Below are 110818 nucleotides of genomic sequence, written 5' to 3' on the forward strand. Positions count from 1 at the left end.
AGACACCATCAGGCCGTAGCCCGCCGAAGCCACTACCGGCGGCGACTCGCCAGCCCCTCAACCGGATAGATCACGAAGTCGCACTGGAGTACTAGTGCCGCGACCTTGCTGAGGCCGTGTACGAGGGGCTCGATCTGACGCACGAGATCGCCGCACTGCACGCCAACCAGCTGGGCGACACAGTGCTGCTGCCCGGCGACGGTGGCCTCGACGGCTTCGCCGTCTGCCACTGCGGCGCCGGTTCGGAGGCCCGCCCCGACGTCTGCTTCGTCAAGTTCGGTGCTGTCCGGCCGGGGACGGGGGGCGCCGCGCGGTTCGACCGACTGCTGGACGCTTGCGAGCAGTTGGCTCTTGACCGCGGAGCAGCCGGCCTCGACACCGGCGTCAACCTCGGCCGCCCGGAGGCCTACGGCCGACTGGTGGAGCGCGGCTTCCGGACCTGGCGGCAGGGGGTCGCCATGCACCGGCCCAACCAGCCCGGCTACAGCCACCCTGGCTCGTACCTCCTGGACGACTGGCGCTGAGCGGGCTCGGGGCCGGCGCGATGGCCGTTCCCGGCCGCTCGGGCTGCTCAGGGCTCGCTCACCGGCAGCCGATAACCGTGGCGGGTTCGGGTCGTCCTCTCCTCAGGCCCACAGTTTCCCACCCGGGCCCGGGGCCGCGGCCGGGGTGCGCGCGGTGTGTCGGGCAGCCACAGGCCCCTAAGGACAACCCGGCTCGGTCATTGGGTCGGGCCGCCGAGGGGCGGGAGGATGCCGATCTGCTGGAGCAGGCCGAGTTCGTCCTTGCCGGACCACTTCTCGGCCAGTTTTCCGTTCTCGATCCGGTGGATGACCACCGCCGTCATCCGCATCGGGTTCCCGGTAGCGGGGGCACCGGGCAGGTCGCCACGGTGGGTGCCGGTGGCGGTAAGCCGGGTCACCACCTTGTCGCCCTCGGCGATCTGGTCCTCGATGAGGTGCGCGCCCGGGGTGGCGTCCCAGAAGACCCGGAACGCGTCCTTGAGTCCCTGGCGGCCGGGGGCGACCGGAAAGGGCGGCGGATGGTGGTCGATGTAGTCCTCGGCGACGAGCTCGTCCATGGCGTCGAGGTTGCCCGCGTCGATCTCCTCGTAGAAGCGTCGGACCAGGCGCTTGTTGTCTTCCGCGGTCATGTCGGCAAGCCTGACTCCCGCCGGGCATCCCGCGCGGTCCGGCGCGCCGGACTGCGCGGGGCATCATCCGGTCAGCCCCCCACCGACACTCACCCGGCCCGGTGACCGGGCCGCTGACCGAGGCGGTCCGCAGCGGTGGAGGGGACTGCTCAGCCGTGGGAACGTCGTCCCAGGGGGAGCCCTTGTCAGCGGTCAGTTCCCTTCCTCGGCTTCCCCACGCCCAGCGGTGACTACGCGACAGACGTGGCCTTCGTCTACCGCCTCATCGACGGACGCATCGCCGAGCGCTGGGCCATCCGCGACGATCTGCACATGCTTCGCCAGCTGGGCGCCCCTCTCCTGTCCAGGGGGGCCTGATGCGATGGTGGGGCCTCCATAACCCCTCGCTACTGCTCTGACCGAGAACGTTCACCCGTTGAGTGCTCTCAGTCGGATAGTGCCGCTTTCCACGTCCACGATGTCCGGCGGGGAAGGCCGTCCAGTTCCCGGCGGCCGGTGCACCAGAGAAGCACCTCGACAGGGTCTCCGAGCGGGGCGTCGGGGAACAGACGGTCGAGCACAGCCGCGCACAGCAGTGCCGGGGGCAGCCAGTCCACGGCCAGTCCCTGCGTGATGTCGTGGGTGTGGAGCAAGGTTTCGGCCACGCCCATTGCCGCGAAGCCCTCGGGGTCGCACGGACCCCAGTGCCAGGCCCGCAAGGTGGGGCTGGCTGTGGCCAACGCGATGCTGAGGAGCCGGCCGCAGGCGTTGACCGTCTGGAGTACCTCGGTCGGTGAGGCGGTGCGTCGGACGTTCAGGTCGAAGGGGAGGTAAGCGCCGGCGGCACCCGATGCCACTTGCCCTGCGTAGGCCAGGAGGTCGTGCCCGACGTGCGCCGCTGTCTCCCGGCAACTCCACTCCAGCGACCCTGCCGGCACCGTCCAGTCCTCGGCGGTGTGGGGATCGAGCACCCTCAGCATCTCCGCCACGGCCGTGTCGACGTCCTGATAGTCCATGCGGAGCTCCTCGCGAGGTTCGTGCTGTGCGACTGAGATGTGGGTGCGAACCCGGTTACGCTGCTTGGGTTCTGGGGTGCCCTCCCCATCGGACGCCCTTCTCGCTGCGGATGCCGGCCCGCTCCTTGCGCTGGGCCGCGAGGACGTCGGAGTGGCGGGCGTTCACGGTGCGCCACCGCAGGTAGGCGTGCAGCGCGCGGGTCCGGACCGTGTGGTTCGGCTGAGGCTCCGCCAGCGCCAACCCGGTGAACCTTATCGGTCACAGCACCAAGGGTTGTCCCGTAACTGATCTTTGGCAGCACGAGAGTGGCTGGCCGGGATCGCATCCCAGGTTCCCTTTGGGGAGACGCTGACCTCGGTGCACCCTTGCGACCGCACGACACGGCAGCGGGTGGCAGGTGCCTCCTCCCGATGACTGCGGACCTCCCGACCTGGGGATATGAGCAGGGCCCCTGTTATTGTGCGCCGATGTCAACGATCAGACAGTTCCAAGTGACCTTCGACTGCGCGGAACCTGCGCGCCTCGCCGCCTTCTGGTGCGAGGTACTGGGGTACGTCGTGCCGCCGGTCCCGGAGGGCTTTGCCACGTGGGAGGAGTATCACCGCTCGCTGCCGCCCGAGGACGAGATCTACTTCGCGTGTACCGATCCCTCGGGTGTGGCCCCGCGCCTGCTCTTCCAGCGAGTTCCCGAGGGCAAGGTCGTCAAGAACCGGGTGCATCTTGATGTGCGGGTCGGCACAGGGCTCGTGGGTGATGAGCGCCTGGCCACACTCGAGGCCGAATGCGCACGGCTGATGGCGCTCGGCGCGAAACACGTGCTGACGCAGCGCGCCGATGGCGTCAACGAGTCGTGCATCACGATGCAGGACATCGAGGGCAACGAGTTCTGCCTCGCCTGATTCTCCTCCGAGACTGCGAGGTGGGGGGCAGTCTCCCGGGGGGCTCTCAGGTCCCGCATACGGCGGGACTCATTCCGTGAGAGCGAGGTTGTGTAGGCGGGCAACGCCGTGCATCGCGTGGCGCACACCGTCGCCTCTCAGGCGGCAGTCGCGCAGGATCTTCCAGGTCTTCATCCGGGCGAAGGCGTGCTCGACGCGGGCGCGAACCCGTTTGTGGTCGTGGTTGTGTTCGGCCTGCCAGTCGGTCAGTTCGCCGTCTCGGGGTCGGCGGTGCGGGGATGACGAGGCCGGTTCCGGGGTAGCCGCCGTCGGCGATCGTGGTTGTCCGGCCGACGGCGGCCTTGGCTCCGGATTCCTCCCATGCCCTGCAGTCGTTGCGGTTGCCGGGCAGGGCCGGCCGACCACCACAACCAGGCGGGTTTCGGCGTCGACGACCGCCTGGTGGCTCGTCGAGTAGCGATAGTGCTTCGACTGCTCGGCGACCTTGTGGCCGGAGCAGGAAGTCGGCCGGGCCGACTTCCTGCTCCCTACTCCTGTCGTCCGCCCGCGGCCGCCGCGTCGAGGCGGCGGACGAGTTCGCGGAGGGCGCGCAGTTCACGGTCGAGCGCTTCGGCACCGAGCGGGGTGAGGGAGAGCCAGGTGCGGGGGCGGCGGCCGGCGTAGCCCTTGGTGACGGCGATCAGGCCGGAGTCCTCGAGGACCTTGAGGTGGCGGGACAGATTGCCGTCGGTGGCGCCGAGTTGTTCCTTGAGGAAGCCGAACTCGACCCGGTCTGCCTCGCGGGCGATGGTCAGGATCCCGAGCCGGACCCGCTGGTGGACGGTGTCGTCCAGGGCCAGGGTCGGGTGCTGCTCGCCGGCTCCGTCAGCTCCGTCGGCTCCGTCGGCAGCGCTCATGCGTCGGCCTCGTCCTGCTCGGCGCGGGCGTTCGCCCACGGGCACCTGCCGATGATCCGCTCACTGCGCTCGCTCATGGGGTGACCGTACGGGATGCCGTCGGCGGGTGACGCTCGGCGGTCCACCGCGCCAGACCGGCGGCCAGGGGGATCGCCGCCAGCAGGAGGGCCTTCACGGCGGGGCCGTCGGTCCAGCCGCCGGACCGGTCGGACCACGGCAGCCAGCCGCTCTCCCAGGGCGCCGAGAGGTAGGCGGTGAGCAGCACCGCGTGGGCGAGACCGGCGCCGGCCACCAGCGGGCTGCGTTCGACCAGGCCGAGGACGAGCAGCCCGGCACCCAGGACGTACCAGGGCGAGGCGTAGCGGTTGGCCAGCAGTTGGAGGTCGAAGTGTCGGCCGGTGTCGAGGACCAGGGCGATGACGACGGCGGTGGCGACGGCGCCGACGACGGCCGTGGTGGTGAGCCAGACGGCGCGGCGCGGCACGATCCCGCGGGCCTCGCCGCGGCGCCGGTACCAGCGGGCCAGGGCGAACCAGGCCAGCGGGAGCAGCACGTACCAGATCCCCCAGGCCAGGAAGCGGAGCACCGCCCCGTCGAACTCGCCCCGCTCGCAGGCGGCGTCGGGTGCGTGCGGCACGCACAGGCCGGTCAGCTGGGCGTAGGCGAAGGCGGGGTACGAGGTGACGTCCCGCCCGTTGGCGCCGAAGTTGAAGGCCTGTCCGGCGATCGGTACGGCTGCCAGGGCGAGCAGGCCGAAGCCGAGTAGCGGGACCCCTGCCCCGCGCAGTCGGCTCCGGGCCCCTGCCCGTAACCCGTCGGTGGCGGCCAGCAGCTCGGCCGGGCTGCCTTGGTTCGGTGTTCCCACTGATCCCCCCTGAATGGCTTTGTCGGTGCATCAACTTTGCAACGCAAAGTACATTGCGGTCAAGAGTTCGCGGGAGCACGAAGGGGGGCGGGGGCGAACCCCCTTGGCAAGAAGGCGGCGTGGTGGACAACGGGGGTAAGCCCTGAGCACCGCCTCGCGTGGCTCGGCCCGTGCGCGGGTCGTCGGGACGGGCCGATCCTTGCCGCCAGGGCGTCCCGGACCCACCCGGCGACCAGGGTGGCCAGGGCGCCAGGGACGCCAGGGCGCCGGCGGAGCTGACCGCGACTCGGCCGGCTTCGCCGCCCGTTCCTCCTAGCCTGCCGGGGCCGTCGTCGGGGCCAGGGGCCCGTCGTGGCGGGCGCTGGCACGCCAGTCGGCGACGCGGACCAGGGTTTCGAGGAAGGCCAGGCGGAACGGGCCGAGGCCGGGAGTGTCGCGCAGGGACAGGGCACGTTCGGTCCAGGCCGTCGGGAAGGCGGCGGTGTGCAGGGTCCGGGCGGGGAAGTGCTCGCCGGTGGACAGCCGGATGGGCGGGGTGCGGTCCCCGTCCGCGACGCCGAGCAGCAGCGGGGCCTCGTCGCCGCGCGGGCGCACGGTGAGCCGGACGTGGCCGTGGTGGGCGGCGACGAGGTAGGTCACGAGCGGGTGGTGGCCGCCCTGCCAGAGCAGGAGGGCGCTGACGAGCTCGTGCCGCAGGTGGGGGCGCGGCGAGCGGTAGGGCGGCAGGGGGTCGGCGCCGACGCCGTTCCTGGACTTGGCGAGCAGGCCGCCGGGCGGGTCGGTGCGGCCGGCCCGCAGTTTCTCCTGGAAGGCGTCGTGGCACTTGCCGAGGTCGTGGAAGCGGGCCGCCTCGACGACCGCCTCCCACAGGTCGGTGGGCAGGGCGGGCAGCGCGGCGAGCAGCGCCTGCGCCTCCTGCGCGGTCTCCTGGAGGTGCTGGTCGAGGCCGACCCAGGCGGTGCAGCCGTAGGCCGGGCGCCCGGGGGCGACGGCCTCGCACGCGACGGGGGCCGGACTGTCCGGGGTCCAGCCCCGGTCCGGGAGGTAGCCGCCGGTGCGGGCGCCCAGGAGCAGCCGGACGCCGGGCCGCAGGTCCTCTGGCCGCGCGGGGCGCCACCGGCGGTCCAGGGCGTCGCGCAGCCAGGCCCGCCCGGCGGGCAGCCGCCGGAGCTCGCCGAGCGGCACCGGGCAGAGTTCGGCGCCGGCCGGATCCGGCTCCTCCTCGCCGGGCCCGTCCTCGCCCGGTCCGTCCTCGCCCGGTCCGTCCTCACCCGACTCATCCTCGCCCTGCCCGGCACACTCCCAGGCGCGCCAGGCGACCAGCGCCGGGAGCGAGGCGGCCTCCGCCGGGTCGCAGATCCAGTGGTCCACACCGACGGTGGCGTCGGCGGCGTCTTCGTCGACGGCGGCGGTGGTCTCGTCGGCGGGTGAGTCGGCGGCGGGTGAGTCGGCGGCGGGTGAGTCGAAGAGGGCCAGGACGTCCTCGCGCCCCGGCCCGGCCGGTGCCGGCGGCGTGTCGACGCGGGCCGTCAGCAGTTCGCCGGGGGTGACGGCCCGGCCCTCGTGGGCGGTCAGCCAGCGCGCGGTGGCCGCGTCGCCGCCCTCGGGGGGCGTGCACCACAGCAGGTCGCCGCCGTCCGGGTGCTCGCCGTGGCGGTTGCAGCGTCCGGCGCGCTGCACGAGCGAGGCCCAGGGCGCGAGTTCGGTGACCAGGGTGCGGCCGGAGATGTCCAGCCCGGCCTCCAGGGCGGGGGTGGCGACGAGGACGAGGCCGTGCCCGCCCTCGGCGGCGGCCAGGACACGGGCGAGGTCGGCGGCGCGGAAGTGCGGGTGCAGCAGCAGTGCCTCGCTCCCCCGGGCGGCCAGGCCGGCATGCACGGCCCGCGCCCGTTCCGGGGAGTTGAGCACCACGACGGTCCGGGTGCCCGGCACGTGCGCGGCGGTGACGGCCTCGGCGAGGGCGGCGACGTAACGCCCGGGCGGGAGGTCGAGACGGCCGATGCGCCGCACCGTCCCGGTCGTGTCCGGCGCGCGCACCGTTCTCCCGCCGAGACCGCCCGGCCCCCGCACCGACGACATCCACATCGTCCCGGTCGCCGCAGCCGTTCCCAACTCATCCCGCAGGAGCTGGAGTTGCCTGCCGGTGGACAGGCCCGGCCCGAGCAGGTGCGCCTCGTCGAACACCCACTGGGCGTCGGTGTGCAGCAGCGCGTACGAGACCGGCGCCATCGTCCGCGCGTCCGCGTAGCCGCGCATCAACGCCCGGCTGAGCACCATGTCGTGGGTGCCGACCAGGATCGCGCTGCGCTCGGGGCGCCGCCGCCAGCCGCCCTCCTGCGCCGCGGCGCCCGCGAGCAGGTGCAGCCCCACCTCGCCCGTGAGGCCCAGGCGCTCCAGCCACTCCCCGATCCGGCCGAAGGCCTGGCCGGCGAGGCTGTGCCGGGGCAGCACGAACACCAGCCGACGCGGCGTGGCCCCCGGCGCGGCGACCAGCCGCCGGTACAGCCACGGCAGCACGGCGGCAACGGTCTTGCCGGCCCCGGTGGGCGCCTCGAGCAGCGTGGGCAGGCCCTCGGCGGCCAGCGCCGACTGGTAGGGGTGGGGGGTGAATCCGGTGGCGGTGCGCGCGAAGGTCTCGAACTCGGCCGTCATCGGCCCAACCTACGGCCCAGCGGGCCCGGTGGGTAGGACGGGGACCGGCCGACGGGCCGGGCAAGCGGGCCGGGCAAGCGGGACCGCCCTGGCCCGGCTGTTCGGGCCGGTCGCTCACCGGTCGCCGCCGGCCCGCACCCGGCCGAAGACGTCGGCGGCCGGAGCGGAGAAGCGGGCGGCAGGTCGGGGCCGCCCGGTTCAGGGATCCTGTCCGTCGCTGTCGTCCGACTGCTCATGCCTCCGGGAGCGGTGCCGCCGCAGGTGCCAGACCAGCAGGGCGATGGCGATGATCACGGCGATCGCGATGGCGGCGACCCGGCCGACGGTGCCCTCCACCCTGGTGTAGGCGGCTCCGGCGAAGTAGCCGAGGAGGGTGAAGCCGACACCCCAGGCGAGCCCGCCGAGGGCGTTGTAGAACAGGAACCGGCGGTACGGCATGCGGGACATCCCGGCCAGCGAGGGCACCAGCGGGCGGAAGAAGGCGATGAAACGGCCGACGAAGACGGCGGCCGGCCCGCGCCGGCGGATCAGGTCCTTAGCCGTACCGACCTGCTTGGCATGGCGTCGCAGCGGGCCGGTGCGAAGGATCGCCGGACCGAGGTGCCGGCCGATCTCATAGCCGGCGGAGTCGCCGAGGATCGCCGCGCAGACCACGACCAGGACCATCCAGCCCAGGGATGCCCTGCCCTGGTGGGCGAGGAAGCCGCCGAGGACGGCGGCGGTCTCGCCGGGGATGAAGAAGCTGAAGAACAGGGCGTCCTCGGTGAAGACCATGCCGCCGACGACCGCGTACACGACCGGGCCGGACAGGCCGCGCAACCAGTCGATGATCGAGTGCATCGGCCACACCCCGTCGGCAATCGGGCCCCTTTCTGCCCCAATGTAACGCTTGTCCCCATGCCGGCCCCGTCAGGCGGGCAGCGGACGGCACGTTCCGGGACGGGCGGAGGGCCGGCCGGCGCGCAGGCCGCGCCGGACCTGGTCGACCCGGCTCTCCTGACCGGGCCCCGGGCGCCGGTGCGGCGTTCGCGGCATCGGCCCGCGACTGGTCCGGCCGAACGCCGTGCGCGCGGCCCGGCGCGGTGGCGTCCCGTCCCGCCCGGGTTGCCCCGCAGCCGGCCCGTCGCAGGTCGGCGGGACGAGTTCGATGCCGGGAAGCGTGTGAGACGGGGACAGCCTGGTGGTGCTGCACATCCCGGCGCATTCATCAGCATCGTGCGCCGTCGAGGCGAATCCACCATCCCGATCACCGCACCAGCGGGCGACGCAGTCGCCGGCCTTGGGGGTCGGTGCGCCGCCGGGCCGCCGCGTTCGGGCCACTGCCGCCCCGGGTGGGGCTGGAGGTCGGGCGGGCCGAACTCATCCGGGCGCAGGACGACTTCGGGCCCGCCGTCTTCGGGTATGACCTCGCCGTCGGCGATCGCATCAGGGTGCTCGACACGGGCCTTCCTGGCGGCGCAGTCGGACGTGGCGGGCCTGGCGGACCATCACTCCTGCGCGGTCCAGGTGCTCAAGGCGCGGTCGCGGACATCGGGCTGCGGATGCCGGCGCAGGGCGAGCAGGGCCGCCCGCCACGGCGCCGACCACTGCCGGCCTGGGCCGTACAGGGCCACCAGTCTGGCCGCGAACAGCCCGGCGGCCAGGCCGCCGTCCTCCGTCAACCGACGGACGGCCGCCGCCGTGTGCTCCCCCGGCGGTGTCCGGTGGTCGTCCGGACGCAGTTCCTCGGCCACCGTGCCGGCGAGGAGCGGGCGATCCGTCAACACGGCTGCCAGCTCGATGAGGTCGTCGCCGAGGGTCGCGGAGTCCAGGTCGATGGCGCGGCACAGCCGGGGGGCGGCCTGCGCGACCAGGGACGGCTCGGTCATCAGCAGGGCGGCCACGGCGCGGTCCCTCGCGCGGCCGTCGGCCGTCGCTTCCACGCGGTAGAAGTGCCGGCTGCTGAACTGCTCGATCCGCTGCCGGGCCGCCTCGTCCCGGCCCTCGTCGTCCGCCGGCCCGCCGGCGCGGACGGCCTCGATCAGGCGGCTCAGGGTCTGCTCCAGCAGGCTCCCCGGGGCGACGCCGCCGAACGGGTGCGGCGCGTCCGACCAGGCGATCGCGCCCACCGCCCGTGCGGCCGGCCGCCACCGCTCCCGTTCGGCCAGGTCCGTGACCACGGGGACCATCGCGGCCACCGCCTCCGGGGCGTACCGCCCCCACACCGCGAGCTTCCCCGCGCCCATGGCCGAGACCAGTGTGTCCTCGGCGAGGGCCAGCCGGCCGACCAGTTCCGCGTAGCGGCGGCGGTCGTCCACCGGCAGTCCGTACGGGCGGAGGTCCCCGGCGAGCACCGTCCGCAGCTCGGAGGCGCCCTCGGCGATCTCCGTCAGCACGTCCCAGAGCGGGAGGTCGGCGGGCCGGGCCGCCACCTGCTCCACCACCACCCGCCGCACGTCCTGGTGCTGCTCCGGGGCCCGGTAGGCCGCTTCCAGCAGCGCGGTCGCCTCGGGCAGTGGCAGGTGGGCGGCCGCGAGCCGGACGGCCTGCTTGCGGCTGGTCACCTTGGTCGTCGGGTCGGTCACGATCCGGGTCAGGGCCGGGCCGAGCTCGTCCGCCGGGGTGAACCGGGCGGCGCGGCCGGCCGCGTACACCGCGACCCGGGCGCGCTCGTCGCCGGCGAACCCGAGCAGCACGGGCAGCGCCTCGGCAGGCCGGGCCGTCCACGGCAGCGCGGCGAGGGCGGCCTCGGAGAGCACCACGTCGGTCGAGTCGACGTACCGGAGCAGCAGTTCCCGGCCGTGGCCGGGCAGGTACGCGGCGGCCCGCAGGGCGGTGGTCCGCTGCTCGGGCGTCGCCGTGGTGTCGTCCACCGTCCGGGCCACCCATGCGGCGGCGGACCGTACCTGCCGGTCCGTCCAGCGGTCGGCGGCGGCGAGGTCGCGCGGCACCGGCATGAGCGGCACCGGGGCGGGCCCGCCCGGCGTACTGCTCCCGGTGGCGAGCATGGGGGCGAGCAGCGGTGCGAGCAGATCGGTGCGGTCCCTGGTAAGCACCGTCCGCACTGCCGGGAGCGCGGCGGCGGCGGGCTCGGCCTCGATCAGGCGGGCCACCCGTTGCCCGCGGGTGGCGGGGTCTGCGAGCAGGTGGGTCACCGCCCGTCCGTACTCCCGGTCATCGGCCGGCACGCGCTCCAACAGACCGACTACCGAGGGAAGCCGACGGGAGGCAGGGTGCAGTCCGTCGACGAACGCGAGCAGCAGTGAGGTCGACCGCTCCAGCGCCGGCCGCAGCTCGGCCGCCACCGCGGCCTGCCGCTCCCGTGGGAAGGCCGGCGCGGCCGGCGCTGGAGCGGTCGGCGAGGTCGGCGCGGCCGGCGCGGCCGGCACGACCGGCACGACCCTTTCGATCGTGCGGACGGCCCAGTCGACCAGGTCCCGGGCGGTGCCGCCGGCGTGCTCGGCCAGCACGGAGCAGGCCAGCCGGGTGAGTTGGGTCCGGGTGTACGGCGAGCAGTCGCGCGCGGTCAGCGCGTCCTCGGTGAGGCGCGCCAGGAGTGCGGCCGCGTCGGCCTCGAAGAGCTTCGGCGGTACGGCGGCGACCTCTGCCAGGGCTTCGGCCCGCACCGGGTCCTGTTCGTTGCGCAGGCGCTGGAGCAGGACCAGGGCTTCCCGGACCGCGCTCGCCGCACCGGACAGTCCGGCGTGCACCACCACCTGGCCCCAGGCGTAGCCCCGGTCCCAGGACTCCGCCGTCCTGGTCTCCGCCAGCAGCCGGGGCAGCGCCTCGGCGGCCGGGAGGTGGACGAGCAGGTCCAGCGCCTCGGGCTCCTCGGCCAGCCGGGCCCGGGCCCGGGCGATCCGCTCCGGCGCGGGCAGGGTGGCCAGCACCTCTCCGGAGTACCCACGGGGGTGGACCTTCGACACGGCCACCACCGCGTCGTGCAGGGCCGGCCGGGCGGCCGGCGGCAGTCGGCGCGACAGCGCCGCGTGGTCGGCGGCGCTGCGGTGGGCCAGTTCGGTGAGGAGCGGCAGCGGAGCCGCCACCAGCCGGCGGGCGAGCGCGGGACGCAGCACCGGATCGTGCCGGTGCCGACCGGCGGCCACCAGCATCCGGGCGGTCCGCTCCGGGTCGTGAGCGGCCAGGGCCGCGAACCTGTCGCGCAACGGCGCGGGAAAGGTCGGCCGGTACTGGGCGGCGGGGTGACGCTCCAGCAGGTCCAGTGCCTTCCCGGGCAGCCGGCCGGCGGCGGCGCCCAGCCCGACGGCGTTCTGCCGCCAGAACCACGCCCGCTCCGCGCGGGGCAGTTCGGTGAGCCGACGGTCCGCCTCGTCCAGCACCGCTGCCGGGTGACGCTCGCCGAGCGACCGGGTGAAGGTGACGGCGTGGGCCGGATCGGACAGTTCGCGGGCCACGAACGCCGGTGAGCAGACCGGCAGCAGCCGCCCCGCCTCGGCGCATCCCCACCGCTGCCGGGCGACGGGCACCAGGTGCTCGGCCACCGCCGTCCGGCCGGCCTTCAGGACGGCGCGGATCAGCTCGTCCCGGACCGCGGTCGGGGCGGTGCGGATGGCCTGCTCCACCACCTCGTCCGGCATCGGGAGTTCACGCACCGCCCGGTGGGCGTAGCGGCGCACCACCGGATCGGGGTCGGTCAACCTTCCCGACAGGTACGGGAGTTGTTTACCGGCCAGGGCAGCGAGCGCGGCGACCCGCTGCTCGTACGGGCCACCGGTGGCCAACTCGTCGAGAAGGGCGGCAAGTCGGCCCCCTTCCGCGAGGCGGTGGGCGGCGCGGGCGATCTCGCGCAGGCGCAGGGCGTGGGGCAGGGACTCGACATCGGCCAGCAGCCGATCGGCGGTGATCTGAAGCATCGCCGCCGATTCTGCCGCCCGGGCATCGGCCCCGCACCCGATTTTCGCCGGGCCTTCCGTGGCCGCCGGTGGCCGCCGGTGGCCGCCGGTGGCCGTTGCCCGGCGGGCTCCCGGTGGCGCGGGGCCCGGGCCGGCTCACGCACCCAGGTGCAGGTAGGGGCCATGGCCGCCGGGGAGCGCGGGTACCGAGCGGGCCCGGCGGGCACCATCGTCGGACCGGCCGAGCAGCTGCGCTGAGCAGGAGGAACGGTCCGAGAGCCCGCTCGGGACGCCGTGGCCGTTGGGTGGCCGGGACGGAGGTACCCGACCAGGTAGCTGCCGGCCACCGGCCCGGCCGGTTCCTCCCGCCCGCGTTCCTGCGGCGCCACGCCGAGGAGCGGCTCGGCTTCCGGCCGGACGAGATGCCCGGCGACCACCTCCCGATGCTGGGCCACCCGCAGGGGCCGGCCGAGCGGCTGGAGGCGTTCCGGGCCGGGTTGGAGGCGCGATGCGCCGCGTGGGAAGTCGGCGGGCCCGACTTCCCACGCAGGAGCAGGGGGTCCAGGGGGGACAGGCGCCCTGGACGAGGACCTGCCCTCCGCCGACCGCCTGATGCGGGTCCGGCATCGACGTCGTGAAGCGGCGTGTCAGCCCGGCGGCGTGATGTTCCGTCCCGTGGCTCAGGCGAAGCGGGAGCTGCGCACCGGGCCGGCGGAGCGGCAGCGGTCGCGCGGACCGGTCAGCCAGTGCGGGGCGACCGCACGGGCGAGGACGGCCAGTGCCTCGTCCGGGTCGGCCGGGGTCTCACCGTCGCCGGGGTCAGGGGTCGGGTCGGCGGAGCGGATGTCGGCCGCCAGTTCCTCGGCGGTCCGCTCGTCCGGCTCGCCGCCGAGCGGCTCCCAGGGCGCGAGGATCGTCTGGCCGAGCAGGCCGCAGACGTCGGCTGCGACGCCGGGCGGCTCGGTCCAGCAGGTCGCGTGCTCGTACAGCACCTCGCCCGGTGCGCGCTCGTTCAGGCGCGAGACCAGGTCGGCGTCCGCCTCGCTCAGGTCGTAGGCCACCACCACGGTGTTCGCCGTGCCCGGCCGGTAGGGCTGGGCGGGCAGACCGAGCAGGCCCGCGGCGGCCAGGCCGAGCGCGCGGTCCGCGCGGCCCGGCAGCAGGGAGACCGAGTGCGGGCGCGTCCCGGTCGTCTCCAGGATCAACCGCAGCCGTTCCAGGCCTTCGCGGCACAGCGCGTAGCTGTCCTGTAGGAGGGCGTAGCGGCCGGTCATGCCCGCGTCCCACCCGTACGGGGACAGGGTGGCGAGCAGGCCGCCGGTGAGGGTGAAGTGCCAGGCGCGCAGGGCCTGGTGGTGGAGCGGGTCGGGGCCGTCGGGCTGCGCGGCAGCGACAGCCGCGGCGCGGTCGAGGGAGCGGCGCAGCCGGTCGGCGGCGGGCTGCCACCGGCCGGCCTCGGCCGGCAGGCGGTCGAAGGCGGTGCGGGCCGCGGCGGCGTCGCCGGCCATCAGGGTGTTGTAGGCGAGCAGGTAGCGCTCGGGCCAGTCGCGGAGCAGCGCGTCGTGGTCGCGCAGCAGGGTGACGGCCTCGGCGTGGTGCTCCTCGTCCTCGAGGGCGGTGGCGAGTTCGGCGATGATCGGAAGTCGCTGGTCGGCGCGGCTGCGGACCTTGGCGAGCAGGCCGCGCCGCGGGGCTTCGGCGGCGCGCAGGGCCTCGGTGAGTGCGGGGACGGCGAGGAAGGAGGCGCCGCGCCCGACGCAGGCGTAGCCGTACCGGTAGAGCGCGTCGGGGTGGGTGGGTTTGGCGGCCAGGGCGCGGGCGGCATCGACGAGGTCGTCGAAGCCGCCGTCGGCGGCCAGCCGCTCGACCAGCGGGGCCACCTGCGCGGCCGGCAGGTCACGTGCGACCGAGCGCAGTTCGCGCATGGCGGCGCCCGGGTCGCCGGACTCCATGAGGCTCCAGGCGGTGTCCAGCGAGGTCGTCGTCACAGGGTTTCCTCCGGGGGGTCGTTGTCGTCGGGGAACGAAGGCGGCGGGCGGCGTGGGCCGCGGGTGTGCGGGCGGCGGGGAGCGCGGCACCGGTGCGTCGACGGCGGGTGCGCCGACGGCGGGTGCGCGCTCGCGCGCGGTCGCGGTGGTGGCCGTGGCGGTGAACGTGGCGGAGCGGAACCGAGGGGGCGGCCCGACCGTGGCGGCGGGGCCGGGTGCGGGCGTCCGGCGAGGGGTGGCACGGGGCCGGCCGCCGTTCGTCGGCGGCGGGTGGGGCTCACCTGCGCGGGCGGGGGCCGCCCTTCCTGTCGAGGTCACGCATGGGGAGGATCATGTCCGAACGCCGCTGCCCGCCGCAAGCCGATTGTCCGTCCGGCGGCCGCCGAACCGGTGCGTCGATGCCGATCCGGCCAGGACGCTCCGTGCGGGTGTGACCGCCGGCGAGGGGGGACCGGCAGCGGCAGCGGCGGCCGCAGGTGGAGACGGACGGGCGGCGGCGGAAATCGGTTGGCGGCGCGGCGATGAGTTTTCGGGCGCCGACCGGTCTACATCTTGACCGGGACGGCCCGGAACGACCGACTCATCGGAGTACAGACATGGGACTCATCCACATCGAGCTGTTCGCGACCCTCGACCTCGTCGGGCAGGCGCCCGGCGGCCCCGACGAGGACCCGGTCGGGTTCCCGTTCGGCGGCTGGCAGGCGCCCCTGCTGAACGAGGTCACCGGGGCTCAGATCCTCGCCGCGTACGAGGATACGGACGCCCTCCTGCTCGGCAGGCGCACGTACGACATCTTCGCCGCCTACTGGCCGCATCAGAAGGACGGCGAGATCGCCGAGCTCTTCAACCGCGTCCCGAAGTACGTGGCCTCCCGGGGCACGCCCGAGCTCCCGTGGGCCGGGTCCACGCAGCTCGGCCCGGACCTGCCCGCCGCGGTGCGCGAGCTCCGCGACCGGCACGAACACGTGAAGGTCGTCGGGAGCCTGGACCTCGTCCAGACCCTCCTGCGCGACAAGCTCTTCGACCGCCTCGACCTCTGGGTGCACCCGGTCGTGCTCGGCGTCGGGAAGAAGGTGTTCGACGGCGGCGCGGTGCCCACGAACGTCACGCTCCTCGAACCGCCGGTGGCCGGTCCGCAGGGCACCGTCTTCCTGCGCTACGGGCTCGCCGACGGCACACCCGCCACGGGCGACATGAGCGCGCCCGACCGCGGCCTCGGGCACGACGAATCCCGGTGATCCGATGACCACCGTCCATGCCAACGGGATCGCCTTGGGCATCGAGTCGTTCGGTGACGACGACGCGCCACTCGTCCTGCTCGCGGGCGGGCCGACGATGCTCTCCTGGCCCGACGCGCTCTGCGAGCGCCTCGCCGCCGGCGGCCGCCGTGTGGTGCGCTACGACCTGCGCGACAGCGGGGAGTCGACGACGACGGATCCGCAGGCACCCGCCTACACCCTGCGCGACCTCGCCACCGACGCCGCGGCGCTCGGCGGGGCGCTCGGCGGGGCGCCCGCGCACCTCGCGGGGATCGGCGTCAGCGGGATGGTCGCCCAGGTGGCCGTGCTCGACCACCCGGGCGCGTTCTCCGCGCTCACCCTGGTCGGCACCCGCGCGGTCGCCCCCGGCCCGCCCGACGACGACCTCCCCGACCACGACCAGGCGACGATGAGCCGCCTGTTCACCCGCCCGATGCCCGACTGGAACGACCGCGAGGCGGTTGCGGAGTTCGCCGCCGCCGGCGCACGGATCCTCGGCGACGACCCCGCCACCGCGCGCGCAACCGCCGCGCGCATCTGGGACCGCACGCCCGGCACCGCACCCCCGGTCCGGATGGCCAACCAGATGGGCCTGGTGTTCTCCAGGCTCGACTGCGAACCCCGCTGGCGCGAACGCCTGCCCGGGATCGGGATCCCCACGCTCGTCGTCCACGGCCGCCGCAACCGGTTCTTCCCCGTCGGCAACGGCGAGGCGATCGCGCGCGAGATCCCCGGGGCACGGCTACTCGTCCTCGAGGAGGCCGCCACCGCGATCCCCGATGCGGCGGTCGGCGAGGTCACCGAGGCGATGCTCACGCTCGGATAAGGGACGCAGGGTGCCGCGCGGGTCCGGCCTTCGGGCCGGTGGCGCACAGCACGAGTGGCCGCAGGGCGGCGCCCTGCTCGGCGGCGTCGACTCGCAGGGCGCCGAACGACGAGGCCATGGCGAGGACGAACGACCGCCAGGACCAGCGCGACCCGCGTGCGTCGAACACGTGGTACCGCGAGTTGGCGCAGGAGGGCGGCGGTCGGCGACTCCGGCAGCGGCGGGAGGGTCGACGGCTCGCGCGAAGCACCACGTGTCGCCCTCGTGGGGCGGCCCGCTGCCCGCCCCGGGCAGGGGTGTCAGGCCCGCTCGTAGTGCGCGAGGTACCCGGCGAGTTCGTCGTCCATGCTCTCCTCTCCGTACCCGTGCAGCGCGCACCACAGGCGGTTCTCCACCCAGAACCGGTACGCGAACTCCTCGAACGAGGAAGCGCACCGGGCGATGGCCCCGAACCAGTCCACCGGCACGCCCGGTTCGTCCCGGCCGGGCGCTTCCGCGAGGTCCAGCGGGGAGGCCACCACGAAGGCCTCCCCGCTGGGGCGGAGGTAGAGGTACCAGTGCACGCAGTCCTGCTGGTCGCGCAGGAAGCGGACCAGGAAGGCTCCTGGCTCCACCGGGCTCGGTATCGGCGAGGAGACGTCCGTCCAGCAGGCCGTGGCCGACACCGCGTCCAGGGCCCGGTGGCTGTCGGCGCCGGTCTGGAAAGCCGTGAAGTCCGCGGGCAGCACCATCCCGGCGCCCGCCAGCTCGGCGGCAACGGCGTCGAGGTGCCCGGCGATCTCCGGGACCACCGGGCCCGTGCCGCCGAGCCACCCGAACCCGCCGTCGAAGCGGGCCGGGTCCAGCGGCGGCAGCGCCTCGGGGTCGTACCACTCGTACGTACCGCCGCACGGGCGGTGCGGACCGAGGTCGGTGGCGCACCAGAGTGCCTGGAAGGCGGGGCGGTGGGTCGGTTCGGTGGCGGCGGTCACGGTGCTCCTCGGTACGGGCTGCTGCGTCACCACCCATCCTGCCGACCGGGACTGACAGTCCGCCGCGTCCGGCCGCACTCGCCCGGTCCTGCGGGTCCCGAGAACAGCGGCGCGGCCTCGGCCACCGCCGTCCGCACCCTGGGGCGGCCGACCGTCGACGCCCTGCCGGCCGAGCACCGGTGGGACCGGGTACCGGAGGTGACCCTGTTCGGCGACGCCGCCCACCTCGCGGCCCCCCGGACGGCGACGGCGCCGACCCGGCCGTGATCGAACTCACCACCGGGCAGGGCGGGTTGAGCTGGACGCGGTTCCGGCGGCGCTGAGGGGTCTCAGCGGAACGCGGCCACGTTGCGGGCGGCCCAGTGCGCGAAGGGGCGCGGGGCACGGCCGAGGACTCGCTGGACGTCCGGGCTGACACGCAGCTCGGCCGGGTTCGGGGAGCCGAGGATGTCCAGGGTGTCGTCGGCGAGCTCCGCCGGCATGCTGCGGGTCATGGCGGCCTTGGCCTCGTCGCGGGTGAGCTCGTGGAACCTCACCGGCGAGCCCAGCGCGGCGGCGATGGCCTCCGTCTGCCGACGCGGGGTGATCATCTCCGGGCCGGTCAGCTCGTACACGGCGCCGGTGTGCCGGTCGTCCAGCAGGCAGGCCGCCGCGACGGCGGCGATGTCCGCCGGGTCGATGATCGGCACGCCGACGTCGCCGAAGGGCGCGGCGACGACCTGGTGCGCGCGCACGGATTCGGCCCACCACAGGGCGTTGGAGGCGAAGCCGCCCGGCCGCAGGACGGCCCACTCCAGGCCGGACTGCCGCAGCGTGTCCTCCAGCGCGCGCATCGCGATCCGTGTCGGGCCGAAGGGCCTGGTCGCCACGCCCTGTGTGGAGAGTAGGACGACCCGGCGGACGCCGCCGGCCGCAGCCGCGCCGATGATGCCGGCGGGGTCGGCTCCGGCGGCGTGCAGGTCGCCGGACAGCAGCAGGAACAGCGCCTCCGCCCCGGCCAGGGCGGGCTTGAGGCCGGCCGGCTCGGCCAGGTCGGCTGCCACGTGGCGGACGCCGTTGGGCACCGCCGCCGCGCGCCGTGACACTGCCGTCACCGGCCGGCCCGCCTCGGCCAGGGCCTGCGTCAACGGCCGGCCGATGTTTCCGGTAGCCCCGGTCACCACGATCATGATCAGCTCCTTGTCGGATGTCTTCCGTGGCCTGCACGCTAGGAGCCCGGGCTAACTCCTGGTAAGGACGTACCTTGACGTAAGCTCATGACATGGCAGAAGGCGTGCAGCCCGGACAGGTCGAGGCGGGGAAGCGGTATGACGTGTTTCACACCGACTGCCTCGCGCGGGATGTGGTCGACCACGTCACCAGCAGGTGGGGCGTCTGGGTGCTGATCTCCTTGCGGAGCAACGACCTTCGGTTCTTCGAGCTGCGCGAGAGCATCCAGGGCATCAGCGAGAAGATGCTCGCCCAGACCCTGCGCGCGCTGGTCCAGGACGGCCTGGTCTGGCGGAAGGTCGAGCCGACGACGCCGCCTCAGGTCACCTACGGGCTGACCGAGTTCGGACGGGACGTCGGGGAGCCGCTGACGGAGCTTTTCGACCGGATCACCCGGCGGCTGTCGCCACGCGGCGCGGGATAGCGCGGTGGTCGCCGGATAGCGCAGCGGTCGCCGGATAGCGCAGCGGTCGCCGGATAGCGCAGCGGTCGCCGGATAGCGCAGCGGTCGCCGGATAGCGCGGTGGTCGCCGGATAGCGCGGTGGTGACCGGTGCACCCTTCGCGGCGCGGTGGTGTCGTGGCCCCGGGCGGTCAGGACGTCGATGGCCTGCCACCGGCGCTCCGAAGGCGGGCCGGCACCCGCGGCGGCCCGCTCGACGTACCAGGCCGCTGCTTCGGCCACCGGACCGCGCCGGGGCGTGTGTCAGGCCTTCGCCCGGGCGATCGCCCGGACGGCGATCTCGCGCATCCGGTCGAAGGCCGTCTGCGGGTCGTCGTAGGAGAGCCAGGGGCCGGCCACCTCGCGACCCATCACCCGGAACAGCTCCAGTGCCGGCGCCACCCGGGCGTTCATGACCAGTGACCAGGCGGCCCAGCCCCGGGCGCCCTGGAGCTGCGGATGCGCCGGATCGGCCTGCGCCAGGTCGGCGAGCAGGGCGTCCACGGCGGCGGTGAACTCCGGCGTCCGGTAGGCGGCCGCCGGTGCCTTGTCACGGGTGTTCTGTTCGAACAGCGCCTGCACCCTCAGGTTGGTCAGCAGGCCGCCGGGCGGCGCGTCCGCGAGCGCGGCGTCGACGAAGGCGTGCATCAGCTCGTGGCTGCCGTGCCACTTGGCGCACCAGTACTGCAGCGCGCCCTCGTGCGCCCGCAGGTGGTGCGGATCACGGGCCACCACCGCGGCCCAGAGCTCACGGAAGTCCTCGTGCGACCAGCCCAGTCCCATGGCAATGGCGATCTGCGCCACCCAGGGGTTGGGGTCCCCGGCCGGCGCCAGCGCGACGGCCTCCCGTGCGGCCTGCTCCGCCTCGCGCAGGACCCGGAGGAACCCGCCGGCCTGCTCCCGGGTCACCTCGGAGGCGTACTTGGCGGTGCGGATCTCCCAGGCGAGCCGGACCAGCGCATCGGTCTGCAGCAGGGCGGCCGCCGCGTTGCGCGGCTCCTCCTCGCGCCACAGCCGCAGCCAGTGGTCGTCCTGCGCCGCCGCCGCACTCAGCGGCGCCATCCGCATCCAGCGCCGGTACGCGTCACCGCTGCCCTCGGCCTCGCCCAGGTACGCGGCTACCGGGCGCCAGTCACCGGCCCGGGCCGCGTCGAGCACGGCCGCCAGCTCGGCGGACGGCTCGTCGCCCTGCAGCACCAGCTGCTCGCGCGGGACCAGCCCCTGCCGCAGCTCGGCCTCCCTGCGGCTGCGGCGTTCCCGGGAGACCCGCGAGACGATGACCTTGCCCGCGACGACCACGAGCACGGCGATGAGCACGAAAACCATGAACTGCTTTCCTAGCGGGAGGGGTTGGGCCGCCTGCCCGGATCCGAGCGGTCCTCGGCGGGCACCGGGCGCGGACGAGGGCACCGCGCGGGCGCGCCGCGCCTCCAGCCCCCCGCCCTCGCACCTGCGTGCGCGGCGAGGGGGATCGTATCGGCACGCCGCGTCGCCGCCGCGTCCAGGGCCGAGGTCCCACCGCGGCCGGGTGCCGGCCGCAGGGAGCGGCCCGCTCGGCCCCCGTCCCCGCGCCCCGAACCGTCCGCCGCCACCGCTGTGGGGTACCGGCTCACCGGCGCCGCTCGCGGTTGGGTGGCCGCCTGTGTGACGACCGATTGTGCGCGCCGCGGCTGTCCGGCGGCTGTTCTGATGGCGGTCGCCACGCATGACGCAACCCGCGGAGATGCGCCGCCGGCGCAGGATGACGCCGGCGGAACTCGCCGAGCTGACCGGGATCGACGAGAGCACCCTCTCCCGGCTGGAGACCCATGAGGGGTTCGAGTGGGTCTACGTGCTCTCCGGCCGCCTGCGCCTGCTGCTGGGTGACCGGAGCGTGGTCCGCACGGCGGGCGAGGCCGCCGAGTTCGACACCCACGTACCGCACCGGCTCGGCCCGGACGGCGACCGGAGCGTCGAACTCCTCGTCCTCTTCGGGCACCAGGGCGAGCGCGCCCACCTCCGGGCCCGCAGCGCCTGACCCGCACCATGACCCGCGCCGCCTGGCCCCACCTGCTGTCGTCAGGCGGCGGGCCTGACGGTCGGGGCCAGGGTGGTGTCGAGCCAGTCGAAGGTGACCTGCTGGAAGCGGGACATCGCCCCCATGTGGCAGTGCTCGCCCGCGCCTTCGGCCTCGGGGAGGGTGACCAGCGTGTGGGGGCAGGTCAGTGCGGCCCGGACGCGCTGGGGCTGGCCGTGGAAGAACTGGTCGTCCTCGGCGTCCAGGATGAGGGTCGGGCAGTCGATGAGGTGGGCGACGCCGTCGAGGGTGTAGTCGGCGGTGCGGCGGATGTAGTCCGCGACGGAGTCGGCGCCGAACGCCCACACGCCGTTGCGCAGGGCCCAGCGGAGCTGGGTGCTGCCCTGCATGAGCAGGCTCGCGACGGGGTCGGCGAGGTCGTCGCGGCCGGCCTCGATCCATTCCCGCAGGAACGGGGGCATGAGCCGGGTGTGGGCGTCGTGGTAGTCGTAGAGCCCGTCGTCCAGGACCAGGGCGGCCAGGCGGTGTTCGTGGGCGGCGGCGCGGGCGGTGAGGTAGCCGCCGAGGCTGTAGCCCAGCAGCGCGAGCCGGTCGGGGGCGATCTCGGGCCTGGTGAGCGCGTGGTCGACCACCGGGGTGACCACGGCCTCCCAGTCCGGACGGAAGACGAGCCCTTGCTCGCGCAGCGCCGCGCCCTGGCCGGGCCCGTCGTAGGCCAGCACGTTGTAGCCGCGGCGCAGCGCGGCGGCGCCGATGACGAAGTAGGCCTCTTCCAGGGTGGAGTCGAAGCCGCTGGTGAAGATGACGGTCGGGCGGGGGGCGCCGGAGTCGTCGACGAGGAAGAGGTAGCCGGGCAGGGTGGTGTCCTCGTAGGGGATGCGGAGGGCCTCGACGGGAGTGTCCATCAGCGACGCGGCGGTCGCGAAGGTCTCGCGGGACAGTGCGGAGAGGGTCTTGACCTCGGGGTCGTGGGCGGGGTCGTCGCGGCGGTAGAACTCGGCGGTGCGGTAGTAGTTCGACGCGCGCAGCAGGGCTTCGCGGGCGCTGACCTTGTGGCCGGCCGTCAGGGCGCGGGTGCCGATGGCGTGGACGCGCCGCGCGGTGTTCGTCCACTCACGCAGCCAGGCCTCCTCGTCGCCCTCGGCGACGTTGCGCAGGGTGGTCAGGACCTCGCCCAGGTCGGCGCCGCCGTCGTTGGCGAAGCCGGCCGCACGCAGGGCCTCGAAGGAGAACGACTCGTCCTCGTACAGGAATCGCATGGTGCACCCCAGACCGCTTATCGAGACGGAACGGTTCCGTCTCGGCTTCGGAATTGACGATAGGCCGCACCGAGTCGAGACGCAACCGTTCCGTCTCGTGTAGATTCGGGACATGTCCAGCTCTCCCGCACCACAGCCGCCCTCCGCGACGCCTGCCCCTGCCCTTGCCCCTGCCCCTGCCCCTGCCCCCGGGCGCCGGCTACCCGGCGGACCCGTACTCCAGGACTCGGTCACCGAGGCGATCGCCGCCGCCTTCTTCGAGGAACTGGCGTCGGCCGGCTACGCGCGGCTGTCCCTGGAGGCCGTCGCCAAGCGCGCCGGCGCGGGCAAGGCCGCCATCTACCGCCGCTGGACGTCCAAGCTGGACATGACCGTCGACCTGGTCTCCGCCGTCGCCGTCGACGCCTCCGGGACCACCGACACCGGAACCCTGCGCGGCGACGTCCTCGCCTTCCTCACGGACGTCGCCGACGCGCTGAACCAGCGACTTCCCGCAAGGATCATCCCCGACCTGATCGCCGAGGGCGGACGCAGCCCCGAGCTGGCCGAGGCGCTCTTCACCACCGTCCGCGACACCCGCCGCACCAAGGCCACGCGGATCCTGGAACGGGCGATCGAGCGCGGCGAACTCCCCGCCGACGTGGACCGCGAACTCGCACTCGACCTCCTCGCCGGCCCGCTCTACTGGCGCCTCGCCGTCACCCACACCCCGACCGCCCCCGACTACCTCGACCGCCTCACCGACAAGCTCATCGCCGCCTTCTCCGCCTGACTGCCTGACGGCCTGACGGGCGGCGGACGGGCGCGCGGGCAGCGGACGAACGCGCGGTCGGTCGGCCGCGGGACACCCGGACGAGTGACCGGCAGGCCGACCGTTCGAAATGCGGTGAAGCGACAGGCTCAGACGACTCTCACAACATCCGACAGGGGAATGTCGATCCTGGTCACATCGCCGAGGATGTCCACCGTCAACTGAACGCGGCCCCGAGCGTGGTCGACGGCCAACACGGGACCCGTGAAGTCCGTAAACGGGCCCCCGGTAACCCGCACGTCATCACCTTCCTGAACATCCGACTCGTGCGGCATTCCACTCCCTCGCACCGTTGTTACCGCCGGCCACCGTCGGCGGGAGTGAACCTACCCTGGGACTTGCTCGATGCCGAAGGGCCCCAGCCGAGCCGCGCGATCAGCCGACCGCAGGCACCGGGCTCCCTGGCCAGTGGAGTTCCGACGGGTTCCCCGGGCGGCGGCGCGACGACGAGGCGTGGCAGGGGTGGGCAGTAGCCGGCGGCGGCGGGCCCGAGGTCATGCGCAGTGCGGGTGTCTCACGTGCCGGGTTCACTCCGAGTTGCTCCGAGCCGTCACCTCCGATCCTCGAAGCGGACATACGTATACACACCCAGCAGTCAAATGACTGATGCCACACGTGTGCTGCCTGGAGAACACTTGAACCACTGCGCGAGCAGACACCTCGGAATGCAATCTTGGAGTCACACATGAACTTCCTGTCGGGCAAGCTGCCGAAGACAGCCGCCACCCTCGGCCTCGCCGTGGCCGCGCTGACCGCCGTGTCGGCCACCCCGGCCTCGGCGGGCACCGCCGCCACCGCGGGCTGCACCCGCCCTCTGCGCTTCTACGACGTCCAGGTCCAGGTGGACAACTGCTCGGACGGCTGGATCTGGATGTCCACCGGCACCCGCTTCAACGGAGCGACCGCCTACGCGAAGACCGCCTCCGGTCAGGTACGGGAGCTGCAACTCGGGAAGAACGAGGCGGGCGCGGTCAAGTACCACGAGCGGATCACGAGCGTTCACGTCTGCGGCAACGACACCGTCGGCTGGTTCCCCCCGATCCCGTTCCGGCGGTGCTCGTCGGAGGTCGGCCTGTGACAACCTCACCGCGATAACGCCGAAGCGGTCCGCCCAGGGCATGGGCGGACCGCTTCCGCATCAACCCGTCGACAGGCCAGGTGAGCCACTGTTCACGGCCGATTCCATCGTCTTCCATCGCCGCCAGGACAGCCGGCGACCTCGACGACCCGGCCTCGCGCCGGACCGCCGCCCCACCCACGCGATCGTCGGCCCGCCGATGGCAGGTTCGACGGCGAGGCGGACCTTGCCGGTCAGCCCGCCCCCGGGACCTGCCGTAGACGGTCGGCCAGGGACCGAACGCGGCAGGCTGGTGGGGCCGGTCCGGTGAACGGCCCCACCAGACCTCGTCCGTGTGGTGTCAGCTGCCGAGGCTCTCGGCAACGCGGATGAGTTCCGCGTCCGAGAGCCGCGGTGGGGCGCCGGTGGTGACGACGAAGGTATAGGTCCCGTCCGACCATGTCAGCGAACGGGGACCGTTCTGAGGGTTCGGTGGCGTGATGGTCGCGGGATGGCCCTCGACTGTGGCGGCCCGGCCGTCCGGCGGCGTGCTGTTCCGGAGGATCTGGCTGATGATCAGGCTCCCCTGCACGTCGGCCCCTGTGCCCAGCGTGTACCCGACGGCCCAGGCGGGGGTGTCGGTCGGAAGGGAGGCCAGGCCGGGCAACTGGACCATCTCGCCCGCAGGGTAGGGGTAGTAGTTCTCCGGCAGGAACGCGGGCCGGAGGAGGTTGCGCTCCTCGAAGTGGACGGCGGGCTTGCCGGTGGCGTCGTTCAGCGTCTTGGTTCCGAGCGGTTTGTTCAGATGGGTGGTGATCTGTCCGTAGCCGCCATCGTCGCAGAACCCCGGGGGAACTGTGTGCCGTAGGGAGATCTTCACCGCGTTGGCGGACTCGCGGGCCACGAGCTCGGGTTGCTTCTCGCAGCCCAGCCGATGCTGAGTGTCAGGGTCTGGCCGTCCGAGCTGACCAGCAGCGGGTAGCCGGCCACGGGGCCTTCGTGGACCTTGGTTTCCGGGCCCCGGTTCATCCATGCGTTGACCGCGAAGCCGCCACCGAGAACGGCTACAGCAGCCACGGCGGTCAGGCGATTCCGTCGTCCGCGCTTCGATATCTGTCGGACGGCGCTTTGCGTCACGGGCCTCCCCGGCGTCACGGCCATGCTTGCGGCATGGCGTGCGCGAAGTCTGGCGAGGCGGTCAGCGGCACTTGCCGGCCAAATTGCTCAAAGCTATGGCCCCCCGCTTCCGCGAACACCGTCCCGTCCCCGCGCACTGCGGCGCACCGGCGGCGACAGCGGGTGTTCACGAGAGGGGCCGGCCGACGACGTCCCAGCCCTTTGAGATCGCTTCCCACCTCTGTGATGATCGCTTCGCGAACTCAGGGGGAGGCATCGTGGACAGTCAGGCGGCATCAGCCGGAGCCGGCGCTCGCAGCGTTGACGGCACTCGGTACCGTTCGGGCGACGTGTTGAGAATGGGATGCCCGTTCACCGAGGTCACGGTCACCGGGGTCTCCCGGTACCACGTCTCGGTGCGCTGGCCGTGGTGGGAGATCGACACTGCGGCGGACTGGATCGAGTGGAACGGCGACGTGGCGCTTCCGACGCCCGCGGACGACGACTGGAAGAGCGAGTACTTCCGGACGAGGCCGGCGGAGGAAACGCTGAAGGCCGGCGACAGGTGCCTGGTGGGGATCCCCCCGACCGTGGTGCACGTCCTGGCGGTCCACCGTTTCGATCCGCCTCTGGAGACAGGCTGGCTGCCACGACCTACGACCTACCTCGACGTCCTGCGGCAGGGCGAGTCCTATGACGCCAGGCTCGAGGAGCAGGGTTACGAGATCGACCCGGCCGGCGGTGTGCCGTTCCAGCTCGAACTGCTCTTCCGCCCTTACGCGTTCCTGGAGACCGGCGACGAGGTCGTCGACCGCGACGGGCGGGCGTGGAGGTTCGACGCTCCCTGGTGCTGGAACGCGTTCGACAGCGGGCAGCCGAGCACTCCGTCCTGGCCGCTTGCCCTGCTCTTCCGCAGCGGTGGGCCGACGCCCGAGGCCGTCGCGGCTGTCGCGGAGGCAACAGCCGCAGGCAGCCACGCCGACGAGGTGAGCCGGTGGGTGGAACTCACCCGTGCGAAGCCAACCACACCCGCGTGACCTGCCTCGGATGTCGCCACCTGTCGTATACGACTGGGGTACGGAGGGGTTGCCGGCATCCGGGCTGGACCCGGCCTGTCCTCCGTTCCGGCGCGCCCTGCATGGGTGATATTCGGCTGGTTCGGCCGAATGAGGACCTCGCCGATGACACGTTCCGACCTTGCGTCAGAACGCAATCCACCAACGCCTCGTTGGGCGGAAATTCGTCTCACTTGCCAGGGATGCCCTAGTACACGTAGTCCGCGCAGACGTCCGCGGCAAGCCGCAGGGCCTGCTCCGCGCTCGGTCCGCGCAGCGCCAGCAGGGTCTGGGCGAGCGCGTCCACGGCGGCCAGGTGGGCGAGCCGGCTGGCCGTGGTCTCCAGGCCGAAGACCAGGTCCTGGCCGCCCGCGATCAGGGTGCAGGTCGCCGTCTCGGTGAGCGGCGAGCGGGCGTAGCTGGTGAGCGCCAGCACCTCGGCCCCGGCCGCCCGGGCGCTGCGGGCGGCGGCCACCACGCTGTGGGTGCCACCGGTGTGGCTGACGGCCAGGCAGACGGCGCCCGGTGGGAGTCCGGCGGCCACCAGCTGGGCGGTCATCGAGTCGGCCGGGGCGTCCACCAGCAGGCCGAGCGCGCGCAGTCGGTAGGCGAGGTCGAGCACCACCGCGCCGGACAGCCCGGCGCCGACCAGGAGCACCCGGGGGGCGCCGTTCAGCAGTTCGGCGGCTGCGCGCAGGTCGTCCGGGCCGAGCGTGGCGGTGATGCCCTCCAGGGCCTCCCGGGCGGCGCGCAGGGTGTCGGCGAGCGCCCGGGCGGCCGGGTCGTCGGGGTCCGCGGCCGGCCCCGGGGCGGGGGCGTGAGCGGCGGGGGCGTGCAGGGCGGCGGCGATCTTGAGCTCCTGGAAGCCGCGGAAGCCGAGCCGCTGGCAGGCCCGGACCACCGAGGAGGGGGCCGTCCCGGCCAGCGCCGCGACGTCGCTGACGCTCAGGTGCACCAGGGCGGTGCCCCGGTCCAGCACCACCTGGGCGACCCTCGCCTCCGTGCCGCGCAGCTCGCCGAGCCGGGCCCGGATCTGCGCGGCCAGCTGGGATTCCAGGGGCGTGAAAAATTCGGAACGTTCTTCCATGGATCTAGGGTAGCGTGGAATTCAGTTCCAGGCCTGCCGGAATCCGGCAGGCTGACGGGAGGGGAGCTTCGCCATGTCAGAAATCGGGCCGGCCGTGCCGCTGGTCGTGCTCACGGCCGCCGTGCTGCACGCCGTGTGGAACGGGCTGGCGCACCGGATCCCGGACAAGATGGTCGGCTTCGCGCTGATCAACCTGACCTACACCGCCTGCGCCCTGGTGCTGGTCGCGGTCAACCCGCTGCCGGCCGCCGCGGCCTGGCCGTACCTGCTGGCCTCCACGGTGATCCAGACGATCTCGACGGTCCTGCTGCTGCGGGCGTACCAGCTGGGCGACTTCGGGCAGATGTACCCGATCGCCCGCGGCTCGGCGCCGCTGCTGGTCGCGCTGCTGTCGGTGACGGTGCTCGGCCAGCACCTGGGGGCGGGCGAGCTGGTGGGTGTGGTGGTGATCTCCTGCGGGCTGATCGGGCTGGCCTTCGCCCAGGGCATACCCGGGCGGGCGCAGCTGCCCGCTCTCGCGGCCGCCGCCGGTACCGGGACGATGATCGCCGGCTACACGGTGCTGGACGGCAGCGGCGTCCGGCACGCCGGCACCGTCGGCGGTTACGTGGCCTGGCTGTTCCTGCTCCAGGGGCCGACGCTCGTCGCGGTCGTCTGGGCCCGGCGCGGCCGCACCCTGCTCACCGGGGTGCGCAAGGTGCTGCCGGTCGGGATCCTCGGCGGGGTGCTGTCGCTGACGGCGTACGGCCTGGTGGTCTGGGCGCAGTCCCGGGGCAACCTGGCGGCGGTGGCGGCGCTTCGCGAGACCAGCATCGTGATCGCCGCGCTGATCGCCACCGTGGTGTTCCGCGAGCGCCTCGGACGGCTGCGGCTGACGGCCGCGCTCACCGTCCTCGGCGGGATCGCCGTCCTGGAGCTCGCCCGGGCGTGAGCCTTCGCCCGCGGACAACGGCCCGTCAGGCGGTGCGTTCCAGCCGTACCAGGGCTGGCACCGCGGCGATGCTCAGGAGCAGCAGGAACAGCCAGGGCAGGACGGCGGCCCGGGTGAGCAGCAGGGTGAGCAGTCCGGGGGCGACGGCTTGGCCGACGTTCCAGGAGAGTTGGTAGAGGGCGAGGTAGCGGCCGCGCCGGTGCGGGTCGGCGAGGGAGACGCTGAGGTCCTCGCGGAAGGGGGTGGCGACGGTCTCGGCGAGGTTGTAGACGGCCATGGCGGTGAACAGGCCGCCGAGGACGGCCCAGCCGGGGGCGGCGGCGACGAGGGCGAACAGGGCGAAGGCGAGTGCGTTGAGCAGGGCGCCGGCGGCGACGACCCGGGTGGGGCGGAAGCGTTCGAGCCGGCGGGCGACGGCGCTCTGGGTGAGCACCACCTGGACGCCGTTGAGGACGAGCAGGGCGCCGGCCGTCCAGGCGTCGCGGTGCAGGCCCTCGGTGAGGTAGAGGGCAAGCAGCATGCTCAGGATCATCGAGGCGAAGACGAAGGTCAGGTTGATCGCGATCAGCAGCAGGTAGCGCCGGTCGCGCAGCACCGCCCGGTAGCCGCCGGGGCCGTCGGGGGTGACGGGGCCGCCGGCGGGTGCCTCGGTCCGGGTCCGCGCCGCGTCAGCCGTCTCCGCGGGCCGCCAGGTGCCCAGCAGGGCCGCGGCGAGGGCGTAGCTGACCGCGTTGAGGGCGACGAGCAGCCGCAGCGCCCCGGTGCCGCCCCCGGCCGCCAGGACGGCGGCGAGCGCCCCGCCGAGGCCGAGCCCGGCGTTGCGCAGGGTCTGCACGAGGGCGAACCAGCGCGGCCGCTCCCCCTCGTCGGCGGCGAGGACGACCAGCCCGGTGCTGCTGGTCCAGTAGGCGGCCTGGCCGATCTGGGCGAGCAGGCAGACCAGCACGATCTGCCAGGCCTGGTGGGCGAGCAGGAAGCCGCCGTAGGCGAGCGCGGAGAGCGCGTTGCCGGCGGTGGCGACGGGCCGGGCGCCGTAGCGGTCGAGCAGCGGGCCGACGGCGACGGCGGTGGGCAGGGCGAGCAGGCGAGCGGCGGAGACGGCGGCGCCGACGGCGGCGACGGACAGGCCGGTGGTGTCGGCGAAGTAGACGAGGGTGAAGGCGAGGATCAGCCCGGTGCCGAGGCTGTCGACGACGTGGGCGCCGATCAGGCGGGCGTGTCCGGTGGTGGCGGGGAGGCCGAGGCGGTCACGCAGCAGGGGCGGGGTGGCGGTGGTCATGGTCCGAGGCTGCCTGGGATGATCATCGCCGCCCATTGATTCCATCAGGATCGAATGCTCACCGGAGGTGCCCGTGTTGACCTGGGAGTTCTCAGCACAGGACCTGGCCCGGACGCGCTTCGCCCGGTCCCCGCTGAGCGAGGTCACGACGAGCGTCGAGGTGCTCAAGGATCCGGGCCGGCAGTCCGCGCACCTGCCCTGGGTGCGGCAGGCGCGGAAGCGGCTGGAGGGGGTGGGCTGGGAGCTGCTGTCGGCGCTGGTCCGGCTGCCGACGGTGTACGTGGTGGACTTCCTGACGCCGGTCCCGGAGGGCCCGGACCTGACGATCGGGCAGCAGACGGCCGCGCTGGCCGCGACCGATCCGGCCGTGGTGCGCCGGGACATCGCCCGGATCCAGGGCGAACTCCACCCGCTGGTGGCTGGGTTGGCGCACGATCCGGAGGCCGGACTGGCCCGGCTCGCGGCCGAGGTGAGGGCGTACTGGGAGGCCGCGATCGCCCCGCACTGGCCGCAGATGCTGCGGCTGACCGAGGGCGAGATCCTGCGGCGTGCCCGGCAGATGTCGGCGGGCGGGCCGGCGGAGCTCTTCGCCGACCTGCACCCGTTGGTGTCCTGGGAGCGCGACACCCTGCGGATCGGCCACTCCCGGGTCGAGGTGCACCGCCGTCTGGACGGCGAACGCGGCCTGGTCCTGGTGCCGACGGTCTTCGCCTGGCCGGGGGTGTTCTCGCAGCAGAACCCGCCGTGGCAGCCGGGCCTGGTCTATCCGCCGCGCGGGGTGGCCACGCTGTGGGAGGCGGCGGCCACGCCGGTGCCGGAGGGCCTGGCCCGGGTGCTCGGCCGCACCCGCGCCCTGCTGCTGGCCGAGCTGGACTCCCCCGCCTCCACCACCGAACTCGCCGCCCGCACCGACCTGTCCGCCCCGAACGTGTCCCACCATCTGAGCGCCCTGCACGACGCGGGCCTCCTCGCCCGCCACCGCACCGGCCGCACGGTCCTGTACCTGCGCACCGAGGCGGCGGAGCTCCTGCTGGGGCCGTGACCGGCTGCGCGAACGGCCTTTCGCCTTGGACCCGTTGGACCCGTTGGACCCGTTGGACCCCGCCCCCTGCCGGGGTCGGCCCCGCCCTGACGGAGCGTCAATTCGGAGCGGAAGCCGGGACGAGGGCCGCACCGTGCCGCCGACAACGAGGGTCGTTCACAAGAGCACAGGGTCAGACGGGCGGCATCAGATCGCTCTCGCTGATGGTGTACGTCAGCGGGGGATAAACGAAGTCCGTTTCGGTGTTCTCACGGCGCCGTAGTCGGTAGAATTCGCGCCTCTGCTCCTCGTCGGCCGACATGAGGCGCACACCCTGTGGGAGGTATGCGTGTCCGTCGCGAAACCGAACGAAGGTCTTTGACGTTCGAAAGGTTACACCCAGCCACTGGTTGTCCGCCGCGTGGGCGGGCGCGTCCAATACGATTCTATGCCTGAGCCGCCGATTCAAGTCGACGGAAAACGCGACGATACTGTTGTGGGCGAGGGGGATCTCGAACTTCTCGCCATCGGACCCCTTCGATTCGAAGACCAGCTTCCTCGGCGGGCCCGCTTCGGGACGCCGGTAGCAGGAGAAGACGGCGATAAACGACTCGTCGGCCAGATCGAGGGCCTGGTCGGAATGGCTACCCATGGTCGTGTAGGCGTTCGTGTAGCTCTCGATGAGAGCGTTGTTGAAGCCGACCGAAAGTGCCGCGCGTTCCCGGATCCGTTGCGCCAGCTGCTCATGCACTGCCAGAAAACGCTGCGTCGGACTGCCGTACCGAGTGGTCGTCCGTACGAGAGGAACACCGCCCGCCTCGTCGATCTTGGCGAGTACGGCGCCCCTCCGGCCTTTTCCTACGTCTTCCAGACGAGCCGACGCGGACAGTTCCGCAAAGAGATTGTCCTCGGCCGGCAAAGCGCACGAGAGGATCTCGTCCGAGATCCTAGACCTGGGGGGCAACATAGTCTCCCGTGTTCATACTGAAGAGGAATTCGTCGCCGTAGTCGATGAAGGACGAGGTCCTGTTCTCCTCGGCGTACAGCCTGCGCAGCTCTGCCATTCCCGCCGGTGTGGGTGGGCCCAGCTGCACCAGATCCCCGGCCACTTTGAGGAACGTGTGGCCGTTCTTGTGAACGGCTTCGGCGCTCGAACAGCGCACCACGTACCCCAGGCGGGTCGGGAGCAGCTCGGCGTCCAACGCCGAGGGCCGGATTTCATGCGTGTACAGGCGATTGGTGGACAGCGGCATGAAGAACACGGAGCCGGGATAGAGGGTCAGGGTGAACTGCGGGGGGAGCGCGACCCCGTCGCGGCCTTCGGTCGGCTCCTTGAGGCGGAAGTGGAGTTTGGTCAGCCCGCTGGCGCCCTTCACCCCGTGGTCGAAGACGTCTTCGGCCAGGGGCTGCAGCTTGTCGAGCCCGTCATAGAAGGTGCAGAAGGCCATGATGCCGTTGTCGGGCATGTCCTTGGTCTTGTCGGCATGCGCCGAGATCTTGGCCTTGGACTGCTTGCGCTCGGCCGTGGCAAGGGTGTTGTGGTAGATCTGAGCGAGGACGTGATTCAGCGGCGCCTGCCCCCGGAAGACGGCGGCGGCCTCGCGGTTCAGAGCCTCGACGATGTGCGTGTCGGTCGGGCGGAAGCCCTCGGTCGGCCCCGAGAGATTCGTGGAGCACCGGAGCAGGCGGAAATGCAGTTCGTCGCCGTTCCGTGTGACGGGCGTCAGATAGATTCCGCTGCGATGGGCCGTTCCGGGCTTCGTGGACTCCGTCAGGGACTGGAACGCGTGCTCCGCACGGATCCGTCCGAAGTGATCGGCGCCGAGTCCGAAAAAGCGGCGGTAGTACACGCCGACGCCGTGTACGCGGACGGGGACCCGGCCGAGGTCGACGAAGGTCCAAGGTTCGTCGAGGCCCTCGCGGTAACCGTGCGACAGCTCCCGGATGACGAACACCCGGGCAGCCGCACGCAGTCGGCGGCCGCTGATCCCGGATATGTCGCCACACAGGTAGACGGTCTTCTGCGCGAGGTCGGGCGAACCGGAAGCAAGGTCCTCCGGCGTGATTGTGGACCCGAAGAATTCCCCGACCACGTCATGATCCTGCAACGCCGAAGGCGCAACCAGGATGTTGCTCGCATCCTCGATGCGGGCTTCTGCCGACCCTGCCGTGTACATCAAACCGTACCTGCCATTCGCAGATCTTGGTGGATTGCTCAAAATCGTGGACATGGCAACGGCCCGCACTCTTTCATTTGCGCGGCAAGGCGTAAACGGAAGGAGACGGACCATTGAACCTTGATGCTCTCACGGGGGCTCGACAGCGGGCAACGGGTTCTGCCACCCACCCAGCCGGCCGGCCGGCCGGCAGCCCAACGATGCGATGCGGTGCGGTCAGTCGACGGTGACGGTCATCTTGCCGAGGGCCTGACCGCTCTCCATCACGCGGTGGGCCTCGACGATCTCCTCGAAGCGGAAGGTCCGGGTCGGGCGGCCGCGCAGGGCACCCGTCTCGACCTTGGCGTAGATGGCGTCGAACGGTATGTCGGAGAGCGGGAATTCGGGGCTGCCGAGGACGAAGGCGCTGCCGAAGAAGCTGAGCCGGACGCCGCTGGGAAGGTCGGCGATGGGGTCGAAGTCGGCTACCGGTGCGAAGCCGCCGAGGAAGCCGACCTGGCAGACCCGTCCGCGGGGTCGGACGCTGGCGAGCGAGTCGCGCAGGACGCTGTTGCCGACGACGTCGAGGACGGCGTCCACGAGGATGCCGCGGTCCCGGACCCGGGTGCTCAGACGGCCGTCGTCGATGAGTACGTCTTCGGCTCCGAGGTCCCTGAGCAGGGTGGCGTGGGCGGGGTTGCGGGTGGTGGCGAGGACGCGGGCGCCGTGGTCGACGGCGAGGTCGACGGCGGCCTGGCCGAGCGAGGAGGTGGCGCCGCGGACCAGGACCGTCTCGTCGGGGCGCAGTTCCAGGGTGCCGAACAGGGCGCTCCAGGCGGTCGCGTAGACCTCGGGGACGGCTGCCAGGTCGGCCCAGCCGAGGGTGGAGCGGACCGGTACCACGTTGGTCGCGGGTACGGTGACGAGCTCCGCGTAGCTGCCGTTGCGGGTGCGGCCCATGCCGCCGAGGATCGCCACGACCGTGGTGCCGGTGGGGAGTTCGCCGGACGGGTCGGATTCGACGGTTCCGGCGCACTCGATCCCGGTGACGGGCGCGACCTCGCCCCAGGCGCCCGCGCGCATGTACGCCTCGGCGTGGTTGAGGCCGATGGCCTTGACGCGGATCAGCACCTCGCCGGCGGCGGGCACGGGGTCGGGCAGTTCGGTGACGGCGAGGACCTCGGGGCCGCCGTAGGCGGAGATGGTGATGGCCTTCATGATCGCTTCCTGTTCTTGAATGGTGATTCAACTATCGGGCCGAAAGAAGGGCCACCCTGTCCGGTGGCCCTTGTCCGCTCCGCCCGCCCCTCAGACGAGGGCGGCGAAGGCGTTGTCCGTGATGACCCGCAGCAGCGCCTCGTCCGGGTTGGCCTTGCCGACGACCATCAACCCCTGGCACGTCGCGACCAGCAGCTTGGCACTGCCGGCCGGGTCCACCGCTTCGCGGACCTCCCCGCGACGGCGGGCGTTCTCCAGCGCCGTGGTCATGCAGCGCTCCAGTCGGGCCAGGTGACCGCGGACGACGGCCGCGGCCTCGTCGTCCTCGGCTGCGTCCTCGATCGCGGTGTTCACCAGGAGGCACCCCTGCCGCCCCTCCGGGCTGAGCAGGTCCCGCACCAGTCCGTCGAAGTAGCCCCGCAGCTCCGCCAGGCCCGCGCCGGCCGCCTCCAGCTCGCCGAGCTTCTGCGGCACGACCAACCGGGAGTAGCGCTCCAGCGACTTCAGGAACAGTGCCCGCTTGCCACCGGGGAAGACGCTGTAGATGCTGCCCGGCTTCACGCCGGTCGCCTTCACCAGGTCCTCGATCGAGGTGGCCCGGTAGCCGCGCTTCCAGAAGCGCAGCATGGCTCCGTTCAGTACGGCGTCGGGTTCGAACTCGCGAGGCCTGGGCATGGGACGAAGATACATGAATGCTCATTCAAGAACAATGCCGTCACTGCGCCGAACCTGCGGGACCGGGCGGCCGGGCCGGCACGGGGCCGTCCGCACGACCCGGCCGCCGGGCAGCATGCGCTCGCTGGTCCGCTCGGTGGTCCGGTCCGCGGGCCGGTCGCTGCTAACCCTTCTTGATCGCGGAGATGTCGAACTCCAGGACGATCTTGTCGCCGACCAGCACGCCGCCGCCTTCCAAGGCCGCGTTCCAGGTCACGCCGAACTCCTTGCGGGAGATGGTCACCGATCCCTCCAGCCCGACCCGCAGGTCGCCGGAGGGGTCGACGACGTTGCCGGTGTACTCGAAGTCGATGGTGACCGGGCGGGTGGTGTCCTTGATGGTCAGATCACCGGTGACGCGGTACTCGGTATCGGAGCGCGGCTCGACCGAGGTGCTGCGGAAGGTGATGTCGGGGAAGTTGGGAGCGTCCAGGAAGTCGTTGGTGCGCAGATGCTGGTCGCGCTGTTCGACGCCGGTGTCGATGCTCTCCGCCTTGATCACGACCTCGGCAGTGGAGCGGGCCGGCGCGGTGCCGTCCAGGTGGGCGGTGCCCTCGAACCGGTGGAACGCGCCGCGGACCTTGGTCACCATCGCGTGACGGGCGACGAAGCCGATCCGGGTGTGGGCGGGGTCGAGGACGTAGTCCCCGGTGAGCTCAGAGATTGTGGCAGTCACAGTGAGGTGCCTCCGAAAGACCAGGATCGCGGCGCCGGTACGGCCGGATCGTTCCGGGCCCACGCTAGGGCGCGCCGATTCCCCCGTCGGCCGGACGCACCGAGGGGCCCGCGCAATGCACTCCGGCCGGCGAACACGGGCCACCGGCCGGCCGCTGCCCGCCTTCCTCGCACAGGGTCCCGGCCTCCGGTGCGCAGGGCTGCGGCGACGCCGCCGTCCATCCGGATGCCACCGTACGGGTGCGGCCCGCCGCATCCGCGGCCACCGTAGGGAGATGGACATCGTCGTCGTGCTGGAAATGAATACGCCGACCAACGTTCGGGCCCTTCAGCCCGACCGCACACCGGCAGACCCCGAGAACGCCGTGCGCCGCGCGCACCAGGCCCCCGCGGAACCCTCCGGCGCCTGCAGCCCCCTCACCTTCTGCGGCCTGGCCACCTCCGACATGACCATCGCCCCGTACCCGCCCAGCCGGCCGGGCCGGTACACCTGCACCACCTGCAGCACGTGCCAGAGCGCCGCAGCCGGCAGCCCGCTCGTCCCCGGGGCCGTCGGGGCTCCGTTCGCGCCCTCCCCGAGCCGCATCCCCTGAAACCCCGCCAGGGCGTGAACACCGCCGGGGCGTGAACACCGCCGGGGCGCTCGTCGGCAGTCCGGCGCCGTCGACGAGCCGGTGGTGGCGGGCCGGTGGTGGCGGGCCGGAGCAGCCGGGCAGGGTTCCGTCGCCCCCTGCCCGTCACCTTCCGCCCAGCGGGCGCCCGCCTGCCGGCTACGGCTCGGTGGGAGCGCCGTCGCCTCTGGTCCGGACGGCGGCGGCGAATCGCCACGCCTCGATGTCGCGATAGCGGATCGGCCCGGGGCCGCGGCCGATGTTGCTGCCGACCAGGTGAAGTCGCTCGGTCCGCCACGGCCGGCCCACGAACCCGGTGAGCCCGGCCGCGGCCAGCGGCACACTGGTGGAATCGTCGCGACGGGACCGTGCCAGGGTCAGGTGGGGCCGCAGCGGGCGGTCCCTGAACTCGATCCCGCAGGACCTGACCAGCTCCCGGACGTCGGTGGCGAGCAGGTGCAGTCCCCCCAGGTCCCCGTCGATCCCGCTCCACAGCAGTCGCTCGTCGAAGTGGCCGCCCCCGCGCAGGCCCAGCTGCAGGGCGGGGCGCGACGCGGCCGAACCGGCCAGCACCGACCGCAGCAACGGCAGGGCCGTGGAGGGCAGTTCACCGAGGAAGGCCAAGGTGATGTGCCAGTCCTCGATCCGGTTCCACCGCAGCCGCGGGTACCTGGCGTAGGCGGGCTGCAAGGCACGGGCCAGTTCGTCCTTGGCGTCGTCGGGCGGCGCCAGTGCCACGAAGACGCGCAGGGTCGAGGGCTCGGGGGAATCGTCCACGAGGGGGGAGGTTAGCCGAGGCCAGGTCGCCTGCGCCCACCGGTGTGCGGACCACCGACCGGGGCCCAGGCCGCCCCGGCACGGCCGCGCCGGCCGAAACGCACCCGCCCGCCCGACGGGTCGGCGGGCGGGCAGGCGGGCAGGCGGGCAGGCGGGGCTTCGCCATGTGGGGTACCGCTGCGGATCAGCAGCACCCGGTGAGTGCCTGGCGGCGCGACACCTCGACGGTCGGCGCCGCCGGCCGGGGCCCGCCGGCCGGGGCGGTGGCGTCAGAGCCGGGTCAGCACGAACCGCCGTTGCTGATCATGATCCCGGTGATGGTGCCTCCTCCACCGAGGTTGCCGTTCGGCGGGACGCAGAAGACGAAGCCGTCGGACCGCTGGATGTGGGTGTAGTCCTGGTTCCGGGTGTTGACGACCCACCAGACGTCCCCGTGGTTGGTGTTCTGGAAGTAGTCGGTGACGTCCTTGAACTCCGCGACGATCGGGTAGGACGAGCCTCCGCCGCCGTAGATGCACACGTACGGGTACGGGCATCCGTACTGGCTGTTGGCCTCGGCGCTCGTGGCCCCGACCATTGACATGGCGAGCGCGGAGGCGGCGACGACGCCGGTCGCTGCCAGCTTCTTGAGTACGTTTCGCATGGTTTTCCTCTTCTTCTCCATGGGCGTCCGTCCGCCGCGTCGGCGCAAGGGATCCCCCGGGTGATGGCGGTGCTGCCGCGCACCGTGAGCGCCGCCGTGCTTGATGTACAGGCGTGTCGGGCGATGCATGATCCCCGTCCCGCGTGCGGGGGTTCGCCGTCGTCGGGCGTCGCCCGCGGGTCTGAAGTGACACATGCGGCCAGGGGGTGCGGCACCCACTCTGTCGGGCGGCGCACGACGGCGGCAACCTTGATCCGCTGTCTCAACGTCTCAGTTGTTCACACGCCACTGACCTGCGGGTTGAGACGTCTCACGAATCCGGACAGGCCATGGCGACGGGACCTGCGGGAGCTCCCTTCCCCGTGGGACGGTGACGGATCGTCACGGACGGTGGTCGGCCCGGGGCGGGAGTGGTCAGGTCAGGTCAGGTGGAAGAGGGCTTCGGCGTTGCCGTAGGCGATCTTGGCTCGGTCCGCCGGGTCGGGGATGGCGTTGAGGAACTGCTCGACCGCTGCCGCGTCGGGCCGGTGGAAGGGGTAGTCGGTGGAGAACAGGACCTGGTCGGGGCTGGTGAAGTCGAGGGTGTGGCGGAGCAGGCGCTCCTGGAGCATGCCGCTGCTGGTGATGTGGATGTTGGTCTTGAGGTAGTCCGAGATGCGGCGGTCCAGGTGCTTGGCGACGCCGGAAAGGCTGTCGACCCGGTCCATCCAGAACAGCAGCATCTCTCCCCAGTGGCCGAGCACGAGTTGGAGGTCGGGGTGGCGGTCGAAGGTGCCGCGCAGGATCAGCCGCAGGGCCGACAGGCCGGCCTCCAGGTGCCAGCCCCAGCCGAACGTCGCAAGGCCGAGGTCGACCAGCGGGTCCAGGCCCCGGTAGGAGGCGTCGCGCAGTTCGTCGGAGGCGATCTGCGGGTGGATGAAGACGGGCTGGCGCAGTCGGGCGGCGGTGGCGAACATCTCGTCGTAGGCGGGGTCGTCCAGTGGGCGGGAGCCGGTGCGCCCGTGCACCATGGCGCCGACGTGTCCCAGGCGGGTGGCGCAGCGTTCGAGTTCGGCGGCGGCGGCCTGCGGGTCGCTGGTCGGGAGGGTCGCGAACGCGCGGAAGCGGGTCGGATTCGCGGCGACGGCGGCGGTGGCCTCGTCGTTCGCGTCCCTGGCCAGCGCGACGGCGTCCTTGGGTGGGAGCGGCTGTGTGGCGGGGGTGACGACGGACAGGATCGCGATGTCGATGCCGGCCGCGTCCATCGCCTCGATCCGGCCCTGGGCGATGTCCTCCAACCGTGCCTGGTTGTCGCCCATGGTGTTGAAGGCGACGCTCTCGTCGCGCGCACCGTCGGGCAGCCGGTCGAGGGCTTCGCGGATGGCGGCGCTGTTCCAGTGCTCCTCGATGGCGATGATCTTCATGGTGGCCCTTTCGGGTCGTCAGTCGTCAGGGGTGGACTTCGGGCGGGCTGTCAGTCGACGGTCCGGCCCCGGCAGTCCGGGCAGGGCCGGGTGCTCTGGGTGGTCCGGGCAGCCCGGGGGGTCCTGGTAGTCCGGGTCATGCAGTGCGCCCTTGCCGGTCCGGGCCTCGAGCGTGTCGACCAAACCGGGGAGAGGGCCGAGGCATCCGGCCCCCGTCTTCGCTCATCGTTTGGTGAGCCAACCGTACACCTTTCGCTCAACAGCGGTAGAGTGGATTTGTGAGTGAGAGCGAGCCGACGAGCAGAGCAGCCAAGCGGGCGGCCACCGCCCAACGCATCCTGGACGCCGCGCGGGTGGAGTTCGGGGAGCGCGGCCTCGAAGCGACCACGATCCGCCGCATCGCCCAGCGGGCGCAGGTGGATCCGTCGCTGGTCATGCAGCACTACGGTTCGAAGGCCGCCCTGTTCGCCATCGCCATCCAGATGAAGGACGCGGACCAGGACGAGATCGAGACCCACCTGCACGACGTCCTGAACGTCAGGCTCGCGGACCTGCCACCGGAGACCAGGGCCCTGGTCCGGTCCATGCTCACCGCGCCGGAAGCCACCGAGCAGATGAGCGCGTTCCTCAACGAGCGGATCGCCAACCTGAGCCGCAACATGACCGGCGAGGACACCGAGCTGCGGGCCGCACTGATCGTCAGCAGCATCCTCGGGCTCACCATCGCCCGGCACTTCCTCAAGCTCGACGCGTTCACCGCAGCCTCGGACGCCGAGATCGCCCGCGCGGCCCGACCCTGGGTCACCACCGGGATCGAACCGGCCTCGCCACCGCCTCCCGCATCCACCCAGGCCCAGTAAGCCTCACGCCGGAGCTTGCGGGTGCTGCGGACGTTCACCAGGAATGACGTCACCACTGGCTAAGCTCGCGGTCATGTGGAGACAGTCGGTGCAGGAAGTCTTTCCTGGTGCAGGGCTTCGGGAACCGGTCGAGGCGTCCGAGATCGTCGAGGCCGAGAGGCGGCTGGGGCGAGCCCTGCCGACGGACCTCAGGCAGTTGCTGTCGGAGAGCAACGGGGTGCTCGGCCACACGCACGTGAACACGGTCTGGACCATCGATCAGATCGTCGAGCGGAACCTCCTCTTCTGGTCCGACGAAAGCTTCGCCCAGCTCTACATGTCCTTTGATGCCCTCATGTTCTTCGGCGACAACGGCGGCGGCGATCAGTTCGCCTTCGTGCAGAAGCCGCAGCGCCCGGACGTGTTCGTCTGGGAGCACGAGAGCGACAGCCGCAGGTGGGTGGCCAACAACCTGCGCGACTACCTCGGCCGTTCGCTGCGCGTCGGCGGAGACGACTGGTACCGGCTGTAGCCGAAGCGACCCGCCCGGCAGGCTGAAGACCTGACCTCGCACGGACTCCGGCCAGAGTCGTTCTGCGGACCGGAGCGCGGCGGACGACCCCGGGCAGCGGCCCGACCGGGCCGCCGGTCAGCGTCCGTGACATGGGGGGTGGGGGAATGACTCCGCTGGGGTGGGGCGTGACCGCCTGGCGGTGGATCGTCGCGCCGGTGACGGCGCCGTTCCGGGTGCCGGCGGTGCCGCCGCAGGTGCGGTCGGTACGGACCTGCCGCTTCGCGTGACGCGGTGCGGGCATACTCCACCCTGTTGTCACGAACCGTGGGGGGAATTGTGCAGGGTCATTCGTCCGCTCCGAGGTCAGGTCTGGCTTGGGCCGACGCCGAGGACGTGCGGCTGCTGGAGGGCGTACGACAGAACCTGGGCCTCGACGAACTCGCCGTCCGGCACGGCCGTTCCGTCGGCGCGATCCGTGTGCGCCTGGCCCGGCACGTTCCGCTCACCGACGCCACCGGCGCCACCAACCCCACCGATGCCACCGACGAGGACCTGCTGCGGTGGGTGAGGTCCTGCCTCCCGCCCGGCGGCGGCGCTGACACTCCCGATCCGGACCCCGGCAACACCCCCACGGCCCCGGCCCCGGCCACGCCCGCTCCCGGCGCGGCCGGTGTCCTCGCCGACTGGCAGCAGCTGACCGGGCACACCCTCGGCGCCGAGCGGCAGCCGGTCTTCCTCGCCCGCCCCGCGGTCGGCGCGCTCGCCGCCGTGGACTGCGCGGTACGCCGGGACACGGGACGGCGCCTGTGGCAGGAGACCCGGCAACTGCTCCTGGACGACTGGGCGCTGGAATGCCGCTGCCCGGGCGCCCGCACGCTCGCCCCGTCGTGGAACGCCATCGCCGAGCGCGACGACGACACCGCGATGGTCCTGCGCGAGCTCCTGGCCGCGGCCGTCGACGAGATACCCGGTGAGCGCGACCGCCGGATCGTGAGCCTCCGGTTCGGCGTGGGCGACCATGACGCACAGACCCAGGAGAAGATCGCCGACGCCTTCGGCCTCTCCCGCGAACGCATCCGCCAGCTGCAGAACAGGGCCGTGGGCGCGATGGCCCGCGCCGGTTCGCCCGCCACCGGCAGGCTCCGCGCGCTCGTGTCCGAACTCGGGCGACTCGACGGCTCCCCGTCGGGCGACGAAGGACCGTCCAGCGCCGAGCGGCTGCTCGACCTGGCCCAGGTCCTGCTGCCGGCCGTGGCACCACGCCAGGCGGTCACCCTGCTCGCCGCCCTCGCCGGGGTGGGCAAGGTGCCCGCCGACAACCTCGCCGCGCAGGCCATGACGATCCGTACGCTGCGCCAGGACGCGGAGCGCCGCGAGGCCTCCCGGCAGGGCCGCGTCGAGCGGGCCACCGCCAGGTGGCAGCGCCTGGCGGACCGGATCACCTGGTTCGGCACACCCGAGAACGCTCCGCCGCGCGGCGAACTGACCGCGCTGCGCGAGGCCGAGGACGACGACCCCCGCTCCGGATCGTGGCACTGCCCCAAACTCGGCCGCCCGGTGGCGTACGAGTCGGAGACCGAGCGCCACCTGATCCAGCTCCTGTCGTTCGCCCCGCAGATCGCGTACTACCAGGAACAGCCACTGGCCATCGGCTACGAGTTCGACGGGCACACCCGCACCTACTTCCCCGACCTGCTCGTCGCCACCACCGACGGGCGCTGCGTCCTGGTCGAGGTCAAGGCACTCTTCGAGATGGCCACCGCCGTCAACCTCGCCAAGTGCCGCGCCCTGGAACAGCTGTGCCGCGAACGCGGCTGGGGCCTGCTGATCACCGACGGGCACCGCACCCGCGCCCTGCTGGAGGAACACCGGCCCGACCCCCGACTCGCCGACCTCATCGAGCCGTTGCTGGACAACGGGACGGTCCTGGGGTGGCCGCAGGTCGTGTCCGCGGCCGGCGGTCAACGCCCCGACTGGATGGACTTCACGGCCCTGGTCCTCAGCCGCGGATGGGACTGGCGCACCCGGCCGTTCCGGCTGAGCGCCGGCACGGCCGTGCCCGGGCCCGACGCGACAGCCGCTGTGGAAGCCGGCCAGGACATGCTGCCGCAAGCCGACCCAACGCCACCCCCGGCAGCGCCGGTGCGCCCCACCGCCGAGGACATCGAGGCGGCCCGCACCCCGGCCGGCGGATGGCGTCGCGACCAGCTCGCGGCATGGGGCGTGCCCTGGCCTCCCCCCAAGGGCTGGAAGAAGCGGCTGATCGACCAGGCACACTCCGCCCGGACCTGACAGCCGGTCAGCGTCCGCGTTCCGCAGGCCCAGGCACTACGCGTCGGCGCCACCCGACAACCGGTGGAGGCACCGAAGTCGATCACGGTGGCCGGCGCGCCCGAGACCGTCGTGATCGACTTCGGTGCCGGGGCCGCTGACCTGCTAGTATTCTTCTCGTCGCGAGGGAGACGATTCCTCGTCAGGCGTCAGCGGTGCTACCAGAGCACGCCCTACTTTCAGTAGGGAGAGTCCGTGCAACCCGGGCCTGGCGCTCCACTGTCGGACGAGGTCCGGTACCCACACGGGTACCGGACCTCGTCCGCGTTCACGGCCCCTTGCGAGCCAGGACGACGCCGGTCAGCAGTTCGCGGCCGGCAGGGCCCCGGGCCCGGCACACCCTGATGGCGGTGTCAGGGGTCGGCCCTACGGTGGCCCGCATGAGCTATGACATCTTCTTCGTCGACCTGCGCCACCACTCGGACTGGATGGCGGCGATGACCGCCCAGGAGGGCGTGCAGGATCCGGGAGTGCCGGACGAGTTGGCCCGGGCATGGCGGCGCATCGTGCCCCGGGCCCTGGAGATACTCGGGGAGGCGCAGGCCGAGGAGGCCGAGCGGTGGCGCGAGATCCGGCACGACGGGTCCGGCCTCCAGCTGTCGGTGTACGGCGGGGACGTGTCGATGCAGATTCCGTACTGGCACGAGGGCGAGCAGGCCGACACGTTCATGGCCCTCGCCTACCGGCTGGCCGCCCTCGTCACGGAGGAGACCGGTCTGACCGCCGTCGAGCCGCAGACCGGCGCCACGATCGCAAGCCCGCAGGCCGCCGCCGGGCCGCAGACGGCCGGCGCGCAGGCAGCCGGGATCATGGCGGAGACGACCGCCCGGCTGCAGCACTACTGAGCCGGCGGACCGCGGCAGGAGCGCGAGGCGCGGGTATGCCCAACACCCCTACCGCCTCTTCAGGCCTCCGGTGGTCTCCCGGGCGGGGACCCCGGCCCAGGCCGGCAGGGCGTGAATCCGCTCGGTCGCGTCGGGGTGGCGCAGCCGGGTGAGGGAGGCGAGCCGCTCCTCGGCGTCGCGTAGTCCACGTGACCAGGCCGCGCGGGTCGCGGGCGTGGGGAATCGGTCTTCCCCGGCGCCGCGCCGTGACTTCCGGCAGCCGAGTGATGTCAGTGCCTGCCGGTAGCTTCGGAGAGGCAAGAAAGCCACGTGCCACGTGGGCGGCAGTCCGTAGAGGGAGGACGAGGATGGCGACCTTCACGCTCGTTCCCGGTGCCGACGGTCGGGCCTGGTTCTGGCACCGGCTGGTGCCAGAGCTACGGGCCCGGGGGCACGACGTGGTCACGATGGACCTGCCGAGCGACGATCACGCGGGTCTGGAGGAGTTCGCGCAGGCCGTCGTTGCAGCGGTGGAACAGCGCACCGACCTCACCGGGCCGCTGGTGCTGGTGGCGCAGTCGCTCGCGGGTTTCTCGGCCCCGCTGGTGTGCGGGCGGCTGCCTGTGCCCGTCGCCGAGCTGGTGCTGCTCAACGCCATGGTCCCGGCGCCCGGCGAGACTGCCGGGCAGTGGTGGGAGAACACCGGCCAGGCCAAGGCCCGGTCCGACTACGCGGCCGCCACCGGGCGCGGCGCCGATCCCGGGTTCGACCTGCGGGCCGACTTCTTCCACGACGTCCCGGCCGAGGTGACCGAGGAGGCGCTCTCCATCGGCGGCTCGCCGCCGCCCTCCGCGCTGTTCGCACAGCCCTGGCCACTGACGCACTGGCCGCAGGTGCCGACCCGGTTCCTCCAGGGACGGGACGACCGCTTCCTACCCCTGGAGTTCCAGCGCAGGATCGCCCGCGAACGGCTGGGCCTGGAGATCGAGGAGATCCCCGGCGGCCACCTGGCCGCCCTCAGCCGCCCCCGGGAGCTGGCCGACGCGCTGCTGCGCACGGAGCCCGCGTAGCCGCGACGTCAACGCGACCAGGTGCCGGCCACGTAACGCGACCAGGTGCCGGCCACGTCCCGGACACCGCCCCCATCCTCGAGCGGTCCGGGACGGTCAGTCCGCGAGGTCGGCGACGTCCGCTAGGTCGGCGGCTTGCCGGCGCAGGGCGCGTGCCAGCGCCTGCGCGGGTGCCTTGAGGGGACCCGGCATGCGCACCAGGCTGACGCGTCGTACCTCCTCCGCGACGCCTTCGACGGGCACGAAGCGTACGCCGGGCGGGACGACGGGCAGCAGCGTCGGCGTGGCCGTGGTGATGCCGGCGCCGGCCGCGACCAGGTGGAGCTTGGTCAGCCAGTCGCGGGCGGTGTGGCGGACCGTGGGCCGCCCGGGCAGACCAGGCCAGATGCCGAGCAGTGGCTCGTCCGCGGTGCCGGGACTGGCGATCCACGGTGCGCCCGCGATCTCCTCGACGCTGACGCTGCCCCGTTCGGCGAACTGGCCGCCTGCCGGCACCGCCACGGCCAGGTGCACTTCCAGCAGTGGCTCGACGCTCAGGGGCGGATCGTCCGTGTCGGGCGAGCGATGCGGTGGCCGGGAGGAGAGGAGGGCGAGGTCCAGGGTGCCGGCGCGCAGCGCGCGCACCAGCGAGGGAGTGGTCCCCTCACGCGTCGTCACCTGGAGGTGCGGGTGCTCCTGGCGCATCATCGCGAGGGCTCGGGGCACGACCACCGCTCCGGCGGTGGGGAAGAAGCCGAGCCGGACGCGGCCCCCCTCGACCTTCTCCGCTCCGCGCAACTCCCGTTCGGCAGCCTCAAGGGCGGCCAGGGCGACGACGGCGTTGCGCAGCAGGGCACGGCCTGAGCCGGTCAGCCGGACACCGCCGGGGTGGCGGTCGAAGAGCCGGGCTCCGGTCGCCTGTTCCAGCGCGGCCATCTGCCGGGAGACGGCCGACTGCGTGTACCCGAGCGCGTCTGCCGCGGCCGTGAAGGTACCCCGCTCCGCTACCTCGCGCAGGATCCGCAGCCCGAGCAGCGTCATCTCCATGGGGTCTCCATGAGCGATCAGCATATCCACCATGCCGAACATTCGTTGGCGGAATGCCCCTCCGCGTTCCTAGCGTGGAAGGCATGAACAGGAGGCCGGCTACCCGGCCGCCCTGTCCGGTGGACGGTTCATCGGCCCGTTCAACGCCCGGGAAAGACAAGGAAGGCGACAGTTCATGCCTCTGATCAACATCTACCTGCGCCAGGGGACCCCCTCCGAGTACCGCCGGAACGTCTCCCTGGGCCTCCACAAGGCCATGGTCGACGTGCTGAAGGTCCCCCAGGACGACCAGTTCCACGTCTTCCACGAGGTCCTGCCCGACAACTTCCAGATGCAGCCGGTCGTGTTCGGCCTGCGCCGCAGTGAGCGCGCCATGTTCATCCAGATGTCCTTCAACCAGCGCACCACCGAGCAGAAGGCCGAGCTGTTCCAGGCGGTCGTCAACAACCTCCGGCTGTTCGCCGACGTCCCCGAGGAGGACATCCTGATGACGATCGTCGAAACAGCCAGGGAGAACTGGTGGGCCGCCGGCCGCGTCGTCAACCCCACCACCGGCTACGACGAGCGTATGAACGACGTCCCCACCGGTGCCGAGGCGACGAGCTGAGGCCGGCGCGGTCCGCCCCCGAGTGGCGCTGTCAGGGGCGGGTGGGCATCGAGATCCGGGCGAGGACGGCCGTCGCCTGCGCCGGGTCGGCGTGGAGCCAGGCGGTGAGGTGTTCGCGGACGGCCTCGGCGACACAGGCGCGGACGGGCTTGTTGCCCAGTCGGTCGCGGGTGGCCCCCTCGAACTCGGGGCGGTCGAGCTTCACCGACACGACCGCCGTCAGGCCGGCGCCGAGCTGGGTGGGGGTGAAGTCGGGGTCGGACGGGGTGAGCAGCCGTTGCTCCCGGGCGTAGGCGTTGACCGCGGCCGCCAGGCCGTCGCGAAAGCCGAGCTCGTGCGTGCCGCCGGCGGTGGTCGGCAGGCTGCTGGCGTAGCTCGCGACCCGCTCCTCGCGGGAGTCGCACCAGCGCAGGGCCACCTCGACGGTTACATCTACGGCGAGCGGCGAATCTGTGTAGTTACTGGCGGAACTCCCTTCGATACCAAGGTGGGTAGCTGCAACTTCTACCGCCCGGGTGATCTGCTTATCAGTGCCAAGGGAGATTCAACGCGCCGGGACGAGATCGGGTGGACGGTGACGGCTGCGTGTGGAAGTCGGTCGCTGGCTGGTGACTGGGCTCCCGGGAAGCACTACGACATAGGGCAAACCGTCAGGCCGACGCCCCCCAATGGCTTTGTGTATCGGCTGAAGGAGTACAACGCCGGCGGCCCGTTGAACCCGGGTGACAAAATCTCCGGAGGTCCAGAGCAGCCGCGGTCCTGGAACCTGGACCAGGCCCAGGCCCAGGCCCAGAGGGTTGGAGGCGTGACTCACGACAACGACCTAGAGTGGGAGACGCTCTATGACTTGGATGTTCCCGCAAACAGAAAGTGCATTGAACCCATTCCACAGCGTGTGGCAGATCAGAAGAACTCGAACGCGACGGACATTGACCATCTGAAGAGTGATTTCAACGCACTTCTTGCCAAGCTGAGAGCGGCGCACCTGTTGGAAGGAGAATAAGCGGAGACGGACGGGGCTCATACTGGGGATGCCGCATCTCATCGACTCCGCCATTGCGTGAACGTTGATGGCACAGCGGGCCGGTGGCACTTCGAAGGCGGCGACTGTTCCAGCAGGACTCTTGTCGCCAACTATGCGAGCACACGCGCGTCGTGACGGTATGACACCGTGCAGGGACGCATGAGCGGAGGTTCTGCTTACCGGACCTCCCGCACCTGTTGGCTCGTCAGGGTGGTGCCGCAGTAAATACCGGATTTACTGCGGCGGAGCCTCTACGGTGATCACCGCGACCTGCGGCGGGCTCTCCGGCCGCCGCAGGTGAGGTGTACGCATTTACTGCGGCAGCGCCGAAAGGACGGGACGGGCGTGGCGACCGAACCGGTGACCGAACTCGGGAGCGGGGGCGCGCTCCTGCTGCCGAGCGCCCGGGTCGTGCCGCTGTCCGCCCCGCCCGCGTCGTACACCGCGGCGGTCGAGCGCTATCTCACCGGCGCGGGCATCGCGAAGTCCTCCGCGCGGATCTACCGAATCTCGCTGACGACATGGGGATGGATGCTCGCCGGCGAACCCGCGCCGACCGGACCCGCCCGCCGGGGCGCAAAGCCGCCCGTCTTCCCCGTCACCGCGATCGACGACCCGGCACTGCCGGAGACCCTGGCCGAACTGGCGGCAGCGCGGGCGGACGAGATGGACGCCGACACCGTCAACCGCGAACTGCCCATCGCCCGCAAGACGATCGGCTGGTGGCAGCGCCTGGGCTGGATCGACGGCGACCCGACGATCGGCATCGAACGGCGGCCAGCGCCGCCCGACCGCACCAAGGCCCTCGCCGAGAACCAGATCACCGCCTTGTGGCGCCTGGACGTCGCCCTGCGGGAGAAGACCCAGTGGAAGATGCTCTACGAGTCCGCCGCACGGGCCGACGAGGTGCTGTGCCTCAACGTGGAAGACCTCTACCCGCAGGACAAGCGGGGCAGGATCACCGCCAAGGGCGGGGCGACCGAGTGGATTCACTGGCAGTCCGGCACCGCCCAGCTCCTGCCCCGCCTCATCGCCCGCCGTACCCGCGGCCCGCTGTTCCTCACCGACCGCAAGGCCCCGGCCGGAACCCCGACGCTCGACGTGTGCCCGGAGACCGGCCGGGCCCGGCTCTCCTACCGCCGCGCTGAGGAGATCTTCGAGGAGAACACCCGGCTGCTGGCCAACCCCCTCGCCTCACCCGAGGACATCGAGGACCTGGACGGCTGGACGCTTCACCGGCTACGGCACAGTGCCCTGACGCACGACGCGGAGGACGGCACCTCCACCCCGATGCTGCTGGCCCGCTCCCGCCACGCCTCCGTCCGCTGCCTGGAGCGGTACGCCCGCCCCGGCGTCGACTCGGTCGCCCGGCACGTCGCCGAACGCGACCCCGCCGCGCGTCGCCGCACGTGACACTCGTCGTTTGCGGCTGGTGACAGCGTTCTTACCGGCACACCCGACATCGCCGAGGTCGTCCGCCAGTTGCAGGACGAAGGAGAGAAGGTCGACCCGGAGGACCTGGACTCCACCCACGAGCTCGCCGACGAACCCGACGCCTACGCCCCGCACCTGGACGTCGACTTCACCCCGATCCGCGGAGACGGCCCGCCGACCGACGGATTCAGCCAGGCCGTGTGAGCCAGCCAAGGGCCGGATGCCTGAGCTGGCCGTGCGGGTGTCGGCGAGCACGGAGCCTTGGCACCGCGTCCGAGGGCTGATCCCGGGGAACGGCGTGAGGTCACAGCATTCGGTCGACCAGCCCGTCGACGTAGTCCGGGGTGAGCTCCATGCCGAAGAGGACGCGGATATACATCGGGGCCAGGATGTGGTCCAGCACGTCGAACGCGTCGGGTGCGTGTTCGCCACGGTCGCGGGCGCGATCGAGCATGGACTGCAGTTGCCGGGTGCGTTCGGCGCGGAGGTCGGCACCAGCCTGCAGGCCCTGCTGACCGCTGCTCGACAGGGCGACGGCCAGGTGCAGCACCGCCAGACCGTCGGGTCCGGTGATCTCGCGGGCCACTTGGGCCGCGTAAGTGCGCAGGTCGTCGGCGAGGCTCCCGGTGTCGGGCATCGGCGACTGCGCATTGAGGCGGGTGAGCGCCACGTCGGTGAGCAGGGTTTCCAGGCTGCCCCACCGGCGGTAGATGCTGCTGTCGGCTACGCCTGCGCGGGCTGCGACCTCGCCGACGGTGAAGTTGCCGTAGCCGCGCTCACTGATCAGGTCGGTGACGGCCTGGTGCACCTGCGCGCCGACGCGGGCGCTGCGCCCGCCGGGCCGCCGGGCTCGCTGTCGCTCGTTCATGCCCCCACCCTAACGCAGTCAAAACTTGCGTTTGCGAGGCGATCCTCCCTATAGTCACCTAACGCAGTCGCTGACTGCTTTAGGGCGCTCGGGTGTATCGCCACCCCGCGTCGACCGCGACCGGGGGCAACTAACGATTGAGGGGGATCCCATGGCTGCATCGCATGCGACCGTAGGCAGTCGATCAAACCGGGCCGTGCTGCTCACGGTGACCTGCCTAGGCCAATTCATGGTCCTGCTCGACAACACGATCGTTGGAGCGGCACTGCCCGATATGCAGCACCGGCTGCACACTCAGCTGACCGGTCTGCAATGGATCGTCGACGCGTACGTACTGCTGGTCGCCATGCTGCTGCTGTCCGGCGGTGTCTTCGCCGACCGGTTCGGCCGCAAGCGGGTGTACCTGACCGGCGTGGCGGTGTTCACCGCCGCGTCGCTGCTGTGCAGCCTCGCGCCCTCGCTCGGCTGGCTGGTCGCCGGCCGGGTGCTGCAGGGCATCGGGGCCGCGGCGCTGAGCCCTGCCTCGCTCGCCCTTCTCGCCGCCGCCTATCCGGTACCGCAAGAACGAATGAAGGCGATCGGGCTGTGGGCCGGACTCAGCGGAATCGGTCTGGCCGCAGGCCCCGCGGCCGGCGGCGTGCTGACACAAGCCTTCGGCTGGCCCGCCATCTTCCTGGTCAATCTGCCCATCGGCGTGGTCCTGCTGCTGGTCGGCCTGCGCCACCTCGGCGAGTCCCGCAACCCGAGCGCCCCCGCGATCGACATCCCGGGCACGGTGCTGTCCGTTCTGGCGGTGGGGATACTGACCTATGGGCTGATCGAGGGTGGTGCCCGCGGCTGGACCTCACCGGTCATCCTGGGCAGCTTCGCCGCCGCGGCGATCCTCCTCACCGCCTTCGTCGCCGTCGAAGCCCGTCGCTCCGCACCGATGCTGCCGCTGCGGCTGTTCCGGCAGCGCCTGTTCACCGTGTCCAACACCGCCATGATCGTGGTCGGGTTCGCACTCATGGGCTCGTCGTTCTTCTTCTCCCAGTTCTTCGTGTACGTCCAGGGCAGCTCAATCCTGCGCGCCGGCCTGCAGACCCTGCCGGTATCCCTCGCCATGGTGATCGTCAGCCCGTACGCGGGCCGACTCGCCGCCCGGCACGGCTTCCGAATCGTGGTTACCACCGGCCTGGCCCTGGCCGGCCTGGGACTGCTGGCGCTCGGTAAGGTGCACGCCGACACCGGCTACGCGAACGTGTGGTGGCGACTGGGACTCGCCGGCATCGGCTTCGCCCTGACCATGTCCCCACTGACAGGCGCCGCCATCCAAGCAGTCAGCCCGCAGGAAGGCGGCCTCGCATCAGGCATCAGCAGCACCACCCGGCAGATCGGCGCGGTGCTGGGCGTGGCGGTACTCGGAGCCATCGTCCGCACCCGGCAATCCGGCGGCGCCTCCTTCGAGGCCGGCCTCGACAGCGCCTTCCTCGCTGCCGGCACCGTCACTTTGGCCACCGCCGTGTTCACCGGCCTGTGGCTGGCGAGGTCCAAGCCCGCGGAAGGCTCCGCGGCGCCGAAACGTTCCACCGATCCAGGTGCGGTAACCACCTCGAAAGAGGTATCCGCGAACAGCCGTTGACGGCGACACCGATCTGGTGGCGCAGGAGAACGGGTCCGACTACTGCCTGTCCGTGCATGCGTTCCGCGGGACCAAGTTGGCCGGGCTGAGTGCGGCCGATGCCACACGCGCGCCGAGGCGGCCGCCGCTGTCTTGGATCTGGCCGCCGTGATGGTCCGTGACCGCGGAACCGTTGCCGACGAATAGCTGGCCGCGGCCCGGTGCGCCGGCCTGTCCGACGGGCAGATCGTCGAGGTCATCGCACATGTCGCTCTCAACGTGTTCACCAACTACCTCGCCACGGCTGCCCGTGTCGACATCGACTGGCCGCTCGTGCGCCACACCGACTGAAAGAACGCGAACGCGATGGCACGGTCAGAGCTGGATCGCCTGAACCGGGTTGCCCCAGCCCCCTCCAAGCCCCCTCCGCTGCGGTGCCTCGACCGACGAGAGCACGCCCTCACGCCATCGCGAATTACGACCGACCCGACCACGAAAGCCATCACTTTGCCCACATCAGTGCAAGTCAATCCACTCCAGCGCGCTTCGGTCGCCGAGGCCGCCGCGTGGCATCAGGTCGTCGCGGCCTCGACGGCCCACGACCTGCCCGGAGTACCGCCGCCCGCCCCCGGGCAGATCCACGCCCAGCTCACCCAGCCCGCTCTGGACAGCCACCGGTTGGCCTGGCTGGCCACCGGGGCGGACGGCGTCCCGGTCGCAGTCGCCGGCCTGCGGGTGTTCACCTCCCCGGGCCAGCATCACCTGGCCGAACTGGAACTCCACGTCGACCCCGCACACCGCCGCCTGGGAACCGGCTCCCGCCTGCTGTCGGCTGCCGTGGCAGCCTGCCGCACCGAGAACCGGCGCAGCCTGATCGCCACAGCCGCGGCCGACAGTCCGGGCGAAGCCTTCAGCGAACGGTGGGGCTTCCGCCGCGCACTGACGTTGAATCACCTCACGTTGCGCCTCGACGAGATGGGCCGGGCCGACCTGCTCCAGACCGCCGATGCCGAGCACCCCGGCTACCGGCTGACCGGATGGACCGGAACGGTTCCCGACGGCCTCGCCGATGCCTTCGCCACGGCCAAGAACGCGATGAACGACATGCCCCTCGGAGACCTGGACTACGGCACCGTGGCGTGGGACGCCGACCGCGTCCGCGCCATGGCCACGGTGGTCGCCGACCGCGGAGACACACTGCTGACCATCGCCGCCGTCCACGACGACGGCGCCATGGCCGGCTACACCGAGATCCTCCTGCCCCACGGCGCGCCGCCGCGGGCCCAGCAGTACGACACGGCGGTCGTGCCCGCACACCGCGGGCACGGCCTCGGGCTGTGGGTCAAAGCCGCCATGGTGCGCAGGCTGCGCGCCGAGCACCCGGGCGTAGCCGAGATCGAGACGGACAACGCCGACGACAACGTCCACATGCTGGCGGTCAACCACGCACTGGGCTTCCGCTCCTACCGGCGCACACACGAATTCCAGCTCGACGTGCCCGCAGCCTGACCCGCAACCTCATCCTCCTCACAGAATCGACAGTCCATGCGCAAGCTGACCTATTACATCGCCACCACGCTCGATGGCTTCATCGCGGGCCCGGACGGTGGTGACCCCACCGGTCCGAACGGCTTCTGGCCCATAACGGAGGACTACATCCAGCACCTCGTGGCCGAGTACCCGGAGACGCTGCCCGTCCAGGCCCGGCAGGCACTGTCCGTCACGGCGGAGGGCACACACTTCGACACTGTGCTCGAGGGGCGGCGCAGCTACGAGATCGGTCTCGCGGCCGGCATCACCGACGCCTACCCCCACCTGCGTCACCTGGTGTTCTCCCGGACCCTGACCGAGAGCCCGGACCCGGCCGTCGAACTGGTCGCCGACGACCCGGTGGCAACCGTGCGCGAGCTCAAGCAGCAGGACGGCAAGGACATCTGGCTAGTCGGCGGCGCCGAGCTCGCGGGCTCCCTGTACGCCGAGATCGACACGCTGATCCTCAAGATCGGCCCGCTGACCATCGGCGGCGGGCTCCCGCTGTTCTCCCGCAAGGCAGCCTTCGACCCGCGCACTTGGACACTCGCAGACCACACCGCTCTCAAGAGCGGCGCGATGTTCCTCACCTACACGCGCGTCAGCAGCTGAGTGATCCGGGCGGGCGCCGCTTGTGGAGGCCGGGCGCGGGCGCGCTCGGAGCGCCACACGGGCGCAGCGCGCCGGGACTTGCGGCACGACCCGGGTCGTGTCGCAAGATCCCCAGCTGAGGCCAGAACCTGCGGAAATGGGAGAAACGAAGTGCGTATTGTTGTCGATGACCGGGACGAGTTGGAGCGCGGCGAAAGGTCGCGCGGGGAGCGTCCGGTGACGGACGCCGACGTGATCATCGTGGGCGCAGGGCCGGCCGGCCTGATGCTGGCCGGTGAACTGCGGCTGGCCGGGGTGCGGCCCCTGGTGCTGGAGCGGCATCAGCAGCCCCGAGACACACCGAAGGCCAGCGGTATCGGCGGGCGGATCCTGGACCTGCTGCGGTACCGAGGCATTCTGGACCGGTTCGAAGCAGCCAGCAGTGACCCCAACATCGCTCCCCGATTCCCGTTCGGCAGCCTGCATCTGGACCTCACACAGCTTGCAGATCCTCCGATGCGGGCGCTGCCGATCTCACAGACAGAAATCGAGCGACTCCTCGGCGAACGCGCCCGCGAACTCGGCGCCGACATCCGCCGCGGGCACGAGGTGGTCGGGGTGGGCCAGGACGATGCCACCGTGACCGCGGAGGTGCACGGGCCGGATGGGCCCTGCCGGGTGACCGCCCGATACCTGGTGGGCTGCGACGGCGCGCGCAGCCGAGTCCGCGACCTGGCCGGCATCCCGTTCCCCGGCACCACGTACCCGGAGGTCAACCGGCTCGCCGTGGTCACCGTGCCCGATTCGCTGACCGTGCTCGACAACGGCGACATCGACGTCCCCGGGCTGGGCACGATCCATGCGGGTTTCACCCGAACAGGCCGCGGCGTGTTCGCGTTCGCGGTCACCGACGGGGTGCTGTCCCTCATGACCACTGAGGACGAGTCCGCCGAATACGACGATGACGAGCCGATGACCCTGGCTGAGCTCGGCGACAGCATTCGCCGGGTACTCGGCGGGGACGTCCCCTTGGGAAAACCGGTTCGGCTGTCGCGCTTCACCTTCAAGGACCGGCAGGCCGAGCGGTACCGTGACGGACGGATCCTGCTGGCCGGCGATGCGGCCCACCTGTTCCCCGCCACCGGCACCGCGCTCAATGTCGGCATGCTCGACACGGTCAATCTTGCCTGGAAGCTGGGCGCGGACATCCGCGGCTGGGCGCCGACCGGCCTGCTGGACACCTATCACGACGAACGCCAATTCGCCAGCGCTCGCGCGCTGTTGCAGACCCGAGCCCAGGCGGCACTGCGGCGCGGACATGACGCGGCCGACGATGCGCTTCGGCAGGTCTTCCAGGAACTGCTCGTCGACGAGCCGGCGTTGCGCCGTATGGGAGCCCTTGTCGCCCACAATGACATTCGCTATCCGGTGCCGGACTCCGAGCCCCATGCCTTGACCGGCGCCTTCGCACCCGATCTCACCCTGCACACCGACCAGGGCATCACCAGCGTCGCGGAACTCATGCGCCCCGCACGGCCCATCCTCCTCGACCTCGCCGACCGCCCGGACCTTCGCGAGGCCGCCCGGGACTGGCAGCACCGCGTCGACATCCACACCGCCAAAACCGATCACCCACCGGCCGGCATCCTCCTGATCCGCCCGGACGCCCACATCGCCTGGGCCGCGGCCGTCGACGAACCCGCCGACACCACCGCGCCCGCGCTGCGAGAAGCACTCGCCTGCTGGTTCGGCACACCCCCGGAGCGTGTCTGAAAAAAGATGGCTCATACAAGATTTTCGTAGCCGGTGATCGCTTCAACTTACCTCTGGTATCGGCTGGTTGGCGGTGAGAGGCTGGCTGCGTGTGTTGTCGTGGTGGGGGACCTGCTGCCGCAGCTGGCCGCGGTGCGGGTCGATCGGGTGGAGGCTGGCGGAGATCTGTTGAGGATCACGGCCCGGACCAGGGATGACGCCGAAGCGGTGTGTCCGGCGTGCGGGCAGGTATCGGACTGGGTTCATTCGCGATACGAGCGGCATGTCGCGGACGAGGCGGTCGGCGGGCGCCTGGTCGTGATCGACTTATCGGTGCGCCGTCTGTACTGCGAGAACCCGGGCTGCGAGAAGGTCACCTTCGCAGAGCAGGTAGACGGGCTGACGCAGCGCTACCAGCGCCGCACGCCAGCCCTGCAGAAGGTGGTCGACGCGGTCGCCGTGGCCCTGGCCGGGTCGGCCGGGGCCCGGCTGCTGGGCGTGCTGCACCACGCGCTGTCCTGGGCGAGCGTGCTGAACTGTCTGATGCGCATCCCCCTGCCGGCCAGGGCCGTCCCGCGGGTACTGGGGATCGACGAGTTCGCCCTGCGCAGAGGCCACCGCTACGCCACGATCCTGATCGACGCCGTGACAGGTGAGCGGATCGAGGTGCTGGCGGACCGGAAGATGGAGACGGTCACCGCCTGGATGAAGGACCACCCCGGCATATCGGTCGTCTGCCGGGACGGGGCCGGGGGCTTCGCGCAGGCCACCACGGACGCCGACCCCGCGATCGCGCAGGTCTGCGACCGCTGGCACCTGTGGCATGGCCTGGCCGAGGCCGCGACCAACGAGATCAGGGCCCACAGCGCCTGCTGGGCCAAGGCCGGCCCGCCTCTACAGGAGGGCACCCGCGCCGCGACCACCCGCGAGCGGTGGCAGCAGGTCCACCAGCTCCTCGATGCCGGGGTCGGCCTGCTGGAATGCTCCCGCCGCCTGGGCCTCGCCCTGAACACAGTGAAACGCTACGCCCGTCACACCGAGCCGGAACGCATGGTGACGGCGCCCCTCTACCGGCCCACCCTGGTCGATCCCTACCGCGACCACCTGCGCCGACGCCGCGCCGAGGACCCCGCGGTGCCCGTCACCCACCTCCTGGCCGAGATCAAGGAACTGGGCTACAGCGGCAGTGCGAACCTCCTGGTCCGGTACATCAACCAGGGACGGGTCGAGGCCGACCACGCCAGCCTTTCCCCGCGCAGGGTGGCCCGCCTCCTGCTCACCGACCCCGACCACCTGCACGAAGAGCAGCTCGTGCTGCGCGACCAGCTCGCCGGGGCCTGCCCGGAGATGACGGCTCTGGCCGCCGTGACGACCGGCTTCGCCGCCCTGCTCACCCCGGCACCGGCCAACGCCGACGCGCTGACCGGCTGGATCGCCCAGGTCCGAGCCGCGGCCCTGCCCTTCCTGCACGCCTACGCTACCGGCCTCGAACGCGACCGCACGGCCGTCGAACACGCCCTCACCCTGCCCTGGCACAACGGCCGCACCGAAGGCGTCAACAACAAGATCAAGCTGCTCAAGAGGCAGACCTATGGCCGCGCCGGATACCGCCTCCTACGCCAGCGCATCCTGCTCAGCTGACACACACTCAGAAACGATCACAGGCTACGAAAATCTTGTATGAGCCGCAAATTCTGTGGAATCAGGTTTGTCAAGCTCCTGCCGCACGAGGAGAGGCTGGCTCGGCAGGAGGACTGTTCTGCTGGGATCAATCCGCCTGTTGATGAGCCTCGGCCTGGGCCATCTCGGCGGTGATCGCCCAGCGTTCGTGGTCTCTCCATGCGCCATTGATGAACTGGAAGGCGGGCGAGTAGCCCTCTCGCTGGAACCCCAGTCGCTTGACGAGGTTCAACGAGGGCGTGTTATCCGGCTGGATGTTCGCTTCCAGACGGTGGAGCCCCAGCTCTCCGAAGGCGAGTTGCATGACGAGCCTGAGCCCCTCGGCCATATAACCGCGGCCGGTCGTCGGAGCGTAAGCGGCATACCCCAGGGTTCCGCTCTGGATCGTGCCCCGGATCATGTTATTGATGTTGACGCTGCCCACAATCGCGCCCGTGCTCTGCAAGCAGATGACGAAGCCTTCATGAACGGTCTGCTCAAGTCGAGCGAGGTAACTCTCGAAGGCCTCCACTGTGTTCTCGCGAGCTGACAGCCACCGATTGAGCATCTCAGCGCTCTCTTCGGCCAACGTTGTGAGCTCTTCGTAGTCCTGACGACAGACGTGGCGGATGGCCACGCGTGGGCCCTGGGCAAGGTACTCAGTGGAATGCATCCGAGGATCCTACGCAGGTCGCGAATCAGCGGGCGGGCCGTCACTCGGCGGGTACTCCTTGATTTACGGCGACGATCGGCAGGAGCGTCGCCGTTGCCGGAGCGCCGATTTGGCGGGGTGTAGTCCCGGCCGGCGTGGGGACGTCGACCAGCCGTTCCAGCAGCTGGTCGAGCGCGGCCTGGCCGTCGTCGACGGCGGCGCGTTCCTCGTCGCTGAGCGGGACGCTTGCCAGCATGCGCTGGAGGTTGTCCTTGGCCTCCAGGAGCTGACCCTTGCTGGAAGCCTTGGGAGTGTAGAAGTCACAGCGGGCGCACGCCATGCGGTGCGGGCACTGCTCGAAGAAGGTGTAGGTGCAGAATCCATGTCCGAGGTCGTAGTACTGCCATGGCTCACCTGACGCGGCCGCTCCGGAGGTGACCGCGTCCCGGTCGACGAGGACTTCGATGGTGCGGACGTTGCGCTCGAAGTACCCGGCGTCGCTGTATGCCTTGACCAGCTTGTTCGGGCTGATCTTGACGTAATGCTGAGTCGTTTCCGGCGAACGGTGTCCGAGCCAGGCCTGGAGCTCGAACAGTGTCATCGGTTCCTTGGCGTTGTAGAGCTGGCTGGCGATGGTCGAGCGGGCCCGGTGGCTGGTGATGTTGCCGCGGACGTCGGCGGTCGGGACGCCGGCCTTCCGACAGAGCGACGGGATGATCGTCCCGTTGATGTAGGTCTTGGCGACCCGGCGGGCCCGCATCGCGAAGAGCCGATCGACGTGCTTGCTGGTCTTGCGGTCCAGCATGGTCGGCTGGTCGGGGCGGATCGCCTGCCATGCCTCGATGGCCTGGCCCAGCAGAGGATCGACGGGCTTGGTGAACGCGTGCCGGTCTTGTGGGTAGGGACGTCCAGCAGGCAGACGGCGTCCTTGGCGAGCACGTCGCGGGAGTCGCCGGGGATGGGGGCCCCGTCGTGCTGCCACCGGATGCAGCCCACCCGCAGGCGGGCGATCTCGTCGCTGCGCTGGCCGCTGAACAGCCAGGTCAGCGTGACCGCGCGGATGAGCTCCATCGGGTAGCACGGGCCGCTGGAGTTCGCGGGCAGGTCCTTGGGTTCCAGGTTGAGGCCGGCCCACAGGAGCTTGGCCCAGATGTCGTCGGCGATCACGCGGGGGTTCGGGCCGATCAGCGCGTGCACGCTCCTTGGGGTAGCCAGGGCCCGGGCGGGGTCGAACCGGCGGGGGATCCACTCCCACTCCTGGCAGTCCCGGAAGAAGGTTCAGGTGGCTGTCAGGTATCCGGCCTTCGTGCGCGGCGAGATCGGCTCGCCGTCGCGCTTGCTGAGCCCGTACTGCGGTTCACAGTGGCCGAGCGCGGCGACGGCCCGCTGGATGCCATGAAGGGAACCGGTGTGCCAGCGCGCCCACGCCGATTCCTTCCGCAGGCGGGCGAAGGCATCCGTGGTCAGGTCCTCCAGCAGCGGGCTGCGGTTGAGCAAGAACGCCTGGCAGAGCACGGTGGGCAGGCGCTGGTCCTCACCGCGGCCGATGCGATAGCCCCACCTGCCGAGGACGTCCGTGACCTGCTGGATGGAGCGGTCGACGGGTTCCGTGCCAAACACACGCCAGGTCAACGCGAGCCGGTTGAAGGGGCCCAGGCGGTCGAAATCGGTGAAGCCGCAGAGCAGGTAGCCGTAGGCGGCGACGTAGGGGCGGACGGTGCCGTCGATCCAGCCGGGCCAGGGCTTTTCGAACTCGTCCGCGCTGGTGCCGATCAGCCGCAGCCACTCGTCCGGCATCCATGCCCAGTAGGCGGTCCCCAGTTCTGCTGCCCGCAGCAGGATGAGACCGATCGCATCGGTGATAGCGCGGCGGTGGTGCGGAGTGTCCGGGCAGTGCATCGCCGCACGGGCATCGTCCAGAGGACGCAGCAAGCGGCCGATCGTGTCCCACTCGGGTGCATCGCGGGCGAAGGTGGCGATGGCGTGCAGTTCCCAACCCATGCGGGCCAGATCGGTCAGGCACAGGTGCCGGGTGGTGTGGGTGGAGAACCGCGGGACCCCGGCGGCCAGTGCGACTCGGCGGACCACCTTCGACCACGTCCACAAGGTCAGCGGCTCGGCGTGGTTGCGGCGCGACTCCGACAGGAACAGCGGTCCGCGGGCCCGGCTGATGGTGGACCGGTGGGCCAGGTAGCGGGAGAACAGGACGCCCGTGGCCGCCGAGTACGGCACCACCCGCTCCAACCGGTTCTTCGTCGTCTCCGCCCGGACCCGCAGCATCCGGTGGGCCGGGTCCAAGTCGTCGGTCCGCAGCGAGCACAGCTCCTCGCGCCGCAGGGCGGCGTCGTAGGCGAGCGCGAGCATCACACGGTTACGGATCGGCTCGTCCCGGAAGACGGACAGCACGTCAAGCCACTGCTGTTCACCGGGGATCCACGGCAGCTTGGTCAGGCGCGGCACCAGGCCGCGCTGGTGGCCGCCGAACCGGCGACCGGGCGTGTAGCGGCCGCGTCCGACCGGGTTCGACTCGCGCAGCCCCTCCTCGATGAGGAAGTCGTAGAACAGGCGGACCGGCACCAGCCGCTGCTGCAGCGTGGCGTTCGCCAGCCCGGCACCGGAGTCGATGGCCAGCACGTTGGTGCCCCGGCGGCTGGGCCGGGTGGTGAGCTCGCGGACGAAGACGGCGACGTGCGCGCGGCTCGCGGCCACCGGGTCGACATTCTCCCGCTCGCAGACCTGCAGATACTCGGCCAGTCCGCGGGCGTACGCGTCGATCGTGCGCGGGGCCCGGCCCAGGTCTGTCCACACCTGCAGCCACTCAGCCGCCTGCTCGTGACGGCCGAGGATCGGCCACTTCTCCTCCAGCACCGTTGAGATGCCCAATGAGTCTCCTCAGTCCGTGGTGACGCCCCGGGGTCCAGAGTGGATCCCGCTGCGTGATTCCACGTAACTGATAACTACCTGGCGGACGTCGAGCTGCGGCAGGAGATCCACGAGGGCTTGCAGGTGGTGGAGAACTGGAACTCCGCCAACCAGGACCTGTTCTACGGCAAGGACGGCGACCTGACCGGCGCGGACAAGGAGAGCCAGGAGGTCAGCATGCTCGCGCTGCACCTGCTCCAGTCTGCCCTGGTCCACGTCAACACCCTGCTGATGCAGCAGGTCCTGGCCGAGTCGAAGTGGGCGGACAAGCTCACCGACGCCGACCGGCGGGCCCTGTCGCCGCTGTTCCGGACGCACGTGAACCCGTACGGCCGGTTCGAGCTGGACATGAACTCCCGCCTGGACCTTGGCCCGCAGCCCACCGTTCCCGGTCAGCGGGTGGCCGAGGAGGAGCCGGTGGCCGCCGGCATTTGAGCGGCACGCGCGAGGGATAGCACCGGGTCCATCCGGTGCCCATCGGGTGAATGCGGCACCGCCGGGGCTGTTGGCCTGCACCGACGCGGCGTCGAGGCCAAGGACAACTCGGCTCGGCGGCCCCGGGGCGAGCCGGACCAGGACTCAACTGGATGCTGACACCAGGCCTGCTTCGTAGGCGGCGATGACGAGTTGGACCCGGTCGCGGGCGTCGAGCTTGGTCAACAGACGGGCCACATGGGTCTTAACGGTGGCGGGGCCGATGAAGAGGTAAGCGGCGATCTCACTGTTGGACATACCGCGCCCGACCAGGGTCAGCACCTCGCGCTCTCGTCCGGTGATGCCGTCGATCTGCCGACTCTGCGATGGGGGTGGTCCCCCCGGCCGGAGGCTGGAGGAGGATTCGGGCCGCCCGGCGAACTCCTCGATGAGGCGGCGGGTGACGCTCGGTGCGATCAGGGCATCGCCAGCGGCGACCACGCGGATCGCCGCGATGATGTCCACCAGCGCCATGTCCTTAACCAGGAATCCGCTCGCACCAGCGCGCAGCGAGGCGTAGACGTTGTCGTCGTCGTCGAAGGTGGTCAGGACGACGACGCGCGTCGTCTCGGAGCCCGCCGTGATGATCCGGGTGGCTTCGATGCCGTCCATGCCGGGCATGCGGATGTCCATCACCACGATGTCGGGCTTAAGGTCCGATGCCAGCTCGACCGCCTGCGCACCCGTTCCGGCCTCGCCCACGATCTCGAGGTCCGGGATGTCGGCGATGACCATGCTCAGCCCGGCGCGCACCAGTTCCTGGTCGTCGGCGAGCACGATACGGATCGTCATGTCGGCAGCCTAGCCGCCACCCGGAAGCCGCCTTCGGGCCTGGACCCGGCGCTGAACCGGCCGTTCAGCAGGGCAACCCGCTCGCGCATCCCGGAGATCCCATAGCCGGCCCTCGCCGCCGCATCGGCACGCACAGGGCCGCGCCCGTCGTCGACGACCTCGATGACCAGCTCCTCGTCCAGGTACTCCACGGACACCTGGCAGTGGCGGGTGCCTGAATGGCGCACCGCGTTGGTGACCGATTCCTGGATGATCCGGAAGGCGGCCAGGTCGATCTCGGGGGGCAACGGGCGCCGCTGCCCCAGCCAGTGCACCTCAACCCGGACTCCGGCGTCGGCCGTCGCGTCGGCCAACCGGTCAACGGCCTCCAATCCCGCTGCCGGAGCGGCTTTCGCCGGATCCGCTTCCGCTTGGTGGAGCGCGCCGAGCATGCGCCGCAGTCCGGCCAGCGTCTCGCGGCTGGTGATCTCGATGGCGCTCAGCGCCTTGCGCGCTCCGGCCGGCTGGGTGTCGATGACCAGGCTTGCCGCGCCGGCCTGGATCGCGATGACGCCGATGCTGTGGGCGACTATGTCGTGCAGTTCGCGGGCGATCCGCAGCCGTTCGGCGACCACCGCCCGGGCTGCTGCCTCCGCGTGCAAGGCCTCACTGTAGTCGCGCCGCTGGCGGATCGAGTTGCCGATCATCCAGGCGATGACGACGGTCAAGGCGGCGCCCGACATCTCGGAGAGCAGATCGCTGACCATCTCGTTCGCACGGGGCGCGGTCGCCCAGTTGCCCATGAATGCGCCAGCCCAGACGGCCAGCACGATGCCGGCGGCCGCGATGCCGGTTCGGCGCGGTCGGGTGGCCGCGATGTAACAGATCAGAACATCCATGGCCGGGAACAGCGGCCACGTCCGCTCCCTGAGGACCATGACCGCTATCGACTCGGCGAGCATCAGCCCGAGCACCGGCAGCGGTCGACGGCGGGCCACTCCGATCGGCAACGCCATGACGACGGCCACGCCCGCCCCGGCCCAAAGCCCCCAGCGAAGGAATCGATCCTGGGAAAGGTAGAAGAAGACGTTCATCGAGGTGAACAGCACCAGCGCGAATAGGCCGGCCACACAACGGGTGACCGCCATCCATGCGCCCGGGGGTATCCGTCTCAGCAGCGGGGGCCGCGGCATTACTTGATCCACTGGCCGATCGTAGCCATCCAATCCACCGCCGGGCGTCCCCCTGCGGGCGTACGCCCGCAGGGGGACCGGCTCGTTCGGGGGGTCCGCCTGTGTCCGGACGCTGTACGGGGCCGGCCTGCGACAGCGTTGGCCGGGTGATTGAACTCAACCAACTCACCAAGCACTACGGCAGCGTCCTGGCTGTGAACGGCCTGACCTTCACCGTGCGGCCCGGGCAGGTGACCGGGTTCCTCGGCCCCAACGGCGCAGGTAAGAGCACCACGCTGCGCATGCTCCTGGGGCTGAACGCCCCCACCAGCGGCACCGCCACTATCGACGGCCGCCCGTTCCGCGCGTTTGGCACCGGACTGCGCCACGTCGGCGCCCTGCTGGATGCCAATGACGTCCACAAGGGACGCACCGCGAACGCGCATCTGGCCGCACTGGCCTGCAGCAACGGCCTGCCCCGACGTCGGGTCCAGGAGGTCCTGGAGACGGTCGGCCTGGGCGAGGCGGGCCGTCGGCGGATCGGCGGATTCTCCCTCGGCATGCGGCAGCGCCTGGGCATCGCCGCCGCCCTGCTCGGTGACCCGCCCGTCCTGCTCTTCGACGAGCCGGTCAACGGCCTGGACCCAGAGGGCATCCGGTGGGCGCGCGAGCTGTTCCGCCGCCTGGCCGGTGAGGGGCGGACCGTGTTCGTCTCCAGCCACCTGATGAGCGAGATGGCGAACACCGCCGACCACCTCATCGTCATCGGAGGCGGCAGGCTGATCGCCGACGATCCGGTCGGCGACTTCGCCGCCCGTGCCGCCAATGCCGGCGTCACCGTACGTACCCCCGACCCGGACGCCTTGGCGGAGGTCCTGCGCAACGCCGGCGCGTCGGTGCTGGCGGAGTCCCAGGGAACCCTAAGCGTCACCGGCCTGACTGCGGCCCGTATCAACGAGCTCGCCTTCACCCACCGCGTCATGGTCCACGAAGTCACCGCCCATGGCGGATCGCTGGAAGACGCGTTCATGCAGCTGACCGCCGACAGTGTCCAATACCGCGCCGGAGACCCCCGATGACCACGCTCACCACCTCACCCACGGCCACCGTCCGGTCCGCTGTCGGGACTCCTCCGCGCTGGCGCGACCTGCTCGACGCCGAATGGATCAAGCTCTGCTCACTGCGCTCGACCTTGATCGTGCTGGCCGGCATCGTCGTCCTGGCCTGGTACGTCGCCTACGACGGCGCCAACCAGGCTTACACCGCCTGGCCGGGCTTCGAGGACGACTTCAAGCAGATCTTCGACCCCGGGCACGAAACCCTCTACCCCCCGGCGTATCTCCTGCTCATGACCGTTGCTGGCGCGATCGGCGCGCAGACCGTGGTCGGCGAGCACGCCAACGGGCTGATCCGCACGACGTTCCTCGCCGTTCCGGCCCGCAGTCGAGTGGTGCTGGCCAAGGCCGCCGTCGTGACGGCCGTACTGGGGGCCATCGGCCTGCTCGTCGGCGTCGGCTCATGGGGCATCGCCATGGCAATCTACTCGGACCGCATCACCGCGTTCTCCTGGAGCACCCCCGGTCTGCCAGGCCTCCTCGCGGCCGTCGTGATCACGTTCCCGGTGTCCGGCCTGATCGGGATGGCCGTTGGCACGCTCATCCGCAACGGCGCGGTCACTATCTTCGTCCTCTTCGTCAACTTCATGATCGTGCCGATGGGCCTGCTGGCGCCCGACGACAAGCTGCTGCACACCGGCAACTTCTTCGAGCAGGTGAGCAACGCCCTGCCGTTCTCCGCGTTCCTCCAGCTCACACACCTCGGATCCGGGCACATCGTCGGCTACCACCCGTCCAACACGGAGGCGTGGATCGCGCTCCCCGTCTGGGGCATTGTCTCCTGCGTCATCGCTGTGATGGCCCTCCGCCACCGCGACGTATGAGCACATCAAGCCCCGCAACCGGCAGAGACGGCAAGCCAGGGCGTTGAATGAGTTGGACGGCGGACCTGCTGACAGCAGCCCCGCGTGCTCACCGCAGGTAGTGGCCTGGAGAGCATGCACGGCCTGGATCAGTTTTGCCACCAACGCCCGCTTTCCCAGCGGAACCTGCGGGCTCGTCAGCGAGAGCTCCGGTCGGACGCGATTCGCGCCGCAGACCCCGGTGGGCTGCCTGGACTGGGCGCCTTCGCCGCCTACCCACTCTGCCGTTCATCTCCGCCGACGGGCGGCCGGGTCCTGGGCGGCGACGTGCCGGGCGACCGCGTCGACGCCGGGGCGGGCGTACCGCTCCAGCGACCGGACGGAGGCGTGCCGGGAGCGGGCCAGCAGCATCGGCGTGCTGGTGCCGTTCTCCGCGTCGTGTGTGAGGCTCGAATGGCGCCAGCGGTGCAGCGTCCAGCCCTGCAGGTCCTCCCACTGGTCGGGCCGGGCGAGCGGGTTGGCCAGCAGCCTGGTGCTCTCCTCGAAGATCTCCTCCGTCCGTCGGTAGGGCAGCCGGGCCCGGCCGGTCGTCGGGCAGATATCGAGGCTGGGCGTGCCGTCCGGGGCCCGGCGCTCGGTGAGGAACAGCGGTCCCGCGGTGCGGCCGGCGATCAGGCGGGGCAGCAGCTGGGCCGCGCCGGACTGCCAGTGGATCCACTCGATCGCACCGCCCTTGGCCTTGATCTTGCCGCGCTTGTCGGCGGTGAACAGGTCCTCCACGTTCAGGCACAGGACCTCCTCCGCCCGGGCCGCCGACTCGTAGAGGAGCCGCCAGAGCGTCTTGTCCCGCAAGCTCACGTCGTCCAGGCGCCAGATGGCGGCGACCTGGGCGAGGGAGAGCGCCTTGGTCTTGTCCGGCGGGGACGGCCGACGCTCGATGCCCAGCGTCGGGTCTGTGCTGATCCAGCCCTGCCGCAGCCACCAGCCGATCGCTTGCGCACCACCGACAGCTCGCGGTTCACGGTGTCCGGGTCCATCTCGTCCGCGCGGCGGCGGCGAGCTCGGCCAGGACCTCCGGCAGGCCCGGGTCGTCCAGCGCGGCGAGTTCCAGCGTCGGCGGCTTCGCCCCGCGCCGGGCCGGACCGGTCGGGGTCGGCGTGCTGGCCAGCATCCAGCACCAGTTCGTCAGCGAGATTTGGTAGACCCGCGCCGAGCCCTTCGAGATGCCCGCCGCCGTCAGGTACCGGTCCATCGCCGCCGCGTACGTCGCCGGACCGGCGGCCAGGGGCACGACACGGGCGCGCGGAAGACGCAGCGCGCTCCCGGTCTCCGACACGGCCGCCCGTTCGATCGCCACCCTCGCCCGCCCCTCCATCACTGTCGCGGTAAATGCGTACACCTCACCCCCGGCGGCGGTGATCATGCTCGATCGAACATGCGAGGCCATCGCGGGGGCGCCGGCCCGAGGATAGAGGTCCTGCCGCGGTAAATCCGGCATTTACTGCGGCACCACGCTGACGGTCCATCATCGGCCGGAAGTCCGATAAGCCGACCCGGAAGTGGAACGGCTTCTACCGCCATCCGCTGTACCAGTGACCCTCGCGCGGGGTCCGGCCCCGAGCATCACGCAGGGCTACATGTCCGTTCGCCGCAGCTATACGAGAACAGGGCCCCAATCGCTTGCGAACCCGGCGATCTGCGCACACCATCCGTGCTAGCCGCGTCTTGCCGAAGCCCCCGGCGCCTTGGAGCCCGGTCGTCAGCCCTACCGTCCTGCTGCCGCGCGCCCGAACCGCGCCCACGGCCTGCCGCAGCTCGACGCGTCGCACCAGCCAAGGCTCAACCACCGGCACTGGTGGCGGCGCCGGATCCCCCTCGGTAGCAGCCGGCCGTTCAAGACGCTGCGACAACAGCACGGCGGTCACCCAAATCAGGGTCAGCGCACCTACTGCCCACCAAGCATGGGTCCGCAGGCTGTCCAGGACGCCTGGCCACCGCTTGTCACCAGTCGCGGCATTGCCCGCCAGCACCGACAGCGTCGCGTCCACAACTGCCACTGCGGTCAGCAGCCTCAGCATCCCACGGCGCACTCGGCCCACAGCCATCCCTAACCCCGAGAGAACCGGCTCTCGCAGGCGGCGAAACAGCCGCCTCTTTACACATTAGGCACTTTGGCCATCCGTGGCCGGTTGACGGGTTGGGCAGCTCAACCAGCCCCTTAAGCCCTGGCTGGCGTACTACCGCGTGATCTGCTCCGGGCATAGATCGGCTCGGACAGCTGGTGACAGGCACGTATTCGATGTGCGTCGTATGCGTGGGGCGTGTTCGCCCTGAAGGGGACGATCCGGAGGAACTGGTCGCGGGAGCGAGGCCAGCGTAGGAGTCCAGTGAGCCGTGATGGTGCCGTTTACGGGCGGTCCGGGCGGTCGATCGCGTAAATCACCGGGTTCACCAGGGAGTCGCCGACCTTCTGCCCGTCGTCGCACATGACGTACACGGCGTCGCCGAGGACCCGGGCGAACCGCACCATGCGCTGCGGGAAGCGGACCGGGCGGCTGCGCCGGCCGCTCACCGGGTCGACCAGGACCAGGTCGGAGGCCGAGTCGGCAGCGGAAAAACACCAGGGAGGGCCGGGGTTGGCGGTGGCCTTCCGGTTGTCGGGCATGACGTCACGCAGGTCCTGCGCGTCCCAGAGGGTGGTGCCGTTACGGATGTCGACGACCCGGCTGCCGGGGTTGCGCACGTTCATGAGTTGCAGGGCGGTGTCCCACCTGCGGATCACCATGGTGTCGGCGACGCTCCACACTCGGCGGCCATCGGCCAGGTTCCACGCGCTTGAGACGTAGTTCTCCGCCGGGGATCGACCGGCGACCAGGCCGAACTCGGGGAGGACCAGACCGCCGGCCTGGAGCGGCCCAAGGACCTTGCCGTCAGCGGCAGCCACGACATGGAGCTCCTTGGTGCCCGCGAAGTAGATTCGGTCGTCAGTGGAGCCGGCGAGCTCGGTGTCCTCGCTCCGGTCGGCTGGTTTGCGCCTCCAGAGGTCCTTCCCGGTGTCCTGGGAGATTGCGAGCCAGCCGTCCACCATGTCGTAGATCAGGACGGCGCCACCGGCCAGGTCGAGGCCCATCACCTCGGTCACGTCCCTGCCGATCACGTACGTCCACACCACCGTGCCGCTGGCCGGGTCCAGGCGCCAGACGTGCTTGCCCTTGCCGACGTACAGGGCGTTGTCCGCTACTTCGATGTGGTGGAGGCCATCGCTCACCTCATCGTTGCCGAGACTCAGATCCTGCGACCAACGCGCCTTGCCGGTAGCGTTGTCGAGGCGTTGTACCGAGTCACCGTTGCGTACCAGGATCGAGTCCCAGAAGAGGCGCAGGGCGTCAGCGATCGGAGTGGCCTGGCCCGGATACGGCCACAGGACCTTGCCGGACTGGGCGTCCCGGGGGCCGGCGCTCGTTATGAGCAGGGGGCCCACCTGGCCGGACGGCACGTCGTTGCCGGGTACCGTCCAGCGTGGTCGGACCGCCTGGGCGGTAGCCCCGGTGGAGGCGCCCGTCGCCGCCGCACCGCCGCTGCCCGAGCCCTTGCCGCCGTCAAGGATCCGGGGAACGAGCGCGGCGGTGGCGCCACCCGTCACGACGACGACGCCCAGGCCGAGCAGTACCGAGCGTCGGCTCGCCTTCCGGTCGTCGGCCGGCTCGGCTGGGTCGGAGCCAGCTGGTGGGAGAGGTGGCCGTGGCGGCAACGAGGGCCGTGGTGCCGAGCCCGCGGTGGGCTGTGCGCCGAGGAGCTCGGCCACCGCCCCGAGCCGGGCGGCCGTCTCGGCCGCCGAGGCCGGGCGCTGTTCCGGGTCCTTGACGAGCAGTTCCGCGACCAGGGCGTCGAGCTCCGGCGGGAGGCCCGGGCGGCTCCGGGACGGCGGTTCGGAGGCCTCGGAGGCGTGGGCGACGAGCTGGGCGAGGAGCTCGCGGCCGCCGAAGGGCGGGGCACCGGTGAGCAGGTGGTGCAGCAGGCAGCCCAGGGAGTACAGGTCGGAGGCGGGGCCGACACCCCGGTTGTGGGCCTGCTCGGGAGACATCCAGGGGGCGCTGCCCAGGATGCTGTCGGTCCGGCTTAACTGTTCCAGGCCGAGGGCCGGGTGGAACCAGGCAATGCCGAAGTCCAGGACCTTGACCGTCCCGTCCGGGGTGAGGATCACGTTCGCCGGCTTGATGTCCCGGTGGACGATGCCGCGTTCGTGGGCGAAGGCGAGGGCGGCGCAGACCTGCCGGGCCCAGTCCACGGCGCGGGCGGGGGAGGGCGGTCCGTCGGAGGCTAGGACTCGGTCGAGGGTCCGGCCGGGGGCGAGCTCCATGACGATGAAGAGGGTGTCGCCGTCCTGGCCGAAGTCGTGCACCGTCACGACGTGGGGGCTGTCGGAGAGTCCGGCGGCGGCCCGGGCCTCGCGGCGCAGCCGGTCCGCCGCCTCTGCCGTGACCCCAGGCCTGGCGGCGATTGTCTTGACGGCCACGGTGCGGTGCAGCACGAGATCCTCGGCCCGCCACACCACCCCCATGCCGCCAGCCCCGAGCTGTTCGGTCAGCCGATAGCGTCCTGCCAGTACGTGACCTGTCACCTATGCCCCCTGGATACGCGATTCGCCGGGCCCCAGCGTAGAAGCAACGTCAGTTTCCGCCCAGCACAAGGCGACCTGCACAAGAGATACAAGTCGACCGCATCACGACCGTGGCTACCCGCAGGAACCCCGACCGCGTGATCAGGTTCGGGTGGTCAGGTAGGTGTTCCAGTCGCGGCCGGCGCGGCGGGTCCACTTCAGGGCGCTGGTGAGGCTGATGCCAAGGAGTGAGCTGAGGACGGACGGGGGCAGGTCGGCGGCGAGGGTGATCAGGGCGGAGTTGCGCAGGGGGATGACCGGTAGTCCGTGGCGCCGCAGCTTCGAGGTGAGGTGGTGGGCGGTGACAGGCTGGTCAGCGAGTTGGCTGGGGAAGAGCCACGGTGTGCTGGGCCGGGCCGAGGTGCGGGCGATGGCCGAGGCGGTGACGGCGTGTTCGGCCTGCTGGGCGAGCATGTGGAACGCGGCCGGCGGGAGGGCTGCAGGGTGGACGCCGAGCTGGGTCGTGGGCTGCGTGCCGCCGGTGAGGTGGCGGGTGGTGAGCTCGGTGATGCGCTGGCCGCTGATGCCGTAGAGGAGAGTCGGGCAGCCTGCCGCGCGGACGTCGAGCGGGAGGCTGTCGTCGTTCAGGCAGCGGTCCAGCAGGGTCCACCGCTGTTCGGGTGTGGACCAGTCCCTTGGCTCGGCCGCGGGCTGCAGACCCGGTACGTCGAGGTCGGTGGTGAGGCCGCGTCGGGAGGTCCACTTGAGGAAGCCGCGAATGGAGCGCCGGGACGTCCGCCGGCGTCCAGCCAGTCGTCGACGTGCCGCTGGGTGACGGCGTCGAGGGCGAGGCCGGTCTCGGTCGTCCAGGTGAGGAAGGTGATGACGGACAGCAGGTGTTGCCGCAGGCGGGCAAGGCTCCCCGTAGTGAACCGCGTCCGCTCGGCGCGGCGTCGAGCGCCCCGGACGACGACCCAGCTGCCGTAGGCGCGCAGGAGGCTGCGGTGCTCGGGCGGGGCGCCGGCGGTCTTCATCTCCAGCCAGGGTTCGAGGCGTTCGAGGGACTCGTGGCGTTCGGGGAGGACGCCGAGGTGAACGAGGGTGGCGCGCAGGACGACGGCTGCGGGCCGGTTGGCCTCGGCATCGAGGACGTCGTGCGTCACCACGACGCCCGCGATGGCCAGGTTCCGTAGGAGTGCGGCGCCGCCGCTCGGCTTGTTGAGCCACGTCAGGATGGATCGGGCCCGGGCGACGGCGAGCAGGGCCTGGATCAGCGGCGCGAGTTGGTCGGGTGTGCTGCCGTCGGGGCCGGCGAACTCGGTGGCGAGGCGAGCGCGGAGCACGCAGCGCGCGCTTTCCGCTTGACCTGCTCGAACTCCAGCAGCGCTGGTATGCGGCCGAGGCGGCCTGGGCCGCCGACCCCAGCGAGGAGCGCCGCGCGGCGTTCGGCTCCATCGCCGCCGAGCTGTACGCCCACCCCTACTGGGCTGGCGTGGCAAAGAGGCACGAGGCAGAGATGAAGCTCAAGCAGGCCTGTCGGCCGGACGCCGGGCAGTCGCCCGCTGCCTGAGGAACGGTGTCACCCCCGGCCACGTCGTCGGACGGCGTGAAGAACACGTGCAGCTCGCGCGCGCGGTGATCAGCCGCTTGAACCGCGGATACGCGGTCCTCTCGATCGAGGTCATCCCCTCCCCGCCCGGTTTCCAGCCCCTACCGGACGCGCCGTACGCGCCCGCGCGGGATCCTCTCGGGCACCCAGCCCTGGGATGATCAGAACCGCGGAAGCCGAAACAACGCCGGGCCCCGGGTGATAGAGCCGCAGCAGGCACTCAGCCCTTCAAGATCATCCCACTGCCCCTTTTGGGCTCACCAGTGCCGGACCCCCCGTACGGTCCCTGGAACGCTACGCTCGCCCCGGCGTCGACGCGGTCGCCCGGCACGTCGCTGAGCGCGACCCCGCCGCCCGCCGTCGGGGTTGACCCCTACGGCACGTTTCTGGCGTATTCCGGCTGCCCTCCAACAGCGCCCCGACCTCGGACCAGTCCGACGCCCGGGCGTCGGAGTCCACGAAGGCCGAGACCAGCACCGGTGTGCCGGTCCGGGTGTGCTCGATCCCCAGGGCCCGGACCGCCGGCGAGCCCGCCGTGGTGCATCGTCAGGTTGTCGCCGATCAGCAGGTCGAAGCGCTCGCTGGGCGCCAGGCTCTCGTAACGCTCCCGGAACCGGCGCCAGTTGAGCCCGGCCCCCGGGGTCGTGACGTGGCAGAACACCCGCCATACCTCTCCCTCGCAGTCCCTGCAGGGGCACCGCGTGCTGAGCGAACGCAGCAGCGGGAAAAGCTCCTTGGCGGCATCCGCGAGCGGACGCAGCTGCTCGGGCGCTCCGTCCCGCAGCAGCCGCTCGCGCAGCTGCGCCGCGAGGCGGTGCGCCACGTCACGGCTGTCCTCCTCGCCCCAGCGCAGCGCCCCGATCCGGACGACGAAGAACCCGTGCCGGCGCAGGGCCGCCGCGCCCTCGGCGGCCACCGCCGGCAGGGAGCGGTCCCACCGGGTCCGGTCGCCCAGGGCCGTGCAGTCGATCAGTTCCTCAGTGACGGGAAACCTCACCTGACACCTTCCTCGTGCCTTTCTCCGTGCGTTGCTTGCAAGTGCTCGGCAGTGCTTGGCATTGCCTGCAACTACGTGACAGTGCTTGCGAGTGCGGCGCCGGCGTCGACCGGACCGCTGTCCGACACCAGGGCGAACCGGTGGACCGGCAGGTCAGACCCTGGTCACGTCCCGCGCTCCGGTGCCCGGCCGGATGACGTAGATCCCGGACCCGGGCAGCGTCTCCCGTGAGTCCTCCCGGAGCTGGTCGACGCTGATCTCGGCCGGCCACCGGGTGCGCAGCTCGGACCAGCGGACTCCTGCGAGGTCGACGTGCGTGAGGTCGGCGGTGCTCAGGTCCGCGGTGGTGAAGTCGTCCAGGATTTCCGAGAGGAATTCCAGGTCGAGGGTTTCCGGTTCGCCGAGCCCGAGCAGTTCTCCGACCTGCGCGGCCAGCGCCCGGGTGAGGTACTCCACCTCCTGTACAGCACGGGTCAGTTCTCCGCCGCGCACCGCGTACAGGAACACCTGGCAGGCCCGCAGGAATTCTGCGATCGCCGGATGCTCCGCGCTTCTCACGCGTTGGTCGATCGTCCCCGCCATTTCTCGGACAAGGACCTGTCCGACCCTGCCCGCCTGGTCGATCGCCGGGTAATGGGGTTCGAGCAGCGCCACGATTTCGTGAGCCATGTCCCGTAGTTCCCACCCGAGGGCGGCCCGCCCGTCCAATCCGTGGGCGATACCCTGGGCAATTCCCTGAGCGGCGAACACGGCCCTTTTCAACGGCATCCCGTGATACCGGCCGAACCCGAGTCCGAAGGTGAGGTCCTGCGCCAGGACGACCGTCCGGATCAGGAGATCGGCGAGGATCGCCGATGTGACCAGCGGATGCTCCCGCAGCTCCAGCCGTTGCTCGGGACCGATCAGCTCGAAGCGCTGGTGCATCAGGCCGACGTCGTAGAGGGGCGCGGCCGTCTCCTCGAACTCGGTCCTGGCCGTGGTCCGGGACATGATGGACACCAGTCCGGCCTCGACGTCCAACACCGCGTCCAGGCCCTCGGCCAGATCCTTGTGGTCGGCACTCAGCATCACCTCGCGCAGCCCGGCCTCCACGTGCAGGTGACGGTCAAGCCCCGTCAGGAACGCCGTCTGCACAGCTGTCAGCCAGTCCGAGAATTCACGGGTGCGCCGCTCGGGAACAGAATGCTCGCCCATCAATCCCCCTCTCGATCGGTCATCCTGCTGGACACGGCCAAGCGCGCCTTGAACAGGCTGGCCCGGACTGCCGCCGCCTTGAGCCCCAACTCGGCCGCGATCTCCGTCGGTTTGTAGCCGTCCAGCGTCCAGGCCAGAACCTGTCGCTGGCGGGCGGGCAGGTCACGCAGCAGGTGCAACACCTCCTGCTGTCCCTCCCATTCGGCGGCCTCGTCCGGCACCGGCAACAGCGAGGTCGGTTCGAGCGCGAGTTCGTCAATGCTCTCCTCGACCTGGCTGAAGGCCCGCACCAGCTCCCGGGACGCAACTCTTCGGCTCCACGCTTCCGGCGACTGGATTCGGTCCCACCGCTCGTACGCCTTGACCATCGTGTCCTGGGCCAAGTCCGCGGCCAGGGCGGCCGGGGCCCCCTGCCACATCAGGAACGCCACCAGCCTGCGGATGCACGTGCGATAGAAGTACGCGAACTCCCCGTCTCGGGAACTGGTTTCACTCCCGCTGTCGGAGGCGGAGGCCGGCAGGTGCCCGAGGGACGCCGCCGAGGCGGCCTCCCCGTCCGGACCGGTTTCACTCATGCGCGTCGTGACCCCGCTTCTCCTGCTGCACCGGCTGCCCCTGGCCGGCGTCGTCGGCATCGCACGCGCGCAGCGCCAGGACGACCACGACCGTAGGAGGCGGAGGCGACTGAGGCGGCAGAGGTGGCGGAGGCGACTGAGGCCGGTCCTGTTGGCGTGACCGTAACTGCCCCACGAGGGTGGCCAAGGCCCCCACCAGTCCCAGCACAGCTGCCGCAACCGAACCCACGACGGGATCCACCGTTCGCACTCCCCTGCTCTCGTTCAACACTTCTACAACCAGGAGGCCTGAGAAGGCGGAAGCGTTAACCGGTCCGAGGATTCTGTGACAGCCCGGCCGACGCGCGGCGCGGGCCGATCGGCCGGGCCGGACGGGTCCCGTGACCTATCGTGAGCGGGAGTGCCGGTGCGGCGTCCCGGCCAGGAGGCGTCCGCCGGGCACCGTGCTGCGCGCCTCACGACCGGTCGGCGTGTGCTCTGCGAGGAGTCTGGAGTAAGGCATGGGCCTCATCCACATCGAACTGTTCACCACCCTCGACCTCGTCGGGCAGGCGCCCGGCGGCCCCGACGAGGACCCGGTCGGGTTCCCGTACGGCGGCTGGCAGGCGCCCCTGATCGATCAGGTCACCGGGGCACAGATCCTCGCCGCGTACGAGGACACGGACGCCCTCCTGCTCGGCAGGCGCACGTACGACATCTTCGCCGCCTACTGGCCGCACCAGAAGGACGGGCCGGACAACGCGATCGCCGAGCTCTTCAACCGTGTCCCCAAGTACGTGGCCTCCCGGGGCACTCCCGACCTGCCCTGGGCCGGCTCCACGCAGCTCGGCCCGGACCTGCCCGCCGCGGTACGCGAGCTCCGCGACCGGCACGAACACGTGAAGGTCGTCGGGAGCCTGGACCTCGTCCAGACCCTCCTGCGCGACAAGCTCTTCGACCAACTCGACCTCTGGGTCCACCCGATCACCCTCGGCGTCGGAAAGAAGGTGTTCGACGAGGGCGCGGTGCCCACCAACCTCACGCTCCTCCAACCGCCGGCCGCCGGCCCGCAGGGCACCGTCTTCCTGCGCTACGGGCTCGCCGACGGCACACCCGTCACGGGCGACATGAGCGCGCCCGACCGCGGTCTCGGGCACGACAGCTGACACCCGCCCCGGACGGCGAGGACCACGGGTGAGCAATTTCGACGCCGTGCCGCTGACCTGCTAATATTCTTCTCGTCGCGAGGGAGATGATTCCTCATCAGGCGTCAGCGGTGCTACCAGAGCACGTCCTACTTTCAGTAGGAAGAGTCCGTGCGACCCGGGCCTGGCGCTCCACGGTCGGGCGAGGCCCGGCACCCACTCGGGTGCCGGGCCTCGCTCGCGTTCGCGGACCGTCCGCGGACCGTTCACGACCGTTCGAGGACCTGTCCCCGGACCCGTTCACGGACCGTTCGAGGACCGTCCGAGGCGGTCACCTGCGGCGGCGCGTCACTGCCAGACGCGGTAGACGGCGTCGCGCGCCTGGCCGAGGTACTGCTGGTAGGTGCCCAGGTTCCAGGCCGCCCAGGAGGCCCAGCCCCGGCCGGTGCCGTCGTTGTCGATCCTGAAGGCCTTGCGGGCCGACCAGCCCATGTCCTGCCAGTTCTCGGCGGTGACGACCTCCGCGTCGTGGTAGTGGACCTCCGGGTACCAGCGCTCGTTGATCTGCCAGGCGCCGAGGTCCTTGGTGCCCGGGTCGGGATCGGTGGGAAGGTTGGTGTGGACGGCCAGACGGTTGCAGCCGGACTCGGCCATGGCGATCGCCACGGCGTAGATCGCGTCGTCGTTGCGGCCCTCGCCGGACTTGTCCTTCGCGAAGCCCGCCAACTGGGCCTCACGGGCACAGGCGTCGATGCCGCTCTGGTCGCCGGCGGCATTGGCGGTGAAGGTGGTCGAGGTGAGGCTGAGGGCCAGGACGGCGACCGAACCGGTCAGCAGAGCACGGGTCTTGCGTAACACGCGAGTTCTCCCTTCGATGCCGGCCCGGGTCGGGCCGGGTACGGGGAAGGACGCTAGGCAGCGCGGGTAGACAAACGGTCAACGCGTGCGAGACCGCCGCCCTGTGCGCGGCGAGAGCGGTCAGCGGCGGGTCGGAACAGCGAGGCAGGGGCACAGGCGGCTACCGTGGCCGTGCCACGAAGGAGGCCCGGCATGGCGATCCAGCGAATGGACAACGTCCTCATCGTCGTCGACGACCTTGAGGCCGTCATTGCGTTCTTCGTCGAACTCGGCATGGAGCTGGAGGGCAAGGGGCCCCTCGAATGGCGCGGGGCGGAGCGCGTCATCGGGCTCGAGGACGTCCGCCAGGACATCGCCATGCTGCGGGTGCCGAACGGCCACGGGCGGGTGGAGCTGGCGAAGTTCCACCGGCCGAAGGCCATCACCGCCGAGCCGAAGGACCCACCGGCGAACACGCTCGGCCTCCGTCGCGTCATGTTCACCGTCGACGACATCGAGGACGTCGTCGCCCGCCTGCGGGCCCACGGTGCCGAACTCGTCGGCGAGATCGTGCAGTACGAGAACGTCTACCGGCTCTGCTACGTCCGCGGCCCCGAGGGCATCGTCGTCGGACTCGCCGAGCAGCTCGGCTGACGGCACGCTCGCACGGGTGAGTGCTCAGGCTCAGGCCGGCGGAGGCGGACGGCGTGAGGGCCTCGCCCCCGTCATGAGGGGGCGAGGCCGTCGGTGGTGCTGGAGGTCGGCCGCAGGCGCGTCCTGCGGGGAGCCGACGTGCGGGGCTACTTGCCGGCGGCCTTCATGGAGGTGACCGCCTCCGCCACGCTGGGGCGGTAGATGCCCATCTGCGGGTTCAGGACTCGTGCACCGCTGTTGAGCGGGAAGTTGCGGGTGTTGGCGAGGGGCATGTTGGTGTCGTCGTCGTCGACGAGCACGTTGAGTTCGTCGATGCCGGGGGCGGTGCCGGTGGTGGCGCCGCTCGGGTCGAGGTCGATCACCGCGTAGGCGTGCTGGCCGGCCGGGACCGGGAACCGCAAGGTGCCGCTGGCGAGTATCGGCTTGATGTTCTTGCTCTGGTCGGGGGAGACGGAGTTGCCCAGGTCGACCCCCGGGGAGGAACTCAGGGAGCAGGCGGTCGTGCCGGTGTTGTGCACGTCGATCACCCACTGGTTGGCTGCCCCGGCGCGTACGGTCGCGTTGATCTCGAGGTTCTGGATGTCGCACGGGCGGGCGTCGGAACCGGCACCGCCACCGTCGGACCGGGTGCCGCCGGACGGGCTCGCGCCGGACGGCGCGTGCGTGGCGGTGTGCGGCGCCCCCGCGGTGGCCGGTTTGCTCGCCGTGGGAGCAGCGGGCGCCGGGGCGCCCGGCGTCGAGGGCGCGGTGGCCGAGGCGGGGGCCGGGGCGGCGGTTGTGGGGGCCGTCGAGCCGCCCGCCGAGTCGGTGTTGTCGGGCCCGCACGCGGTCAACGCGAGCCCCGCCCCCACGACGAGGACGGCGGAGACGAGCAGCGGGCGACGACGGTGACGGACGGACATGGTGGCTCCCCGATGACGATGCGTGCTGACTGTTCGGACACCCCATAGGACCGTCGGCGGACGGCATTCGGTGGCACCCGGAGCGTCACAATCGTCAGGACATGACAGGGATCGGACTGTGACATTCGATGGGACACAGTGCACTTGACATCGCGTCACCTCGCGCCGAACCCCTCCGCGCCGCATCCCACCGCGCCCCGCCCGCCGGCGGCTCGCCGTCGAGTGCGGACGCGGTCGGCCATGGGATCCCGGAAGCGTCGGCTGCCGGGGCCGGGGGCCGGGGCCGACCGGTCCCGCCGGGAGCGCGACCGGTCGGGGGCCCGTGCCGGTGGCTCCGGAACGGCTGAGCCGGGGCCAATGTCAGTGCCCCGCGTTACGCTCGCCGCACCCTGAGGAAACCCGGATGGCCGCCTCCTCGACTTCGCCTACAGGAGGCGGTCCCCCGGTCCGCGAAGCCGCGCGCGCGATGGCCGAGCCGTGGGCGGCGTGCAACCGCCGACGTGCTGATGAGCGGCGCCATTGCGGGGGCTCAGCCGTCTGCCGTGGCGTTCGGGTCGAGTGCGTCCGGGTCGCCGCCGCCCCCTGACCTGCTCAACCCGGGCCGGCCCGGCGGCGGGGCGGACGGGGCCGCGATGTCCGGGCCCGTCGTCAGGCCGCGCTCCGCCCGTTGCCGAGCACCGCCTTGACGAGCCCGTCCAACGCCTTCGGGAACACCTCCGCGGGGTTCACCTCGGCATCCCCGGTGGTCAGTCCGGCGGTCAGGGTCCTGCTGCCGTCGGGCGTGCTGTACATCAGTGCCCCGTAGCCGCCCGGGGCGCCGCCGTTGTGGTGGTAGACGGTGCCGCCGTCCGGACCCAGGTCCTGCACGAACAGCCCGAGGCCGTAGCCGAGTTCCCCGTGCGGCGTGCGCATCTCGGCCAGCAGCGGCTCCGGCAGGAGCTTGCCCCCGTTCAGCGCGGAGATGAAGGTGTGGAGGTCCCGGGTGGTCGAGATCATGCCGCCGGCGCCGAGCAGCATGGAGAGGTTCTGCCGGGAGACGTCGACGACCTTCCACTCGTCGCCGTCCTGGTAGCGGTAGTAGCCGTGAGCGTGCGGCTCGGGCAGGTCCGTGACGGCGCCCGCCAGGACGGTGTCCCGCAGTCCGAGCGGCTTCAGGATCCGCCGCCGCATCTCCTCGCCGTAGGGGCGGCCGGCGAGCTGCTCGATCAGCAGCGCGGCCAGGGTGTAGTTGGTGTTGGAGTAGCTGAAGCCCGTCCCCGGCTCGAACCGCGCCGGCTTGGACAGCGCCAGCTCGACCAGCTCCTGCGGCCGGTAGGTGCGCAGCCGGTTGTCGACCCACTCCTTGCCCGTGGCGGGGATTCCGGGCACGACCGTCCCGTCCTCGTAGTACTCGCCGGTGTAGTTGAACAACCCGCTGGTGTGCTGCAGCAGCATCCGCACCGTGATCCGCTCGTCCAGCCCGAGCTCGGGCAGGTGGTCGGCCACCGGGGTGTCCAGGCCGATCCTCTCCTCGGCCACCAGCTGCAGCACCGCGGTCGCGGTGAAGGTCTTGACGACGCTGCCCGCCCAGAACCGCCCGTCCGTCGCCGGCTCGGCGCTCCCGCCCAGCTCGCGCACCCCGGCGCTGCCGACCCATTCGCCGTGCTCGTCATGCACCCGCATCTGCACCCCGGCGAAGCCGGCGGCGACGAACTCCTCGATGGCCTTCTGCAGTTCCGGGCGGTAGGACCGGTCGTTGTGCCCGACGGTGTGCAGGGACTCGCTCATGATCATTCCCGTCTCGTAGTGGGACGCGTGGCCCCTCTTCCGCGCTTGCGCTCCGCGTTTCCGACAACAGAAAAGCTACGTTGCTTTCAAATTTCCAACAAGCAACTCATTGCGCAAAAGTGACATCAGCCCAGATCAGAGCGCTTAAATCGTTGCAGTGATTCTGAATCTAACGCAACGACAGTTACCTTTACATTGCAATGGGATGATGATGAACGCTCCGCCGAGGCTGCCGCCTCGACTCGCCGGATCGGGAGCGGGAGCGGAAGCCAGCGCCCGGACTGTGACATTCGGTGGGGTGCGCCACCGTTGACGCCGCGCGAACTCCAACGCGGCGTACATCGGATACGGCCACGTCACCTACGGGACCCCCGTCTGGTGCGTCCAGGAGAAGATGCTCAACTTCATTGCCGGTTCGGCGCACCCGGGGCCGCCTGCTCCGGCACAGCTCGACAAGGACAGCTCCTTCGGGCCGGCCACGTACGGCACTGTCCAGTGGCTGCAGACCGCTTACCAGAGGATCAGCCGCTGCCGCCCGGATCAATGCATTTCTCCTCAGCTGCCTTGATGGCGTAGGGTCGGGTTCACCGACGCGGGGTGGAGCAGCTCGGTAGCTCGCTGGGCTCATAACCCAGAGGTCGCAGGTTCAAATCCTGTCCCCGCTACCACGAAGGCCGGGTCGGCGCACAGTGTGCGCCGACCCGGCCTTTTTTGTCAGGCCAGTTGGCGGTTGGCCAGGCTGCCGAGAGCAGGTGCTCACCGTTGGTCGGCGTCGACCAGGGTGCCGGGCTCGAAGAGGGCGTCGCGGGCGTCCAAGGCGTCCGACTTCGCGGCCTGGCCGGTGGGCAGGGAGCAGTGAGATGGGCTGCTACGGGTGGTAGAGGGCCTGGGCGCGCGCCATGTCGGCAGGCCCGTCCCCGTCAAGGTGCAGGAAGTAGCCCACCTGCCACAGCTGCGTGGCACGTGCCTGACGGTTGGCCGTGGTCACCCACGGCGGGTAGACACGGAAACCCCGCTTCCCGCCCACGTGGTCCCGGGACACGATGCCCCGCTCGCACAGCACCTCGCACGGGAACACGAACTGCCCGAAGTGGCCGCCGTCGCGGCTGCTGACGACGACAAGGTCAACCCCGTCATCGGCGTCGAAGGGCCTGATCGGCCCGCCCTCGGACCGCTGCCACACGGTGACGAACTGGCCGACCTTCGTCGGGGTGGTCTTCGCCACACGGAACCGAACCGCGAGGCCGTCGAGGGTGAACCCGTGCGCCGCGTACTCGGCACTCTCCGCTTCGGGCACCGGCTGCGAGCAGGCAAAGCCACTCGGGTCGTACACCGATGCCTTCGCCGCCAGGAGGTCACCGTGAAGCCCCGCCCACGGCCGGTTCGTCGCCATTGCCCCATCCTGCCACCACACCCGGAGGTCACAGCCACCGCGTCGGTTCTCAACCAGGAATGCGGCTCGCGCGAGGGGCGTGGGGGGTGAGGCAACCGACCCTGTCCGCACCCCGGGGCCCGTCCTTTACCGTGCGGGCGACCTCACCGCCGCGGAGCCTACCTCACCACCTGCGGCAGTCGGCCCGTTACCGGTCCGAGGCCGTCGACGTCGTTCCCGCGTGGCCCGCCCGGTGTGAGGGCGAGCGACGCTTCCGGTCGGAGCGGGTGAAGGGCCTGTGTGGGAGAGTACGACGCGATCATGAATCCTGGGGGTGGACCAATGCACACACGTCACTGCGCGGTGGCTGGGGTTGTTCTGGCGGTTCTCGCCGTGTCGGCCTGCTCGACCGGCCCGCAGCCCCGCCCGGGCAGCGCGGCCTCCAGCCGGGTGCCTCTGGAGCGGCTGCGGGACGGCCTGCTGACCCAGAACCGGCTCCCCCAGGGATTCCGGCTGAACACCGAGGAGGTCAACTCGACGACGACCCGTCCTCCGTACACCCCGTCGACGGTCCCCATCGCGGCGATGCCGTGCAAGGAACTCGGTGTCGACTCCTTCATGACGACCCACGCCCCACCCGCGAAGGATGTCGCGGTGGGAGTGGAACGGACACCGGTCGGCGACGACGACCTCGGCTGGTTCGGCCAGGAGGTGCTCGACCGGTACGCGCCCGGGCAGGCGGCCGCGGTCATGGACGCCATTCGCGGTGCCGCCGGGCGCTGCGCCTCCTACACCAGCACGCTCGTGGACGGTACGCAGCTCCCGGAGACCGCGTCCGTCACGGCGGCCAAGGTACCGACCGACGACAGCCTGCTGCTCCACCTCACGTCGACCTTCCCCGAGGACGGGACCACGTTCGTCAAGGTGACCGCGTTCGCCCGCGTGGGCGATGTGATCCTCATGGTGCAGCATGCCGCCGTGGACAAGGCGTCGTCGGACACGGAGACCGTGCTCACGGCCGCGGTGACGGCGTACCGCTCCGCCGCCGGCGGCTGACGCGCAGGCCACCCCGGGCACACCGCCGGCGCCGGGTCACGTCCGGACGCCGCGCCGGGGGCGGCTCGAACCCGTTCGGGCCGCCCCGCTCACGCGCCGATCGGGAGCGGCCGCGCTGCCGCTCCCGCGGCCGTCAGGACGCGCAGTCGCGGCAGATGGGTTGACCGTTCTTGTCCTCACCGGCGAGTTGGGCACGGTGGTGGACCAGGAAGCAGGTCATGCAGGTGAACTCGTCCGCCTGCAGGGGCACGACCCGGACGGTGAGTTCCTCCCCGGACAGGTCGGCGCCCGGAAGCTCGAGACCTTCGACGGCCTCGGGCTCCACGTCGACGGCGGAACTCTGCTTGTCGTCGCGCTGGCTCTTCAGTGCCTCGATGCTGTCGTCGCTGCTCTCGTCGCCGGTGTCGCGCGGGGCGTCGTAGTCGGTTGCCAAGGTGGTGTCTTCTCCTCAAGGGTTGCTTCCGGCGGGCGGGTCGTGCCGCCTGCCGGCCCGCGAAGTGCGGGCCGGGCGCGTGCTTGTTTCCGATCCCGCCCGTGGTGCACCACCATCCCACCTATCGGGGCCGGATGGCGCGCGCCCGGCCTTGTGGAGGGCACCGACGTCCTGAGGCACTGCACCGGATCCCGGCCGTGATCCGGCACGGTGGAAGGATCAGGGGCTCCAGTACTGGTAGGAGTCTGTGATCGTCTGGCCTGTATTCCTCGGCGTGGTGGGCGTAGATGTCACCGTGAGTAGCATCCGAGGGTCTGGCGGTTCCAGGTCCCTCCGGTCGGCATAAACGGCCGCCCCTCGGCGTGGGAAGGATGGAAGTCACAAGCAGAGTGGGGGCCGATCTGCCGTTACCGGGACTGCCAGGAACCTCCCCACTCACGCGGCCTATGTTCCACGCACTACGGCAGAGGGATCTCCCAGTTCGCTCGTGACGCCATCCTCGCCCTCCAAAATGGCGTGTGCCTCTGCGGCACATCCGACCCAGGGGAGCGAGGATGGCATCTCGACCACGACCACGCGCACAACTGCCCCCTGCACGAGCCCGGAAACTACTGCCCGAGCTGCGCGCGCGCCATGCTCTGCATCAACTGCAACCGGCACGGGCTCGGCTGGTACGAGAACACCTGGCGGAGGATGGGCAACGCCCCCATCCCCGTGCTCGAAGAGTGGGCTACCCGACGCCTTGTATTCCGCGGCGCGGTCGATTCGCCAGAGGTCACAGTGAGCTATGCCCTCACCAGCGAAGCGACGGCCTTGGCGATCTCCGACGAGGACTGAGCCGGCGCGCCGGCGTCCGGGCCGGCGGTGACGATGGCGGCCCACCGGCGCTGCCCGCCGCCCAGGTGCCGGGCCAGATCCAGCAGCGTCCACCCCGGACAGGTCGGCACCTGCACGCCGAGATCGGGCGCGGACTGCACCACGGCACGGAACACGGACGACCGCTCGTCGATCAGCTTGAGCAGCTCGGGAACTCGGGAGTCTTATGCACACCCGGCTGTCTATCAAGCTGCCGGTCGACCGACGCTGTCCCGGAACTGACGCCGTGAAGGCAATTCCCACGATCCCGGTGTGATCGGCATACTTCCGCGCATGGACATCGTGGACAACGACCCCCGGCCACACCACTACCGCTTCGCGCACAAGGTGCTCGCCGGCCTCGCCCGGGACCTCGGGCCGCGGATGCTCGACGGCGAACCGGAGCAGGGCTTCGGCCCCGGGCTGGTCTCCCTCTGGAAGGACTTCGGCGAGCGGCTCCCCGCAGCGGACCGGCTGCCGAGCGACGGCCTGGACGCGAACCTGATCACGCTGGGCCCGCACCGGTTGCTGGTGGTCGAACTGCCACGGCCCGCCGCACCGGCGGAGGCGTACTACACCGCCGTCGTCCAGCCGGGCGGCGCCGACCACTGCCGGTACTTCACCCTGGAGCTGGCGGCGAACCCGTTCACGCGGGAGACGTACACGGTGCTCGGAGAGTGGGCGGACGGCAGCCACCTCAACCTGGGCCCCGGCCCGGCAGCCGATCTGTCCGGCTTCCTGACCGCCGTGGTGGAACTCCTGGCCAAGTCGGCACCCGGCCCCGTCGCGGCCACACACCCGGCCCCGCCCGCCCCGCAGGACAAGCCCGAACGCCGCGGCCTGCGAAGGCTGTTCGGCCGCTGACCCGCCCCCCGAGGACGGTGCGGCCCACGGTCGCCGACCGCGGGCCGCACCGTCCGTCCGCAGGCAGAGCATGTCCCCAGCCACCCGCACGCCGAGTCGGCAACCGCCCTGCGGAGGGGGCGGGTTGGAGGCACCACCCTCTGGCTTCGGCCGCAATCCAGTTCTGCCAGACGTGGATGGTGTTGGGCACCTCGGGGCGATCGAGGAGCCAAAGAACATAGCCGGCATGCCGCCGCGCCCATGGGTTGTCAGACCGAGCGGCGGTTTCCAGCCTGCCGCGCAGATCCTCGCTGTCGACGACTCGGGCAACGCGCAGGTACTCGCGGTCCTTGCAGTGGTAGGCCCTCTGATCCGCACGTCTGGTCGGCCCCTCTGATCCGCACGTCTGGTCTGCCTCTCGTCGTCGATTGCCGCGGCAAGGAACGCCTCGCGTCGGTGCGGCGTCGCTCCGTTGGCTGTTGTGTGTGGCGCCCTGTGTCACACCAGCGCCGCGCCGCCGTCTACTGCGAGCGTGGTGCCGGTGACGTAGGCGTTGGACAAGACGAAGAGATAGGCCGCCGCGGCTTCCTCGGCAGTGCCGACACGCCGCGTGAGCAGCTCGGACCCGGCGCCCTGGAGGAAAGCCTCCGGGTCCGGGACACTGCCGTCCCACAGCTCGGTGCGGATCACACCGGGCTGGATCACGTTGACGCGCAGAGGGGCGAGTTCGACGGCGAGTGCTCGGGACAGGGCCTCGATGCCGCCGGTGATGCCTGCCGTGAGCGCGGTTCCGGACAGGGGGCGGATCGCCAGGACGCCGGAGCTGAAAGTGATCGACCCGCCGTCGCGCAGTCGCGGTGCGGCGTACTTGGCGGAGAGGAACGCGCCCCAGAACCGGCGCTCGAAGACGGCCCTGGCCTCCTGCGGGGTGGTGTCGACCAACGGCTTGATCAGCAGAGATTCGCCTGCGGTGTAGACGAGGTGGTCGAACTCCCCGACCTGCTCGAAGAATGCGGCGATGGCGTCGCCGTCGGCGACGTCCAGGCGGCGGCCTTCGGCCCGCTCGCCCAGCCGCTTCGCCGCGGCGTCCACGCGGTCCTGATTGCTGGAGGCGACCACGACGTCCGCGCCGGCCGCCGCGGCCTGTCGGGCCACCGCGAAGCCGATGCCGGAGGTTCCACCGATGATCACGATCTTCTTGCCAGCCAGAGACATGGGATGGGATCCGTTCCTTCGTCGATGCAGTGCCGGGGTTCGGCTACCGCTATGGCAAGAACGTACGCCTCCACATTGAGACGGTGAATGCCTTGAAGTCTCGATTGCCTGTCATATCGTCTCGCCATGCAGGCGCTAGAGTGGCGCTGTGGACATCCTGAGCGACACACTCGAAGTCCTGCGCACGGGACGTCCGATGGTGACGCGCACCGACGCGCACGCCCCGTGGGCCCTGAAGTTCCAACCCATCTCAGGAGCCGGCTTCCACGTGGTGGTGGAAGGACACTGCTACCTGCTGCCACCGCACGGCCAACCGCTCGCGCTCGGACCCGGCGACATCGTGTTCCTGCAGCGCGGCAGCGGACACACCCTGTGCGATGTGCCGGGCCGCGATCCGGTGGACTTCGTACCGGACCGCGTGGACCGTTCCTCGCCGATCGGCCAGGTCACCGTGGACGGACCGGGGCCGCACACGGTGCTGGTGTGCGGCGCGTACGCGATCGACGTTGACCGCCCGCATCCGCTGTTCAGTGATCTACCGGAGGTCATCCACCTCCCCGCGGTTCCGGGCCGCCACCCGGTGCTGCGCTCGGCGGTCGATCAGCTGTGCGCCGAGTTCCACGCGTCGCAGCCGGGCTCGGACGCGGTCGTCACGGCGCTCATCGATCTGCTGCTGCTGTACATCCTCCGGTCGTGGTACGCCGAACTGCCGAAGGAGCGGACCCGGGGTTGGGCGGCCGCGCTGACCGACCCGGCAGTCGCCCCGGCCCTGAAGGCGATCCACGACGATCCCGGCCATCCCTGGACCGTGGAGTCGCTGGGCACCCGCGCCGGACTGTCCCGCGCGGCGTTCGCCCGCCGCTTCGCCTCGGTGGTCGGCGAGCCGCCGTTGACCTACCTGACCAACTGGCGGATGGCCACCGCGGCACGGTTGCTGCACCAGTCGCCGGCCCCGCTGAGCACAATCGCGCAGCACACGGGGTACACGTCGGAGTTCGCCTTCGCCAAGGCTTTCAAACGACACTACGGATCGCCGCCGGGGGCCTACCGCAAGCAGGCCAGGACGGCAGGCGACGAACCACGCGGATACGAGTGACGACGGGGGCCAGGACATCACCGCAGCGGATTGGGAGGCGGTGGCCGCTCGCCGCCCCCTCCAGTTCTCGAATGGCTGGACCACGGCCGGTGAGCGATGGTGAGGCAACCGGCGATGATCACCTCCCGCGTAGGCTCTCGCCTGATCGCAGTCGCCAAGAGAGGTAGAGATGGGCCAGAAGATCATCCGGTTCTCGGACCTGACCGGCACGCACGTGGAGAACGACGACGACCTGGTGCGCATCGTGGTGCGCCAGCACCCCGACCTGGAGGACGGCCCGGTCGAGATCGAGGCGCTCGGCAGTGAGCTGACCGCGGTGGAGGAGCTGGCGCTCGACCTGGTGACGGTCGAGCTGCACTACCCGGACGCCGACGGACCGGAGACGGTCGTCATGGAGGCCGAGGCGTTCAACCGGCTGGCCTCGGCCACCCCGATGACGGAGGTACTGCGCAGCGCCAAGCGGGTGGCCCCGACGGTTCCGAGCCAGGCCGCGGCGCCGGCCGGCACCAGGGAGCGGGTCAACTACGCGAGCCTGGAGCACGCCGGCCGGCCGCACAAGGGCCGCACCACCGACGCCGAGAAGCAGCTCGTGCAGCAGCACCTGGACGAGATCAACGAGCGGCTGGCCGCCGCGGGCATCCGGACGATCGACCTGAACAGCCCGGAGCACGTGGCCCGGTACGGTCTGGAGGCCCTGGCCCGCGAGCGCGGCGTCACGCTCGGCTGATCGCGTCAAGCGCGCAATCGGGGCCGGCGCCGCCGGTGGCGGCGCCGGCCCTGGGCGTACTAGAGGTTGAACGTCGCCAGCACCGGCGAGTGGTCCGAGGGCTGGTTGTGCGGGGCCGCCGGTCGGGCTTCCGTCACGTTCGGCAGTTGGCCGTTCCCCGTGGACACCTTCTGGAACCTGGCCAGCAGCGAGTGGCTGATCATGATGTGGTCGATGAGCTCGTGCTGGCCTTCGAAGATGCGGGAGAAGCCGCCCTGTTCCAGGATCTTGGGGGCCAGGTTCCACAGGCGTTCGGCGTCGCCCTGGTCGGGGCGGTCGAAGCCGGGGGTGCCCATCTGGGAGCCGGGCGGGCCGTACAGGATCTGGGTGGTGGCGGCCTGCCACTCGTCGTTGCAGTCGCCCAGGACGATGACGTCGTGGGTCCGGCCGTCACCCTGGAGCAGGTCGTCGGCCAGGGCGCGCATGGTGACGGCCTCGGCGGTGCGGCGGAAGAGCGCGTACGCCTCGTAGCGGGCCCGCAGGCGTTCGTCGGTGGTGCTGTGCTGCGCGTTCGGGAAGGTCAGCAGCTTCGACTTGAGGTGGCAGACGGCCACCTGGAGGCTCTGGCCGGGGGTCGGTTCCACCCGGACGGCCAGGCCGCCGCGCCCCATCTCGCTGGTCTGGCTGTTCGGGATGCCGTCGTCCTCGACCTGGATGGCGTGCAGGTGATCCGGGAAGTCCTTGCGCTGCTGGACGTCCAGCAGCGGGAAGCGGCTGATGACGCCGACCCGGATGCCGCGGGGGTCCGGGTGGTCCGACAGGGCGGTGTGCCAGGTGCCGGGCAGTTTGGCCACCAGGTCGTCCAGCGCTTCCTGGCTGCCGACCTCCTGCACCCCGAGGAGGTCCGGACCGAGCTGGGTGATGACGCCGGCCAGGGCTTCGACCTTGGCGTCGTAGGTGGCTTGGTCCTTGGCGGCGCACTTGGTGGGGTCGGGGGTACTGCCGGCCGGCAGCGGTCGGCAGAAGTTCTCCAGGTTCCAGGTCCCGATGATCGCCATAACTGCTCCCGCTGATCGTGGCCGACGCCACCGTCGGCCGCTCCAGCCGTTTATCCCCCAGGAGGTCACGCAGCGGCGTGAGCCCGCCTCGTACCGCCGCTGTCTTTCACTCGGGTGCAGGTGCAGGCGTCGGCAGTGTGCTCAGCCCGGGCGGTCCCTGCCGGACGGCTGCGGACCGACGATCGCTCGTCTGCGGGGCCCGAAGTCGCGCAGGCCGGACTCGCCGCCCGGGTGCGCGGCGCCTGGGTCGCGTTCGCAGGACGGGAAACCCGGGCTGGGCCGCCTACGACCCACAGCGCCCCATGGCGGAGGCCCTCGACGGCTGAGCAACCGTCAGCAGCCCGCCCGGGAACGGCCTGCCGGGAGGTGGGGGCTGGCGGTGACCGCGTACGAGCGGGTCGCCGAGGTCGTCAACCCGTTGCCGACCCGCCGACTCGATGCGACAGCGGCACGCAGGCATCGCAGGCATCGCGCGAGAAGCGCACCCTTCCTGCGGCGTGCCGCCCCGCACGGTGGTTCCGGTCAGTCGGTGGCCGTCAGTGCCTCGCGTGCGGTGGTGAGGATCTCCTCGGAGAGCGGGGAGCCTTTGGTGGCCCGGGACAGGACGAGGGCGCCGAGCATGGTGCACAGCCGGGTGATGCCGTCCTGGTCCTTGGTGTCGAGCCAGTCGGCGAAGTCGCCCACTCCTTGGGTGTAGACGCGGCGGGCCTCGCTCTGTCCGCCGTCGCGGGCCATGTCGGTGGCGAGTGCGGCGGCGGGGCACCCGTCTGCCGCGCTGTCGCGGTGCTCGGCGGAGAGGTAGGCGTCGATCAGCGCCCGCTGGGCGGCGTCGCGCTGCCCGGCGTACTGATCGAGCCCGTCCTTGTGGTGCTGGGCGAGTTCGCCGAACGCGTGGGCGGTGGCCTCGTCGATGAGTGCCTCCTTGGAGGCGAACTGCTTGTAGAAGCCGCCGTGGGTCAGACCAGCCGCCTTCATGAGGTCGGCGACGCTGACGTGGGTCCCCTGTTCCCGGAACAGGCGGGAGGCGGTTTCCACGACCCGCCGGCGGTTCTCCTCCGCCTGCGCCTGTGATACGCGGCCCATCGGCCACCTCCCGATTGGATGTCGACTGGCATCTATCTTAGACCAGTGCTTAGATTGCAGTCGTAATCTAATTGGTGCGGTCGCCTGAACGCGGCCGTGGCGCTGGGAGTGGGCATGGAACTGAAGGACGCGGTAGCAGTGGTCACCGGCGCCAACCGGGGGCTCGGGCGGCATCTGGCCGCCCAGCTCGTGGAACGCGGGGCCAAGGTGTACGCGGCGGCCCGTCGCCCCGAAACGGTGGACCTTCCGGGTGCCATCGCGCTGCGGCTCGACGTGACGGACGCGGAGTCGATCCGGGCGGCGGCTCGCACCGCCTCCGACGCGACGCTGCTGGTCAACAACGCGGGCATCTCCACCGGAACGCCCCTGATGACGGGCAGCCCGGACATGGTGCGCCTGGAGATGGAGGTGAACTTCTTCGGCCCGCTCGCCGTGACGCGGGCTTTCGCCCCGGTCATCGAGGCCAACGGCGGCGGCGCCGTGCTCAACGTGCTGTCGGTCCTGTCCTGGCTGCACCCGGCCGACCTCGGCGCCTACGCCGCGGCGAAGGCCGCGGCCTGGGCGCTGACCGGCGCGGCCCGGGAGGAACTGGCGCCCCGGGGCATCGCCGTCTCGGCGCTGCACGTCGGATACATGGACACGGGCATGGCCGCGAGCGTTCCCGCCGACCAGAAGGCCGACCCCGCCGAGGTCGCCGCCCAGGCCCTGGCCGGCATCGAGCGGGGACTGCCCGAGATCCTCGCCGACGAGACCACCCGGCACGTGAAGCGGAGCCTGGCCGTATCGCCGAACGCCGCGTGAGGCGCACCCACCCGCATCGGCGTGGGGCGTCACGAACCAGCAGTTGATACCAGAAAGTACCTCGTACCGGGGCAGCCCGAAGCGAGCGGAGATCCCGTCCCTGTGCGGACGAGACAGGGAGACAGCGATGAAGGCCTACGTGATCGAGAAGTACGGTGACCAGTCCGCGGTGCGCGCCGCCGAGATGCCCGATCCGGAGCCGGGCGCCGACGACGTGCTGGTCGAGATCCACGCGGCGAGCGTCAACCCTCTGGACTTCAAGATCCGCGACGGTGCCTTCAGGCGGATCCTCCCGTACCGCCTCCCACTCGTGCTGGGCAACGACCTCGCCGGAGTGGTGGTCCAGGTCGGCTCGGCCGTCACCCGCTTCGCGGTGGGTGACGAGGTCTACGCCCGGCCCACCAAGGACCGCATCGGCACCTTCGCCGAACTCATCGCCGTCCACCAGAACGACCTGGCCCACAAGCCGGCCACCCTCACCATGGCCCAGGCCGCCTCCCTTCCCCTGGTAGCCCTCACCTCATGGCAGGCGCTGGTCGAGAGGGCACAGGTCCAGCCGGGCCAGAAAGTCCTGATCCACGCAGGCTCCGGCGGAGTGGGCACCGTCGCCCTCCAACTGGCCAGGCACTTGGGCGCACACGTGGCCACCACCGCGAGCGCGGCCAACTCCGCCCTGGTCAAGGAACTCGGAGCGGACGTCGTCATCGACTACCGCACCCAGGACTTCGAGGAGCTCCTGGACGGCTACGACGTCGTCCTGGACACCCTCGGCGGCAAGACCCTGGACAAGTCGCTGCGGGTCCTCAAGCCGGGCGGGAAGGTCATCAGCATCGCCGGGCCCCCCGACGCGGACTTCGCCCGCGAGCTCGGCGCGAACCTGGTCCTGCGGCAGGCGATGAACGCGCTCAGCTTCAAGACCCGACGCCACGCCAAGCGCCAGGGCGTGACCTACTCCTTCCTGTTCATGAAGGCCAGCGGCGACCAGCTGCGCGAACTCACCCGGCTCATCGACGCCGGAGAGGTCCGCCCCGTCGTCGACCGTGTCTTCCCCTTCGAGCAGACCCTCGAAGCCATGGAGTACGCCGAGCAGGGCCGCGCCAAGGCCGGCAAGGTCGTCATCGCGATGGCGTGAGGGCCAACCCCCGCCACACCACCGACAGGCCCCGGGCAGCGAGAGGATCCCGCCTCCCACCACCCCTCCCTTCCGCACCCCAGGAACCGATCATGAGCGCACCGCGCAGTTCCCCCGCCCCCACGCCCGCCCCGTCGTCGTACAAGGACGTGCCGACTCGTTCGGTGTCCGTGCGCGGCGTCGACTTCGCCTACCGGCAACTCGGCCCGGAAGGAGACGGCGTACCGCTGATCCTGCTCCACCACCTGAGCGCAGTCCTGGACAACTGGGACCCCCGCGTCATCGACGGACTCGCCGCCCGGCGCCGGGTGATCACCTTCGACAACCGCGGAGTCGGAGCGTCGGGCGGTTCCACCCCCGACACCATCGAAGCGATGGCCCGCGACGCGGTGCTGTTCATCCGTACCCTGGGCTTCGAGCACGTCGACCTGCTCGGCCTGTCGATGGGCGGCTTCATCGCCCAGGTCATCGCAGCCGAGGAACCGCAGCTGGTGCGCAAGGTCATCCTCGCGGGCACCGGCCCCGCCGGAGGCCCCGGCATCGACAAGGTCACCGCACTCACCCTCCGGGACATCCTGAAAGGCTTCCTGACCCGCAAGGACCCCAAGCAGTTCCTCTTCTTCACCGACACCGAACACGGCCGACGCGAAGCACACGCCTTCCTGGAACGGCTGAAGGAGCGCACGGACCGCCGCGACAAAGCCATCTCGCTGAGGTCGTTCCGCGCCCAGCTGAAGGCCATCCACCGGTGGGGCCTCCAGCCGCCGGCCGACCTGTCCCGCATCCGCCAGCCAGTCCTGGTGGCCAACGGCGAGAGCGACCGGATGGTGCCGAGCGAGAACACCCTCAACCTCGCCGCACGGCTGCCCCGGGGCGAACTCGTCCCCCTCTACCCGGACGCCGGGCACGGCGGAATCTTCCAGTTCCACGACGAGTTCGTGGCCAGGGCCCTCGCATTCCTCGAAGCACGGCCCGACGCCTGACCGCTGAGGCCACATCCCCCGCCGTCCCGGGCGCGGCCGGGACAAGGCGGGCCCGGGACGAGCCAGCCCGCCCTCGATCAGACGCCCTCCTGCCCGCCGGCAGTCCCAGCGGCATCCCCGAGAACGCCCTCGACACCGCATGCCGGATCCACCTCGCCACAAGCACGCGGACGCCCAACCGATGCCCAACCTCCCGGCGAGAACGGGCAGGCGGCACAGCCGTAAGCCGTCGGCGCAGCCGTGCCGTCGGCGCAGGGGCGGATCACAGCAGGCGCAGAGCATGCCGGGGGGCCGCGGAGCATGCGCGCAACAGCCACGGGGCTTGTGCTCGAAGCTGCTCCGCAGGGGGCCTATCCGATCCCGTGTGCGCAAAAAGTCCGCGCGTGATCATCGATGTCCGGTCGCGATACGCTCGCCGTCAGCACGATGTGGAGGAGTGACGATGGGGACGCACGAGCGGTGGACGCGGCTGCTGGAGATCCTGGGCGAGCAGGGCCGGATCGAGGTCGCGGAGGCCGCTGAGCTGCTGGGCGTGTCCCTGGCCACGGTCCGCCGTGACATGGAGGAGCTGGCCCGCCAGCAGCTGCTGACCCGTACGCGCGGCGGCGCGGTGCTGAGCGAGGTCGCGTACGACCTGCCCCTGCGGTACAAGACCGCGCGCCAGGCGGACGAGAAGCACCGGATCGCGCGTGCGGCTGCGGGCCTGGTCCGGCCCGGGTCGGTGGTCGGCCTGAACGGCGGCACCACGACGACGGAGGTCGCCCGCGAGCTGGCCACCCGGGCCGACCTCGCCGACCACGCGCACGGCACGGCGCTGACCGTCGTCACCAACGCCATCAACATCGCCCATGAGCTGGCGGTCCGGCCCTACGTGAAGACCGTGGTGACCGGAGGCGTGGCCCGGTCCAACTCCTACGAGCTGACCGGGCCGCTGGCCACCACGCTGCTCCGGGGGCTCTCGCTGGACTACGCGATCCTCGGTGTGAACGCGCTCGACCCGAAGTACGGTGCCACCGCCCACGACGAGGGCGAGGCCAGCGCCAATCGGGCGATGGCCGAGCGGGCGGAGAAGGTGATCGTGGTCGCCGACTCCACCAAGCTCGGCCAGCGGGCCTTCGCCCAGGTCTGCACCATCGGCGAGATCGCGGTCCTGGTCACCGACAAGGGCGCTCCGGACGAGCTGGTCGAGCAGCTCGGCGGCCAGGGCGTGGATGTGCGGTGCGTCTGACGGTGTGTCAGAACGTCTGCACCGAGCCGCCTCGGCGGGCCGCCCGGAGCACCCCGAGCAGGCGGGTGACCTCCGCAGCCATGGCGGAGCGTCCGGCACCGAGGTAGCGGCGGGTGTCGACGAGGCGCGGGTCGCCGGCGAGCGCCTCGCGGACGGCGGTGGTGAAGACCCGGTTGAGGTGGGTGGCGATGTTGACCTTGGTCATGCCGTGTTCCACGGCGGCGGTGAGGTGCCCGTCGGCGACACCGGAGGAGCCGTGCAGGACCAGCGGGACGGGAACGGCGGCGCGCAGGGCGCTGATCAGGTCGAAGTCGAGCGCCGCGTCGCGGGTGAGCATCGCGTGCGAGGTGCCGACGGCGACGGCGAGGGCGTCGACGCCGGTGGCGGCGGTGAAGGCGGCGCCTTCGGCCGGGTCGGTGCGGACGCCGGGGGCGTGCACGCCGTCCTTGCCGCCGACCTCGCCCAGTTCGGCCTCCACCCACACCCCGGCGGCGTGGCAGTGGGCGACCACGTCGGCGGTGGCCCGGACGTTCTCCTCGTAGGGCAGCACGGAGGCGTCGAACATGACCGAGGAGAAGCCGAGTTCGACGGCGTGGTGGACGAGGTCGGCGGAGGTGGCGTGGTCCAGGTGGACGGCGACCGGCACCCCGGCCGCCTCGGCGACGGCGAGGACGGCGGTGGCGATCGGGCCGAGTCCGCCGTGGTAGCGGACGGCGTTCTCGCTGAGCTGGAGGACCACCGGCGCCCCGGCGGCCTCGGCGCCGGCGACGATGGCCTGGGCGTGTTCGAGCTGGATGACGTTGAACGCACCGACGCCGCGCCCGTCCTTGGCGGCAGCAGTGACGATCCGGCCGGTACCGGTCAGCGGCATGGGGATTCTCCTGTGCGTGCGGGGAGGGGCTCTGCGGTCGCCTGGCCGAGCAGGCGGCGGTGGACGGCGGGGTCGAAGTCGCCGGCCAGTGGCGCGGCGACGGCGGCGGCGGACAGCGCCACGGCCCGGGTGAGCCGCTCGGGCCACGGCGTCCCGGCGACCAGGCCCAGGGCGAGCGCCGCCACCGCCGCGTCACCCGCGCCGGCGGGGTTGCCGGCGATCGCCTCCGGCGGGCGGGCGGCCCAACTCCCTTTCAGGGTGCAGGCGATGAGGCCGGCCGGACCGAGGGAGGCGACCACGGCCCGGGCGCCCGCGGCGCGCAGCGCCTCGGCACCCGCGCGGGGGTCGCCGGTGCCGCTGGCCTCGGCGAGTTCGTGGGCGTTGGGCTTGACGACGGCGGGTGCCTCGGCGAGTCCGGCGCGCAGGGCCTCGCCGGCCGTGTCGAGGACGGCGGGCACGCGGTGGGCCCGGGCCAGCCGGATCAGGACGGCGTAGGCATCGGCGGGAATGCCGCCGGGCAGGCTGCCGGAGAGCACGACGGCCTCGGCCCGGGAGACGAGTTCGCCGTACCGGTCGAGGAAGAGCGCCCACTCGGCCGCGGTGACGACCGGTCCGGGCTCCAGCAGGATGGTGGTGTCGCCGAGGTCCTCGTCGACGACGGCCACCGTGCGACGGCTCTCGCCCGCGATCGGGACCAGCCGATCGGTGATCCCGGCCTGGGCGAGATCGCGCCGCAGGGCCTCGCCGGTGGGTCCGCCGGCCAGGCCGGTGACGACGGTGTCGTGGCCGAGCGTGTGCAGGACCCGGGACACGTTGATGCCCTTGCCGCCGGCCCGCGCGGCCGTCTCCCGCACCCGGTTGCTCGCGTGGGGGCGGAGCCGGCCGAGCCGGTAGGTGACGTCGAGTGCGGCGTTGAGCGTGACGGTCAGGATCATCCGTCGGCCCCCCGCCGCGTCTGACGCGGCACCGGCGAGCGACGTCGTACGGGTGTCGCGGGCCGGCCGGCCGGGGGGAGGTCCTGGGCGAGCAGGGCGGCTCCCAGGCAGCCGGCCTGGTGCCCGAGTTCCGCCGGGACGATCCGGGGCGCTTTCTGGAAGGACAGGCGTTCGGCCAGGGCGGCCCGCAGCGGGTCGAAGTACGCGGCTCCGGCCCCGGCCAGCCCGCCTCCGATGACGATGCGCTCGGGGTCGAGGAGGGTGATCGCGGCGCTCAGGCCGTCGGCGAGTGCGTCGATCGCCTCGCGCCACACCTCGGCGGCCACCACGTCACCGGATGCGGCGCGCTGCCGGACGTCCTTGGCGCTGACGTCCTTGGCGCTGACGGCCTTGGCGCTGACGTCGGCCGCCCCGGTGGCGTCGCGGTAGCGGCGGGCGATGGCCGAGGCCGACGCGACGGTCTCCAGGCAGCCGCGGCTGCCGCACGGGCACGGCTCCCCCGCGGGCCGCACCGTCAGGTGCCCGAGCTCCCCGGCGTAGCCGTGGCTGCCGGTCAGGGCCTTTCCGTCGAGCACGATCGCCGAGGCGATACCGGTACCGACCGGGACGAACAGGAAGGAGCGGCAGCCCCGGCCCGCTCCGAGGCGGGCCTCGGCGAGCCCGCCGGCGCGGACGTCGTGCCCGAAGGCGACCGGGAGTCCGAGCGCTTCCGCCAGCCAGTCCCGAACGGGCACCCGTCGCCAGCCGAGATTGGCGGCGAACACGGACGTTCCGGACGCCTCGTCGACGATGCCCGGCACGGCGATGCCCGCCGCCCTCGGCGCGTACCGCCCGGCGAGGTCGGCGGCACAGGTCAGGACCGTGTCGAGGACGGCGTCCGGGCCGCGGTCGGCCCGGGTGAACCAGCGCTCGCTGTGGACCAGGGAGCCGTCCTCGGCCACCACACCGGCCTTGATCTGGGTCCCGCCGACATCGAGTGCGATGACCGTCATGCCGCCCCGCCCGTCCGCTCTTGCCCGACCGCGCGCTTGGTGCCCCCGCTCCGCCCGACCGCGGCCTGCGCGTCCGCGCTCCGCCTCGTCATGAGGTGGCCAGGATGATCGAGCGGGTCAGGTTGCACGGCCGGTCGGGGTCCAGGCCGCGACCGATGGCGAGTTCGACGGCGAGGCGCTGGGCGCGGACCAGGTCGGCGAGCGGGTCAAGAGGCGAGACCGAGGCGGTGGCACCGGTGGCGGTCACCTGCTCCAGCAGGCCGACCGGCGGCTCGCCGAAGAACCACACGACGCTGTCGGGCCCGGTGATGCTGATCGGGCCGTGCCGGTACTCCATGGCCGGGTAGGACTCGGTCCACGAGCCGGCGGCCTCGCGGAGCTTGAGTGCGGCCTCGTTGGCCAGGCCGACCGTCCAGCGGGTGCCGAGGAAGGTGAACTGGCGTGCTCCGGTGGCGCCTTCGGGCAGCGGGGCAAGCAGGGCACGCTCGGCCTGCTCGGGCAGATCGGCCGGGACGAGCCCGAGGCGTGCGCGCAGCAGGACCAGCGCCGTGGTGGCGAACCGGGTCTGCACGACGGACTTCTCGTCGGCGAACTCCAGGTCGATGACCGTGGTGGCGACGTCGCTGATCGGCGTGGCCGGGGCGCCGGTGACGGCCGTCGTCGGAGTGCCGACGGCCCGGGAGAGGGCGGCGAGCACTTCGGTCGTGGTGCCGGAGCGGCTGATGGCCAGGACACGGTCGTAGCGGCGCCCGACGGGGAACTCGGAGGCGGCGAAGGCCTCGGTCTCGCCCTGGCCCGAGCCCTCCCGCAGCGCGGCGTAGGCCTGGGCGATGTACAGGGACGTCCCGCACCCCAGGACGGCCACCCGTTCACCGGGCTCGGGCAGTCCGGGCGGAGCGAGTTCCAGGGCGCGCCGCCAGTGCGCGGGCTGGCTGGCTATCTCGTCGGCGACGTGGGTCACGGCGTCCTCCTGCAGCGGTGGGCAGTGCTTCGCGGCATGCGAATGATTGAAGCTGATTGATTTATAGCTTTGTGAGCATTAGTGCGCAAGAGTGAGCAGAGGAGTTGCAGGCTGCGAGCAGGGAGACATCGCCGTGCCGGTGACGGGCCGGAACGCGCCGAGTGCCCTGGTCGGGCGGTTCGCCGACCAGGGCACCGAAGTCCTGCCCGTGTGACAGGAGTTGTGACCCGACGGATCACGGCTGGTCACGGCTGGTCACGATGGAGCACGCCAGATCACAGCTGGTCACGACGGGCGGGTCGGGATCGCCGGCCGTGGTGGTGCTCGGCGCGGTCAGGCAGAGGGCGGACGTGCCGGCCTGGAGGAGCCGGACGGAGCCGTCAGCGCCCAGCGGGTCCTGGTCGACGGCGACGACCTCGGTGTTGCCGAGGATCTCGACGGAGGAGTTCAGGCGGTCCGCCTCGGCCGGGTGCGCGGCGAGGTAGGAGGGTTCGAACATTCGGGCGTCGGTGGAGATCACCAGCGGCGCGGCGAGCGCCCGGGTTCCGTTGGATGCTCGACCAGGTGGCCGGCGTCCTCAGCCGGCTACTGCTCGACCTCGGCGTGATCGACCATGCCCAGGCCTTCACGGCGACGCGGGCCACGCCAAGCCGTGGCTGGTCTTCGTCGCGGTCTTCCGCTGTCGCAGCAGGTCGAGCGGGGAGCTGGGGAGAGTTCGACGAGCTCCCCGACGGCAGCCCGAGGTCGGCACTCATGGGGAAGCCGGGCCGGTGGTCGGCAACGGTCGGGACGGGCGTGCAGCGGGTGCCGAGTTGAGTACGGGTACTCATGCCGCGGGTCGGATGGATCGGGCACGGTTCAGCCCGTGGAGGAGGTCGTGCGGGAGGAGGCCGGTGACGTCATGTTCCCGGGCCTCTCGGGGGTGGCACGCTCCGGCCCTCGCCGCAGGGCGTGACGGTCTGCGGCGGCTTTCCTACGCCGTGTGGCACTCAACTGGTCTACTCATGGGGGTTCTTGTGTCCATCGTCCGAGCAGGCGGCAGGTTGCCCCTCGTGGTCGGCGCAGTCGTAATGGCCACGGCAGTCGTCACGGGGTGTTCCTCCGGCCCGGGGTCCGTCGCCGACCAGCCGGCGGTGACCGCACACGGCAGCGCGACCTCCCCGGGTGCCGTCCCGACGACCGCCGTGCCGACGACTGCCGTGCCGACGCTGCAGACTTCCGGCGCCCCGGCGTTCGGCCCTCCCAGCAGCACGCCGACCGGTCCTCCGATTCCTGCCGGTCCGGTCCTGCGCGGCCTGATGCCGACCGCTGCCATGCTGCCCGCCGGGTGGACGATCAAGGGCGACGGCAACCTGACCGACACCGGCACGTACGTCCCGGACAGTCCGGGCACGCCGACGCTGCCGCAGGAACCGTGCAACCAGATGCGTCTCGCCGGAACCATTCTCTCGCAGGACCTCAAGGCCTCGGGCACGATGGAGGAGGTCTACGACGGGGAGAACATGGTCCAGGTCTACCTGGCCGCCTACCACCCCGGCGACGCGGCCAAGCTGCTCGACGAGATCCGGGCGTACACGGAGCGCTGCAAGTCCTTCACGGGGCGGACGATCGACGGCACGTCGGTGTCGCTGACCGCGACCCAGCAGCCCGTGCCGGGGCTCGGCGACGAGGCCCTCGACATGAAGAAGGTGCCTCAGGGCCCGTACCACAGCGAGGAGATCATCGTGACCCGGGTCGGCGACCGGCTGCTGTTCCTCAGCGGCGACGACATCCTGGGACGGCTGCCGCACCTCATGCAGCTGGCGGTGCCGCTCTCGAAGAGCGTCAGGTAGTCCCCCCACCCGGGTCCCTCCGGCACCCCGCACGGTGCCTCCGGTGCCCCGCCCGGACACCGGCTCCGGATGCCGACGGCACCGCCCTTGCCGGGCGGTGCCGTCGTGGCAGGAGCGGGGTGGCGCGCCTTACGACTGCGTCGGGATGTAGTCGTAGCAGTAGTCCATGACATGCGGGAAGACGTACGCGTTGTAGTAGTTCCACAACTCGGTGCCCGTTCGGGGTCCGACGATGCCGTCGATCGGCAGGCCGTCCGCGCGCTGGAAGTCCTCGACCGTGCTCTTCGTGTCCGGCCCGAAGTCGCCGTCCACGGCGATCCTGTGGCCGAGTCCGGCGAGGTTGAGGAACGCCTGGACGCACTTGACTGCCTGTCCGGACGACCCCGTCCGAAGGTAGGGGGCGGTCGGGGACGCCTGGGCCGTTCCGCCGAGGCCGATGACCACCGACAGCGACAACGCCAGACCGGCGGCGATCCGTGCTGCTGTTGCGCCTGTTCTCATGCCGTCACATCCGTTCTGCCGAGGGCGGGTATCAGCAGCTGGTGTTGGAGCTGATCATGATGCCGGTGAGGGTTCCGAGCGATCCGATGCTGTTCTGGTCGTGGCTCGCGTTGCTGAGGCACTCGTAGTCGTCGCTGCCGCCGTAGTTGATGCGAAGCCACACCGTGTCCTGGTTCCGCGTGTTGACGACGCTGAAGCCCGGGCCGTGGTAGGTGCTCTGGTAGTAGCTGGTGATGTCCCGGAACTGGGCCACGATCGTGCTGCTGGAGGGACCGGCGTAGATGCACACGTACGGGTAGGGGCAGCCGTCCTGGGAGTCGGCGTGCGCGCCCGTGGCGCCGACCAGCGACATGGCGAGCGTGGACACGCCGACGGCGGCGGTCGCCGCCAGCTTCTTGAGTGCGTTGTGCATGGTCTTCCTCTGCCTTGTGGGTATCCGTCCGCCGGGCTCGGCGGAACGGGGCCTCTTCCGGCCTTCGCGCAGCCGGCTGCGGATCAGCTGGTGGTCGGGATGAACGGCAGGCAAGAGCCGTTGGGCCCGGCGTACGGGTCGGTCCAGTCGACGTTCATCAGCTTGCTGCCCGTCCGCGGGCCGACGACGCCGTCCGCCTGGCTGCTGCCGAGGACGGCCTGCTGGAAGTTCCGCACGGCGGCGTCGGTCTGCGGGCCCCACTGGCTGTCCTCGCTGATGGTCGCCTCCCCGCTCAGCCGCAGGTAGTCGTTGACCAGGTGCTGCACGCACCACACCCCGGTGCCCGAGGTGGTGTGGCTGTAACCGAGGTAGGGGGCCGTGGTCGACGCCTGCGCGGTACCGGCCAGTGCGGCGGTGGAGAGCGTGAGGGCGACGGCTGCGACCAGGCCTCGGCCGATCGACTTCTTGATCATGGTGATTCCTTTCGACAGGGGTTTCGACAGGGGGACGGAATGTTCGTGCTACGCGCCGTACATGTGGTCGCTGGGCACCTGCCAGTAGCAGTAGCCGGGGCCGTTCCACGGGGTCCCGCTGAACTTCGGCTCCCCGTAGACCAGGATCTGGAAGCCCGTGGTCGGTCCGACGATGCCGTCCTGGTCGTAGCCCCAGTGCGCCTGGAACCAGCGGACCTCGGCCTCGGTCTTCGGACCCCACTGGCTGTCCTCGTCGAGCGACCAGTACGGGGCGCTCGCGCGGTACGCCGATCCGTTGTTGGCGAGGAAGTAGTTGATGCTGTGCTGCACGCACCACACACCGGCGCCGGAGGTGGCGTAGCCGGGTCCGATGTAGGACGCACCGGGGGCCGCACTCGCGCTGCCCGTCACACCCAGCACCGATGCACCGGCCATCGCCAGCGCCACGGCCCCCTTGCCGATCCTTGCCACCATGCTCATCGACTTCCTCCTGTTCAGCCGGGGCGCAGCCGGGCACCTGCGGGTAGCGGTAGCCGGTAAGCCCTCGACGTTCCGGACGGTTCCTGGTTCCGGTACGACGCCACGAGCCGCGCGAGGAAAGGGCGCGGCACGGCCGGACGGGAGCGCAGCTCGCCCCTGGCACGGCATCACTTCGGATGTGCGGGACCTTGATCACGGCCACCGCTGGGTTCGGAGCCTACCGATCGACGGCCTGACGCTCTGCTGGATTCCCGGTGGCCCGGATCCGTCTCACGCCATCTCACGCCATCTCACGCCATCTCACGCCATCTCACGCCGTCTCACCACGTGTCGCCGGGTGTCACCGGGTGTCCCAGCGCGGGGTGCCGGCGGTGATCGGATGCCTGTCTCAGGGGGGAAGCTGAGACGTCTCAATTCTGGGGCGGTCCGATATGTCGGGTGGCTGCCCCCACAGCCTGCTCAGGGCCCGCCGCCGATCCGGACAAGGCGCGCAGCGACCGTCGGCAGGCCGGTTGAACCCGTTCCGGGTGTGCCCCCGTCAGCACTGGTGAGGGACCGGCCTGTTCGCTCGGTCCCGATCGGTCTGCACGTCTCTCCTCGGGAGCAATCATGAAGCTCATCAAGGCCGTTGCCGCCTCCGTGGCCGCGCTCGCCGCGCTGTCCCTCGGCGCGGCGCCCGCCGGTGCGGCGGGCTCGGGCGCCCCCGGCGCGGGCAGCGGCACGGTCGGCAGCAGCCTGGGCGTGTGCAGCAGCCCGGTGTGGGGCGGCAACTACCTCTGCGGCGACGAGTACGGCGCCGGCACCGCGACGTACTACTTCCGTGACGGCCGCCAGGAGGTGTTCGTCATCGGCACCGACCACGCCGTGTGGACGCGTTGGACCGTCGACAAGTCCGGCAAGAAGAGCGGCTGGCTCTCCCTCGGCGGTGTCCTGGCGGGCCCGGTCGGCATCCTCGCCACGGACATGGGCTTCGGCAACTTCGAGGTCGGCGCGAAGGGCACCGACGGCCGCATCTGGAGCCGCGTCCGTGACACCAACGGCAACTGGACCGGGTGGGCCGCCGTCTGACCCCGTGCTTCACACCCGGGGTTTCGGGTCTCCAGCCCGGGGCCGGTTCGCCGGTACCGAGGAGTCCGAGCGGGTGCGCTCGGGCTCCTCGGTCGTTCGGGGCGACGGGCGGGACGGCGACGGGCGGGACGGTGATGGGTGGCCGGTGGCAGGCCGACGAGGTGCGTGAACAGGTTCAGGACGGGGTCACCGTGGCGGTGCCGGACGGACCTGGCGAGCCGGACGACGCGGGGGACGCCGGGGACGCCGGGGACGCAGGAGACGCCGAGGACGCCGAGGACGCCGGGGACGCCGGGGACGCGGGAGACGCCGGGGACGTGGACTTCGTGGGGCTGCCCGGAGCGGCGGGCGAAGGAGACGGGGACGCGGGCTTCGGCGCGACCTGGAGCCCGGTGACGTGGCCGTCCGCGGTGAGGAAGTACTGGAGTGCGGCGTAGCCGGGTGTGACCAGGATTCCCTGGGTCATCTTGGGCAGTTGGCTGGACCGGGCGAGTTCGGTGCCGTCCTGGGCCCTGCGCCACACGACCTGTTCGGTGGTGTACTTCTTGAGGCCCTGGAAGAACTTCACCGGGATGTCGGTCCCGATCAGGACGCGCTGGTCCCCGGGGCCGATGAGGGTCGTGAAGCTGAGCGTCGTCTGGTCCTGCGTCCACGCCACCGACAGCGCGCCGTTCGTCAGGTCGATCCCGGCCAGCTTGCCCGCTCCGGCGTCCATCGCGTAGACGCGGTTGTTCTCGGGGTCGACCGAGACCATCGACGGGATGAAGCTGTTCTTGCTGCCGCTGTCGGCGAAGGGCTGGACGTTCGCCACCTTGGTGGAGTCGCTCTGGGAGACGGCGACGACGCTCATCGGGGTCGGGGTCGGCTTCCCGCCGTTGGTCATCGCGACGACGTAATCGTTGATGACGGCCATGGCGGACGCGGCCGTCTGCCCGTCCTTGAGGTAGGGCACCGGCCCCCACGAGGGGTCGGGGGCGAAGGCGCTGTTCTGGTAGGTGTAGCGGTAGAGCTTGGTCGCTCCGGGCAGGTAGATCTCCTGCGTGTCGTTGAGCGTCGAGGTGGTGATGCGGCCGCCCATCATCTCGGGCAGCGTTACCTGGGAGATCACCTGGAGGCTCTTCGGGTCGATCGCCACCATGATCGAGGGCGGTACGGCCGTCGGGTCGGGGCAGTTGAGGAAGGCGCTGAAACCCTGCTCCGTGCACCCGGGTTGCCGGTTGACGGTCTTGGCGACGATGGTCCCGTCGGAGAGCGCGTCGTAGCCGTTGTACGCGGTGTCGCGCGGGGCCGACTGGCCGGTGGGAAGGGTGGTCCGGGCGAGGACCTTGCCGGTCTGCGGGTCGATCCGGGCGATGTGGTAACCGTAGATGACCACCAGGCTGCCGTCCGACAGGACGTTCAGGACGCCTGGGTAGTCCCATTCGTCGGTCGCGTGGGTGTTGATGAGCACCTGCCGCCAGACCTCGTTGAAGGTTCCGGGTTCCACCCGCGAGACGAACGAGCCGGAGGCGGCCGGGTCGTCGCCGTAGCCACCGCCGTAGACGTAGAGCTCGTCGGGGCCGCGGTCCACGATGTTGTACGGCGTGGCGTAGACCTGCTGCGAACTGTAGGCGTAGACCTGGTTGTTCGACGGGGCGCCCGCGAAGTGCGCGCACGCGTAGCGGTGTGTCCGGTTCGAGTCGTGGACCTCGAAGGCGGCGATGGTCGGATACCACGGAGCGTTGCCCTCCGCGGCCGCGCAGGACTGTTCGCCGGAGACGAGGGTGGGGTCGCCGACCAGCGGACCGCCCGCGGCCACCTCGTCGGCGGGCGGGGAACTGCCGTGCGAGTCGGCCGGGCGCGCTCCCGAGCCGGAGCCGGTGCCGGAGCTGGAACAGGCGGAGAGCCCGAGGAGCAGGGCCACGACGACGGCCGTCAGCCGGGGAAGGGGCAACCGGTGAGGCAAGCGGGGCTCCTCGGGTCGGATCACTGTGCCGGTGTGCGGCTCGTCCGGCACCGGGCCGCGGAACACGCTGGCAGAGCGGTCACGGTCGGCCCGGGTGACACGCCGGGCCCCTCGCTCCTGCCACCGGGCCGGTCACCCGGGCGGACCCGCCGTCGACCGCCCGGCGGCGGGCGCCGAGCCCCCGGGAACCCCGACCGACCGGTCGCCGACGCCCGGCGCACGGCCCAGACTGACAGGGGCGCCGTCCGCGAACCTCCCTCCCGGTGGCCGCGCGGCGGATCGGCCGACAGGACAGCGTGGAGAGGTGAGCGATGAGCACGGTGGTGGAGTCGATCGACGTGGACGTGCCCGTCCGCGTCGTCTACGACCAGTGGGCGACCTTCGGGGACTTCCCGAAGTTCATGGACGGCGTGGAGGAGGTCAGGCAGCTGGACGACCGCCGTGCCCACTGGCGGACCAGGATCGCCGGGCTGTCCCGGGAGTTCGAGACCGAGGTCGTCGAGCGGGTGCCCGATGAGCGGGTCGCCTGGCGCACCACCGGCGAGAGCGTGAAGCACACCGGCACGGTCGACTTCGAGCCGCTCGGAGCAGCCCGCACCCGGGTGAGGATGACCATGGTCTTCCAGCCCACCGGCCTGGCCGAGAAGGCCGCCGACAAGCTGGGCGTGCTCGGCGTCCAGGTACGCGGCGACCTGCGCCGCTTCAAGCACTTCATCGAGGACCGCGACGCGGGGGCCGGCCCCCGGCCGTCGCCCGAGGGCGGCTGACGACCGCGAATCGGCCAGGACCAGGCCTGCCCGCCCTCAGCCTGGGCGGCCTCCGCCGCCCGGTAGACATCGAGGGCGGCGACTCGGACGTGGAAGGGCCGCCGGAAGAAGCAGCCGACCGGCTCGCCGGACATCCGGCGGTCCGAACCCAGGATCATGACCCCGTCCGCGGCCCGAAACCTGCTCGTGTACGGGACCAGCCGAACGGGTGAATCTGGCGGCGGCTCTGCGCTGCGCGACCTCCTCACCCACCATGGCGTCCGCGACCGCATCGAACCCGGCCGGGAGCCGCGCTCGAACAGGCGCTCGCCGCCTGCGCACTGGGCTCCGCCGCCGTCCGCCCCGTGATCGACCAGCTGGAGGACACGCTGGACCGCGCCCGGGAGGTGCTCGAAGTGTCCCTGTTCGCCCCGGGATCGCCCGGAGGTAATCCACTTGAACACCGCATTCGAACAGCAGCATCATCGGACGCCACCCGCCCGTAACAACTCCGTCAACTCGGCTTGAGACAAGCCACCTTGCGCTTTCTCGTCGGCCGAATCCGGCGCTTCCGCACGCCCGCGCACCGCTCCGCGTCTGGAGGATACGCCGTCTGGCACGGCCCCGAGAGCGACCTGCGGCTCGGTGACGAGGGCCTGGCCGTGCGCATGGTCCCCTTCGACGAGGTACTCGACCTCAAGGTCCCGCCTTACATGCACCACTACCTGCCGCTGCTCACCGCGGCGAACGGCCAATCCACCGGGAGGACCTCGTGACCCACCTCGACCACACCGGCCGCGCGCCCGGGACGGACCCGCTGACGCTGGTCGTCGGCGTCCACCTCGTCCTGGCCGGCGACGGCGCGGTCCTGCTCGGCCGACGCCGCAACACCAGCTACGCCAACGGCCTCTGGCACCTCCCGGCCGGGCACATGGAGCGCGGCGAGCACGTCACCCGCTCCATGACCCGCGAAGCCGAGGAGGAACTCGGCATCACCATCGCCGAGGACGACCTCGAACTCGTCCACACGCTGCACCACCTCGACGCCGACGACGGGCGCAGCCGTCTCCAGCTCTTCTTCCGCCCCGCCCGCTACGGCGGGCAGGTGCGCAACGCGGAGCCGCACAAGTGCGAGGAACTGCGGTGGTGGCCGCTCGACCGGCTGCCGGCCGACATCGTGCCGTACACCGCGCACGCCCTCGCCGAGGTCACCCGCGGCAACCCGTTGTCCACCGTCGGCTGGCCGTCATGACCGCGCCGCCCTCCCCGACGACGCCGACCGGCTGCTGCGCGGCGCGGCCGGCCCCCCGACCGTCTGAAATCCTTGTTCGCTCAACCGTCTTGGAGGTAGCACTGTGGAAAGCCTTCGCCAGGCCGTGGCCGTGATCGCCCATGACCGGGGCCGGGGCCGGATCGCGACGATCCACTACGCCGCGAACCGTTGGAGCACGACCCCGGCGTGGACGATCCCTGGCGGCAAGGTCGAGGTCGGCGAGCGCCTGGACGAGGCCGCCGCCCGTGAACTGCGGGAAGAGACCGGGTTGATCGTCGACCCGGAAGGCCTGCGGCTCGTGCACACGGTCCAGGTCCGTACCGGCTGGGACGGCAAGGGCCCGTTCCTGCTGTCGGTGTTCCTCGCCACCGCCTGGCGCGGCGAGCTGACGAACACCGAGCCGGACAAGCACCTCACCGTCACCTGGTCCCCGGCCGACACGTTGCCGCTGCCGATGTTCCCGACCTCCCACGCCGCCCTCACCCTGTACCTGTCCGGGGGGCGCGGCTTCTCCGCCCACGGCTGGGACGGCAAGCCCTTCGACCCGCGGACCCTGGTCGGCGGGTGAGAGCAGGGGGGCCGACACCGTCGGCCTCCCGACGGGTCCGCGCCGGGGCGTGTCCGGGGCAGGGCCGCCGCACTAAGGTATGAGCCCGTGACAGCGACGAGCGGGGCAGTCGTCGGGGGCCGGTACCGCCTCCACGACCTCATCGGGCAAGGCGGCATGGGCCGCGTGTGGCGGGGACGGGACGAGACCCTCGGTCGGGATGTCGCCGTGAAGGAGGTGCTCCTGCCGGAGGGCGTCGCCGACGGCCACCGCGAGCAACTCCTGCGGCGCACGCTGCGCGAGGCGCTCGCCGCCGCGCGGCTCAACCATCCGGGCATCATCACCGTCCACGACGTGGTCGAGCACGAGGGCGCGCCCGTGATCGTCATGGAGTACGTGACCGGGGCCTCCCTCGCCTCGCTGCTCGACCGGGAGGGAGCCCTGCCGGTCCGGCGGGTGGCCGAGATCGGCGCCGCGATGCTCAAGGCGCTGCAGCAGGCGCACGCGGCGGGGATCGTCCACCGCGATCTCAAGCCGGACAACGTCCTGTTGATGGACGAGCGGGTCATCCTCACCGACTTCGGCATCGCGCACATGGCTGACGCGACCACCGCGCTCACCCGCACCGGCGCCGTCATCGGCACCCCCGCCTACATGGCCCCCGAGCAGCTGGAGGGCAGGCCGCCGACCTCCGCCAACGACCTGTGGTCGCTCGGTGCGACGCTCTACGCCGCGGTGGAGGGCGAGGCGCCGTTCCACGCGGAGTCGTTCACGGCGCTCTGCATCGCCGTCGTCACCCAGCCCCCGCGCCCGACCCGGCGGGCCGGTGCGCTCGCGCCGGTGCTCGCGGGGCTGCTCACCAAGGACCCGGCGCAGCGGCTGACGGCCGAACAGGCGCTCGCGGCGCTGGAGTCGGTGGCCCGGGGCGAGGTGGCTCCGCTCGTCGCCCCGCCGACGCAGGTCGACACGTCCGGGTCGGGCGGGTTCGGGTCGGGCGGGTTCGGGCCTGGCGGGTTCGGTCCGCCCCCGGTCTACCCGGCACCCGTCCCTCCGGCGCCGGTGACGCCCACGGCACCGCTGCGGTCGGTACTCGGTCCGCACCCGCACCCGCACCAGGTACCGACCGCCGAGGGCGCCCGGGTGCCGCAGCAGCAGCCCCCGCCCTACCCGCCGGCGGTGGCACCGACCGCCGTCGGCACCGACGGCACCGGTGGCACCGACGGCACGCCCGGGACCAGCCCGGCCGTCGTCCGGTTGCTGCGCTTCATCGGCAGCATGGCGCTGCTCTGGGCCGTCGGCCTGGCGCTGCCGTGGAACGACCTGTCCTACCTGCCGCCCTCCTACTATTCGCGCGTGATCGCCGCCACGGCCGTGATCTCGCTCGTGCACGCGCTGCCCCGGCCGCGTCTCCACCCGGGGCTGGTGTGGGCCCTCTTCCTGATCTTCGACGTGGCGCTGTTCTACGCCGTCATGTACGTCGACTCCATCGGGTGGATGGGCCTGCACGGCTACAGCCCGATGCCGGGCCCGATCGTCGTGAACGCGCTGATCGTCTCCACCGGCGTCTGGCTCCTCTGGTGGAAGATCCCCGGCGCCCGCCACCCCGCGTGACGCGGCGGCGGCATGCCCGCCCGGGACGCGGCTGACGGGCCGTGCACATCGGACGGCCCGTCAGTCCGCAGCCCGTCAGGGCGCCGGGTGCCGGTCAGGGGGCCAGAGCGTCCGGGCGCCGCCAGCTCACCAGGCGGGCCCCGTCCGGCGGGGCGTCCACGAGGTCCTGCCCGAAGACCCGGTTGATCGAGCTGTCCCCGTTCAGCGAGATGTCGGCGCCGTAGACGTGCAGGGAGACCGCGCGGCCGGTGCCGCCGTTCGACACCCGGTGGATGTCCTCGTCCGGCGGCACCAGGAGCTGTACCCGGCCGGGCGAGCAGGTGGTCCGGCCGGCCGGCGCGAGCACCCGGCGGCCGGAGCGGCGGAGCCGCCACAGCCGGTACGCCTCGTCCACCTCGACGCCCTCCACCACACCCGACACGCACCAGGCGACGTGGTCGTGGATCGGGGTGGACTGCCCGGGCAGCCAGGTCAGGGCCACCACGGAGTGTGTCCGTCCGGCATGCAGTAGACGCTGCGCGTAGCCGTCGGTGTCGCCGGCGCACAGGTCGTCGGGAACGATCAGTCCGGCCCGCAGGTACTTGCGCAGGGTGTCGGCGGTGAGCTGGGCGGTCAGGACGTCCGCGGCGGCGTAGCGCGCGAGGTCGGAGAGGAACTCGTCGAGGTTGGAGCCCGGTGCCACGGTCTACCGCCCCGCCCCGGTGAGCGCGCGGACCTCGAACTCCTCGAAGCGGCGCGGGTCCGACTCCTCGTCGCGACGGCGGCGGCCGCCGGCCAGGGAGCCTAGGACCGCGGCCGCGAACCCGACCGGGATCGAGATGACGCCCGGATTCTGCAGCGGGATCGGCGCGGTGGTGGTGCAGGAGATCAGCGCCGTGGCGTTGCCGACCTGCTTGCTGGCCGCCGGCACCCCGCAGTCCTTCGCCTGGGCGGCCGTCAGTTTCACGGCGTGGACCGTACTGCTCGCGCCGCCCCAGCAGATCGGGGAGAGCAGCACCAGGCCGATCGCGCTGACCAGGCCCGCGTAGATGCCGCACTTGGCGCCGAAGGTGGTGAAGCGCCGCCAGAACAGGGTCAGCAGGATCGCCGGCAGGTTGGCCGAGGCCGCGATGGCGAAGGCCAGGGCCACCAGGAACGCCACGTTGAGGTCCCTGGCGAAGATCGACAGGGCGACCGCGACCGCGCCGATGACCACGGCGGCGACCTTCGCCGTGACCAGCTCCTGCCGCTCCGTGGCCCGGCCCTTGCGGATGACACTGGCGTACAGGTCATGGGCGAACGACGACGAGGAGGTCAGGGTGAGCCCGGCGACGACCGCCAGGATGGTGGCGAACGCGACCGCCGCGATGAAGGCGAGCATCAGGGAGCCGCCGGTGGTGCCCGCGCCGCCGCCGAGGTGCTCGGCCAGCAGGGTGGCGGCGGTGTTGCCGGAGGGGTCCTTCTCCTTGATCGTCGCCGTGCCGACCAGCGCGGCCGCGCCGAAGCCGAGCACCAGGGTCATCAGGTAGAACACCCCGATGATGCCGATCGACCAGTTCACCGACTTGCGTGCGTCACGCCCGGTCGGGACGGTGTAGAAGCGGACCAGCACGTGCGGCAGCGCCGCGGTGCCCAGCACCAGGGCGGTGCCGAGGCTGACCAGGTCGAGCTTCGACCAGCCGTCGGTCGCCCCGTACTTCAGGCCGGGCTGGAGGAAGGCGTCGCCCTTCTTGGACGCCGCCGCGGCGTCCCCGAGCAGGTGGCTGATGTTGAACCCGTACTTCGCCAGCACCCACACGGTCATCGTCGCCGCGCCGGCGATCAGCAGCACCGCCTTGACGATCTGCACCCAGGTGGTGCCCTTCATCCCGCCGACCACGACGTAGACGATCATCAGGGCGCCGACCCCGGCGATGGTCCAGATCTGCGCGGCGCTGCCCTTGACGTCGAGCAGCTGCCCCACGATCGTCGCCGCGCCGACCATCTGCGCGATCAGGTAGAAGATCGAGACCACGATGGTCGACACGCCCGCTGCGGTGCGCATCGGCCCGCTGCGCAGCCGCGCGGCCAGCACGTCGGCCATGGTGAACCGGCCGGTGTTGCGCAGCAGTTCGGCGACCAGCAGCAGCGCGACCAGCCAGGCGACCAGGAAGCCGATCGAGTAGAGGAAGCCGTCGTACCCGGAGAGCGCGATGATCCCGGCGATGCCGAGGAAGGAGGCCGCGGACAGGTAGTCGCCCGAGATCGCGATGCCGTTCTGCAGCGCGGAGAACTCGCCGCCGCCGGTGTAGAAGCCGCCGGTGCCCCGGGTGCTCCGCCGCGCCCAGAGGGTGATGACGAGGGTCACCGCCACCAGGGCGACGAACAGGCCGATCGTCAGGGCCTTGTTCGATGCCGACTGCGCCGTCGTCGCGGCGAGCGGAAGGTGCTGTGTCATGCCTGGTTCTCCGTCGGTTCCTGGTCGCCGCCGTGGCCGGCCGGGGCCGGGGCTGTCGGGTGGGACACCGCCACGCTCCGCAGGGCCGCGGCCAGCGGGTCCAGCCGCCGGGCGGCGAACCGGCCGTAGGCCAGGGCGATGCCGAAGGTCGAGACGAACTGCAGCAGTCCGAAGACCAGGGCCACGTTGACGTTCCCGACGACCTTCGTCGCCATGAGGTCGCGGGCATAGGCCGAGCAGAGCACGTACGCCAGGAACCAGAGCAGGAAGGCCGCCGTCACCGGGAACACGAACGTGCGGTAGGCGGCGCGCAGTTCGGTGAATCGCGGATCGTCGCCGATCCAGGGCGCGTCGCGGCCCGACGACACGGTGGGGTCCATCATGGGAATCCTTCTGAGCGGTGCGGAACTTGCCGATGGCCCGACCGTAGAAGTGCGCGGTAGACAAGCGATCAACGAGCGACCGGCGGCGGAAACCGGCGATCCGCGACCGGCAACCGGCAACGGCCCGGCCCACCGGGGCGGACGCGGCGAGTGCCGCCTCCGCCCCGGTGGCCGTCCGCCGGCGGGTCAGCCGGCGAGTTCCTCGCGCAGGCGGCGGGCGGCGGCGACCAGGCTGTCCAGGGACGCGCGGGTCTCCGGCCAGCCGCGGGTCTTCAGGCCGCAGTCGGGGTTGACCCACAGCCGCTCGGCCGGGATGGCGGCGAGGCCGGCCCGCAGGAGGGTGAGCGCCTCGTCGGTGCTCGGGACGCGCGGGGAGTGGATGTCCCAGACGCCGGGGCCGACCTCGCGCGGGTAGCCGGCCTCGGCGAGCTCTCCGGCGACCTCCATGTGCGAGCGGGTGGCCTCCAGGGAGATGACGTCCGCGTCGAGGTCGTCGATCGCCGTCATGATGGCGCCGAACTCGGCGTAGCACATGTGGGTGTGGACCTGGGTGTCGGCGCGGACGCCGGAGGTGGCGAGGCGGAAGGACTCGGTGGCCCAGTCGAGGTACGCCGGGCGGTCGGCGGCCCGCAGCGGGAGGGTTTCGCGCAGGGCCGGCTCGTCGACCTGGACGACGGCGGCGCCCGCGGCCTCCAGGTCGGTGACCTCGTCGCGCAGGGCGAGGGCGACCTGGCGGGCGGTGTCGGCGAGCGGCTGGTCGTCGCGGACGAAGGACCAGGCGAGCATGGTGACCGGGCCGGTGAGCATGCCCTTGACCGGGCGGGCGGTCAGGCCCTGCGCGTAGCGGAACCAGTCGA

General features: G+C 71.5%; 112 protein-coding genes, 1 tRNA gene and 3 pseudogenes (1 of these 116 cut by a window edge). 50 read left to right on the forward strand and 66 right to left on the reverse strand.

All coding sequences use genetic code 11. The annotated features are described in order from the left end of the window. The first annotated feature begins 116 nt into the window (after positions 1–116). Positions 117–524, forward strand: coding sequence for a hypothetical protein (locus ACZ52J_RS27005; protein WP_465622401.1), 408 nt, complete (start codon positions 117–119; stop codon positions 522–524). A 197-nt stretch (positions 525–721) separates the two neighbouring features. Here ACZ52J_RS27005 and ACZ52J_RS27010 read toward each other — a convergent pair whose 3' ends face one another. From ACZ52J_RS27010 to ACZ52J_RS27020, 3 genes and pseudogenes are all read right to left on the reverse strand, one after another. Continuing rightward, positions 722–1153, reverse strand: coding sequence for an ester cyclase (locus tag ACZ52J_RS27010; RefSeq protein ID WP_465622402.1), 432 nt, complete (start codon positions 1151–1153; stop codon positions 722–724). A gap of 425 nt (positions 1154–1578) precedes the next feature. Next, positions 1579–2148: a maleylpyruvate isomerase N-terminal domain-containing protein gene (locus tag ACZ52J_RS27015; RefSeq protein ID WP_465622404.1), complete on the reverse strand. Its 570-nt coding sequence runs from the start codon at positions 2146–2148 to the stop codon at positions 1579–1581. Positions 2149–2203: 55 nt separating this feature from the next. Continuing rightward, positions 2204–2368, reverse strand: a pseudogene (locus tag ACZ52J_RS27020) (IS630 family transposase); the annotation flags it as partial. Positions 2369–2616: 248 nt separating this feature from the next. Here ACZ52J_RS27020 and ACZ52J_RS27025 point away from each other — a divergent pair. After that, positions 2617–3048 carry a VOC family protein gene (locus ACZ52J_RS27025; RefSeq protein WP_465622405.1) on the forward strand — a complete coding sequence of 144 codons (432 nt, stop codon included), beginning with the start codon at positions 2617–2619 and terminating at the stop codon, positions 3046–3048. Positions 3049–3117: 69 nt separating this feature from the next. Here the strand turns inward: ACZ52J_RS27025 and ACZ52J_RS27030 are convergent. From ACZ52J_RS27030 to ACZ52J_RS27065, 8 genes and pseudogenes are all read right to left on the reverse strand, one after another. Beyond that, positions 3118–3537: pseudogene (locus ACZ52J_RS27030) on the reverse strand (transposase); the annotation flags it as partial. 38 nt (positions 3538–3575) lie between these two features. After that, positions 3576–3944: a winged helix-turn-helix domain-containing protein gene (locus tag ACZ52J_RS27035; RefSeq protein WP_465622407.1), complete on the reverse strand. Its 369-nt coding sequence runs from the start codon at positions 3942–3944 to the stop codon at positions 3576–3578. Between the two features lie 73 nt (positions 3945–4017). Then, complete coding sequence (locus ACZ52J_RS27040; RefSeq protein WP_465622408.1) at positions 4018–4809, reverse strand: hypothetical protein; 792 nt, start codon at positions 4807–4809, stop codon at positions 4018–4020. 312 nt (positions 4810–5121) lie between these two features. Beyond that, positions 5122–7461: a CRISPR-associated endonuclease Cas3'' gene (locus tag ACZ52J_RS27045; RefSeq protein WP_465622409.1), complete on the reverse strand. Its 2340-nt coding sequence runs from the start codon at positions 7459–7461 to the stop codon at positions 5122–5124. A 198-nt stretch (positions 7462–7659) separates the two neighbouring features. Continuing rightward, complete coding sequence (locus ACZ52J_RS27050) at positions 7660–8301, reverse strand: DedA family protein (RefSeq protein WP_465622411.1); 642 nt, start codon at positions 8299–8301, stop codon at positions 7660–7662. A 440-nt stretch (positions 8302–8741) separates the two neighbouring features. Continuing rightward, positions 8742–8924 (reverse strand): annotated as a pseudogene (locus ACZ52J_RS27055) (IS630 family transposase); the annotation flags it as partial. Between the two features lie 24 nt (positions 8925–8948). Further along, positions 8949–12314, reverse strand: a complete 3366-nt coding sequence (locus ACZ52J_RS27060) for a hypothetical protein (RefSeq protein WP_465622412.1) — start codon at positions 12312–12314, stop codon at positions 8949–8951. Positions 12315–12973: 659 nt separating this feature from the next. Further along, positions 12974–14281, reverse strand: coding sequence for a hypothetical protein (locus ACZ52J_RS27065; protein WP_465622414.1), 1308 nt, complete (start codon positions 14279–14281; stop codon positions 12974–12976). A gap of 596 nt (positions 14282–14877) precedes the next feature. Between ACZ52J_RS27065 and ACZ52J_RS27070 the strand changes: the two genes are divergently transcribed. Both ACZ52J_RS27070 and ACZ52J_RS27075 read left to right on the forward strand, forming a co-directional pair. Beyond that, on the forward strand, positions 14878–15519 hold the full coding sequence (locus ACZ52J_RS27070; protein ID WP_465622415.1) for a dihydrofolate reductase family protein: 642 nt from the start codon (positions 14878–14880) through the stop codon (positions 15517–15519). A gap of 4 nt (positions 15520–15523) precedes the next feature. Continuing rightward, positions 15524–16366: an alpha/beta fold hydrolase gene (locus ACZ52J_RS27075; RefSeq protein WP_465622416.1), complete on the forward strand. Its 843-nt coding sequence runs from the start codon at positions 15524–15526 to the stop codon at positions 16364–16366. A 299-nt stretch (positions 16367–16665) separates the two neighbouring features. Here the strand turns inward: ACZ52J_RS27075 and ACZ52J_RS27080 are convergent, their stop codons facing one another. Both ACZ52J_RS27080 and ACZ52J_RS27085 read right to left on the reverse strand, forming a co-directional pair. Continuing rightward, a complete protein-coding gene (locus ACZ52J_RS27080) occupies positions 16666–17367 on the reverse strand; it encodes a hypothetical protein (RefSeq protein WP_465622418.1) in 702 nt (233 codons plus the stop codon). A gap of 299 nt (positions 17368–17666) precedes the next feature. Continuing rightward, positions 17667–18506 (reverse strand): SDR family oxidoreductase, encoded by an 840-nt coding sequence (locus ACZ52J_RS27085; protein WP_465622419.1) that lies wholly within the window; start codon positions 18504–18506, stop codon positions 17667–17669. A gap of 92 nt (positions 18507–18598) precedes the next feature. Here ACZ52J_RS27085 and ACZ52J_RS27090 point away from each other — a divergent pair, with 92 nt between their 5' ends. Next, entirely contained in the window at positions 18599–18970 is a 372-nt protein-coding gene (locus ACZ52J_RS27090; RefSeq protein ID WP_360508949.1) for a winged helix-turn-helix transcriptional regulator, read from the forward strand. 281 nt (positions 18971–19251) lie between these two features. Here the strand turns inward: ACZ52J_RS27090 and ACZ52J_RS27095 are convergent, their stop codons facing one another. Beyond that, the gene (locus tag ACZ52J_RS27095) at positions 19252–20313 is read right to left on the reverse strand and encodes a hypothetical protein (RefSeq protein ID WP_465622421.1); all 1062 of its coding nucleotides are present in this window, start codon (positions 20311–20313) and stop codon (positions 19252–19254) included. Between the two features lie 379 nt (positions 20314–20692). Here ACZ52J_RS27095 and ACZ52J_RS27100 point away from each other — a divergent pair, with 379 nt between their 5' ends. Beyond that, entirely contained in the window at positions 20693–21004 is a 312-nt protein-coding gene (locus ACZ52J_RS27100; RefSeq protein WP_465622422.1) for a helix-turn-helix domain-containing protein, read from the forward strand. Between the two features lie 41 nt (positions 21005–21045). Here ACZ52J_RS27100 and ACZ52J_RS27105 read toward each other — a convergent pair whose 3' ends face one another. Beyond that, a complete protein-coding gene (locus tag ACZ52J_RS27105) occupies positions 21046–22263 on the reverse strand; it encodes an alpha/beta hydrolase family protein (protein ID WP_465622423.1) in 1218 nt (405 codons plus the stop codon). A gap of 112 nt (positions 22264–22375) precedes the next feature. Here ACZ52J_RS27105 and ACZ52J_RS27110 point away from each other — a divergent pair, with 112 nt between their 5' ends. After that, positions 22376–23035, forward strand: coding sequence for a TetR-like C-terminal domain-containing protein (locus ACZ52J_RS27110; RefSeq protein ID WP_465622425.1), 660 nt, complete (start codon positions 22376–22378; stop codon positions 23033–23035). Between the two features lie 128 nt (positions 23036–23163). Here the strand turns inward: ACZ52J_RS27110 and ACZ52J_RS27115 are convergent, their stop codons facing one another. Beyond that, positions 23164–23349: a KOW motif-containing protein gene (locus tag ACZ52J_RS27115; RefSeq protein ID WP_465622426.1), complete on the reverse strand. Its 186-nt coding sequence runs from the start codon at positions 23347–23349 to the stop codon at positions 23164–23166. A gap of 410 nt (positions 23350–23759) precedes the next feature. On the opposite strand from ACZ52J_RS27115, the gene ACZ52J_RS27120 reads away from it, so the two are divergent. Beyond that, positions 23760–24152 carry a hypothetical protein gene (locus ACZ52J_RS27120; protein ID WP_465622427.1) on the forward strand — a complete coding sequence of 131 codons (393 nt, stop codon included), beginning with the start codon at positions 23760–23762 and terminating at the stop codon, positions 24150–24152. Positions 24153–24492: 340 nt separating this feature from the next. Here ACZ52J_RS27120 and ACZ52J_RS27125 read toward each other — a convergent pair whose 3' ends face one another. Beyond that, positions 24493–25035 carry a hypothetical protein gene (locus ACZ52J_RS27125; protein ID WP_465622429.1) on the reverse strand — a complete coding sequence of 181 codons (543 nt, stop codon included), beginning with the start codon at positions 25033–25035 and terminating at the stop codon, positions 24493–24495. A 490-nt stretch (positions 25036–25525) separates the two neighbouring features. On the opposite strand from ACZ52J_RS27125, the gene ACZ52J_RS27130 reads away from it, so the two are divergent. After that, the gene (locus tag ACZ52J_RS27130; protein WP_465622430.1) at positions 25526–26284 is read left to right on the forward strand and encodes a hypothetical protein; all 759 of its coding nucleotides are present in this window, start codon (positions 25526–25528) and stop codon (positions 26282–26284) included. A 226-nt stretch (positions 26285–26510) separates the two neighbouring features. Here ACZ52J_RS27130 and ACZ52J_RS27135 read toward each other — a convergent pair whose 3' ends face one another. After that, the gene (locus tag ACZ52J_RS27135) at positions 26511–27389 is read right to left on the reverse strand and encodes a MurR/RpiR family transcriptional regulator (RefSeq protein ID WP_465622431.1); all 879 of its coding nucleotides are present in this window, start codon (positions 27387–27389) and stop codon (positions 26511–26513) included. 73 nt (positions 27390–27462) lie between these two features. Here ACZ52J_RS27135 and ACZ52J_RS27140 point away from each other — a divergent pair, with 73 nt between their 5' ends. Then, positions 27463–28320, forward strand: a complete 858-nt coding sequence (locus tag ACZ52J_RS27140; protein ID WP_465622433.1) for an EamA family transporter — start codon at positions 27463–27465, stop codon at positions 28318–28320. A gap of 25 nt (positions 28321–28345) precedes the next feature. Here ACZ52J_RS27140 and ACZ52J_RS27145 read toward each other — a convergent pair whose 3' ends face one another. Further along, on the reverse strand, positions 28346–29599 hold the full coding sequence (locus tag ACZ52J_RS27145) for an MFS transporter (RefSeq protein WP_465622434.1): 1254 nt from the start codon (positions 29597–29599) through the stop codon (positions 28346–28348). A gap of 73 nt (positions 29600–29672) precedes the next feature. Between ACZ52J_RS27145 and ACZ52J_RS27150 the strand changes: the two genes are divergently transcribed. Further along, positions 29673–30641: an ArsR/SmtB family transcription factor gene (locus ACZ52J_RS27150; protein ID WP_465622580.1), complete on the forward strand. Its 969-nt coding sequence runs from the start codon at positions 29673–29675 to the stop codon at positions 30639–30641. Between the two features lie 172 nt (positions 30642–30813). Here ACZ52J_RS27150 and ACZ52J_RS27155 read toward each other — a convergent pair whose 3' ends face one another. From ACZ52J_RS27155 to ACZ52J_RS27175, 5 genes are all read right to left on the reverse strand, one after another. Beyond that, the gene (locus ACZ52J_RS27155) at positions 30814–31584 is read right to left on the reverse strand and encodes an alpha-ketoglutarate-dependent dioxygenase AlkB (protein WP_465622581.1); all 771 of its coding nucleotides are present in this window, start codon (positions 31582–31584) and stop codon (positions 30814–30816) included. Next, entirely contained in the window at positions 31568–32797 is a 1230-nt protein-coding gene (locus tag ACZ52J_RS27160; RefSeq protein WP_465622435.1) for a hypothetical protein, read from the reverse strand. Before ACZ52J_RS27160 ends, ACZ52J_RS27155 begins: the two co-directional genes overlap by 17 nt. Positions 32798–33013: 216 nt before the next feature. After that, complete coding sequence (locus ACZ52J_RS27165) at positions 33014–33994, reverse strand: zinc-binding dehydrogenase (protein ID WP_465622437.1); 981 nt, start codon at positions 33992–33994, stop codon at positions 33014–33016. A gap of 90 nt (positions 33995–34084) precedes the next feature. After that, a complete protein-coding gene (locus ACZ52J_RS27170) occupies positions 34085–34669 on the reverse strand; it encodes a TetR/AcrR family transcriptional regulator (protein WP_465622438.1) in 585 nt (194 codons plus the stop codon). 163 nt (positions 34670–34832) lie between these two features. Continuing rightward, positions 34833–35384 (reverse strand): YceI family protein, encoded by a 552-nt coding sequence (locus ACZ52J_RS27175; protein WP_465622440.1) that lies wholly within the window; start codon positions 35382–35384, stop codon positions 34833–34835. A gap of 274 nt (positions 35385–35658) precedes the next feature. Here ACZ52J_RS27175 and ACZ52J_RS27180 point away from each other — a divergent pair, with 274 nt between their 5' ends. Further along, positions 35659–35976, forward strand: a complete 318-nt coding sequence (locus tag ACZ52J_RS27180; RefSeq protein WP_465622441.1) for a hypothetical protein — start codon at positions 35659–35661, stop codon at positions 35974–35976. Between the two features lie 177 nt (positions 35977–36153). On the opposite strand, the gene thpR is transcribed toward ACZ52J_RS27180, so the two are convergent. The 3 genes from thpR to ACZ52J_RS27195 form a co-directional block, all read right to left on the reverse strand. Further along, on the reverse strand, positions 36154–36771 hold the full coding sequence (gene thpR / locus ACZ52J_RS27185; protein ID WP_465622442.1) for an RNA 2',3'-cyclic phosphodiesterase: 618 nt from the start codon (positions 36769–36771) through the stop codon (positions 36154–36156). Between the two features lie 280 nt (positions 36772–37051). After that, positions 37052–37414, reverse strand: a complete 363-nt coding sequence (locus tag ACZ52J_RS27190) for a hypothetical protein (protein WP_360508977.1) — start codon at positions 37412–37414, stop codon at positions 37052–37054. A gap of 419 nt (positions 37415–37833) precedes the next feature. Beyond that, on the reverse strand, positions 37834–38817 hold the full coding sequence (locus ACZ52J_RS27195) for an amidohydrolase family protein (protein ID WP_465622444.1): 984 nt from the start codon (positions 38815–38817) through the stop codon (positions 37834–37836). A gap of 278 nt (positions 38818–39095) precedes the next feature. On the opposite strand from ACZ52J_RS27195, the gene ACZ52J_RS27200 reads away from it, so the two are divergent. The 6 genes from ACZ52J_RS27200 (at position 39096) to ACZ52J_RS27225 (ending at position 44395) form a co-directional block, all read left to right on the forward strand. Then, on the forward strand, positions 39096–39677 hold the full coding sequence (locus ACZ52J_RS27200; protein WP_360508981.1) for a TetR/AcrR family transcriptional regulator: 582 nt from the start codon (positions 39096–39098) through the stop codon (positions 39675–39677). A 73-nt stretch (positions 39678–39750) separates the two neighbouring features. Then, positions 39751–40188: an SMI1/KNR4 family protein gene (locus tag ACZ52J_RS27205; protein WP_465622446.1), complete on the forward strand. Its 438-nt coding sequence runs from the start codon at positions 39751–39753 to the stop codon at positions 40186–40188. 146 nt (positions 40189–40334) lie between these two features. Beyond that, a complete protein-coding gene (locus ACZ52J_RS27210; RefSeq protein WP_465622447.1) occupies positions 40335–40457 on the forward strand; it encodes a hypothetical protein in 123 nt (40 codons plus the stop codon). A gap of 106 nt (positions 40458–40563) precedes the next feature. Then, the gene (locus ACZ52J_RS27215) at positions 40564–42462 is read left to right on the forward strand and encodes a Tn7 transposase TnsA N-terminal domain-containing protein (protein ID WP_465622449.1); all 1899 of its coding nucleotides are present in this window, start codon (positions 40564–40566) and stop codon (positions 42460–42462) included. Between the two features lie 419 nt (positions 42463–42881). Continuing rightward, on the forward strand, positions 42882–43346 hold the full coding sequence (locus ACZ52J_RS27220; protein ID WP_465622450.1) for a hypothetical protein: 465 nt from the start codon (positions 42882–42884) through the stop codon (positions 43344–43346). Positions 43347–43693: 347 nt separating this feature from the next. Then, on the forward strand, positions 43694–44395 hold the full coding sequence (locus ACZ52J_RS27225; RefSeq protein WP_465622451.1) for an alpha/beta fold hydrolase: 702 nt from the start codon (positions 43694–43696) through the stop codon (positions 44393–44395). A 96-nt stretch (positions 44396–44491) separates the two neighbouring features. On the opposite strand, the gene ACZ52J_RS27230 is transcribed toward ACZ52J_RS27225, so the two are convergent. After that, positions 44492–45415, reverse strand: a complete 924-nt coding sequence (locus ACZ52J_RS27230; RefSeq protein WP_465622583.1) for a LysR family transcriptional regulator — start codon at positions 45413–45415, stop codon at positions 44492–44494. 181 nt (positions 45416–45596) lie between these two features. Here ACZ52J_RS27230 and ACZ52J_RS27235 point away from each other — a divergent pair, with 181 nt between their 5' ends. Then, positions 45597–46028 (forward strand): tautomerase family protein, encoded by a 432-nt coding sequence (locus ACZ52J_RS27235; RefSeq protein ID WP_465622453.1) that lies wholly within the window; start codon positions 45597–45599, stop codon positions 46026–46028. A 31-nt stretch (positions 46029–46059) separates the two neighbouring features. Here ACZ52J_RS27235 and ACZ52J_RS27240 read toward each other — a convergent pair whose 3' ends face one another. Beyond that, positions 46060–46572 (reverse strand): TopoII/MutL transducer domain-containing protein, encoded by a 513-nt coding sequence (locus tag ACZ52J_RS27240; RefSeq protein ID WP_465622585.1) that lies wholly within the window; start codon positions 46570–46572, stop codon positions 46060–46062. On the opposite strand from ACZ52J_RS27240, the gene ACZ52J_RS27245 reads away from it, so the two are divergent. The 3 genes from ACZ52J_RS27245 to ACZ52J_RS27255 all read left to right on the forward strand — a co-directional run bounded on the left by ACZ52J_RS27245 (position 46516) and on the right by ACZ52J_RS27255 (position 48690). Further along, complete coding sequence (locus tag ACZ52J_RS27245; protein ID WP_465622454.1) at positions 46516–47031, forward strand: hypothetical protein; 516 nt, start codon at positions 46516–46518, stop codon at positions 47029–47031. The two genes, ACZ52J_RS27240 and ACZ52J_RS27245, sit on opposite strands and share 57 nt — an antisense overlap. A 366-nt stretch (positions 47032–47397) precedes the next feature. Beyond that, positions 47398–48465, forward strand: coding sequence for a tyrosine-type recombinase/integrase (locus tag ACZ52J_RS27250; protein ID WP_465622455.1), 1068 nt, complete (start codon positions 47398–47400; stop codon positions 48463–48465). Between the two features lie 69 nt (positions 48466–48534). Further along, a complete protein-coding gene (locus tag ACZ52J_RS27255; RefSeq protein WP_465622457.1) occupies positions 48535–48690 on the forward strand; it encodes a hypothetical protein in 156 nt (51 codons plus the stop codon). A 100-nt stretch (positions 48691–48790) separates the two neighbouring features. Here ACZ52J_RS27255 and ACZ52J_RS27260 read toward each other — a convergent pair whose 3' ends face one another. Then, positions 48791–49354, reverse strand: coding sequence for a TetR/AcrR family transcriptional regulator (locus tag ACZ52J_RS27260; RefSeq protein WP_465622458.1), 564 nt, complete (start codon positions 49352–49354; stop codon positions 48791–48793). Between the two features lie 151 nt (positions 49355–49505). On the opposite strand from ACZ52J_RS27260, the gene ACZ52J_RS27265 reads away from it, so the two are divergent. The 5 genes from ACZ52J_RS27265 to ACZ52J_RS27285 all read left to right on the forward strand — a co-directional run bounded on the left by ACZ52J_RS27265 (position 49506) and on the right by ACZ52J_RS27285 (position 56468). Further along, the gene (locus ACZ52J_RS27265; RefSeq protein ID WP_465622459.1) at positions 49506–50975 is read left to right on the forward strand and encodes an MFS transporter; all 1470 of its coding nucleotides are present in this window, start codon (positions 49506–49508) and stop codon (positions 50973–50975) included. Positions 50976–51473: 498 nt separating this feature from the next. Next, complete coding sequence (locus ACZ52J_RS27270; protein WP_465622461.1) at positions 51474–52463, forward strand: GNAT family N-acetyltransferase; 990 nt, start codon at positions 51474–51476, stop codon at positions 52461–52463. Between the two features lie 36 nt (positions 52464–52499). Then, positions 52500–53096 carry a dihydrofolate reductase family protein gene (locus tag ACZ52J_RS27275; RefSeq protein WP_465622462.1) on the forward strand — a complete coding sequence of 199 codons (597 nt, stop codon included), beginning with the start codon at positions 52500–52502 and terminating at the stop codon, positions 53094–53096. Positions 53097–53312: 216 nt separating this feature from the next. Beyond that, positions 53313–54848: an FAD-dependent monooxygenase gene (locus tag ACZ52J_RS27280; protein WP_465622463.1), complete on the forward strand. Its 1536-nt coding sequence runs from the start codon at positions 53313–53315 to the stop codon at positions 54846–54848. An 81-nt stretch (positions 54849–54929) separates the two neighbouring features. Then, a complete protein-coding gene (locus tag ACZ52J_RS27285) occupies positions 54930–56468 on the forward strand; it encodes an ISL3 family transposase (protein ID WP_465622587.1) in 1539 nt (512 codons plus the stop codon). Between the two features lie 127 nt (positions 56469–56595). Here the strand turns inward: ACZ52J_RS27285 and ACZ52J_RS27290 are convergent, their stop codons facing one another. The 3 genes from ACZ52J_RS27290 to ACZ52J_RS27300 form a co-directional block, all read right to left on the reverse strand. Continuing rightward, a complete protein-coding gene (locus ACZ52J_RS27290; RefSeq protein ID WP_465622465.1) occupies positions 56596–57159 on the reverse strand; it encodes a GNAT family N-acetyltransferase in 564 nt (187 codons plus the stop codon). A 40-nt stretch (positions 57160–57199) separates the two neighbouring features. After that, positions 57200–57943: a tyrosine-type recombinase/integrase gene (locus ACZ52J_RS27295; protein ID WP_465622466.1), complete on the reverse strand. Its 744-nt coding sequence runs from the start codon at positions 57941–57943 to the stop codon at positions 57200–57202. A 473-nt stretch (positions 57944–58416) separates the two neighbouring features. Continuing rightward, positions 58417–60021: a tyrosine-type recombinase/integrase gene (locus ACZ52J_RS27300; RefSeq protein ID WP_465622467.1), complete on the reverse strand. Its 1605-nt coding sequence runs from the start codon at positions 60019–60021 to the stop codon at positions 58417–58419. Between the two features lie 78 nt (positions 60022–60099). Here ACZ52J_RS27300 and ACZ52J_RS27305 point away from each other — a divergent pair, with 78 nt between their 5' ends. Continuing rightward, entirely contained in the window at positions 60100–60495 is a 396-nt protein-coding gene (locus tag ACZ52J_RS27305; RefSeq protein ID WP_465622589.1) for a Tn3 family transposase, read from the forward strand. A gap of 144 nt (positions 60496–60639) precedes the next feature. On the opposite strand, the gene ACZ52J_RS27310 is transcribed toward ACZ52J_RS27305, so the two are convergent. Next, complete coding sequence (locus tag ACZ52J_RS27310) at positions 60640–61326, reverse strand: response regulator (protein WP_465622469.1); 687 nt, start codon at positions 61324–61326, stop codon at positions 60640–60642. After that, positions 61323–62453 carry a sensor histidine kinase gene (locus ACZ52J_RS27315; RefSeq protein ID WP_465622471.1) on the reverse strand — a complete coding sequence of 377 codons (1131 nt, stop codon included), beginning with the start codon at positions 62451–62453 and terminating at the stop codon, positions 61323–61325. Before ACZ52J_RS27315 ends, ACZ52J_RS27310 begins: the two co-directional genes overlap by 4 nt. Before the next feature lie 191 nt (positions 62454–62644). Between ACZ52J_RS27315 and ACZ52J_RS27320 the strand changes: the two genes are divergently transcribed. Both ACZ52J_RS27320 and ACZ52J_RS27325 read left to right on the forward strand, forming a co-directional pair. Then, positions 62645–63556 carry an ABC transporter ATP-binding protein gene (locus ACZ52J_RS27320; RefSeq protein ID WP_465622472.1) on the forward strand — a complete coding sequence of 304 codons (912 nt, stop codon included), beginning with the start codon at positions 62645–62647 and terminating at the stop codon, positions 63554–63556. Then, positions 63553–64416 (forward strand): ABC-2 transporter permease, encoded by an 864-nt coding sequence (locus tag ACZ52J_RS27325; protein WP_465622474.1) that lies wholly within the window; start codon positions 63553–63555, stop codon positions 64414–64416. Before ACZ52J_RS27320 ends, ACZ52J_RS27325 begins: the two co-directional genes overlap by 4 nt. 267 nt (positions 64417–64683) lie before the next feature. On the opposite strand, the gene ACZ52J_RS27330 is transcribed toward ACZ52J_RS27325, so the two are convergent. From ACZ52J_RS27330 to ACZ52J_RS27365, 8 genes are all read right to left on the reverse strand, one after another. Then, positions 64684–65253 (reverse strand): tyrosine-type recombinase/integrase, encoded by a 570-nt coding sequence (locus ACZ52J_RS27330; protein WP_465622475.1) that lies wholly within the window; start codon positions 65251–65253, stop codon positions 64684–64686. A 160-nt stretch (positions 65254–65413) separates the two neighbouring features. Continuing rightward, positions 65414–65752, reverse strand: coding sequence for a hypothetical protein (locus ACZ52J_RS27335; RefSeq protein WP_465622476.1), 339 nt, complete (start codon positions 65750–65752; stop codon positions 65414–65416). Between the two features lie 1050 nt (positions 65753–66802). Then, on the reverse strand, positions 66803–69016 hold the full coding sequence (locus ACZ52J_RS27340) for a protein kinase domain-containing protein (protein ID WP_465622477.1): 2214 nt from the start codon (positions 69014–69016) through the stop codon (positions 66803–66805). A 141-nt stretch (positions 69017–69157) separates the two neighbouring features. After that, positions 69158–69469: a hypothetical protein gene (locus ACZ52J_RS27345; protein ID WP_465622479.1), complete on the reverse strand. Its 312-nt coding sequence runs from the start codon at positions 69467–69469 to the stop codon at positions 69158–69160. A 170-nt stretch (positions 69470–69639) separates the two neighbouring features. Next, positions 69640–70338 carry a hypothetical protein gene (locus ACZ52J_RS27350; protein ID WP_465622480.1) on the reverse strand — a complete coding sequence of 233 codons (699 nt, stop codon included), beginning with the start codon at positions 70336–70338 and terminating at the stop codon, positions 69640–69642. 639 nt (positions 70339–70977) lie between these two features. Further along, positions 70978–71601 carry a hypothetical protein gene (locus ACZ52J_RS27355; protein ID WP_465622481.1) on the reverse strand — a complete coding sequence of 208 codons (624 nt, stop codon included), beginning with the start codon at positions 71599–71601 and terminating at the stop codon, positions 70978–70980. A gap of 153 nt (positions 71602–71754) precedes the next feature. Then, positions 71755–72798 carry a hypothetical protein gene (locus ACZ52J_RS27360; RefSeq protein ID WP_465622482.1) on the reverse strand — a complete coding sequence of 348 codons (1044 nt, stop codon included), beginning with the start codon at positions 72796–72798 and terminating at the stop codon, positions 71755–71757. Next, positions 72795–73370 carry an RNA polymerase sigma factor gene (locus tag ACZ52J_RS27365; RefSeq protein WP_465622484.1) on the reverse strand — a complete coding sequence of 192 codons (576 nt, stop codon included), beginning with the start codon at positions 73368–73370 and terminating at the stop codon, positions 72795–72797. Before ACZ52J_RS27365 ends, ACZ52J_RS27360 begins: the two co-directional genes overlap by 4 nt. 500 nt (positions 73371–73870) lie before the next feature. Between ACZ52J_RS27365 and ACZ52J_RS27370 the strand changes: the two genes are divergently transcribed. Beyond that, entirely contained in the window at positions 73871–74515 is a 645-nt protein-coding gene (locus ACZ52J_RS27370; protein ID WP_465622485.1) for a dihydrofolate reductase family protein, read from the forward strand. A 327-nt stretch (positions 74516–74842) separates the two neighbouring features. On the opposite strand, the gene ACZ52J_RS27375 is transcribed toward ACZ52J_RS27370, so the two are convergent. Further along, positions 74843–75352: a transglycosylase SLT domain-containing protein gene (locus tag ACZ52J_RS27375; protein ID WP_465622487.1), complete on the reverse strand. Its 510-nt coding sequence runs from the start codon at positions 75350–75352 to the stop codon at positions 74843–74845. Between the two features lie 192 nt (positions 75353–75544). On the opposite strand from ACZ52J_RS27375, the gene ACZ52J_RS27380 reads away from it, so the two are divergent. After that, positions 75545–75985, forward strand: a complete 441-nt coding sequence (locus ACZ52J_RS27380) for a VOC family protein (protein ID WP_360510166.1) — start codon at positions 75545–75547, stop codon at positions 75983–75985. A 146-nt stretch (positions 75986–76131) separates the two neighbouring features. Here ACZ52J_RS27380 and ACZ52J_RS27385 read toward each other — a convergent pair whose 3' ends face one another. Then, positions 76132–76887 carry a DUF4232 domain-containing protein gene (locus ACZ52J_RS27385; RefSeq protein WP_465622488.1) on the reverse strand — a complete coding sequence of 252 codons (756 nt, stop codon included), beginning with the start codon at positions 76885–76887 and terminating at the stop codon, positions 76132–76134. Positions 76888–77535: 648 nt separating this feature from the next. Next, the gene (locus ACZ52J_RS27390; protein ID WP_465622489.1) at positions 77536–78654 is read right to left on the reverse strand and encodes a serine hydrolase domain-containing protein; all 1119 of its coding nucleotides are present in this window, start codon (positions 78652–78654) and stop codon (positions 77536–77538) included. A 591-nt stretch (positions 78655–79245) separates the two neighbouring features. On the opposite strand from ACZ52J_RS27390, the gene ACZ52J_RS27395 reads away from it, so the two are divergent. Beyond that, positions 79246–79322: transfer RNA gene (locus ACZ52J_RS27395), tRNA-Met, on the forward strand. 200 nt (positions 79323–79522) lie between these two features. On the opposite strand, the gene ACZ52J_RS27400 is transcribed toward ACZ52J_RS27395, so the two are convergent. Continuing rightward, entirely contained in the window at positions 79523–80047 is a 525-nt protein-coding gene (locus tag ACZ52J_RS27400) for a MepB family protein (RefSeq protein ID WP_465622491.1), read from the reverse strand. A 321-nt stretch (positions 80048–80368) separates the two neighbouring features. Between ACZ52J_RS27400 and ACZ52J_RS27405 the strand changes: the two genes are divergently transcribed. Continuing rightward, complete coding sequence (locus ACZ52J_RS27405) at positions 80369–81082, forward strand: hypothetical protein (protein WP_465622492.1); 714 nt, start codon at positions 80369–80371, stop codon at positions 81080–81082. A gap of 133 nt (positions 81083–81215) precedes the next feature. On the opposite strand, the gene ACZ52J_RS27410 is transcribed toward ACZ52J_RS27405, so the two are convergent. Then, positions 81216–81515, reverse strand: a complete 300-nt coding sequence (locus ACZ52J_RS27410; protein WP_360268914.1) for a DUF4193 domain-containing protein — start codon at positions 81513–81515, stop codon at positions 81216–81218. A 471-nt stretch (positions 81516–81986) separates the two neighbouring features. Between ACZ52J_RS27410 and ACZ52J_RS27415 the strand changes: the two genes are divergently transcribed. Continuing rightward, positions 81987–82352 carry an endonuclease domain-containing protein gene (locus tag ACZ52J_RS27415; RefSeq protein WP_465622590.1) on the forward strand — a complete coding sequence of 122 codons (366 nt, stop codon included), beginning with the start codon at positions 81987–81989 and terminating at the stop codon, positions 82350–82352. On the opposite strand, the gene ACZ52J_RS27420 is transcribed toward ACZ52J_RS27415, so the two are convergent. Further along, positions 82301–82507: a maleylpyruvate isomerase N-terminal domain-containing protein gene (locus ACZ52J_RS27420; RefSeq protein WP_465622493.1), complete on the reverse strand. Its 207-nt coding sequence runs from the start codon at positions 82505–82507 to the stop codon at positions 82301–82303. The genes ACZ52J_RS27415 and ACZ52J_RS27420 overlap by 52 nt on opposite strands. Before the next feature lie 157 nt (positions 82508–82664). On the opposite strand from ACZ52J_RS27420, the gene ACZ52J_RS27425 reads away from it, so the two are divergent. Then, a complete protein-coding gene (locus ACZ52J_RS27425) occupies positions 82665–83234 on the forward strand; it encodes a hypothetical protein (protein WP_465622495.1) in 570 nt (189 codons plus the stop codon). 477 nt (positions 83235–83711) lie between these two features. Here the strand turns inward: ACZ52J_RS27425 and ACZ52J_RS27430 are convergent, their stop codons facing one another. After that, entirely contained in the window at positions 83712–84428 is a 717-nt protein-coding gene (locus ACZ52J_RS27430) for an SDR family oxidoreductase (RefSeq protein WP_465622496.1), read from the reverse strand. 148 nt (positions 84429–84576) lie between these two features. On the opposite strand from ACZ52J_RS27430, the gene ACZ52J_RS27435 reads away from it, so the two are divergent. Further along, positions 84577–85524 carry an AraC family transcriptional regulator gene (locus ACZ52J_RS27435; RefSeq protein WP_360504359.1) on the forward strand — a complete coding sequence of 316 codons (948 nt, stop codon included), beginning with the start codon at positions 84577–84579 and terminating at the stop codon, positions 85522–85524. A 169-nt stretch (positions 85525–85693) separates the two neighbouring features. Further along, entirely contained in the window at positions 85694–86251 is a 558-nt protein-coding gene (locus ACZ52J_RS27440) for a hypothetical protein (RefSeq protein ID WP_465622498.1), read from the forward strand. A gap of 59 nt (positions 86252–86310) precedes the next feature. Here the strand turns inward: ACZ52J_RS27440 and ACZ52J_RS27445 are convergent, their stop codons facing one another. Then, complete coding sequence (locus tag ACZ52J_RS27445; protein ID WP_465622499.1) at positions 86311–87288, reverse strand: endonuclease/exonuclease/phosphatase family protein; 978 nt, start codon at positions 87286–87288, stop codon at positions 86311–86313. Between the two features lie 522 nt (positions 87289–87810). Further along, entirely contained in the window at positions 87811–88371 is a 561-nt protein-coding gene (locus ACZ52J_RS27450) for a TetR/AcrR family transcriptional regulator (RefSeq protein ID WP_465622500.1), read from the reverse strand. A 114-nt stretch (positions 88372–88485) separates the two neighbouring features. On the opposite strand from ACZ52J_RS27450, the gene ACZ52J_RS27455 reads away from it, so the two are divergent. The 4 genes from ACZ52J_RS27455 (at position 88486) to ACZ52J_RS27470 (ending at position 92515) form a co-directional block, all read left to right on the forward strand. Beyond that, positions 88486–89172, forward strand: coding sequence for an SDR family oxidoreductase (locus tag ACZ52J_RS27455; RefSeq protein ID WP_465622501.1), 687 nt, complete (start codon positions 88486–88488; stop codon positions 89170–89172). Between the two features lie 127 nt (positions 89173–89299). Beyond that, positions 89300–90304, forward strand: a complete 1005-nt coding sequence (locus tag ACZ52J_RS27460) for an NADP-dependent oxidoreductase (protein ID WP_465622502.1) — start codon at positions 89300–89302, stop codon at positions 90302–90304. A 92-nt stretch (positions 90305–90396) separates the two neighbouring features. Next, entirely contained in the window at positions 90397–91287 is an 891-nt protein-coding gene (locus ACZ52J_RS27465; protein WP_465622504.1) for an alpha/beta fold hydrolase, read from the forward strand. Positions 91288–91729: 442 nt separating this feature from the next. Beyond that, positions 91730–92515 (forward strand): DeoR/GlpR family DNA-binding transcription regulator, encoded by a 786-nt coding sequence (locus ACZ52J_RS27470; protein WP_465622506.1) that lies wholly within the window; start codon positions 91730–91732, stop codon positions 92513–92515. A gap of 7 nt (positions 92516–92522) precedes the next feature. On the opposite strand, the gene ACZ52J_RS27475 is transcribed toward ACZ52J_RS27470, so the two are convergent. The 4 genes from ACZ52J_RS27475 to ACZ52J_RS27490 all read right to left on the reverse strand — a co-directional run bounded on the left by ACZ52J_RS27475 (position 92523) and on the right by ACZ52J_RS27490 (position 96274). Next, complete coding sequence (locus ACZ52J_RS27475) at positions 92523–93386, reverse strand: class II fructose-bisphosphate aldolase (protein ID WP_465622507.1); 864 nt, start codon at positions 93384–93386, stop codon at positions 92523–92525. Continuing rightward, positions 93377–94321: a 1-phosphofructokinase family hexose kinase gene (locus ACZ52J_RS27480; protein ID WP_465622509.1), complete on the reverse strand. Its 945-nt coding sequence runs from the start codon at positions 94319–94321 to the stop codon at positions 93377–93379. The genes ACZ52J_RS27475 and ACZ52J_RS27480 overlap by 10 nt, the downstream gene beginning before the upstream one ends. Next, positions 94318–95313: an ROK family protein gene (locus ACZ52J_RS27485; RefSeq protein ID WP_465622510.1), complete on the reverse strand. Its 996-nt coding sequence runs from the start codon at positions 95311–95313 to the stop codon at positions 94318–94320. Before ACZ52J_RS27485 ends, ACZ52J_RS27480 begins: the two co-directional genes overlap by 4 nt. A gap of 88 nt (positions 95314–95401) precedes the next feature. Next, positions 95402–96274 carry an SIS domain-containing protein gene (locus ACZ52J_RS27490; RefSeq protein ID WP_465622512.1) on the reverse strand — a complete coding sequence of 291 codons (873 nt, stop codon included), beginning with the start codon at positions 96272–96274 and terminating at the stop codon, positions 95402–95404. Between the two features lie 91 nt (positions 96275–96365). Between ACZ52J_RS27490 and ACZ52J_RS27495 the strand changes: the two genes are divergently transcribed. Next, the gene (locus ACZ52J_RS27495; RefSeq protein WP_465622513.1) at positions 96366–96488 is read left to right on the forward strand and encodes a hypothetical protein; all 123 of its coding nucleotides are present in this window, start codon (positions 96366–96368) and stop codon (positions 96486–96488) included. 21 nt (positions 96489–96509) lie between these two features. Here ACZ52J_RS27495 and ACZ52J_RS27500 read toward each other — a convergent pair whose 3' ends face one another. Then, entirely contained in the window at positions 96510–96773 is a 264-nt protein-coding gene (locus ACZ52J_RS27500) for a hypothetical protein (protein WP_465622514.1), read from the reverse strand. A gap of 799 nt (positions 96774–97572) precedes the next feature. Between ACZ52J_RS27500 and ACZ52J_RS27505 the strand changes: the two genes are divergently transcribed. Further along, positions 97573–98106: a hypothetical protein gene (locus ACZ52J_RS27505; RefSeq protein ID WP_465622515.1), complete on the forward strand. Its 534-nt coding sequence runs from the start codon at positions 97573–97575 to the stop codon at positions 98104–98106. A 129-nt stretch (positions 98107–98235) separates the two neighbouring features. Here ACZ52J_RS27505 and ACZ52J_RS27510 read toward each other — a convergent pair whose 3' ends face one another. The 4 genes from ACZ52J_RS27510 to ACZ52J_RS27525 form a co-directional block, all read right to left on the reverse strand. Beyond that, positions 98236–98607, reverse strand: coding sequence for a peptidoglycan-binding domain-containing protein (locus ACZ52J_RS27510; protein ID WP_465622517.1), 372 nt, complete (start codon positions 98605–98607; stop codon positions 98236–98238). Positions 98608–98638: 31 nt separating this feature from the next. After that, on the reverse strand, positions 98639–99019 hold the full coding sequence (locus ACZ52J_RS27515) for a hypothetical protein (RefSeq protein WP_465622518.1): 381 nt from the start codon (positions 99017–99019) through the stop codon (positions 98639–98641). A gap of 83 nt (positions 99020–99102) precedes the next feature. After that, on the reverse strand, positions 99103–99492 hold the full coding sequence (locus ACZ52J_RS27520; protein ID WP_465622520.1) for a peptidoglycan-binding domain-containing protein: 390 nt from the start codon (positions 99490–99492) through the stop codon (positions 99103–99105). A 48-nt stretch (positions 99493–99540) separates the two neighbouring features. After that, complete coding sequence (locus ACZ52J_RS27525; RefSeq protein WP_360504391.1) at positions 99541–99972, reverse strand: peptidoglycan-binding domain-containing protein; 432 nt, start codon at positions 99970–99972, stop codon at positions 99541–99543. Positions 99973–100581: 609 nt separating this feature from the next. Between ACZ52J_RS27525 and ACZ52J_RS27530 the strand changes: the two genes are divergently transcribed. Beyond that, complete coding sequence (locus tag ACZ52J_RS27530; protein ID WP_465622521.1) at positions 100582–101040, forward strand: DUF8189 domain-containing protein; 459 nt, start codon at positions 100582–100584, stop codon at positions 101038–101040. A 175-nt stretch (positions 101041–101215) separates the two neighbouring features. Here ACZ52J_RS27530 and ACZ52J_RS27535 read toward each other — a convergent pair whose 3' ends face one another. After that, positions 101216–102985: a hypothetical protein gene (locus tag ACZ52J_RS27535; RefSeq protein ID WP_465622523.1), complete on the reverse strand. Its 1770-nt coding sequence runs from the start codon at positions 102983–102985 to the stop codon at positions 101216–101218. A gap of 311 nt (positions 102986–103296) precedes the next feature. Here ACZ52J_RS27535 and ACZ52J_RS27540 point away from each other — a divergent pair, with 311 nt between their 5' ends. The 5 genes from ACZ52J_RS27540 (at position 103297) to ACZ52J_RS27560 (ending at position 107162) form a co-directional block, all read left to right on the forward strand. Further along, positions 103297–103752: an SRPBCC family protein gene (locus ACZ52J_RS27540; protein WP_465622524.1), complete on the forward strand. Its 456-nt coding sequence runs from the start codon at positions 103297–103299 to the stop codon at positions 103750–103752. A gap of 518 nt (positions 103753–104270) precedes the next feature. After that, positions 104271–104507: a hypothetical protein gene (locus ACZ52J_RS27545; protein ID WP_465622525.1), complete on the forward strand. Its 237-nt coding sequence runs from the start codon at positions 104271–104273 to the stop codon at positions 104505–104507. Continuing rightward, a complete protein-coding gene (locus tag ACZ52J_RS27550) occupies positions 104504–104983 on the forward strand; it encodes an NUDIX hydrolase (RefSeq protein ID WP_465622526.1) in 480 nt (159 codons plus the stop codon). Before ACZ52J_RS27545 ends, ACZ52J_RS27550 begins: the two co-directional genes overlap by 4 nt. Positions 104984–105086: 103 nt before the next feature. Further along, the gene (locus tag ACZ52J_RS27555; RefSeq protein WP_465622528.1) at positions 105087–105572 is read left to right on the forward strand and encodes an NUDIX domain-containing protein; all 486 of its coding nucleotides are present in this window, start codon (positions 105087–105089) and stop codon (positions 105570–105572) included. A gap of 87 nt (positions 105573–105659) precedes the next feature. Then, the gene (locus ACZ52J_RS27560; protein ID WP_465622529.1) at positions 105660–107162 is read left to right on the forward strand and encodes a serine/threonine-protein kinase; all 1503 of its coding nucleotides are present in this window, start codon (positions 105660–105662) and stop codon (positions 107160–107162) included. A gap of 94 nt (positions 107163–107256) precedes the next feature. Here the strand turns inward: ACZ52J_RS27560 and ACZ52J_RS27565 are convergent, their stop codons facing one another. The 4 genes from ACZ52J_RS27565 to metE all read right to left on the reverse strand — a co-directional run. After that, positions 107257–107844, reverse strand: coding sequence for a cysteine dioxygenase family protein (locus ACZ52J_RS27565; protein WP_465622531.1), 588 nt, complete (start codon positions 107842–107844; stop codon positions 107257–107259). 3 nt (positions 107845–107847) lie between these two features. Continuing rightward, complete coding sequence (locus ACZ52J_RS27570; RefSeq protein ID WP_465622532.1) at positions 107848–109578, reverse strand: solute symporter family protein; 1731 nt, start codon at positions 109576–109578, stop codon at positions 107848–107850. Next, entirely contained in the window at positions 109575–109961 is a 387-nt protein-coding gene (locus ACZ52J_RS27575) for a DUF485 domain-containing protein (protein ID WP_465622533.1), read from the reverse strand. The genes ACZ52J_RS27570 and ACZ52J_RS27575 overlap by 4 nt, the downstream gene beginning before the upstream one ends. 186 nt (positions 109962–110147) lie before the next feature. Continuing rightward, positions 110148–110818, reverse strand: the end of a protein-coding gene (gene metE / locus ACZ52J_RS27580) for a 5-methyltetrahydropteroyltriglutamate--homocysteine S-methyltransferase (protein ID WP_465622535.1). The gene runs 1699 nt beyond the window's last position; the window shows 671 of its 2370 coding nt (coding positions 1700–2370); its start codon lies beyond the right edge, outside the window; it ends in the stop codon at positions 110148–110150.

The organism is Kitasatospora sp. NPDC034035 (assembly GCF_055575755.1).

Excerpts from the sequence above, each read along its gene's own strand:
- ACZ52J_RS27010 (WP_465622402.1), bottom strand. The coding sequence starts at position 1,153 with ATGACCGCGGAAGACAACAAGCGCCTGGTCCGACGCTTCTACGAGGAG.
- ACZ52J_RS27015 (WP_465622404.1), bottom strand. The coding sequence starts at position 2,148 with ATGGACTATCAGGACGTCGACACGGCCGTGGCGGAGATGCTGAGGGTG.
- ACZ52J_RS27025 (WP_465622405.1), top strand. The coding sequence starts at position 2,617 with ATGTCAACGATCAGACAGTTCCAAGTGACCTTCGACTGCGCGGAACCT.
- ACZ52J_RS27035 (WP_465622407.1), bottom strand. The coding sequence starts at position 3,944 with ATGAGCGCTGCCGACGGAGCCGACGGAGCTGACGGAGCCGGCGAGCAG.
- ACZ52J_RS27045 (WP_465622409.1), bottom strand. The coding sequence starts at position 7,461 with ATGACGGCCGAGTTCGAGACCTTCGCGCGCACCGCCACCGGATTCACC.
- ACZ52J_RS27050 (WP_465622411.1), bottom strand. The coding sequence starts at position 8,301 with ATGCACTCGATCATCGACTGGTTGCGCGGCCTGTCCGGCCCGGTCGTG.
- ACZ52J_RS27060 (WP_465622412.1), bottom strand. The coding sequence starts at position 12,314 with ATGCTTCAGATCACCGCCGATCGGCTGCTGGCCGATGTCGAGTCCCTG.
- ACZ52J_RS27070 (WP_465622415.1), top strand. The coding sequence starts at position 14,878 with ATGGGACTCATCCACATCGAGCTGTTCGCGACCCTCGACCTCGTCGGG.
- ACZ52J_RS27075 (WP_465622416.1), top strand. The coding sequence starts at position 15,524 with ATGACCACCGTCCATGCCAACGGGATCGCCTTGGGCATCGAGTCGTTC.
- ACZ52J_RS27085 (WP_465622419.1), bottom strand. The coding sequence starts at position 18,506 with ATGATCGTGGTGACCGGGGCTACCGGAAACATCGGCCGGCCGTTGACG.
- ACZ52J_RS27090 (WP_360508949.1), top strand. The coding sequence starts at position 18,599 with ATGGCAGAAGGCGTGCAGCCCGGACAGGTCGAGGCGGGGAAGCGGTAT.
- ACZ52J_RS27095 (WP_465622421.1), bottom strand. The coding sequence starts at position 20,313 with ATGGTTTTCGTGCTCATCGCCGTGCTCGTGGTCGTCGCGGGCAAGGTC.
- ACZ52J_RS27100 (WP_465622422.1), top strand. The coding sequence starts at position 20,693 with ATGACGCAACCCGCGGAGATGCGCCGCCGGCGCAGGATGACGCCGGCG.
- ACZ52J_RS27105 (WP_465622423.1), bottom strand. The coding sequence starts at position 22,263 with ATGCGATTCCTGTACGAGGACGAGTCGTTCTCCTTCGAGGCCCTGCGT.
- ACZ52J_RS27110 (WP_465622425.1), top strand. The coding sequence starts at position 22,376 with ATGTCCAGCTCTCCCGCACCACAGCCGCCCTCCGCGACGCCTGCCCCT.
- ACZ52J_RS27115 (WP_465622426.1), bottom strand. The coding sequence starts at position 23,349 with ATGCCGCACGAGTCGGATGTTCAGGAAGGTGATGACGTGCGGGTTACC.
- ACZ52J_RS27120 (WP_465622427.1), top strand. The coding sequence starts at position 23,760 with ATGAACTTCCTGTCGGGCAAGCTGCCGAAGACAGCCGCCACCCTCGGC.
- ACZ52J_RS27135 (WP_465622431.1), bottom strand. The coding sequence starts at position 27,389 with ATGGAAGAACGTTCCGAATTTTTCACGCCCCTGGAATCCCAGCTGGCC.
- ACZ52J_RS27140 (WP_465622433.1), top strand. The coding sequence starts at position 27,463 with ATGTCAGAAATCGGGCCGGCCGTGCCGCTGGTCGTGCTCACGGCCGCC.
- ACZ52J_RS27145 (WP_465622434.1), bottom strand. The coding sequence starts at position 29,599 with ATGACCACCGCCACCCCGCCCCTGCTGCGTGACCGCCTCGGCCTCCCC.
- ACZ52J_RS27160 (WP_465622435.1), bottom strand. The coding sequence starts at position 32,797 with ATGTACACGGCAGGGTCGGCAGAAGCCCGCATCGAGGATGCGAGCAAC.
- ACZ52J_RS27165 (WP_465622437.1), bottom strand. The coding sequence starts at position 33,994 with ATGAAGGCCATCACCATCTCCGCCTACGGCGGCCCCGAGGTCCTCGCC.
- ACZ52J_RS27170 (WP_465622438.1), bottom strand. The coding sequence starts at position 34,669 with ATGCCCAGGCCTCGCGAGTTCGAACCCGACGCCGTACTGAACGGAGCC.
- ACZ52J_RS27180 (WP_465622441.1), top strand. The coding sequence starts at position 35,659 with ATGGACATCGTCGTCGTGCTGGAAATGAATACGCCGACCAACGTTCGG.
- ACZ52J_RS27190 (WP_360508977.1), bottom strand. The coding sequence starts at position 37,414 with ATGCGAAACGTACTCAAGAAGCTGGCAGCGACCGGCGTCGTCGCCGCC.
- ACZ52J_RS27195 (WP_465622444.1), bottom strand. The coding sequence starts at position 38,817 with ATGAAGATCATCGCCATCGAGGAGCACTGGAACAGCGCCGCCATCCGC.
- ACZ52J_RS27205 (WP_465622446.1), top strand. The coding sequence starts at position 39,751 with ATGTGGAGACAGTCGGTGCAGGAAGTCTTTCCTGGTGCAGGGCTTCGG.
- ACZ52J_RS27210 (WP_465622447.1), top strand. The coding sequence starts at position 40,335 with ATGACTCCGCTGGGGTGGGGCGTGACCGCCTGGCGGTGGATCGTCGCG.
- ACZ52J_RS27220 (WP_465622450.1), top strand. The coding sequence starts at position 42,882 with ATGAGCTATGACATCTTCTTCGTCGACCTGCGCCACCACTCGGACTGG.
- ACZ52J_RS27225 (WP_465622451.1), top strand. The coding sequence starts at position 43,694 with ATGGCGACCTTCACGCTCGTTCCCGGTGCCGACGGTCGGGCCTGGTTC.
- ACZ52J_RS27230 (WP_465622583.1), bottom strand. The coding sequence starts at position 45,415 with ATGACGCTGCTCGGGCTGCGGATCCTGCGCGAGGTAGCGGAGCGGGGT.
- ACZ52J_RS27235 (WP_465622453.1), top strand. The coding sequence starts at position 45,597 with ATGCCTCTGATCAACATCTACCTGCGCCAGGGGACCCCCTCCGAGTAC.
- ACZ52J_RS27260 (WP_465622458.1), bottom strand. The coding sequence starts at position 49,354 with ATGAACGAGCGACAGCGAGCCCGGCGGCCCGGCGGGCGCAGCGCCCGC.
- ACZ52J_RS27265 (WP_465622459.1), top strand. The coding sequence starts at position 49,506 with ATGGCTGCATCGCATGCGACCGTAGGCAGTCGATCAAACCGGGCCGTG.
- ACZ52J_RS27275 (WP_465622462.1), top strand. The coding sequence starts at position 52,500 with ATGCGCAAGCTGACCTATTACATCGCCACCACGCTCGATGGCTTCATC.
- ACZ52J_RS27290 (WP_465622465.1), bottom strand. The coding sequence starts at position 57,159 with ATGCATTCCACTGAGTACCTTGCCCAGGGCCCACGCGTGGCCATCCGC.
- ACZ52J_RS27295 (WP_465622466.1), bottom strand. The coding sequence starts at position 57,943 with ATGCTGGACCGCAAGACCAGCAAGCACGTCGATCGGCTCTTCGCGATG.
- ACZ52J_RS27310 (WP_465622469.1), bottom strand. The coding sequence starts at position 61,326 with ATGACGATCCGTATCGTGCTCGCCGACGACCAGGAACTGGTGCGCGCC.
- ACZ52J_RS27315 (WP_465622471.1), bottom strand. The coding sequence starts at position 62,453 with ATGGCGGTCACCCGTTGTGTGGCCGGCCTATTCGCGCTGGTGCTGTTC.
- ACZ52J_RS27325 (WP_465622474.1), top strand. The coding sequence starts at position 63,553 with ATGACCACGCTCACCACCTCACCCACGGCCACCGTCCGGTCCGCTGTC.
- ACZ52J_RS27345 (WP_465622479.1), bottom strand. The coding sequence starts at position 69,469 with ATGCTCGCCCAGCAGGCCGAACACGCCGTCACCGCCTCGGCCATCGCC.
- ACZ52J_RS27365 (WP_465622484.1), bottom strand. The coding sequence starts at position 73,370 with ATGAGTGAAACCGGTCCGGACGGGGAGGCCGCCTCGGCGGCGTCCCTC.
- ACZ52J_RS27370 (WP_465622485.1), top strand. The coding sequence starts at position 73,871 with ATGGGCCTCATCCACATCGAACTGTTCACCACCCTCGACCTCGTCGGG.
- ACZ52J_RS27380 (WP_360510166.1), top strand. The coding sequence starts at position 75,545 with ATGGCGATCCAGCGAATGGACAACGTCCTCATCGTCGTCGACGACCTT.
- ACZ52J_RS27385 (WP_465622488.1), bottom strand. The coding sequence starts at position 76,887 with ATGTCCGTCCGTCACCGTCGTCGCCCGCTGCTCGTCTCCGCCGTCCTC.
- ACZ52J_RS27390 (WP_465622489.1), bottom strand. The coding sequence starts at position 78,654 with ATGAGCGAGTCCCTGCACACCGTCGGGCACAACGACCGGTCCTACCGC.
- ACZ52J_RS27400 (WP_465622491.1), bottom strand. The coding sequence starts at position 80,047 with ATGGCGACGAACCGGCCGTGGGCGGGGCTTCACGGTGACCTCCTGGCG.
- ACZ52J_RS27405 (WP_465622492.1), top strand. The coding sequence starts at position 80,369 with ATGCACACACGTCACTGCGCGGTGGCTGGGGTTGTTCTGGCGGTTCTC.
- ACZ52J_RS27425 (WP_465622495.1), top strand. The coding sequence starts at position 82,665 with ATGGACATCGTGGACAACGACCCCCGGCCACACCACTACCGCTTCGCG.
- ACZ52J_RS27430 (WP_465622496.1), bottom strand. The coding sequence starts at position 84,428 with ATGTCTCTGGCTGGCAAGAAGATCGTGATCATCGGTGGAACCTCCGGC.
- ACZ52J_RS27440 (WP_465622498.1), top strand. The coding sequence starts at position 85,694 with ATGGGCCAGAAGATCATCCGGTTCTCGGACCTGACCGGCACGCACGTG.
- ACZ52J_RS27445 (WP_465622499.1), bottom strand. The coding sequence starts at position 87,288 with ATGGCGATCATCGGGACCTGGAACCTGGAGAACTTCTGCCGACCGCTG.
- ACZ52J_RS27450 (WP_465622500.1), bottom strand. The coding sequence starts at position 88,371 with ATGGGCCGCGTATCACAGGCGCAGGCGGAGGAGAACCGCCGGCGGGTC.
- ACZ52J_RS27455 (WP_465622501.1), top strand. The coding sequence starts at position 88,486 with ATGGAACTGAAGGACGCGGTAGCAGTGGTCACCGGCGCCAACCGGGGG.
- ACZ52J_RS27460 (WP_465622502.1), top strand. The coding sequence starts at position 89,300 with ATGAAGGCCTACGTGATCGAGAAGTACGGTGACCAGTCCGCGGTGCGC.
- ACZ52J_RS27465 (WP_465622504.1), top strand. The coding sequence starts at position 90,397 with ATGAGCGCACCGCGCAGTTCCCCCGCCCCCACGCCCGCCCCGTCGTCG.
- ACZ52J_RS27470 (WP_465622506.1), top strand. The coding sequence starts at position 91,730 with ATGGGGACGCACGAGCGGTGGACGCGGCTGCTGGAGATCCTGGGCGAG.
- ACZ52J_RS27475 (WP_465622507.1), bottom strand. The coding sequence starts at position 93,386 with ATGCCGCTGACCGGTACCGGCCGGATCGTCACTGCTGCCGCCAAGGAC.
- ACZ52J_RS27480 (WP_465622509.1), bottom strand. The coding sequence starts at position 94,321 with ATGATCCTGACCGTCACGCTCAACGCCGCACTCGACGTCACCTACCGG.
- ACZ52J_RS27485 (WP_465622510.1), bottom strand. The coding sequence starts at position 95,313 with ATGACGGTCATCGCACTCGATGTCGGCGGGACCCAGATCAAGGCCGGT.
- ACZ52J_RS27500 (WP_465622514.1), bottom strand. The coding sequence starts at position 96,773 with ATGTTCGAACCCTCCTACCTCGCCGCGCACCCGGCCGAGGCGGACCGC.
- ACZ52J_RS27505 (WP_465622515.1), top strand. The coding sequence starts at position 97,573 with ATGCCGACCGCTGCCATGCTGCCCGCCGGGTGGACGATCAAGGGCGAC.
- ACZ52J_RS27510 (WP_465622517.1), bottom strand. The coding sequence starts at position 98,607 with ATGAGAACAGGCGCAACAGCAGCACGGATCGCCGCCGGTCTGGCGTTG.
- ACZ52J_RS27515 (WP_465622518.1), bottom strand. The coding sequence starts at position 99,019 with ATGCACAACGCACTCAAGAAGCTGGCGGCGACCGCCGCCGTCGGCGTG.
- ACZ52J_RS27520 (WP_465622520.1), bottom strand. The coding sequence starts at position 99,492 with ATGATCAAGAAGTCGATCGGCCGAGGCCTGGTCGCAGCCGTCGCCCTC.
- ACZ52J_RS27525 (WP_360504391.1), bottom strand. The coding sequence starts at position 99,972 with ATGAGCATGGTGGCAAGGATCGGCAAGGGGGCCGTGGCGCTGGCGATG.
- ACZ52J_RS27530 (WP_465622521.1), top strand. The coding sequence starts at position 100,582 with ATGAAGCTCATCAAGGCCGTTGCCGCCTCCGTGGCCGCGCTCGCCGCG.
- ACZ52J_RS27540 (WP_465622524.1), top strand. The coding sequence starts at position 103,297 with ATGAGCACGGTGGTGGAGTCGATCGACGTGGACGTGCCCGTCCGCGTC.
- ACZ52J_RS27570 (WP_465622532.1), bottom strand. The coding sequence starts at position 109,578 with ATGACACAGCACCTTCCGCTCGCCGCGACGACGGCGCAGTCGGCATCG.
- ACZ52J_RS27575 (WP_465622533.1), bottom strand. The coding sequence starts at position 109,961 with ATGATGGACCCCACCGTGTCGTCGGGCCGCGACGCGCCCTGGATCGGC.